This window comes from Pantoea sp. T14, from assembly GCF_036663535.1.
GTDB classification, from domain to species: domain Bacteria; phylum Pseudomonadota; class Gammaproteobacteria; order Enterobacterales; family Enterobacteriaceae; genus Pantoea; species Pantoea phytostimulans.
This window is the reverse complement of sequence record NZ_JAWUEB010000022.1, coordinates 57,672-170,570: the sequence shown is the minus strand read 5'-3', so window position 1 is coordinate 170,570 and position 112,899 is coordinate 57,672. Positions and strand designations below refer to the sequence as shown.

Below are 112,899 nucleotides of genomic sequence, written 5' to 3'. Positions count from 1 at the left end.
GAAAAAGCTGAGGTGATTTAAAGACGTTGGGTTTAATTCTGTGCTTTAGAGGTGAAAGGTTTCGGGTAGCGTTCTGCATCCTGATGGTCGATCATCCATCCCGGATAATGGAGAGGCATAGCGCTTATCGCATCAAGATGCTTCCCTTCCTCCGCTGTCAGAACGATGTCGGTAGCCCGAAGATTATCGGTGAGTTGGGCGATCCGTTTTACACCGATAATTACGCTGGTGACGCAGAGTCTGGCAAGTAACCATGCGAGCGCAATCCTGTTTACCGATACAGCGTGTTTGTCCGCTATGACCCGCATTGCGGCAATGAAATTCCAGACCCGATCGCGATCAACAGGTGGGAAATCGAATGTGTTACGGCGGCCTTCGCTTCCCGCTGATGCATCGGGGCCAAATGTAGCGACTGCGGCTACCATCCGTTCCGTATGCCCGTAGCCAGAGTGATAGATCACAACGGTGTTAATCATTTTCAGGGGATGAGTCATCTTAATTACCTTCAGACAGCGTTATGCGGGATACGCGGTGTGAAAGCAGTCTATTAAGTATTAAAATGGTAATAAATAACGGAAAAAATAACGCACTGTTACCCTGAGAGTGAACAATGAAGAATCTGGAGGCGCTGATTATTTTTGCGCGCGTAGCGGAAATGAAGAGCTTTACTCAGGCAGCTGAAAGTCTGGGTATCCAGAAAGGACGTGCCTCAATGGTGGTGCGTGAGCTCGAACATGATGTAGGCGCTACGCTTCTGCACCGGACAACGCGGACCGTGCAGCTGACAGAAGATGGGCGGGCTTTTTATTCGCGCGCGCGCGATCTCTTGTCGGAAGCTGAAGAATTGCAGTCAATGTTTACTGATTTCGGTATGCCACTGCGGGGACGGTTACGCGTTGATATGCCGACTGTGTTGGCGCAGAGCGTGGTGATTCCCGCCCTGCCACAGTTGCTGCAAGCACACCCTGAGCTGGAACTTGAGCTTTCAAGCACCGATCGGCGTGTTGATTTGGTTTTGGAAGGATTTGACTGCGTGGTTCGTCTCGGGCCCGTGGTAGATGAAACGCTTATTGCCAGGCCGCTGGGACATCTACGCATGATCAATGCAGCAAGCCCAGGCTATCTGGATCGCTTCGGTGTGCCGAAAACGATAGATGATCTTCTTAACCAAGGCCACAGGATGGTTCATTACATCCGGAATTTTGGTTCGAAGCCTGACGGATGGGCGTATCCGGCAGGCGATGGCTACAAATCGTTGATGCTACCAGGCGCAATAAGGGTCAACAGCGTGCCGGCTTATCATGATGCAGGACTGGCGGGGTTGGGCTTAATCCAGGGTGGGTATTCCTCGCTCTTACCGCACATCAAACGCGGCGCCCTGATTGAGGTTCTTCCTGATCTGCGACCCGAGCCGCTTACGGCATCTTTTGTTGTCGCGCACCGGCGTAATTTGTCGCAGCGGGTAAGGGCCTTTATGAACTGGACTGAAGAAATTTTAAAACCTTACTTTGACTGATGTCAGCATTAATTTTCGGGACTATCACGAACTCCTGTACTGAATGAGGGATGTGTAAAGCCCTCTCTGAGCGCCCGGTAAATAGTTACATAAAGATTATACGTGATACCTGTACACCAAAATCAGCATCCGGATTGGTCCTGTTGTCGCCGGCCCGCTCCTGAAATATGGCGGCTGCAAGATCCCTTCTTGTGGCCAGACGAGATGCCTCAGCAGATGCCAGAGCGGCGGATATCTCATCGTATTGCAGATCTGTACAGTAAACCGGAGACCCCGGCTGCTGACGCCAGGATTCTGTCAGACTGCCGGCATCATAGGCATCAAAGCCGGTATCACTGACCAGTTTCATAATCAGTTCGCGATGCTCCTTGTTATCACCGGCCACGGGAATGGCGATGCGGCCTTCTGCGCCGGCTGGCTTGCCTTTGGCTGCAAAAGATCCGGAGCCAATTGTATTCCATGCTTTAATAATGGGCCGGCCTAACTGCTTCTCAACCCATTGGCTTTCCACCTGACCGCCTTCAATCGCGTCAATTTTCCGATCCCGGTGCGGATAATAATTAGATGTGTCAGCCACGATAACGTCAGAAGGCAGACTTACGATAAGCTGCGAAATCTCAGGGATCCGCATAAGCGGTACTGAAAGTATTAACACATCAACGTCGCTGACGGCGTGTTCAGCCGTAACGGGCAGAGCGCCCTTTTCCAGTGTTTCGGCCTCAATTGTTTCCGGACCACGCGAGTTTGCGACCTTTACGTTGTGTCCTGCGGCTGCCAGTTTACGTGCCAGGGTTTTACCTATGTGGCCTGTGCCAAGGATACCGATGCTGAGAGGGAAAGAATGATTCATCGTTTTCTCCTGAATGAATATTTGCTTTCAGAGAGAGGGCGTTCACATACAAATTGTGACGCCTCTGAAATGGAAGTCCGGCTGTTTAATGCCGACAGGTCCTGCGCCCCGACCTGTCATTATTTACTCAAAAAAGCAGGGGGCGAGGGCGCTAAGCCGTCACTTCTCTGTTACGTGCGATAACGTCTTCATGCGTGAAATTCGCACCGGGGGTCATAAATTCCTTTATCAGATCATCGCGGTTTTTCGGGGCGCGTGCGGCATCGGCGAATGAAAGGGCTTTTTTGAGTTCCTCTGTATCCAGCTCAGTGCAATAGGCAGGCGTACCGGGCTGCTGACGCCAGGATTCACTCAGAGGACCGGCATCGAGTGCATCAAAGCCGGTTTCGTTGACTAACTTAAGCACTACGGCTTTTGCCCGGGCATCATCTCCGGCAACGGGCAGTGCAATGCGATCGGGCGCGCCGGATGGAAGACCTTTATCAGCCAGCGTGGCGGCTAAGACTGCATTCCAGGCTTTTACCAGTTGTCGTCCGGTTTGCTCGCTCGCCCATACAGATTCCGGTTTGCCATTATCAACTTCAGCAATGGCACTGTCCCGGAAGGGATAGTAGTTAGAGGTATCAATAACCACGACACGCTCCGGTACCTGGCTGAACAGACTTGACAGGCCGCGATGCTTTTCAAAAGGAATGGCAAGAATAATCGCGTCGACGTCTTTTACCGCATCTTCGCGCGTAACGGCGGTTGCGCCCACATCACGAGCCAGGTCACGGATGCTGTCCGGTCCTCTGGAGTTGGCGAGCTTTATTTCATGTCCGCCAGCAGAAAGCTTACGGGCCAGTGTTGCGCCAATGTTTCCTGCGCCAATGATGCCAATTTTCATATTAAGTACCTTGTTTATAGAGTGATGACACGCCGCTTATTCAGATGCCGGGTGGGACAAAGCATTCAGCGTGTCGCGCAGCTGAGCCAGCCCTTCTTCGCTGAGCTGACAGGCGGTTTTGATTTTGTCGGTGATACACCAGAGTTCCTCTCGTAGGGCATCTCCGGCCTCGGTCAGGGTGATAAGCACCCGACGCTCATCAGCAGGATCGCGCGTGCGCGTTACCTTGCCGGAAGCCTCCAGGCGCTTTAACAGAGGCGTGATGGTTCCCGTGTCCATATCAAGTTTGCTCCCTAACTCACCCACAGCCCGTGGTGTGCCACAGAACAGTTCAAGCATTACAAGATACTGGGGAAACGTCAGGCCCAGCGGGTCGAGAAACGGCTTATGGAGCCGGTTCATGCGGTTTGCGGCTCCGTAAAGGGCGAACGACAGCTGCTTACCAATTTCCATATTTTCTTTAGGTTTCATTTTTCATAATCTCTGGTGCTTGATTATCTAGTGCACTAGATAAAATAGTAGGCGTTCTTGCTCAGTTACGAAAGGTTTCACTATGGGTAATTTGTGCGGTAATTAAGTTTAGCTGCCCAGCTGAGATGCGATGGCTTTGCAAAGGGGAGCAGGGCTTACTCTCCTTTGCTTAATATACCTTAGCGTCAATAACGTACGCTTCTGGCACAGAGCGGACATAAGTGCCGGGAAGGTTCGATTTGAGCGAAAAACGGACATTCAATATTCTAAAGAGGATACAGCTACTCCGTTAAACTGAGCAGGCATAACAAGCATTCAGTTCTTAAAAAATAAATCCTGTTCAGATCAATATATCTGTTTTTATGCATATGTTATTGACTCAAAGTTTGCCAGCTACGACACTTGTCTTAACATCGTATACAGGAATCACCATGCCGCAACTTCTGCCCCTGCAACTTTTCAAAAACCTGTCTGACGAAACCCGGCTCAGCCTTGTGCTGTTACTTCGCGAAAAAGGTGAGCTCTGCGTCTGCGAGCTTTCGTCCACGCTAAAGGAATCACAACCCAAAATTTCCCGACACCTGGCTTTACTGAGAGAAAGCGGCCTGCTTATCGACAGGCGAGACGGCAAGTGGATCCATTACCGTTTGTCTCCGCACATGCCAGCCTGGGCATCAGCAGTAATTGAACAGGCTTACCTGTGCCAGCGAGATGACATCCTTAAGCTCAGCCAGCAGGCTGAACGCGATAACGCAACCACCAACGGCAAGCCTGTCTGCATTTAAAAAATTTCACCATCATATATGCGATTTTTTGAATGTGTTTTGTGCGGGATAATTATCAACCCGGATTAACGGGCAACTTTATTTAAAAAGGAGAAAGTATGTTTCTGGCGGGTGCGATTTTCGTCCTGACGCTGATACTGGTTATCTGGCAGCCGAAGGGCTTCAGTATTGGCTGGAGTGCAGTCATCGGTGCGGCTCTGGCGCTCCTGACCGGCGTAGTACAGATTGGGGATATTCCGGTGGTCTGGCAGATTGTCTGGAACGCTACGGCTACCTTTATTGCCGTCATCATCATCAGCCTGCTGCTCGACGAATCCGGCTTTTTTGAGTGGGCGGCGCTGCACGTTTCCCGCTGGGGAGGCGGAAAAGGCCGGCTGCTGTTCACCTATATCGTTCTGCTGGGTGCGGCGGTAGCCGCCCTGTTCGCTAATGACGGGGCGGCGCTTATTCTGACGCCGATCGTCATCGCCATGCTGCTGGCGCTGGGCTTCAGCCCCGGCGCCACGCTGGCGTTTGTGATGGCAGCAGGTTTCATCGCCGACACCTCCAGCCTGCCGCTCATCGTGTCGAACCTGGTGAACATTGTCACGGCGGACTTCTTTAAGCTGGGTTTCAGCGAGTATGCCTCGGTGATGGTGCCGGTAAATATCGCCTCCGTGGCCGCCACGCTGGTGATGCTGCACCTGTTTTTCCGCAGGGACATCCCGGCCACCTACGACCTGACGAAACTGAAGGCGCCGCGTGAGGCCATTCGCGATGCGCGCACTTTTAGAACCGGCTGGATTGTTCTCATCCTGCTACTGGTCGGCTTCTTTGCTCTCGAACCACTCGGCGTGCCGGTAAGCCTGGTGGCAGCGGTGGCTGCGTGTATTCTCTGGCTGGTTGCCCGCAAAGGACACGTGATTGATACCGGCAAGGTGCTGAAAGGCGCGCCTTGGCAGATTGTTATCTTCTCGCTGGGCATGTATCTGGTGGTGTACGGTCTTCGTAACGCCGGCCTGACTGATTACCTTTCTGCCGCCCTGAACCGGTTTGCAGAGCACGGTGTCTGGGGCGCAACGCTCGGCACCGGTTTCCTGACGGCGGCGCTCTCTTCTGTCATGAACAACATGCCTACCGTGCTCGTTGGTGCGCTTTCGATTGACGGCAGCACCGCACAGGGCGTGGTGAAGGAAGCGATGATTTACGCCAACATCATCGGCTGCGACCTCGGCCCGAAAATCACCCCCATCGGCAGCCTCGCTACCCTGCTGTGGCTGCACGTACTGGCGCAAAAAAACATTACTGTCAGCTGGAGCTACTACTTCCGCGTGGGCATCGTGATGACCCTGCCGGTACTTTTTGTGACGCTGGCCGCGCTGGCCCTGCGCCTGTCTGTTTAACCTTAACCCCGGTGTTGCGACTGTGCAGCGCCTTTACGGAGTACCGCTTATGACTGACATCACCATTTATCACAACCCGGCGTGCGGGACGTCCCGCAACACCCTGGCGCTTATCCGCAACAGCGGCACCGAACCCAAGGTTATTCTGTATCTGGAAACACCGCCGTCACGCGACGAGCTGAAGAAGCTGATTGCGGACATGGGCATCAGCGTACGCGCCCTGCTGCGCAAGAATACCGAACCGTACGAGCAGCTCGGCCTGGCAGAAGACCGCTTCAGCGATAACGAACTGCTCGATGCCATGCTGGCTCATCCGATCCTTATTAATCGCCCGGTGGTGGTGACGCCGCTCGGCACGAAGCTCTGCCGTCCGTCCGAAGCGGTTCTCGACATTCTGCCAGATCCGCAGCAGGGAGCGTTTACCAAAGAGGATGGCGAAGTGGTCATTGATGAGCACGGTCACCGCGTCAGCCACTGATTTTTCACCAGGCTGCAGACATAACGAGTGTGAAAAAAGCCGGCATCTGCCGGCTTTTTTATATGCTGCGCTGATTGACCCGCTCTGAGAGCTGAGCGGCACTCTCTTTTCTTTCACTGTAGCGGTCGGTCAGGTAGTTGCTTCGCCCGCGCGTCAGCAGGGTGAACTTCATCAGTTCCTCCATGACGTCCACGATGCGGTCGTAATATGGTGAAGGTTTCATGCGATCGTCCTCATCAAACTCGGCCCAGGCTTTTGCCACGGATGACTGGTTCGGGATGGTGATCATTCGCATCCAGCGCCCGAGAATGCGCATCTGGTTTACGGCGTTGAACGACTGTGAGCCGCCGCTGACTTGCATGACTGCAAGGGTTTTCCCCTGCGATGGCCGGACCGCCCCGGACGTCAGGGGTATCCAGTCAATTTGCGTCTTCATGATGCCGGTCATGGCACCGTGACGCTCAGGAGAGCACCAGACCATCCCTTCTGACCAGAGTACCAGTTCGCGCAGCTCTGCAACCTTCGGGTGCGTTTCAGGTACATCATCCGGCAGCGGCAGGCCGGACGGATTAAATATTTTCACCTCCGCGCCCATAGCCGTCAGCAACCGGGCAGCTTCTTCCGTGGTGAGCCGGCTGTAAGAGCGTTCCCGCAACGAACCGTAGAGCATCAGGATGCGGGGCGGGTGCGGCACTTCTGCGGCCTTCAGCTTCTCTTCCGTAAGGGGCGCATCCAGGAGCGTCGGATCGATATTGTTCAAGGCATCATTCACGTTATTCACAATGGAGTCTCTTTAAGGGGGATCGCGGCAGTCAGGCTGCAGTCGCTGCCGCCGGCGCAGCACTCTTCAGTCAGAAAAGCCATCAGCTGCTCAAGCTGTGAATAACAGGGCCTGCAGAACAGGGTTCGGCTCTGACGTTCCTGACTTATGAGGCCAGCAGACATCAGCGCAGAAAGATGATGGCTGAGAGTGGAGGCAGGAATATCAAGGTGCTTCTGTAGTTCGCCAACCGGCAGGCCGTCATGACCCGCCCTGACAAGCTCCCGGTATATGCTGAGACGGGTCGGGTGGCCCAGCTCCCGAAGTGCGTTTGCTGCGGTATGTAAGTCCATACTACCTCTAATAACTATATTTCCAGAATAATGGAAATTTAGTCAGCGTCAAACATTGATTTAATCAACTTGGCACTCTATTGCTGACTTAAAATGACTGGGTTGTTTCTGAATAGGTAATGGATTAACGTCCGCTTCAGGCACACAGCGGTCAGGCGCTACTCTGAGTCTGCTGTGAGCGTAAAGCGGACGTTAAACCTCACATGGATATGATCCGTTTGTCGGAAGCGCTTTAAAGGTGAATGATTCGAATTAAAGGAAGACTTCGATTTCAAGTGCAGCAAGAATTGCAGCTTCCATTTTCTCAAGGTAGAGCAAGTAGCCGGGCTTCCGGGCCGCTTTATTTAATTGATCCCTGATGGCTTTAAGGGCTTTTCAAAATAGTTCTTGTGCCGTCAGCCGGTAAAGAACGTAACGTGTCAAATTGATGCGTTTTCCCGCAAAAAAGAGGTTAACCGGTGACCATACAATCCTACAGCCAGTCCAGAAATAATCAGCAGCAGGGCGAGAATCTTCACCATCGAGACATCTTCCCCAAATATCACCATAGATCCCAGAATCCCGAACACCGGTACCAACAGCGACAAGGGCGCCACGGTAGAGATCGGGTATTGCTTAAGCAGGGAATTCCACACCCAGTAGCCAAACAGCGTATTGGGATAGACCTGGAACAGTATTGACAGCACAGAGCGAGCGTCAAGGTGTGTGACTAGCGCAGTGTATCCGTTGGCACCGTTGACCAGCCAGTCCAGCAAAAAAAGTGGTACTGGAGAAAAGGCGCTCGACCAAACCAAAAAGGCAAATATCTGCTTCGTACCCGAACGTTTATTAATGATATTGGCGATACTCCACGCCATTGCACCTGCCAATACCAGCAGCGTACCGAAGAGAGTAACGGAACCATCAGTAATAAGAACAATACTCAGTAAGCCCGTACAAGCGAGAGTGAAGCCCGCGATTTGATAACGGTTGAGACTTTCTTTAAATACCAAACTTCCCAGTAGGATGGTAAAGAAGGCACTGAATTGCAGCAGAAGTGATGCAATTCCGGCAGAAAGCCCGGTTTTAATCCCCAGGTTGACCAGCCCCCATAAACCAATGCCAAAAACCAGACCATAGCTGATGATATAGCGCCATTTGACGTCAGGTTTTCTTATGAAAAATAACGCAGGCAAGGCGCATAGCGTGAAACGTATACCTGCCAGAATTAAGGGATCCACGGCATTCAGCCCCAGCTTGATAACTGAAAAGTTAACCCCCCAGATTGCTGTTATCAGAATCGCAAGCAGCAGATGATGTAATTTCATGATTTAGGTAATCCTGACCACAAGATAAAAGCACAGGCACTCACGAATGCACCCGCGAAGCAGACGGACTGCCACCCCCAGAGCGCATAGAGCTGAGTTGCGACAAGCGCGCCAAAGGCGCTGCCCACGGAATAAAAACACATATAAGCTCCGACGAGGCGGCTGGCCTCTGAGGGCATGGCTGAAATGATGATGCTCTGATTGATCACATGGACCGTCTGCACCGCAAAATCCAGCGCGATGACGCCGATAATCAACCACAGCAGGGATTTTTCGGCATACGCGATGGGTAGCCATGAGAGTGTCAGCAATGCCAGAGCTGATCCGGTTGCGCGCTGCCCCTTGCCTCTGTCTGCCCATAATCCGGCTTTTGAGGCCGCCAGCGCACCCGCTATGCCAGCTAAACCAAACATGCCTATTTGAGTATGCGAAAGCGACATAGCAGTAAGTGGCATGACCATCGTGGTCCATAGCATGCTGAAAGCTGCAAAGATAAGCAGAGCAAGAACTCCGCGCTTCCTCAGTTGAGGTTCAGTGATGTACAGACGGAAAATAGAGAGGAATAGAAAGGCATAGGTTGGTTTTTTCGTCTGCGGCGGGGAGGGCGGCATCACTTTCGCAACGACTAATGTGACCAGCAATATCAGGCAGGCAGCAATCAAATAAACAGCCCGCCAACCGGCAAAATCGGCAATGATGCCTGAGACGAAGCGGGCCAGCAGGATCCCCAAAACAATGCCGCTGGTCACCTTACCTACAACCTCTCCGCGTCTATGGGGAGCTGCCAGTATCGCTGCCCATGCAACCATGAGCTGAACCACTACCGCCATCAGGCCGATCAACAGCATAGCGCAAAGCAGGATCGCCAGATTTTGTGATAATCCCGCCATTATCAAAGCCAGTACTGAAAGTATCAGTTGAGTAACAATGAGGATTTTTCGGTTCACCCGATCTCCGAGTGGAACCAGAAAGAGCAAGCCGGCTAGATAGCCTGTCTGAGTTAGGGTGACAACGCTGCCAATTATACCGGGTTCAACATCCAGGCTGGCTGCCATAGATTCAAGTAAAGGCTGAGCAGAATAGACATTTGCCACCGCCAGGGCACAAGTCACTGAGAACAAAAAAATTATCCAGGGAGAGAGCACCGGGTCATATGCTAACGATGCCTGTATCGCAACATCAGAATTCTTGCCTGCCTTACACTGCATACTTGCCTCATCTGGTTTCTTTTTAAAACTACATTGCGAATAGAATCTACAGTGGTGGTTTTTTTTTGCAACCTCTTTTAAGGAGGGGTATGGTTGGATCACTAAAAGTAAACTGAGAGATAAAACGGATGGCAAAACAAGAATCACTCAGGACCAGCGAATGTCCCGTTGCCAGGACATTAGAGTCGATTGGTGAACGTTGGTGTTTGATGATTATCCGTGAGGCATTTGATGATGTACGCAGGTTCAGTGAGTTTCAGAAGAATTTAGGACTGGCCAAAAATATTCTGGCTTCCAGGCTAAAACAACTGGTTGATATCGGTGTGTTTGAGATCTGTCCTGCTTCAGATGGCAGCGCGTACAGGGAATATGTCCTTACCGATAAAGGGCGAACCATTTTCCCCATTGTTGTGGCTATACGTCAGTGGGGAGAGCGCTATATGTTTGAGAAGGACGAAATACATTCAGTCCTTGTGGATAACACGCACGGACAGCCTGTCCAAACATTGGAGGTACGTTCATGTAACGGGAACATACTGCAGCCTACCGACTGCCATCGTCGGCGTGTGATTTCAGGCAAAAAGGAGTGACAGGCCTTTTGTTTTGAGCCGCCGGTTTGTTAACCACGGTCCAGCGTTGTCTGCGGGGAAATGATCCATGAAGCCCTTATGCTGGTGGGAGCGGTCTCTGTAATGTTAACCCGCTGCCCGCCGATCACTAGCACGTAATATCTTCGTCAATCACCTATGAGCGTTCCGGCCAGAAGCTTTATTTATGAAGCGTCAGAACGGCACAACGCAGTTTGACTCGGACACTCTGTCCTGTATGAGTGAAAAGCGGACGTTAAGCCTGAAAATCTTCCCTGACGAATGCCTGTTTCTGTCCTGTATCCCTGCGTGAATTTCTGGTTGCCCTCGGATGCCATGACTTACCTCAGCTTTACCGTTGCTTATCAGTTCTCAGAATTTTGCGAGCAGAAACTGCCTATAATTTTTACTACACAACTGGCAGGGGAAAAACATGTTTAAGGGATTTACGCACACAGTAATTAACGTTTCAGAAGCAGAGCTTAATGTACGTTATGGTGGTAATGGCCCTCCGGTTTTGCTGTTGCACGGCCATCCTCGTACTCACGTAACATGGTCAAAAGTCGCCCCGGAGCTTGCTAAATCATTTACCGTTGTATGTCCTGATTTACGTGGTTTCGGCCGCTCATCTAAACCTGCCGACCGGCCTGATCATGCGGGTTCTTCTAAAAGAGCTAAGGCAAAAGATTGTATTGAGTTGATGAGCCAACTGGGCTTCGAACAGTTTGCACTTGTTGGACATGACAGGGGCAGCTACACGGCCTACAGGGCTGCCCTTGACTATCCGGAACGAATCACCTGTCTTGCCGTTCTGGATTGTATCCCAATACTTGAAGCTCTCAGCCGGTGTAATGAGCAATTTGCCAGACAGTGGTATCACTGGTTCTTCTTTGCTCAGCCAGAGAAACCAGAGCGGGCCATTCTGGCTGACCCGGACAAATGGTACGGAGGCCAGCCGGAATCAATGGGAGATGAAGAATATGTTGAATTCAGGCGAGCCATACACGATCCGGAAACAGTACACGGAATGATAGAAGACTATCGCGCTGGTTTATATATAGATAAACAGCATGAGCTTCAGGACCGTCAACTCGGCCGGATGATTAAATGCCCGACGCTATGCTTATGGTCAAAATTTGATGATCTGGAAGACATATACGGTGACGTATTGGGTATCTGGAGAAGCTGGGCACCAGATGTCACGGGTAAAGCCATAGGTAGCGGTCATCATATGGCTGAAGAGGCACCAGAAGAAGTTACAGCCGAACTTAGAGATTTTCTTTTAAAACGCACTTAGCAGTTCAACTTTTCCTAGTTGATTAACTTACCTACAGGCCAGGCGCGTCCGTTTCTGGCTTGACGCTTTCCGCATGCAAGTAGTCCACGTCAGTATGAGCGAAAATCGGACGTTATGTTGCAGAGAGGGTTTGATAAAACGGCGTTAGAGCCGAACAGTTGTCACTATCCGGCTATGAGCAATGAATCAAAGGCCGAATATAGCCTCAAACTCTATCGAGAGGTCAGGTGAGAAGAGGCGGCTGACTTCTACGAGCGAGCTGGCTGGCAAGTGATCAGGTAATTTCGGTACAGCACGTTGCGTAGCCCGTTGATCTCCTCAAAAGAGGTGATGAATATAGTCACTTTGATTAGTGCTGAAAAATCTATCTCTTCTAGGCTGACAATTTTCCTGATTTGGCTGAATATTTCTTCAGCCTGCTCAGCAATGCCTTCATGTTGGGCCGCTGTGCCAAACGCGGTCAGGCCGGAAATATAGAGCGCACAACTGATGAAGGCATTACTTAAATCCCGATATTTTAATATGACTAGTTTTATCATTGAGCTGAATAGTTACTGCCAGTTCGTTAAACTCTCTGGCACCACTATTGTCCAGCCTGAACACCAGTTAACCAACGCCTTTAATCCATACACTATCGGTATTCCGAATACTGATATAGAGCTGTGTTTCGGCAAGGCTGGTCGACTGCCAACCTAGCCGTGGTAATACCGTTGCCAATATAAGTTACTTGCCCGTTCCACGTTCTTTCCTACTTTTCCTGAGTGATAGCTTTAGGGGTGTTGGTCTGTTTGCAGCTTTCCAGCCAGCCTGCTGTATCTATCTTGCCGTTTGCCAGATATTTCTGCTGATTCTGCCAGTGTGCGGCCAGGAAGGGCTTTAGTCCTGAAAGTCGCTTGTTCAGTGTAAGCATTTGATCGAATACCGTGACTTCATGCTGCAGACCCTCTTTCCCATACAGAGTGGTCGCATCAACCAAGCTACTTGCGTAATATCCTGTAAGCTGTTGCAGTCTGTCAGACTGCTCACCCAGCTTGGTTTTACGAATGGCGCAATTGGCGTCGCTGGCGTCTTTGTTCTTACACAGCAGTTCGTAGTTATGGTTTAAGAAATCGAGGAAGCGGCCATCATCCTGTAACTTGGTGCAGAGAAATGAACCTAAATTCAGGCTGGCGCGAATCGACTGGTCACGCTCTTCCTGCTGTTTCTGGTTGCTGGCTCGCAGTTGGTTTTCCAGATCTTTCAACTTTTGTTTTAGTGCTGCATCGTCAACATTCGACGCGAGACTGCCCAGCGCTTTGACTGTGTCTTTGGCTTCATCGTTTTTCTTTGTGTTGGCCTGATTTTCAGCCCCGAGTGTTTCCCAGCTTTTCTCCAGCAGTTTCACTTTATCAGTTGAAGTGATGGTCGGCGCCACCAGCACCAGACGAAGGCCGGTGGTTTTGCTGGTTAAAGGCGTCGCCTGATCGTAGTAATTTACTTCTTTACGTGTCGCGCTGCGAATTTCTGGCGGGCCGGAGAGAAAATTACCGCCACGTACGACGAAGCCGCCGGCCTGGCCATGCAATCGGTTGAGTTTATTTAGGTAAAACGGATTGAACATCATTTCTGACACGTTGCCCAGCATGTCATACAAACCCAGCGGATTGGGCTGTAACAGCCCAATGAGTTGCGCTCTGCCATTGGAAGACTGCGCACCTGAGAACCACTCATAGTTCTTCATGTCGTCCATCGGGTAGTGCTGATCGCGAAATTCGGCGCTATTCACTTTAAGACCACCACGTGCGGCAAATTCCCACTCTACTTCTGTAGGCAGGCGTAAAAAGCCAGCATCACCGTCTTCCTGCGGCAACTTATCCATGGCATGACTGCGCAACCACTGATTGTATTTATCGGCGGCACTTACTGCATCGAACCAACTGACTCCCGTCATCGGTAAACTGAGCTTGCGAGAAGGAGTGGGGCAAGTGCCCTCCGTCAACGCCTGATACTGCAAGGTGGTCAGTTCATACTTCGCCATCAGGTAATAGCGTCCCTTTGCTTTTTTATCCGAGAAGCTCCCGGCAATAAAAGCGGGGTAGCTATGTTCGATAACCCCCCAGTCCCCACTGTCTTGGCCCAGCGTAATTGGCAGGTCATCAAGTGGCCCTGCCATCGGGATCTCGATCCGACGGAAAACCATAGAGCCTTCGCAGGGCATAGGCAGAACAATATCTTCGCCATCCGGTTTCGGATTCCAGTTATTCTCGGTCCAGGGCTCCGCCAATACAGAAGAGACATTGGCGAGAAGGCCCAGTACTAACAAGTATGGCAGTGAGGAAGGCGTTAAGGTCACGAACAATCTCCGCTAATCATCAGTTAACTAAAAATAGGATGGGTGGACTTACACCTCACGCAGACTCTGCGCAGGTTCAATATTAATGGCCCGGTAAGCTCCGATGCTGGCAACCACCAGCGCCACGACAACGGTTATCATCATGGCCAGCAGACTATGCGCTATGGTTATTTTGCACAGCATCTGGTCGGTGGTTTGGCTACCAGCCAGAGCCCGGTTAAAAATCTGACTGGCAATAAGATAGATACCGTAACCACCCACATAAGCGAACAGACTCAGCAGGCAACCTTGCACAATGACATAGCCTCCCACGGCCGGGCCGGTAAAGCCCAATAGCCGCAACACGGCAATATGTTTGCGTTTGCGATCGACGTTAGCGATAAATGATCCGATGAGAGAGGTGATGCAGCCAATCAATGCGGTGGCGGCAATGGTATTGAAGATCAGCCCCAGCACTCGGTTGATGCTTTTCACATTTTCAATATCAGCTATTCGGCTTGACGTTTCGATGCGTTGCGCGCGCAGATCGCGCTCCAGGCTGGCAACGTCGTCAATGCTCCGCGCATATAATCTGGCACGCGCATAGCGTGGGGATTTGTCACTTAATGGTTGTCCACTGCTCACGCCAAGGGCAGGGATAGCATAACCGTCTCTGAAATGCTCAAGCATCAATAGCAGGGAAGATTGGGTAAAAATCGCTGCTCGATTGAAATAGGTAGCGGGTAAAATGCCAACCACTATCAGGCTTTTCCGCCCCCATTCCTGGCGTTCATCGAGTTGACGACTGACACGCAGCGTCACGCTATCACCGACTTTAACCGCCAGTTTTCGTGCCGCCTCCTGCGTTAACACCGCCTCATTTTCGTGCTGGATCTTGAGATTGCCTAATAGCGGATCACCCATATCGGACGGAATCACTTCGGCATTTTCAATGAAATGGGTACTGTCTACTTGCAGGTCGGTGAGGGTATTGAGCGAACGTGTTTGCCCAATGGCAAATCCCACGTCGGCACGTTGGCGCAGTTGTTCTAACCATTCCGGATCATAACTGCCGCTACTCAACATTCTGATTTCGAGATTGCGCGGATCATGAGCAAGTTCATCCTGCAATTGGCTGACAATGCCAAACCGCAAACCGAACAGCAGCAGGAGTGGGGCAATCACCGCGACCAGAGATGACGTAATGCAAAATGAGATGATGCGATCGTGCCACAGATCTTTCAGTGCCAGGCGGCCCAGCAGAAGGGTGCGATTACAGGACAAAGTGGCTTCCCCTTTGGTCTTGTTCCCCTGATAAGTCAGATGCACCTGAGCCAGGGCGGGCAACTAAGCAGGGCAAATTGAAACGTTGCACCAGTGGCCAGTCATGGCAGACAACGAGTGCCATCATGCCTTCCTGAGCAACCAGATCGATAAACAGGCTAAAAAGTTGCTGCGCATTGTGGGGATCGAGTGCGGCGGTGGGCTCATCGGCCAGGACCAATCCGGGACGGTGCAGAATGGCGCGAGCAAAGGCGGTGCGCTGCCGTTCACCAAATGACAATTGTGCCGGATACTTGTTTAACAGAGTGCCCAGTTTTAGCGTATCAATGACCCTGGATAACATCGCTTTATCCGGCGACTTGCCAAGCAGCTGGCACGGTAGTGTGATGTTGTCCTGCACGCTTAAAAAGGGAAGCAAGCCGCCATTTTGTAGCACAAAGCCCAAATGGCGGGCGCGTATCTCAGCCAGTTCAGTTTGCTGATTGTGGGTTAGCAGCGTGGCCACATCCAGCGGCGTTTCCCCCTGGAGGGTGAAACGCCCGATACTGGCCGGGCGTAACAATAGACCGATTGCTTCCAGGAGGGTGCTTTTGCCACAGCCGCTTTCGCCGGTCACCGCCATCACCTCTCCTGGCCGCAGACTTAGCTGCGGCAGGTAGACAGGATGCGCCTGATCCCCTTCACCACGCACCACACACAAGTTGTCTATATGTAGCATTAGGGCATCATTTCCAGTGGCACCGGATAGACGCGATCGCGCGGGTCGCTGCCTTTGGCGAGTTCCACCCAGCGGTCAACATCGGCATTGTATTTCTGGTAGTAACGTAGCTTAGTGGAGAGCGTGCGGATGAATTTCTCCTGCGACAAGCCATCCCAGCTTTTCCAGGTTTCTTCATCAAGATTCAGCACATCACTACGGTAGGGCAGGTCAGCTAAGTATTCACCTAACACGCCGAGATCATTGATTTTGGCATTCTCCTGCTGCTTTAGCTGATTAGGGTCGGCACCCATGGTGGCAGCAACGGAGCGCAGGCGCTCAAACATTTTATTTGGCGAGATCATGCCTTCGTTAGCCGCTTGCAGGATCTGGCTCACAACATCACTTAAATCGCTTAACTGCCCTTTGGTCAGCAGTACGCGAACGTCAGTAGTTGGGATGTTTTGCTTGATTAGATCGCGATCGCTGATCCAAGCCTTAAACACCAGCGGAGCCTGAGTGTCATTCTTTTTACCCAGCCATGCCAATTGCATGGCGTGACCAATCAGGGCAGTATCCCCCAGCAATTTCTCTTCTGGCGTCGGTTTTTTGCCCTCATCTTTAGAGTAGAGTGCGCTGCCGATGGCCGGATCGCCCATATAAGCCGCTTTGACCTGTTCTGTAATTGCACCCGCCAACGTATCAACCTGCTGCCCGAAGGTTTTCAGGTCACCTGCATCAACGGATTGGTAGAGATTGGACTGCGTGCTGTCAAAATTAGAGAGGTCGCGGTACTGGCCTTCTGCTTTCGTATGATCATCTTTGCCTGAAGGGGTTTTCAGATGCAGAGTATAAATCGCAATCCCTTTGTTGCCCGCTTCAAGGCGCAGCTGTTTAGCATCAAGTCCGGTAGAAGAGAGTTTGTTGCTACCATCAATGGCGCCAGCATCGGTGATTAAGACGATGTAACGCGCGCCGAATGGACTCCAGTCGATGTTATCGATAGCAGAAAGAACGCCGGAATATGCATCTTCATCAACTAACGAGCTGGACACTTTAGCCTCTTTAAGACCCGCGACTTTCTGCAGGAAATCATTGCCATCCTTCACCTGATTGGGGTCGGCGAAAATCTTCGAGGTGAATTCCAAACCGGGTACTGCTTTGGTGTTTGAGCGGAATGATACCAGGCCAAACTTAACCTGATCCTGCAGGTGTTCCTGTTTAATCTTGTCATAAATTTTGTTGACCGCTTCTTTGGTGCGATCAATATACGGACCCATCGAAATGGTGGAATCGATTACGAATACCACCGAGGCATTAAAGCCTTTAAGCTGATTAACATCATCGGCCGGTTTTGTCGTAAGGTCTGCCTTGCTCACAGAGGCGACGTTAAGTAAGCGAGTATAAAAACCGCTCTCTGTCATCACCTCTTCGCCACTGAGGATCGGCAACAGGTAGAACTGTTTTTGCAGATCAACAAAGTATTCTGGTTCTTGTGCTAAAACCCCGTCTGCATGACCGTCGCGTTTCAGATGAGCGCGCAAGGGGGCAACCACCGAGACGGGATCCGGCGCAGAGAGAATATCATCCAGGCTTTTCTTATCTTTAAAGAACACCAACCGATCGCGGTTCGCTGGGTTAGTAAAGGCCAGGGTCAGCTGCATTTTCCAGTCAACGGTGCAGGACTGTGGTAACCAGCCAATGGTTTTGCCATAGCTATCGGGCCCGACCTTGACCCAGCTCTGGCCGTTCACCTCCGCTTTTTGATAAACATAAAAGCTGCTAAACGCGGGTTGCAGTTGGCCCTTATCATCGCCTGCTGCTGTTCCTATTTTACAGCCTGGTGTCGTCAGAACCCTTTGGAATAAGGTTTTCTTTCCTTCCTGCAACAGGGGTTTGTCACCCTCCGCTGCCAACGGCTGACTGGCGAGAAGCAGGCCACATAGCGGCAGGGCAAGCCGAAGAAAATGCGTAGTCATTATTTTCTCAGCTCCTCAAGACGTTGCTTTGCTTTCTGATTTTCTGGATCGGTTTGCAGCACAGTGTCATACCAATAAGCGGCAGTATCCGGGTCAGGGGTTTTGAAACATTCGCTTGGCTTGTGATCCTGCGGATCATATTCAGCGGCATAGGCGAGAGCGACCCTGGTATCGCCACCCTGAGCGCTATGCGCGTAAAGGCGTTGAGCCACACCGCACTGCTTCGCGTCTTTGGCTGCTTGAATGATGAGCAGTAACTTGTCACTGTCGAGTTTCTGTTGCACGCAGTTTTGCACAAAATCGAGCTCACTCTGGCTCGCCAGGTTAGCAGGTGAACATACGTTGGCATCAGGTTTGGCTGCCGCTGAAGCGGCTGGGGCTTCCGGTTTCTCTGCCGCTGGTGGGGTGGCGCTGTCTCGCCCCATAAACCACCAGAGCGCACCTGCGGCAATTAACACCACCAGCAGCACGGCAGCGATAATCGGGAACAGAGACGAGTTGCGTTTGGGACGTGCTGTGGTTGGCGCGCGAATCGGTTCAGGTGGCGCAGGCTCAGCTGCTGTTACCGGGAAAGGTTCGGATTCAGTCGCTGGGAGAGGTGAGTCCGCCACGCTACTACTACCGTAGTTAGCGGTTTGTCCACGGGCACCAGAAGAGAACAGCTCATCACGTACCAACTGGAGTGTGGTACTCCGAGTTTCACCAGAGGCTAACTGAGCCTGAATTTGAACCTGACTAGCGCTTGCTAGCAGAGGGTCAAGTAAGGCCGGGCCAATACGGAAACCGCTGCCATTGTTGAATAAATAACCACCATTGAGGGTAAACAGGTGCGGCGCTGGGCTCCAGCGGCCGTCATGCTGCAGGTAATTCTGCTCATTGTTGCACAACGTAAAGTTCAGATTTGACAGTAATGTGTCTTCACCACGAAGGCGAATCATCAATTGTGCAAAGCCCGGCTCTGCGGGTTGGCAGGGTAAAATTTTAGCTAGCATGACAGGTTCTCTTGTTTCATTTGGCCGATGATCTGGCCAAGTTGCCGGTTTTGTTCAATGGAGATATCGCGAGTGGCGCTGTGGCCTGCATTGTCCAGGGTGAGTGCCATTAATGCCGATAGCCAGTCGCCCATATAGGCTACGCCTGGCTGTGGGGCGACAGCGGCCAGTTGTGGCAATTCATCACTGGCAAGCGGAGCCTGGCGGGCAAACACTTTCTTTTTCTCTCCAACATAGCTGTTAGGGATTTGCGCTTCTGGCAAAGTGAGGTAGCCAAACCAGGCAATAAAATCTCGCATCGCCAGCTGGGTACGCTGAGTCTGGCGTGCCAGTAACTGCTCACGACGCGTTCCCGCCTGCTCCTGGCCAGCCAGTGCGCGTTTGAGCATGCCTTCCAGATCCAGGCGCGTGGCTGCGGTGACCAACTCTTCACACAACAGATTAATAGTTTCACTGTTGAGCCCAAGCTGTTGCCAATACGCGGTTTGCTGCGGCAGCTCCCTTAGATGCGCGACCCAGGCTTTGAATGCCTGATGGGCGAATTCGTCATCCTGACCGACGCGTTCTGGCAGGGGGGCGACCGTTGTGGGCTGTTCCCCGATGGAATCCTCACCGAAAGGATTGCTTGCAAAAGGGTTACTACCAAACGGATTAGCGGCAAAGGTATTTTGCGGAGGCTTGACATCACTAACTTGAAGCTCTTGATCCTGATCGCGGATGCTCAGATAGATATTATTCAGCTCATAAGAGGGCAGATCTAAACGACCAATCATCTCTCCCAAACTTTGCGGGCAAGCGGATAAGCCTTGCCATAGTTCTTTGGCAATGGCTTGTTTTTTGCCAAGTTGGCCGTCACCGTCATGCTGGTACCAACGGCCGAGGCGTTTTTCTGCGGTTTCGATGCGGCATTGCTTCAACTGCTCATGCAGGCGATCCAATTTGAACGCCAGGTGAGCAACGCCACGCAAAGCCTCGGTCAGGCGAGAAATGCCGCCATCATTGAGCTTAAGCATCTCCTGCCATGCCTCGTTGGGTGTAGCAACATGACGATGCACGTTATGACGGGTGATAAAGGCGCGACCCATGGTGTCGATGACGTCACGATACCGTTCGGTAATCGCGACCTCTTTTAGACTTTCCTGCCCAGGGACACTTTCGAGTGTCAGAAACGGGGTATCCATTCCTGGTTTACGCACCAGGAAACAGTTATCAAATGGCTTGCCGGGCGACCACTCTTTTAACCAGTCATATTGGGCAAAACGTTCCAGCAGCGTCATGTGCATCATGCCTTCCCAGGCCTCATTCAACTGACTTTCCGTTTTCTTAAGACTGTCACTGATGCGCATATCACACATGGTGATGGCCCAGAACAGGCCTGCTTTGCTCCTGCCACGCTCTTCTGCAGTTTTGCCTTGCGTCTTCTCGACCCAGCGGGTGAGCACCGGGCCCACATCGGATACGTCACTTTGTTTAAACGAGCTGGCGCATACCACTAGCGCATTCATTTCCTGATTATCGGTATAGCGCTCAAATAGATAGGCGACTTTGCCGCGCAGCAGGAGCTGAGATACTGGATTCTGCCCAGTCTGAGCAGCATCTTTTAGGGCGAGCAGTTTGAGGCGACCGCGATAGCCGGGGAAGTCGAGTAAATCGACCTGCTCCATCACGCTGTCTGGCGTAACCTCTGCCAGCGGGAAAATAAGCTCTGAGGTCAACGCCGCGAGTTCCGCTTGTGACAAGTGGGCGCTGCCGGTTTGTTGATTCTCTTTCCAAAAACGTATTTCGACAGGGCGATCCTGGCCTGAATCAAGACGATTCAGGCTGTCGACGTTCATTATGCTGCCATTATTGTGGTCGATAAGCGTTTCTAGCGGGGCAAACACCATTTTTGCGTGGTTGAGTTTTGCCAGCACATGGGCCAATGAACGGTATGTTTCAGTGAGTTCCGGTTGCTCTCCCCATAAAAGAGAAAAAAGGTCTGCACGCTCATGTGGATTAAGGATGGGGGCGATTTTAAGTACCTGAGGCCACCAGGCATGTTCAAGCTTTTCTACTGATTTTTTGAATGAAGAATTAAGGTAATCCCACAGTGCAACAACGTCCTCACTGCTGACGCCATTATTAACATCAGCCTGACCTGCACGCTGCAGGAAAGGACGCAGACGTTCTTCGATGTGGTTTTCATCAAGCTGATAATTCAGATGTTCATGGTTGAAGTCATTGAACCAGGTATTGGCGAGAATCTTTGCCAATTCGATTTCACTGAACAGACGCAAAGGAATTGGGAAGCCCTGCGGCGCTTCGGGCGCGTGCCGAGTAAAGCGGGTGACCAGCCCCGTCGCCTCTTTACCTCCGCCAACCGGATTGACCTCTTTAATAAAGTCCACCACCCTGGTGCCATAGCGAGCTTCCAATTCGCCATTGCTACCTGCGGCTAACGCCGAGATAAGATAAGACTTACCCGCTTGAGAAATGCCAAAGAAGCCAACAGTCATCGGCGTACCAGAGACCTGAGAGAGGCTGTTCGCCAGATTACGGGTACGCAGCAAATTAAGATTCAGTGGGTCAGCTTCCGTATCCAGGCGGCGAGACCCGGTGCGCACATTGCCCACCCATTCCAGAGCATCCTGACAACCTTGGGCGATAGCCGCCCATCCTTGTTGAAGAGTCTTTTGATCATTGTTCATTATTTTTTCACACTCCCGCTATCGAGCCAGTGTCGGCTGTCAATGAGTCCTGTATCGGGCATGGTATTGAGTTCCAGCTCGACATCTTTCTTGCCGAAAGACCGGTCGGTGTTGCTGCTGACATCAGCGATGGTTAGACGATCGCTGATCAGGCCTAATTTGCGTGCAGCCTTGCCTTTATCTATCGTGAGCCTGACTTGCAGATACGGAGATCCGCTGTCGAGGGATTTCGCTTTAGAGAAGTTTTCACGTCCAGATTCGCTGAATCGCAACGTGTATAAGGGAGATGCAGACCAGCGCTCCGCATCCAGCTGGCGATAACCTAATCGCAGGTCGCCACGCATCACAATGCTTGCTGTGGTTGCCTCGCCCTCATCATTCATCAACACCGGCAAGGAAATCTGCCCATCTTCAGATTTGATATGACGGTAGATAACGTCGGCATCGTGGATCAGGCTGTCCATATCAATGGTGCCAATATGGCGAATGGTGGAATACGGTTTCAGCGCTGAGATATGGAAATGGAAGTTGGGAATGCTGTGGTTTGCACACAACTGCGACAGCATCGCGCCAACCGAAGCGGTGCTTTTTGGATCGTGAATATGGCCGTTTTTATGGAAAGGATACCAAGTGCCGGTCTTGTAACCATGTAACGCCAGAATACGTCCTGGAGGTAAGGGCAGGTTGCGGCGGACAATTGCCTGAATCCCTGGCAGTTGCGACGGTCGGCCCGTTAACAGCAAGAGGTCACAGTGGTAACTGGACAGCACTTCGCACAGCGCAGTGAGCACTTTGTCAATGTTGAACTTGCCTGAGCACACATCACTGTGCATCTTCGTCAGTGCGATATTGAGGGTAATATCTGCAATTTTAAAGTCATCCTGGCCTCCCGCCTTTTTCACTTCACGGCGCACAAAGCTTTCAACCTCATCACTGATACTGCCCGCCGGCAATAATTCACTGACGCGCTGATTGATCAGCAGATGGGTCTGCTCATTCTGCGGATCATATTGCTCATAGCGGGCAAGGATGTGCAGCGCCAGGGGCACAAACAATTGCAAGCTCAGTTGCTGGCGCAGCACCGCTTCGGCGGCACTGATATTTTGTGAACCGCACAGCTGCGACATCAGCGTCTCAACCGAACGCACATTTGCTTCACGCAGCGACAACTCGAAAGCAGGCAACACGTAGGACTGAATAACGTCGAGCAAAATGTCATCCCCGGCAATTTTGAAGCTATCCCGGAATCGCTGGTGGGGGATGATATGCACGTTTGCGCCACTGCTGGACACGCCGTTACGATCCAGACGGTAATCGGTGATGACCAGATCTGTTGTGCCCCCGCCAATATCAATCGATGCAATGGTGAGGGTTTCCCGATCTTGGCGATCCGGGCGGCCAAGCGTATTGAAAAATACTTCCGGATGACCGGCAAAGTTCTGATTAATCTCTGTATACAGATACACCAGCTGGGCACAGGAAGCCTCATCCCACTCTACGCGGATTTTAGGCAGTGGAATTTTGATGTTGCCCTTGCTGTGGTCTTCACCCTCATCAAGATAAGGATCATTCTCACCCGTATGCCAGCGCAGAGATTTCCATACTAAACCTACGGCCTGACGCATTCTTTCATCAAGAATACAGCGCTCCGCCATCGGCATACCCGGTGGAACCGTCAGAATAATATGGCGAAGTTGACGAGGAAGACCGGCATGGCCTTCGCGAATACGCTGCTCAGGGCTGTTGATCTGGCTAATGGCTTGAGTCAACACCTCTGCCAGCATAAAGGTCATCAGCGAACTGCGGGAATAGCGTGGAGTGAATACCGGGATGCGATCCATCTCATCTTCAATGGTATGCAGGGCTTCGCCTTTTTCATTAATTAAATTGGCAAAGGGGGCGGCAGTGGCGAGAGGATTGGTCTCCTGCATTGAGCTGCCGTTAAAGCGCCAGCCCTGGCCATAAAATTTCTCATCCCACAGATAGCGTTTAGGGCTGGAAAGCCCTGTAGAACCTTCGCTCCCTCGCCGGCGTGAAGCTAAGCGACTGGCCTCACCCCCAATGCGGGCGATGGTTGGCCACTGGAAAGCATCGTGGCGACCGCTGCGTACGGAATAAAGATCTTTGCCAAAAAAGGCTTGGGCGAACTCCACCTTACTTTCAAACGGGTCGATATAGATATGTTCAGGTGCGCTCAGATCGCGCAGCTTCAGCACATAGTTGTGCATCAAGCCGGATCCTGATTGCCCGTGATCTTCAATCAAAATGCCGCAGGTACGAGAGTTACCTACATCGAGGATCATGTCGACCGGAATCGGTTTAATGGCGTTCACTTCCCGATTGGCGATCACTTTAAACTGGGGTATCTCGATAAAGGCTGTGGTTTGGGTTTGTAGGCCCTCAAGTGGCTCAGCCATCAGTGACAGCAGGTTAAGATAGTGCGCCAGCGGATACTGTTGGGCGATTTCATCCTCGCGCTCGTCAATATCCCGGCCTTTGCTGGCTTCGCCAAATACATCGATCAGCCAATCTTTGACCCAGTCTTGGGTCAAATACCAGTTGAGTGCATAAGTGGCAGTGGCTACTGCAAAGGTGGCACCTGCATTCACATCTTCATGATTAGGGCTGAGGTCCGCGGCCGATTGTTGTTTGGCCATGATGCGGGTATCAATCGCCAGCGTCATGCGGTGGCTGTGGCCATCCATATCAGGTTCTGGCAGTTTCACAATGCGAAAACGTGCCCAGTTCAGCGGCCCTTCCTGGTAAATATTGGGCAAGCTAAAACGGAACAAGGGAAGCGGCAACCAGACGCTGTCCAGCAGCTTCAGGCTCTGCTCAACAGGAATGTCGTATTGGCTTTTCGCTTTCTCAATTTTGTCTGGCGTCGGCTGATAGAAATAGTAATCGCGCTGTTCGTTGTAAATCAGACGTGTTAGCACGCCGTTGGCGAGTTTGACAAATTCACCCGTACCCGCAGTCTGGCGTTTAAGGGTTAAACCGAAATCCATAAACTGAATTCCGGAGTCTCCGACCAGAGTGACCTGGCGATCAAAAGAAACAATTTCAGGCAACATAATCTCTTCGTCCCTGTTTAAGAATGGGGTTGCAGCATACGAATGGGGAAGGTTTTATCCCCATCATTGTTACCGACACAATCGGTGTGGCCAGCAGTAGGCGATTTGCACTCTATGGTTGGGCCAATAAAGTTTGAGCCATCGCTGCAGGCCATTTGCTCAGGATTCTTAATGTTGAGTGCACCTTGTTGCACACTCCCTTTAGCCGCGCCGGTACAGATGACACCATTGGACTGACGGACGCTGACGGTGCCGTCGCCCTGTTTGAAGTTGTATTGCAGCTGCAACGGGCGACCAGTAAGTTTGTCCTGAATACCGCCGTTAACTCGCCATTGCCCATTAAGAAACTGTGCAGGGCCATCGGGTAAAGCAGCAGGAAGCGTCAGCGGTTCACCCTGCACGGGTTGGACTGGTGGCACGGTGTTAGGCGTGACCGCAGGGTTTTGCGGCGCACTGTTTTGTGTCTCTGGCATAACGGGTGCAGTCACCGCTGCTGAATCAGCTACTGGAACTCCGCTTGCGCCTGGCTGCGCCTGTGGCTCACTTGCATTTTCCGTTGAGGTTGGGGTGTCAGCCATCGTCGGCTCATTGGCAGTCTCTGTACCTGTACGATTCAGAGACTGATTAGCCTCGGCTGGATCCGCTACTGTCGCATTGTTTGCTGTGTTCAGCCCACCGGTATTGACAGGGATTTGGGTGCCGGTACTGGCTGAAGGATTGACCTCCACGTCTTGGCTATTGCCCACATTGCTGATCGGCTGGCTATGATGATTCTCACCGGATAATTTCGGCAGCCCCGGCAGGGAAAGCGAAGGAACGCAGCCACGCAGTAATCCCAGGATCAGCGCAAGAGATAGCAGGGCGACCAGAAGCCAGAGTAACCATCGCCAGTTCCATTTCCTGCGTCCGGTATGCGGCACGGTCTCGATGGAGTGGATAGGTGTCGATGCTGCTTGCGCCAGTGGCTGAGTGACGGGAGCACCGGTTTTTGGCGCGGGTACTGAGCTGGGTTGCAGCCAGTGCATCGGGTTACTCTGCTCGCCAGTTGGATGAACAAAGCCCCAGAAAGTGATCACCAGCACCCCATTAACCAGATAAAGAAACTCATCATCGGGAAAATTAACGACCGCTTTTAACAACTGGGCGAATACCCGCCGATCACCGCCTGCACCACTATTCTCAGCGTTCAGCATCTGCTCACTTAAGGCCTGTACCGCCATCTGGAATTCGCTGAATTGCTGTCGCGCAGAAGCTCGCTCGCTTTCCGTTGCAACACTCCAGGGGATGACATCGCCTGCAAAGCTGCTGTACCAATCAGTACGATCGCCATCCTGTTCATTTTGCGGGATGGCAAGGTGTCGTGCCAAATCGCGCCCGGCATCAAGACGGTAAATAGCTTCACGGAGTTGAAAGGCCATCTTAAACACCGGATAGCCGGTCTCACCCAGCGCCTTAAACAAAGAGTTTTTTCCGGTACGTAATAGTGGTCCCTGAATCGAATTTCGCATTGTCTAAACCTTGTAAGGCTGTTATTTAACGCAAGTCAGATGAAGGTGGCTAATTCTTGCTGGCACCAGGCGTCCATTCAAAGTTCCAGCCATAGTGCTTAGCCAGTGACTCCCGGTTTGGGAAGAAGCTGTTAAGCCGCTCAACCTTGATGTCACCATCAACGTTCTTTAATCGTGCGATTGCCGCAACATCATTGCGTTCACCGCTATTAATCAAAGTGGAACTGATCGGCGGCTGGTTCGGAACAGAGAGCGTGATCGTGGCATCAAGCCCCTTCCAGTTATTCGCGCCGCCGTAAATGAAGCTGTATATCAGTACTTCATCAATCTCCTGCCATTGGCCGCCGTTAATGAATAGCCATTCGCCATCTTTGTTGCCTGCGTCGCGAAGATCTTTTTGCAATAGCATGAAGGGAGCTTTTTCATAATCACCTGAGTATTTACTGAGTGCCTCAACGCCACTGTTCCTGCCGTTTTTCAACTTAACAAACGCGGCAATATCCAGATCTACCGGTTGCTCATTCTGGCCTTGTTGCCAGGCCAGATTGACTTTGATGCGGCCGAAGTCGTTTCTTTTGGCGAGGTTTACGCTTGGATTATCCTGCGTTAACAGGGTCTTTTTCGGCGAGGCGTCCTTAACCGCAGCTGGCGTTTTGCTCTGTGCGGGCAGGGCTGCATCTGGAAGGGAGGAGGCACGGAACCACCACCCTACGAAAGTAAGCAACAGCAGCAACAATCCCAATAGCAACCAAGGCAGAAATCGTCGCTGCCTCGGTGTTGATACCACCTCAGTAAGGGGAGTCTGTTCCGGGATGGCCCAGTTAATTAATACCGGCTCACCACTGACGCCATAACAGTCCAGAGCCTGTGAATGGGTAAGCAGCGTTTGCAATGCCTGGGCCGCTTTGCTTTCCTCCCGGGCGGTAAGTTGACCAATTAGACCTGCAATTGTGTCCTGATACTGCTGACGCTTACGCTGAATCTCGATTTGTTCAGCGTCGCTGAGTGCTGACAGCGGAGTGGCAAGACCTTGTCGCGCTGTCCACCACTCCAGATTCCCTTCTGCACTTCGACGTGTGGTGGCATAAAGCAGCGCAAGGGAAGTCGGAAGATAACGGTGAATAATCGCAACCGTTTCTTCATAGATGGCGAGGGTGGAATCATCAATTAGCGCTGATCTTGTTAATCGTTGCATAGCCCAGATTCATGTTTGTTGTTATTAGCATCAGATGCTGATTGGTCATGTGGCGAGCATAAAGTGCCGCCACCCTGGCGACGCATTATTGAAGTGCGTTAGCTTGCTCAAGCGCTGCAACTCTGGCTTTGGCAGCAGCGATTTCCTTCTCAATCTGGGCAACTTCACTGGCGCTATTAGCCTGCTGAGACTGACTTTGCAACGCTTCCAACTGCTTAATTTCTTGCTGGCGCAGCTGGTTGTTTGCCTTGCCCGACTTGAGCTTTTTCAGCGTCTGGGCCAAATCAGATCGCGCCGCTTTCAACCTGGTTTGTTCATTAGCCAGTTTCTGACTAGAGGCTTGCTCCCTGGATTGGGTATCCGCAAAATTTTGTTGGGCGATTTTATTGTCGCGTTGACTTTGCAGTACATGGCGCTCTTGCTCGTCGACTTTCTGACGATAGCCGCCGGAAGTAGTACAACTCAACTTGGTAATAAAACCAGGATCCTGAGCGTGTAAATCGCAGTCCTGAGGGGATGTGGCACATCCGGCAAGTAATAGCGAAGCGACTAAGACATAAATTCTCATAAAGGCGTCCATGAGTTGATAGGGCTGATTTAAAATTGTTCAGCAATAAAATTAAACAGGGCCGACAATAATGTCGGCCCGTCATTATCAACCTAATGAAATAGCTTGGCGTTGGCTGTATAAACCATTCGCTTCAGATTCCAATGCGGTAATTTGGCCACTGAGCTCGCTATACTCTACGTTCAGTTTTTTCAGTTTGTCTTTATCCGCCGGTGTGCTGGTGGCTTGTCCCTGCAGCGCGACCTTATACGCAGCGCTTTTTTCATTCATATTTTTAATTTTTTCTTTCATGACGCTGATATTGGCATCAACTTGCGACAATTCTTTTTTTGCGCTGGCTTTATCAAAGCCTGCTTTGTCTTTCTGTATGCTAATTTTGGTTAATGTGGCATGGTTATCACTGATAACCGCCTTCATGGCCGCGGTTGTTGTCGCTATATCAGCAGTGTCTTTATTAATGTCTTTATCCATCGCTTGCAGACGATCGGCGGTGGTGGCGTAATCTTTTTTCAGATTGTCTATGTAGTAGTTTGTCGCAACCCCTGCAGCACATCCGGCAGCGCCACCTACTGCAGCCCCTACCAATGCTTTCTTGCTATTTCCAGCCAGAGCTCCCGTCAAAGCACCAAGGCCTGCACCCGCTAGAGCTCCCATGCCGCAGCCCTGGGCGGCTGAACTGCTAAATAATTGGGATTGTTCACCACTGGTCAGTCGTGGATCTGGTTTGGTGCTTGATAAGAGAGAGCTCCCAGTGTTAGCACAACCACCAAGCAGAAGGGAAAAAGAAACAAGGAGACAGGTTGTGCTACGTTTAAACTTATTCAACATCTTTTTATCCTTAAATGATCGAATGGATCAGCGCTGAAAGAGTGTGCTGTCCATAGACACTATTACTGTAAAATTTAAAAATCAGGGTTTGGCTGTGATCTATCAAGCGCAAATCCAGGGCTATAAATCCTGCAAGTCCAGATAAACTCATATACTTGAGTTTTCACTTATCTCTGAATGTACAAAGCATACATTGCATCTAATGATGGATAAGTTTGGGAAGATTATCGGCGTTTGTGTTAAGAACTTTAGTGCCTGACAATAAATAATAATGTTGTTTTTTCCACCAATACATAAGGCTCTATCTTATTCACCTGATGAGGTTTCAGAGGTTTATACATGGTTGCCATGTCCACCTTTGAATTCTTATTTCATTAACGAAGAAACAGGTTAATCTTGTGAACGACAGAAATGGTGCAATCTCAGGCTAATATGCCTAAAGAAACGGGGCATTCGTAAACCATGAAACCTTAAGGAGATCGCAGATCTTTATTAAATCATTTGCAGAGGCTTCTTTTATTTTACGGTTGTCGATATGATTTTAATACGTAATTTAAAAATACAAATATTTCAGGGTCTATTCATGCTTGGAATTTCTTCGCGAGTTTAATGAAATTAACCTAATATGATTTATATTCTATAGGCTGCACGTCATGGATGAAATAATATATTTCAGTACAACTAAAATAGACTATTTTCCGCATGTTTTACTTAATATAGAGTTCAATGCAGCATCAAACGCCTTAATGTTATGGTTTTATGGATAGATATTTGGGTGTCAAATCTCTGATTGTCCTCGTGAGACTGAGGAAATGATGATAAGGCTGTCTTACTACCCAAAACTTATTGCAGCGAAGAGTTAGCAACGCCCGCTCTTGGCACAAAGCAGTATTACACGAGCGCATGGTCCGCTATGAGCGAAGAGCAGGCATCAGATATGTGACTAATAGCTATTCGGATGTGTCTGTATAGACCGTGATGATTCATTTGGATTCCCTAACGCCCTTTACGGCCAGCCGGTTTTTCCAGATATCCGGGTCACGAACTGGATTCAGCATCCAGCCTCATAAGAAGTTCGTCATAAAAAACGCCATCAACGCATAATGCAGCGGTATCGGTTGCCCATTCTCTGAATCCAAAAGATCGATAGAGAATCTGGGCTGCATGATTTGTTGTCATCACTGAAAGTTTTATTGTTTTAGCTCCGCTGGCAGCTTTTATTGCCGCTGCCATAAGCGATTTCGAAAGTCCCGTGCCTCTCATCTCAGCGCGCACATACATTCCCCAAATAGTGGCAACATGACGAAGCTTTGGTGCGGTATTGCTACTAACGCCTATCATCCCTTGTAATGTATTTTGAAGATCGAATCCTCCAAATACCTTTTCCACACGCAACTTTTCAGCAAAAAACTCTGCAGATTTCTGTTTCCAGTCTTCATAGGAGGCACCAAAGGCAGCTGGATGAAGTCGCAAAGCCTCAAGTCTTATTCTTATGAAATCGTCAAGGTCACTGTCGTTAATGCGGCGCACTGTAAATGCTTTCATCCTGAGCTCCTTGCTGTCGCAAATTTTTCAAAGCCTTAAGTATATTGAATTACCTTAACTTCTGACTCACGAACTGAAGAAACACAGATGTAAACAGAATCAAGCCAGATGAGATATGTTATCTCATGAAAAACTATCTTTTCTCGGGAGCGACAGATGCCGGATTACATTTTTTTTAGAAAGGGTGAACAAATTGCTGTGCTGGAAAGATCAGAAGCCGAGAAAGCCCCTCTGCTGACCGATCAGGGTTATGAAAAGCAGTATGAAGAGATCGATGCCCCAAATGCTGAGCATGCTCTTGCACGCTATGCTGACATACGCAAAGAAGAACGCACAACTGAACATGCTTTTATAACGGGCACAGTATTCAGCACAATTGTGACAGCAATCCTAAGATAAGCCGGCTGAAGGGCGGTTTTTACTCATCTGATAATGTCCGCTTTTGGCACAAAGCAGACAGGCACACGGTCAAGTCGGCTGTGAGCAAAAAGCAGACGCACAAAATGTGGATTAATCTAGATAAAATTTTGATGTTATCGCGGACTGTATCAAACGTTTTTCCCGGGAAGGGAGGGCGCTTCTTCATCACGGCTCTGTACGACTGAGCCGGAATGGCGTCGCCAGATCACCACGGAAATCGCCGTAATGAACAGGGTCAGGATAGCGGAAACAAGCAGCGTGCCGGGTATACCGTACCGCTCCAGCAGCATGGCATACGCAGACGGGGCAAGCGCCGCGAGAAAAAATCCTGGTGACAGCAGTACGCCTGTTTTGCGGGCGTACTGCTGTGGATCAAACAGCACAAGAGGAAGTACGGCCTTCACAACCGTGCACAGTCCGTTCACGGCCCCATAGCCCAGGACGAAGAGGGCTGTAGCCACAGGCGTAACGCACCCCGCAAGGCCGGCCAGAAAGCAGAGTGGCAGCAGGACACCGATAATAAGGTTTAGGCGTAGCGCGGAGAGGCGAGCGCCGGAGGCCACATCCAGCAGGCGGGCACTCACCTGTCCCACGCCCCAAAGCATGCCAGCCAAAGCAGGCAAGCCATAAGCGGCCAGTATCCGGGGAAAATGCGTGGACACGCCCGTGGAGACAAAGCTGAGCAGCGCAATCAGGGCGGCATACCACAGGCCACTGATGAAACCTTTTCGATCTTCTGCCGTCCCGGTCGCCGGAAGACCGGACCGACCAACCATGGGAGGGTTTACCCGACGGCCTGCCGGAACGGCGGTCAGAAAAAGCAGGCCCACCAGACCCGCACAGCCGTAAACGAGTAAGGCATGCCGCCAGTTGGTAATGTGCAGCAGGGCAGCGCCAGCAGTCCAGAACACGGCTGACGCAAGACCGCCCAGTAGAGTAACCAGAGAGACTGCTCTGCGGGCCCCTGCGCCTGCGGTTTCCACAATCAGGGCAAACGCAGCGTCATACAGGGCAAGTCGCATGCCGACTCCCGTCAGGACCCAGACCGCAACCCATGCCGCTGTGGAATGAGTAATCGCCATCAGAAAACACCCGATGGTTATGGCGAAGGTTCCCGCCATCATCATCATGCGTCCGCCGGTTCGAGCCATAACGGAACCGGTCAGCGGCGAAACCAGCCCCATAACCAGTATGGCAACGGTCAGGCCAGAGAATGTCACCACGGGAGACCATCCCGTCTCCGCCATGATGGCGGTTCCGAAAACGCCCGGCATGTAGAACGTAATACCCCAGTTGATAAGCTGCGTCATGCCGATGCAGAAAATGCTGCGCCCTGTCAGATGTCCATGTGTCAATCTGTGCTCTCCGCAAGCGTGGTGTCGCCCAGCCCGAGCGTGCGCTGCAGGATGACCGTATCGAGCCAGCGTCCGTGCTTGAATCCTACCGATCTGAGTGTACCGGTGATGCTGAAGCCTGCGGCGCGATGCAGGGCAAGGGAGGCAGTATTTTCGCTGTTACCCACCACGGCCACGAGCTGGCGGAAGCCACGGGCTTCTGCCCAAGCTATCGCTCGGGATAACAGCATTTTGCCGGTGCCCCGCCCCTGACACGTGGCGTCAATATAGACGGAGTCTTCCAGGGTAAACCGGTAGGCGCGCCGTTCCCGGTAAAAAGACAGGTAGCAGTATCCCCGCACTTGCCCTTCATCAACCGCCACAAACCAGGGCAGTCCTGCTGAACGCACCTTTTTCAGGCGGGCTGCCATTTCAGCCGCATCCGGCGGTTCGGTTTCAAAAGTGGCGGTGCCATGTAATACGTGGTAAGCATAAATCTGCTGGATAGCAGGAATATGTCTTTCATCTGCTTCAGTTATTTCCATCGGTATGGCTCTTTTTCCGGTCAGAAACAAAGACTAACCCGGATGAATAATTTCAGACAGGCCGCGTGACTTATCAGCGGTATAAGGAAAACTTTGGCATGGCAAACCTGAACCTTGATCACCTTGCTACTTTCAGGATGGTCATCAGCCGGGGCAGTTTCTCCGGAGCGGCAGAAGCGCTCGGGCTATCACAGCCGGCTGTCAGCCTGCAGATAAGACAGCTGGAGCAGGCGCTTCATGTCCGGCTTATTGAGCGAACCAGCCGGGGGATAAGGCCCACTCCTGCCGGGCTGACTTTTTCTGAGCACTGTATGAAAATTGATTCCGTGGTAAATACAGCCATTGAATCGGTGTCTCTGCATTCAGACGAGATAACCGGCACCGTTACTGTCGGCACGGGTGCAACGGCCTGTATTCATCTTCTGCCTCCCTTACTGCAACAGCTGCGACAGGCACATCCTCTGCTGAAAGTGGACGTACGCACAGGCAATACTTCCGATATTGTCCGGAGCGTGGAGGAGAATCGTATAGACATTGGACTTGTAACACTTCCAGCAGCCGGCAAATGCCTGAGCGTAAGCCCGCTGGGTACTGATGAGTTTGTTGTCATCATGGAAAAGGATGCATCAGAGCAGAGCGCGAACCCCCTGTCTCCCGACGCCCTTTTGTCACTGCCGCTGATTATATTTGAACCCGGAAGCGGGACACGCGCCTTGATCGACGAATGGTTCCGGTATGCCGGGCATACTGCCAGCCCCATGATGGAGCTTGGCAGCATTGAAGCCATTAAAAGGATGGTACGTTCCGGTCTGGGCTACAGCATCGTTCCCCGCATGTCCGTTGCGAGTATTGAAGAAAGGCAGGGTCTCAGTCTTTACTCTGTGACGCCCTCGCTTCATCGGACTTTGGGGACAGTAATGCGGGAGGATCGGATTGTCAGCAGGGGCATAAGTGAAGTGCTGAAAAGACTAAACGGCAGTTTTGCAAAAGAGGAAAGCAGATAAATATCAATTATCGTCAGCCCAGGTCCTGTTAATACAGAGTCACTCAGAGCCGCCTTTGGAGAAAATGCCAAAGAAGAGCTTGCTTTCTTACTTCAAAAAGCTCGCCGGGGCGCATTATACCGTTATACCGCGGACGACGTTCTGCTGTTCTGAACATGACTTCAAAAAATACCCCCTTTCAGGAGAACCGGAAACATATGCGAACCCGGGTTCACCGAAGTGCATGCCGGCAACACATAAATTTTGACGAGCGGCCTGTTCAAGAATGGTTTTTCTTGTTTTCTCTGCCTGGGCTGGATCACAGTCAAATGAAATTGAAACTTCAGGCCGGGCTGACTGAATATGCGGATAATGCACAATGTCACCCCAGATCAGCAGGCTTTCATCGCATGAATTTATCAGAAACCCAGTGTGTCCAGGCGTATGCCCCGGCAGACTTACAGCCTTGATCCCCTCACTGATTTCTGCTTCATCAGTAAAACGCAGCACAGGGCCATAAGCTTCCAGCGTGCGACGAACCAGCGACCCGGTCATCTGTATGCGCTCACCCATGAGTTTCAGCTTATTTTCATCCTGCCAGAATGCTGCTTCATCACGACTCAGGAAAAGTTTCGCGTTTCTGTATGCAGGCTGACCATGCTCATTCAGCAAACCGCCGATGTGGTCTGGATGTCCGTGAGTCAGAAGCACGGTATCTATATCGTCTGGATTAACGCCTTCAGAGAAAAGGTTTTTTTTAAATTCGCCACCTGCATAATTCAGTCCTCCCATCCCGGAATCCACCAGTATGACGCGTCCCTGTCCGCGTATGAGGTAGCAGTAAATATGAATATCATCGGGAGCTGTTACTCCTGATTTCTCCTGAATTTTTCCTGCTTCGGTTAAATCAATTCCTGACAGTAAACCCAGGCTGGCTTTCATTCGTCCGTCGCTTATTGCGGTTATCGAGTAATGGCCAATTTTTTGCGAAAGAAAAGGTGACGTATCCATGCTGTCCTCGCTTAATGAAAATAAAATTATAATTTGCAGCTTCATTCGGTCCGTGATGTTTAAACCAGCCAGTAACAGTCGCTGGCAAGTCAGTGTTACGGTCACGGCCTAAAGATATTGAAGTTAAATGCCTGATGAGACTATGATAATTTTCGACTCAGTTGAGACCAAAATTGTTGTGGACATAAAATTACTGCGTTCTTTTGCCACCGTTGCCTTATTCGAACATGTCGGACAGGCAGCAGAAAGGCTTCATATTTCTCAATCTCCACTCAGCAGACAGATCCAGCAGCTTGAAAGTGAATTAGGTATTACGCTCTTTCATCGTGATAAAAAGCGGTTAAAGCTAACTGAAGAGGGAAGAAAATTTCTTAATGAGGTAACGCCTTTTTTACAACATCACGATCGCCTGAAAGATTACGGCCGGCATCTTTCGCATGATTACGCAGGGCGACTGGATATAGGCTATGTAGAAGCGGCACTCCATTCCCGGCTTCTTCCTGAGGCAATTGCACGGCTTGGTATGCGGCATGAAGCGGATATCCGCCTACATGCTATGCGTTCAAAGCAACAGATTGAACTTCTGAGGGAAAGAGCCATTGATCTGGCCCTGCTGCATACGCCACCTGATGCTAACGGCATGTTCCGTCAGGAAAAAGTCCTGACGGAACCTGTGATACTGGCTATGCCTAGAGAAAGAATGCTACCAGCTCCCGGCCCTGATGATCTCAATGGCCAGCCGTGGATAGCAGATCAGGAAAACCTGAATCCTACGGCGCGGGCGCGATTGCTCGCCGCATGTCGGAAAGGCGGTTTCCGCCCCAATATCTGTCTGGAAGTCAGCGGGCCACTGGCTGCGCTAGCCTGTGTGGAGGCCGGGTTGGGTTTCACATTCATACAGAAAAGCCTTGCGCGGATTGTTCCGGATAATGTCGCTCTGGTATCTCTCCCCTGGCTGCCGCTTGAAATCACCCTTTTTGCCGTATGGTGGAAAGAGGAAACAAGACCGCTGACAAAACGTTTTCTGGCAACGCTGGGGCTGTACTGATGTAATAATTTGATGTCCGGACGCATATATGCAACGAAATGACAATTTTTGTGTTCCTGATAGGTAATCAAACGACCTTTGCCAATTCATTACAATAAAAATCTGACCGGGAAGTTTGCTGTTATATCTAACATTCAGGAGCATGTATTCACCGTTTCGCTTCTTACTCTACCCGCGCGCTTTTTCTCTGTGAGGCTTCTTCCTACTTTCATTTTATCGGGTCAACGATTTTCCATTGCTGGTGGTACACAGCAGTTACACTGGTTGCTGATGATTCAGAACCAGTGGAGGGGAAGTCTGAATGGCCCCCTCTGGCTTCCCGGCAAGCCGAATTATCAGCGCGATAGCCTAACCGGCAGAGTCGCCAGGTTCTGCCGAACCGCCGGAAGCCAGTTTGCTCAGGCATTCACCTTGGTTCCAGATGATTAACGTTGAGATTGAAAACGGAGTTATGGCCATGAGTAATGCACTTGTACCTGAGTTTTCTGTATCAGATTGGCGCAATTCGAAAAGATTCTACTGCCAAATTCTGGGCTTCGAATGTGTATATGAGCGCGCTGAAGAAGGCTTTTGTTACCTGAAACTGGGGGAAGCTGAACTCATGATCGACCAGATAGGAGAAGGCCGGACATTTGAAGGAGGGCATCAGCCGACTGGTTACCCGTTCGGAAAAGGGGTGAATGTTCAGATTTTGGTTCCCTCAATTACTCCCCTGATAAACTCATTGTCCCAGCATGGCGTTGGTCTTTTTCTTCCTGTTGAGGACCGCTGGTATCGTGTTGAGGCAGTGGAAAGCGGAAACCGTCAGTTTATTGTTGCCGATCCTGATGGATACTTACTACGGTTTTATCAACATCTTGGAACACGTAAAGTCAAAAATTCCGAGCCGGATACTCCCCATCGATAGTTCGGCCATCACATTAGTTAATTAACCGCCTTTCTAACTCCCCCTTTTGTCCACTTCCGGCACAGAACAGACATTTACGCGGGGCAAGGTCCGCTATGAGCGAGAAGCGGACGTTCGTCATTCAACGTAGCGAGATTCCATTGCGTGCTACCGTCTGTATTCATAGGCGCTCAGTAGGTAATATCCGACTCCCAGAATGGATCATAAAGTGGCAAGTTGTGGCCCAGAAAGAAGCCGGCGTTCTTTTCGTCCCTCTTCAGAACAGATGGCAGAGTTCAGCCATGAAATGATCGCTTTAAGTGCAGCACATACCTTCACCTGCCGGGTAAGTTCGGATTGATATATTGTCCGGCATTTTAAATCAGACTGCATCTTCAGGAATGGTGACGAATGATGGTCGACCTGGTCATGGGAATTAAAGCCGCTGGGCCTGTAATACTGTTTGTGAAAAATCCTCAGCAGCCCATTCGATAAAGGCTGCTGGTTCAGCCTGTACTGATGCCTTAACCTTGCTGCTATTGAATGGTCGGACCGGTAGCGTTTCAAATTCTTAGTGAGATTCTTAATACCGGCTTTCTGCCACCTGCCGTTGTTGTAAGGAGATGAAATGCAGTATGTCAATCTCGGACGAAGTGGGCTCAGGGTGTCTCGGCTCTGCCTTGGCTGCATGAGCTATGGCGAGCCTGAGCGGCTTCCTCAGCCTTGGTCGCTGGATGAAAAATCTTCGCGTCCTTTTTTCCGAGAGGCCCTTGAAGCCGGAATTAATTTTTTTGATACGGCCAATATTTATTCAGGTGGCAGTTCTGAAGAAATTGTGGGGCGGGCGCTCAGAGAAATGGCCAGTCGTGATGAAATCGTCGTCGCTACCAAAGCTTTTTTACCGTGGCGAAACTCACTAAATACTGGTTTTTTGTCCCGTAAGGCGTTATTTCAGTCGATTGATGACAGCCTGACACGGCTCGGAATGGACTATGTGGACCTGTATCAGATACACCGTTTCGATCATCACACCCCCGTTGAAGAGACCATGTGAGCCTGAACACGTGACCAGTAGCCGCATCGACGAACAGCCGATTGTTGTGCCGGTCAAACACGACACCTTCAATCCCGCAGGCCGCCACCGTATTAGCCTACCATCGGCAGGCATCCCAGACCCCTGCTGGTAAACCTTAGTGGCCAGAACGATACGGTCACACCGCCCGCCCTTTTCAAGCCAGCGACCGATAATCTCCTCGGACAGACCCGAGCCTTGTTTGATATCGGGTGATTGCTCCGTGCCATAAACGTCGGCTGTATCAATGAAATTTATACCCGCCTCAAGTGCTTCGTCCAGGATACGAAAACTCGTCGTCTCGTCGGTGACGTCTCCGAAATTCATGGTACCCAGGCAAAGACGGCTGACTTTCAGGCCCGTGCGGCCAAGATGCGTATAGTTCATAGACTGCTCCGTTATGTGAATGCGCCGATCCGGAAAATGCTTTCTGGTCAGGGCGCATATTTTCAAGAATAACGAAGCATATAGTTCTCAGTTAGCGGGTCAGGCTGGACTGACTTGTGAAAAAAATTCAGCAACAGATAGCGGTCATCGGGCTACGACCTATATTATGGCAGTTTCAATAGTCAGCCCTGTGAGGCATCTGTCAACGGGCGGGAACGGACGGCGATAAACAGCATCTACAAGCAGGCCGACCCGACCTCTTCAGACAAGGGGAATCTATTCTTTATGCAAACAAGCAGAGCTGATGTTGCCGATTTGATTTATTTTCTGGCCATCGCACGTCATCGCAGTTTTAGTCGCGCGGCCGTTGAGATAGGCGTAAGTGCATCGGCGCTGAGCCATGCCCTGAAGGGGTTGGAAACCCGACTCGGCGTTCGCCTGTTTAATCGCACGACCAAGAGCGTAACGCTTACGGCGGCCGGTGACGCTTTGGCTCAGTCTGTTCTTGAACCTTTCGAGGCTATCGGGGGCGCGCTTGAATCGCTCAACCGGTTTCGGGACACCCCGAGCGGCCGTATCCGTATCAATGCGGCCGTCGAGGCGGCAAATCTTCTGCTGGCTCCTGTCATGCCGGCTTTTATGGATCGCTATCCTGATGTTGAAATCGATATTGTAGCCAGCAATCGCTTGGTTGATGTGACCGATGCAGGTTTCGATGCGGGTATCCGTTATGGCGGAACTGTCCCGGAAGATATGGTCGCCCGGCGTCTGTCTGCCGATATCCGATGGGTGATTGCTGCATCACCCGATTACCTGGAGCGTTACGGAACGCCCGGACATCCCGAAGACCTGTTAAATCACCGCTGCGTCAGCAACCGTCTTGGCGATGACAGGATTTACCGCTGGGAACTTGAGCGAGCCGGCGAGACGTTCCAGATCACCGTGCCGACTTCAGTTACGGTCAATCAGGCGGAGACCGGCCTCGTTGCCGTTTTGGGCGGGGCAGGACTGATGTACTTTCCGGAGCCACTTGTTGCGCCTTACGTAAGAGACGGACGGCTTATACTGGTTCTTACGGAATGGTCTCCGCTGGAGGATGGCTTTCATATCTACTATTCAAGCCGACGACAGTTGCCGACCGGACTTCGCCTGCTGATTGAATTTATCCGAGAAGCCCGACCTCTGGGGTTGTAACATTGATCCGCTGCGGCATTCTGCCTCACCGGTTCGCAGCACCGCGCGTCCCGATGTGTCATCACGTTGCGCTGGTTCGTAAAGAATTCTGGTTAGTTATGTGTTCAATTAATTTGATGCAGTTAACGGGAGTCTGAATGCTGGAAATGGACTGTGGCCTGATTATTATCAGCTGAAGGTTTAATTTGATGAAAGAAAATCCGGGGAAGCAATGGAAATTATCACAGCATCCCTCGGCTGGTGCAAACAAGCTCGGGATAATGATTTTAAAAAGAGCAGCCACCGTTCAGTTTTTCCAGAGGGTAGCCGGGCCTGGTTAACTCAATGTGAGACTTACGCATCTCAGTATTAATGAGAGCTTATTTGCTTATTCACCTATAGTCAGCCTGAAAATAGTATCGTTAAAACAGTGAAACTCACTCACGTTATGAGATGTATGATAAAGCTGACTGCGTTATTGGTAATTTTAACCACCTGTTTTATTGAGTAAAAAATCAATCAGCGACTTAACTCTGTTAGTTTTCCCCGCACTTTTTAAGTAATAAAGATACACAGGCGGATACGTTTTCCAGTAAGACTCCATTACCGGGATGAAATTTTTATTATCAGGCTGCAACTGGTAAACGGGTTCAAACAACCTTCCGATACCCAGGCCGTTACGTATTCCGTCAGCCATAACCTCAATGTCATTACTGATTAGCTGCCCCGGCATGTCTACTGTTAACTGCTCGCCTTTGTCTTCCAGTATCAATGGGAGAATACGGTTGTTTGTAATGAATCTGTAGCCAATAAGCCTGTGCTTGTGCAAATCAACAGGTGAGGCCGGCATGCCAAATTTCTCAAGATAGGCTGCCGAAGCATACAGTCCTTCGCGAAAAGGTTTCATCAGCTGGCGGGCAACCACGCCTCCTTCAAGGATATCGCCGAACCGGATACCTAAATCAAACCTGTCATCAATAATATTGACCGTCCCGTCATAAACGGAAATCTCCAACTGAATTGCCGGATAACGCTGGCAAAATTCTGCCATACAGGGTTTGAGGAGAAGCAGATAAGCGAATCGTGAAAGGGTAATTCTGACCAGCCCTGAAGGTTCCTGACTCTGGTCTCTGATATCCTCAAGCGCTTTTTCCAGTGAGTCTACGGCGACGGATGTCTGCTGGAGTAATTGTTGACCTGCATCAGTCAGTTCAATACGGCGGGTAGTGCGGACAAACAAGGGATGACCAGTATGCTGTTCAAGAAGCTTTAATGCCTTACTCACTGAAGGCGGAGTGATTTGCAGTTTCCTGGCAGCCGCAGAAATACTGCCTTCCCGCGCAATACACTGGAAAATCCGGATCTGGTTATAAATTACGTTATTCATTACGTCATCCTGATCTCACTGCACTGCTGATTATTAGCCTAAAGCTAAAAGTCCTTAAACTATTAATGCTCTAAAAAACATAATTAACGCTGTTTATACTGTCTGTCTGTTAAATAAACCAGCGTTATACATTCATCATGCAAAACGTACTTATCATCTCGGGACATCCGAATCTCAGTGGGTCCATTGGTAGCGCGACTATTCTCGATGAAGTTGCCCGTGTCCTCCCGGATGTTGCTATCCGCCGTCTGGATGATTTGTATCCTGACTGTGAGATTAATGTTGCAGCAGAACAGGCGGCATTACTCAAAGCCGATGTCATTGTGTGGCAGTTCCCTTTTTCTTGGTATTCATTACCGGGGATAATGAAACTGTGGCTCGATCGGGTCTTCGTGCACGGTTTCGCGCATGGCTCAGCAGCCAAACTGGGCGGTAAGAAATTTATTCTCTCCTTTACGACCGGTGCACCGCAGGCGCTTTATTCCTCTCATGGTTTATTCGGCCATACCCTTGAAGATTATCTGATGCAGTTCGAAACCATTGCTGCGTTGTGCAATCTGGATTTACAGAAACCGGTTTATACCTGCGGACTCAGCTATGCCGATCGTAGTGAAGCTAAGATCGCGGCGCAGAAGGCGATGGCTAAAGAACATGCCTCACGCCTGATTGCTGCACTTAAAATTTCAGCGCCTGCACTGAAAATGGTGGGATAAAAGAACGGGCAGGGGTCATTATCGCCAGAACTGAACGTCGTGCAGAACTGATGAGTATCCTGTGTGAAGACGCTTTTTACCCGAATCTAGCCAGGTACGAGACTCGTGAATTTAAACCGAAAATGATGGCGGGAAACTGGCAGAACCTACAGAGCAGATAATAGAGAAAGGTATAAGCACAAAAGCAGAGGTGTGCCGAAGATGAGGAACGGTGTATGAGCTGGAACCACGAACTTTTGCTAAAGATCAATACTGCAGATGATCTGAAAATCGCCCCCTATCACCCTGATATGCAAACCACCGGTACGCCGACCTGGATTTGGGAAGTGGTCGTGGAAAACCGATTGTTTGTACGGGCTTACACTGGAATAAGGTCAAAGTGGTATCAGGCCGCGCTTAGTCAGAAGGCGGGCATGATCCATGCGGCTGGCCATGTACTGCATGTGAAGTTTACTCCCATCGACGAGGCCGGATTGAATCAAAAAATTGACGAAGCTTACCGCCATAAATATGCGCAAAGCAGTTTTATGACGTCCATGTTAGTCAGGCATGCAAGAAACGCCACGGTGGAAATCCTTCCACAGTAACGTTCAGCAGAGGAGCCATGATGCAATATATCCGACTCGGTAGCAGTGACCTTAACGTATCCCGCATCTGTATGGGGTGTATGGGTTTTGGTGACCCGACTAAGGGGCAGCACAGCTGGACGCTCGGTGAAACAGAAAGCCGTGAAATCATTCGCCATGGGCTGGAACAGGGCATTAATTTTTACGATACGGCTATAGCCTATCAGCTGGGCTCCAGTGAACGTTATGTCGGAAGGGCGCTGCGTGAAATGGCAAAGCGCGATGAGGTTGTGGTCGCCACAAAATTTCTTCCGCGTACAGCACAGCAGCTTGCCGATGGTGTGAGCGGAAGGCGAGCTATCACACTATCCCTCGACCAGAGCCTGCACAATCTTGGCATGGATTACATCGATCTCTACATCTGCCATATCTGGGACTACAACACGCCAGTTTTAGAAATAATGGAAGCGCTTCATCATGCGATCCGGGCGGGAAAAGTCAGGGCAATCGGCATATCCAACTGTCACGCATGGCAACTAGCCAAAGCAAACGCTCTAGCCGAGCGTGAAGGTCTGACGCCTTTTGTTTCAGTTCAGAGTCACTACAACCTGATCATGCGTGAGGATGAACGTGAATTATTTGGTTTATGTGCTGAAGATAACATTGCTTTGACTCCGTACAGTGCTCTGGCCAGCGGACGCCTTTCCCGACCCGGTGAGATACAGACCCGTCGAGCACAGGAAGATGACTATGCAAAAGGAAAATACGATAAAACGGCGCATCAGGACCAGATTATTATCAACTGTGTGGCTGAGCTTGCCGGGCAGTACCAAGTTTCAATGACTGAAGTATCGCTCGCCTGGCTGTTAACAAAAGTCTCAGCGCCAGTCGTCGGCGCAACGAAAAGGCACCATGTTGACGGGGCGGTAAAAGCAGTGGATTTGCAATTGAATGACGATGAGATTCTTTATCTGGAAGAGTGTTATCAGCCACATGCACTGTCCGGAATCATGGCGCAGAACACTCCACAGACAAAGGACCAGACACAGGTCTGGACACGCTAATTTCATTCAGCCGGATCGTAATCGGAATCCTAATTTCTGACCAATAAAAGTGAGAATGAGACATGGTAAAAAAATTGATACTGGCTTCTCTGTTTACAGCCTCTCTGGCAACGCAAGCTTTTGCCGACACACCAGCCTATTATGTAGCGGAATTCCAACCTACCGATCGTGACGGTATCAAACCTTACAGCGCTCAGGTCGAGTCCACCTTCAGGCCCTACGGAGGACGCTTCATTATACGTGGCGGCGATCCCGATATTAAGGAAGGTTTTGGTGCTCAGGGGAGGTTGGTCATGATCAAGTTCAGCAATCTGAAACAGGCGCAGGCGTGGTACAGCTCACCAGAGTATCAAAAAATTATTCCTATACGTCATCGTTCGGGCAATTCACGCACTTATATCGTTGAAGGGCTTCCTGAATAATTTAAACAACATATTTCAATTGCCTCATGCCTTAAAGGATCTGCTCTTAAAAAATGGTTTAAATAATAACGAAGCACCGCTAGCGGCTCATGCAACGAATGTTATAAAGCACGGGACATAGGTGCGTTTAAAAAGCCAACCGGGTAAAGGATCAACTGATGAAACTGTTTAACCTCTGCGGAAAAGCAAAAATTGCGGTAATACTGGTTGCTATTTTTCTGCTGCCTGTCAGCAAAGCCATCAGCAATGATAAAACCGACTTCAAAACACTCGTTATCGTTTCTCATCCTTATCCAGAACGATCTGTAATGATTAAAGGGTTACAGGAAGCGGCTGAAAGCGTAGAAGGCGTTACTGTCCGGAATCTTGAAACGCTCTACGGATTTGACACGCGTAAAATAAACGGAGAAGAAGAACGGCGTATAACACGGGAACATAAACGTATTGTTTTTATCTTCCCGACTCACTGGTTCAACATTACGCCGATGATGAAAGCCTACCTGAATGACACTTGGGGCAGCGTCGGTCCAGGATTATGGCAAGGTAAAGAAATGCTCATTGTCACTACCGCTGCTGGAGGCGATTCTACTTACGGTAAAACAGGAAGAATCGGTGTCAGCCTTGCAGATGTATTTACCCCAATGAAAGCCAGCGCTTTGCATGCAGGAATGACTTATCTTTCCCCGCTGGTTTTTCAGAGCGTACATAGCAGCAAGCTGCCTGAATATCAGCACCAGCTGACAGAACGGCTAAAAATGTAAGCCAGTTGATACCCATCATGCTGTGGTTTAACCCGCATACCCGTCATTTGTGACCTGCTCAGGATCTCCATGAAAAATATAGTCGTCATTATTCTCTTACTGATGTTGAACAGCGCCGTTTTTGCTCAGGGGTCGCAAAAATCCGACGCTCCTGTATTCAATATTTTCGAGCTCGGCATCAAGTCCGGACAAAGCACGCTGTATGATGAGATCGCCAGAAAAAATATCTCCGCGTCTTTAGCTGATGAAAAGGGAACCTTGGCAATGTATTCGGTTAAGCACAAAGCTAACCCGGAAATGGCCTATATGATCGAGGTTTATTCAGACGATGATGCTTACCAAAAACATCTGACTTCCAGCCCTTATAAACAATTCCGTCTTAGCTCGCCTGAAGTTATTGATGCGAGAAAGAAGAAAAGGATTGAAACAGTACCGCAGTTTCTGGGAGATAAAATAATTAAGCAGAACGCCAAGACAATAAACAATTTTGTCATAGTTGATGTGAAGCCAGAATATCAAGACGCGTTCCGTAAAGTTGTATTACCTGAAATGGAGCAGTCACTAAAAGAGGAAGATGGCGTGCTCGCAATGTATGCTGCGGCTGATAAGGAAAATATGAATCGCTGGTATTTTTATGAAATTTATGCGAGCGATGCCGATTATCAGGCACATCGAAAAACACCGCACTTTCAGGATTACATCATGCAGACTAAAAACATGACCACCTATAAAGAGGCAGTGCCTGTCGTTCCAGTCTTGCTCATTAATAAGGGTGGAGCCAGATTCGAAGTAAATTAAACAGACAACAGGACGGTTGAAGTGAAAATACGCTTCAACCGTTGCGTCTGGCAAGCGCAATGTAAGCATGCTTCTAACGTTGTGTAATAACAAATTTGCATCATCTGTGAAATTTTCTCACAGGTGCATTCTGTATTTCCGGGTTATGACGATACCGATAGAAAGGTACAATTAACTGTGTATATGTGGTTATTTTTAAACGTTCTGAGTATCAGAAATTTATGATTCATTCGCCCACTAGTACACGGTAAGAGCCAATTAATGAATCATTTACAGGTTTCATTGTGTCTATTAAGGATTAGCTATGAAAAAAGTAATTAGCGCTGCTGCGATGTCGCTCATGATGGGGGCTCCCGCATTTGCTGAAGATAAAAGAGGCGAAGTTATGCCGTCAGTAACACCGTCCGTACTTTCTGTTGGTGATATCCAGGCAGTTTCACCCGCCCTTGCCCGCTTCAGCAGTGAAGTCATTACAGATGATCTCTGGAAAAGAAAGGAGTTATCCTTGCGTGACCGTAGTATTGTCACGCTTGCTATTCTCATTGCAAAAAACCAGTCAGCCGAGCTTGGCCATTATGTCAACATCGCTTTGAATAATGGCGTTACGCCAGCCGAAGTATCAGAAATTATTACCCACCTTGCGTTTTATTCGGGATGGTCAAACGCAATGTCTGCTATAGCGGTGACCAAAGATATTTTCCAGGAAAGAGGGGTTAATCCTGAACAGTTAGCCACAGCTTCTCCTGAACTTCTCCCCTTAAATAAAAACGCTGAAAAACTACGCTCTGAAACAGTAGAAAAAAATGTTGGTTTCATTTCTCCCGGACTGGTGAAGTTTACGACCGATCCACTGTTTCTAGATTTATGGCAGAGACCTGCTCTGAAACCGCGTGATCGTAGTCTGGTTACCGTTAGCGCGCTGATTGCAGCCGGTCAGAGCGCCCAGATTGGCTATCACCTTAACCGCGCAATGGACAATGGACTGACTGCAGAAGAGGCGGGTGAGATCATAACCCATTCCGCCTTCTATGCAGGCTGGCCAAATGTTTTTTCGGCGGCGCCGGTTGTCGGTGAAGTCCTGCGTGACCGTATACCGGAATAAGGTTAGACAACGCAGCCCAGCGGGAATCACAGGCAGCAGTGTATAAGGAGGCATCATTGATTAAAGTCATTCTTACAGGCTTGCTTACGTTAGCAGTCACAGCCAGCACGGCAGTGGCTGCAGGTCAGGACAATGTTATGAAAATAAAATTCATTTATAACGGGGTGGCTGTGACTGGCTCACTGGAAGATAATGCCGCCTCCCGTGAGTTCATTGCTATGCTACCGCTGACGGTTAAGCTTGAAGATTATGGTTCAACCGAGAAAATTGCCTGGCTTCCCGCTAAGCTCAGTCAGGCTGATAAACGAGAGGCCATAGCGCCCAGAGCCGGAGATATCGCTTATTATGCGCCTTGGGGAAATCTTGCCATTTTTCGTGAAGATTTCCGGCATTCGCCAGGCCTGGTAAAACTGGGAAGGATAGAGCAGGGGCTTGAATCACTTCGTCAATCAGGTAGCGAATCGGTGACTATCGTACGTTATGAGAGGCCCTGACTCCCAATCAAATAAAATGGCCTTCAGGTCTCAATAAAAGCCCTTCATTGATATTGTCAGCAGTCAGACTGAGTGCTATTCCTCCTGCAATTTACTCCGTTTGCAATGTCTGCTTCTGGTTCATAGCAGAAATGCGCGCAGGGCAAGGTCCGCTAAGAGCAAAGAGCGGACATTGAAGAAGGAAGGTCCTGGACGAGTAAATAATGAAACATACTGACAATAGGATTTTTTTATCCCAGCCTTTATAAGCGGCTGGATGTATAACCGATCTCTTTTATACTGTGCTTTCGTAGATATGCAGGAATCTCCTCTTTGAATACAGAAATACAATCGCTTGCTGATGAATTGCGACAAACAGTTAGCGCATTTGTTCGCAATGTTCGCGTCGCAACCTCCAGTGTGCGCACATCACAGCATGAAACATTAGACCTGCTTGATACGCATCAAGCGCTTTCAGTTGCTGAACTTTCCCGCCTGCGCGGTGTAAAGCATCAAAGCATGCGTCTGGTGATTAATGAGCTGGAACGACAAGGTTTGGTGCAGCGGCAAAAGTGTCAGCAAGATGCGCGATCGCATTTAATTGTTCTGAGTGAAAAAGCACGAGCATTGCTGACGGATGCGCGGGCACAACGTGCAGAATGGATTGCAGCCCAGATAACTGACAAGCTTGATGCTGCTGCTCGCGAGGAGTTACAAAGAGGAATTACGGCGCTGCGTAAACTCCTTTAATTTTTTTTCAGACGGTTTACCGCCTGCTCCAGCGTATTCAGTCCCCAGTGCTCAACATATTGCCCCTCAACAATACGCACCATATCAATCACCTCGATAGTTACGCTGCTACCGGTGGGCTGCACTCCCAGAAGTTCACCGTTATGTACACCCGTTAGCGTTTTACGTGTAGTGACCCATTCGCCTTCGGCAATCTGTTCTTCAATACGGACCTGTAAGTCAGTGAGCGCAGGGCGCAGGACAAGTTCGAAGGTGCGCCACAGGCTTTCACGATCGTTGGCAACCCCCGCTGGTGCGGAATGATTGATAAAGCTTTGAGCGACTAAAGATTCAAATGCCTGCCGATTGCCTTCGGCAATGACACGCTGATTAAAGTGCTGCACAACAATTTTGTTCTCTTCGGACATATGAAACTCCTGATATATACAGTTTAACTGTATATATTAAAGCTGGGCGGGCCTTAAATGCGATAAGTAATTTGTGCGGTAGGTTGATCAATGTTGCCAAAAGCAGGTTCTATACCGCACTGTTGCCTAAAACAGCGCGTCCTGACAGATGTCATAGATGTCCGCTTCTGGCACAAAGCGGAAGTTCACGCCTACTGGCCTGTTTGAGTACAGGCAGTTTTTTATTTGTGGTAGGAGTGGGGTACAGCACATCCAAAAGTAAGGGGAAACGAAACTGGCAAAGTTTGTTGGTAAGGGGCGCAAACAAGCTAGAAGGTTACGACGCGAGTAACCTTAAAGTCGTTTTAAGCAGTGATCACGCGATACCGGAAGGTTTTTAGGCGTGATGGCCCCTCCTTCTGCTGCCACATGAACTCCTTCAGAACATCAGTTTAAGTGAACGGGTGGGGGAACAGGCTCACGGAGCCACCAGTGCGGGATCCGTAAGCAACGCATCGGCGATATCCAGCATGGCGCGTAAGCGATCCATGTGCCGAAGATCTTGGTGGTAGCCTACCCAGATATCTCTTGAAGGGGGCAAATCAGGCGTTGCAATGCGCTGCAGCCCAGTGGTGGCATCGCCCAACGGTTGTGGCAGCACGGCGATCCCCATTCCGCGCAGACACATTTGCGCCTGAATCGCCCGACTCGTGCTTTTGAAGGCACATCTGGAGTGCGGAAACCGCTCGAGCAGCCATGAGACGTCAGGAAAGTGTGATTGCTCGGTATTCATCAAAATTAGCCTCACCGAAGAGGGATCGGTGAGCATTGTCTGTGCATTTTCAGGCGTGCCATAGAGGGCGTAGGGCATGCTCATCAGACGTCGCTGGACAATATCCGGCTCGGTAAAGGGCACAATGCGAAACGCTATGTCGGCATCACGGCGCGCCAGATTGATCAAGCGATAGCTTGCGATGACTTCTGGCACAATTGCCGGATGGCGGCGCGTCAGTTCGCCCAGAATAGGGGCCAGAACATAGTTAGCAAACCACTCTGCTGAAGATATTCGCAATATCCCTTCAAGACGTTCGTGATTACCTGCCAAGCGGCGTTCCATCGCCAGCGCGGAGTTTTCCATCGCTTCGGCCAGCTTCATAACCCCGTCGCCGGCGTCCGTCAGCACCAGCCCCTCCCGTGTCCGGCGAAACAGCGCTTGCTGCGCCTCATCCTCAAGCGCCTTTATACGCCGCCCGACCGTCGGATGGCTCACGCCAAGTCTTCGGGCCGCCTCCCCGAAAGAACCGTTACGAATGACTGCAAGAAATACCCGGACGTCACCCCACTCCATGTCATCGCCTCACCGTTCAAAAATGAACATTGAATATACAAAAGTGGCAGTTCCCAAACAATGATGTTGGTATCACCATAGCCTCCACCACCATACCGCGCCAGGCGGTCCTATCAGGAAGCTGAAAATATGAACAAATTGAAAGGTAAAGTTGCCATCGTAACGGGCGGCTCTAAAGGTATCGGAGCAGGCATTGCCCGCCAGCTGGCGGCTGACGGTGCGAAGGTCATCGTTAATTATGCCACAGGCAGAAGCGGTGCCGATAAGGTCGTTGCCGATATTGAAGCCGCCGGTGGGCAGGCCTTAGCGGTAGCGGCGGATGTCACCAACCAGGCAGAGGTTGAGGCGCTGATCAACGCGGCCATCGGCAATTTCGGGCGGCTGGACATTGTGGTGAACAACGCCGGTGTTTACCAGTTCGCCAAAATTGAAGAGAGCACCGAAGCGCTCTACCGCAGGCAATTCGACATCAATGTTCTGGGACCGCTGTTAGTGAGCGCTGCCGCCACGCCGCACCTGGGTAAAGGCAGCAGCATTATTAATATCAGTTCGTTCGTCACCCGCGTCTTTATTGCCGAGAGCGCCATCTACAGCGGCGCCAAAGGCGCGATTGACGCCATCACCGGCGTACTGTCACGAGAACTCGGCCCCCGGGGAATACGTGTCAACGCCGTCAACCCCGGCCTGATCGAAACGGAAGGAAGCCACAGCGCTGGCGCGATGAACTCGGACTTCCAGACATGGAATGAAGAGCAGACGCCGCTCGGCCGCATCGGCCAGGTGAAAGATGTTGCCCCGATCGTTTCATTTCTTGCATCAGACGAGGCGGGGTGGGTCACAGGTGAGGTAATTCTGGCCTCCGGCGGCATGCGCTAACCCCCAGCGCACACGCCCCGTCCTGACAGGTTAACTGCACATTTTGCCATCACAAAACGTCCCTACCGGGGATTGTACCGTTTCATAAGGAGTGCTTTATGTCGGCACATAGCATCCCGCAAGCCGAGCCACGTCGCTGGGCAATGTTTGTCATTTTACTGGTTGGGGCATTTTTGCCGCCGCTCGATTTTTTTATCGTCAACGTGGCGCTGCCTGCCATTCAGAACGAGCTGGGGGCCTCATCTTCCGCTGACCAGCTGGTCATTTCATCCTATGCTGCCGTGTATGCGGTAACATTAATTACCGGCGGCCGCCTGGGCGATATTTATGGTCGTGGAAAGATGTTTTTTCTTGGGCTTATCGGGTTTGCCGCTGCATCGTTGCTGTGCGGGTTAGCCTGGTCACCCTGGGTACTGATTACCGGACGCATATTACAGGGTGCCACCGCCGCCATTATGGCCCCTCAGGCGCTGGCTTCCGTGCAGGCCATTTTTCCTGAAGCGGAGAGACCGCTAGCGCTGAGTATCTATGGTGCAGTGTTTGGTCTGGCCTCCGTTATCGGACAGGTACTGGGCGGCATCCTGATTTCAGCGGACCTGTTTCACTTGGGATGGCGGGCTATTTTTCTCGTTAACCTGCCTGTGGCGCTGCTGGTCATTCTTTTTGGCCTGCCATTGCTGAAAGAAACGCGGGTGCAATCTGCACAGCGACTGGACCCCGTCGGCATGCTGCTAGCAACAGCCACGCTGTGCACGCTGATAGTGCCGTTGATTGAAGGCCGTGAGGCGGGATGGCCCTGGTGGACGTGGCTGTTGTTTCTTACTGTCCCACTGCTGGTCTCGTTGTTATGGCGTTATGAGCGTCGCCTGAGCCAGAAGGGAGGTTCGCCACTGCTTAATCCGACCGTGTTACGCGCGCCAGGGCTGGGCCAGGGACTTGTGATTATTTTACTGTTTTATTCGATCGGCGCGTTCTTTCTTCTGTTTTCTGTTTATCTGCAAGGTGCGTTGCATTTTAACGCCCTGAGCGCGGGCACGCTTTTTCTGCCCTTTGGCATCGGCTTTCTGATTGGTCCGTTACTGACACCTTACCTGAGGCGCTTTGTCGGAAATTACCTTAGCGCAATCGGGATGGGATGCGAAACCGTAGGGCTGGCGGGCCTGGCATGGTTGATCGCCACGACGCTGACGGGCAGACCTCCCGCCATGCTGCCGCTCGCAGTTCTCCTTTTTGTTACTGGTCTTGGACAGGGGCTGGCGATGCCAACCCTGGTGCGGATGGTGACAGGCCGGGTTGCGCCACAGTTTTCAGGTATGGTTGCTGGCGTAACCAGCTCGGTATTACAAATTAGCACTGCGCTGAGCGTCGCCGTCATCGGCGGTATCTTTTACAGCATGTTGGGCAAGGGTGACAGCGGAGCAGTCATTACCCATGCCTTTATCGTCGCGCTTCTGGTGATGGCAGTCTGCCTGGCTACTGGGGCAGGGCTAAGTATCCGGTTAATCCGGCGCTCCTCCGATCGCTCTACAGCCCCAGCCAGCTTTTCCCTCAAGTAACACAACAAATCTCAGTTGGCTGCGAACTTCCGCGTGATTCGGCAGCCAGCTGAGAACCCGTTATTTTTCACTTCAGCTCTGCTTACGGGCCGCTTAGTCATCCGTTGAACGAGTGAGTTTTTCCCACTGTTCTATTTCATTATTTAATGCAGTCAGCTTTTGCCGCACTAAGCTCAGTGCATCACTGCCTAACAACAAATGCACGGGGGGACTCTGGCTTTCAATCAATGCCAGCATGGCATGGGCGGCTTTAACGGGATTACCGAGTTGCTTACCGCTTTTTTCCTCACGAGCCCGGCGAATGGGGTCGAATAAAACGTCATAGTCCGGGATGCTGCGAGCACTGCGTACCATTGAGCGCCCGGCCCAGTCCGTGCGAAACGAGCCGGGTGCCACTGCGGTCACGTGTATGTTGAACGGGGCAAGCTCTTTGCTTAACGTCTCTGATATCCCCTCCAGTGCAAATTTGCTGCCGCAGTAATAACTGATGCCTGGCAAGGTAATGAAACTGCCCATCGAGGTGATATTGATAATGTGTCCACGACGGCGCTGGCGCATGCCCGGTAGCACGGCTTTAATCATCGCCACCGCGCCAAACACGTTCACGTCAAACTGGCGGCGCATCTCTTCGAGGGACGATTCTTCAAGAATGCCTTCATGGCCATAACCGGCGTTGTTCACCAGCACATCAACCGGACCGACGGTTGACTCAATCTCCTCAACTACCTCATCAATATGCTCAAAGTCCGTGACATCAAGCAGTCGGCCGAAAGCCCGCTGCGCATTGAGCGCCTCGAAAGCCTGCTGCGCTTCGCGATTGCGTACGGTTCCGACGACCCGATGGCCTGCGGCGAGGGCTTCCTGTGCAAGCGCGCGACCCATGCCGCTGCTGACGCCAGTGATTAAAATCGTTTTTGCAGATGTCATAAAAGAACTCCCATGAACAGTGAAGGTTGCATGTTATTCTCTGTTCTGCCGCATTTTTAGGCCTTATCTTCTCTTTTCCTTGCCTGATTTTATGAGGTGTTGTGATGACCGTAATGATTGCCCTGATGAAGGCACTTGCGGTGCAGGAGGGGTACAACCTTACTGCCTTGCCTGATGTGCGAATTTTGCGTTCCGATCGCCCGCTTGCCAGAACGCCTGTGCTTTACGATCCGGGGATCGTGATTGTCTGCCAGGGCAGCAAGCGCGGCTATTTTGGTCAGCAAACTTATTTATATGATGAGCAGCACTATCTGGCGGTTTCGGTACCGGTGCCGTTTGTGATGGAAACCGACGCGTCGGCAGAACATCCGTTGCTGGCGATTTATATGCATCTGGATTTCCAGCTTGCCGCTGAACTGATGTTGCAGATTGAACAGCATGACGCCCCACATCCTCCCGCTGCTCCACAAAGCATGATGTCGAGCCCGATGGAGGACGCAGTAAAAACGGCCGTGCTGCGCTTGCTTGAAGTTCTGATCAATCCGCTTGAAGTCGCTATCCTCGGCCCTGCGCGGGTACGTGAGCTCTATTTCCGCGTATTGACGGGTACTCAGGGCAACGCAATGCGGGCCGCGCTGGCCTTACAGGGGCAGTTCGGCAAGATAGGCAAAGTGCTTCAGCGCATCCATGCCACTTACGCGGAGCCGTTAACGCTGACGCAACTGGCTATGGACGCAGGAATGAGCGTGCCGACGTTTCACAGCCATTTCAAAGCGATAACCCGGATGCCGCCGATGCAGTATGTGAAATCGGTACGCCTGCACCAGGCGCGGATGTTGATGGTGCGCCAGCAGATCACTGCCGCCGCCGCGAGTTATGCCGTTGGCTATGAAAGCCCATCGCAATTTAATCGCGAGTTCAAACGCCTGTTTGGTCTGCCGCCGGCTGAGGAGATAAAACGCATGCAGCGTAACTTCGCCGTTCCGCCTGTGCAGCAAGCGTCGGTATTTGTTTCATCGCATTGAGGTTTATTCGGCATAGCTGAATAGGTCGTGAGGTATGTAATGTCCGCTTCTGGCACAAAGCCGCTTGCCGTGGCCCCCATGTTCGCTATCAGCGAAAAGCGGATATCTGCGAGTAAGCTGTTGCATATTCTCGTAGCCCAACGCACATGCACGCTGCGCAACTGAAAGAAACGCGAAGTTATATACGCAGGTTCAAGAGGCTGGCTCACTATTCTGTCGTACGGAATCGGAAAGAATCTTATCTTCTGACCCGGTTACCGTTTCGGAAGCCACAGGAAGGTAGAGAGCATAGAGCTATAGACAGACTTTTAAGGCTGTAAAGGCGTGAACCACATGAAAAGCGCTGCCTTGACAAACTGGCTACCTACAGATAGGTTGGATGATGCAATATTTACACTCGATACAAGGGCTATCTTTTTCTTTCGTATCGGTAATCCGAGACTATTTATGACTGAACTTTCACAGAAAGCTAACGAAATTGTTGCCCATACTCGTCGCCTGCTGACCACCGGCGGCTATAAGAGCTTCAGCTATGCTGATATTGCCGAAGTCGTGCAGATTCGTAAGGCCAGCATTCACCATCACTTTCCCGGTAAGGCGGATCTCGTGCGCACTGTGGTGGCGCAGTATTGTGAAGAAGCGCGTGCGGGAATGTCAGCTCTTGATCGTCAGCTCAACGACCCACTGGCTGAGCTTAAAGCATATATTGGCTACTGGTCCCAGTGTATCAAGGACGGTTCTTCCTCATTCTGTATATGCGTGATGCTTGCTGTGGAGTTACCTACCTTACCAGCCGAAGTGGCTGCTGAAGTCTCCCGTCACTTCCACGACCTTTCCAACTGGTTAACCTCGCTGCTCGAAAAGGGGCAAAGCGAAGGCACATTTAAGCTACAAGAAACGCCAGCCGTAGAGGCGAAAGCCCTGATGGCCACGGTACATGGTGCCATGCTGGCGGCTCGAGCTTTTGATAATGCCGATATGTTTCAACAAATTATAGAGCCTGTTTTTAATCGTCTTATTGCTGAAAATTCGCCATAACGGTAAATGGAGATGCAGCATTTTATGTCTCCTCCTTTTTAATTACTTCAGCTGTTTATCCTCGAAATATTCCTCTATAACTGAGTGGAAATATGATGCAAACGATTGGAATCCTGGGGGGCATGTCTGCGGCCTCAACGCAAATTTATTACCGAAAAATGTGTGAGTTGGTTCGTCAGCGCCTGGGTGGCTTGCATTCTCCTGAGCTGCTGATTCGTTCGCTAAATTTTGCAATCATCGAAGATTTACAGATCAGAGGCCAATGGGACGAAGCCGGTTCACTTTTGAACACCGAGGCAAAGGCGCTGGAACGCGGAGGCGCTGATTTTATCGTTCTGGCAACAAATACAATGCATAAACTGGCTGAGCAGATGATGGACGGTATCAGCATCCCGCTGCTGCACATTGCGGATGCAACGGCCGCCCGGGTTATCAAAGAAGGTCTGCAAGCGCCAGGTCTGATGGCGACAGCTTTTACAATGGAGCAGTCCTTTTATCTTGATCGTCTCAGGGCGGCTTCACTTCAGCCTGTTGTTCCCGATACTGCCGATCGGGCAGAAGTGCATCGCATCATCTATGAGGAGCTGTGCAAGGATATAATAGTCCCAGCCAGTCGCTCTGTTTATGAAGACATAGCGCAGCGTTTAGCTGAAAAGGGTGCAGATTGCGTGATTCTTGGATGTACGGAAGTGGGTATGTTACTTAACCAGGATAACGTTTCCGTGCCCGTTTTTGATACCACGCTGATTCATTGCGAAGCAGCGGTTGAGATGGCGTTACGTCCCTGATTGCACCCATCATGATTCTCTTAATGCGTTATCCCGGTCTTGCCAGCTCATGATTGAGCTTGGGGAGTATGAAGTTTTGGCCATCATACCGGCAAAGCTTATAAATAATGCATTCGCAAAGCTCGCAGAAACTCTTTTCTTGCGAGCTTTGTCCTCATTAAGGTTTATCCTGAATACAGCGAGATTCCTCAACCAGCATCCTGACAATTTTATCCACCAGGAATGGTGCAGCATGGTTAAGTTCTCTGTCTGTTAAGAGCTTTTCAGCAATTATCAGCGCGAAATGGCGAACCGCTTCCTTTTCACCAGCGATTACAGACTGAGAAGGCTCTTCAACCGCCTGCGATTTTGGGGCGCCGGATTCATTCGGCATACAGGCCGAACATGCATAGATTTCTAACACTTTCCTGTCAGGAAAACGGATAACCGTCATTGCCTTCCTCCATCAATGGGATTGCGTTCACGGTGGCAACCTTTTTCAGCAAGGTTGCGGCATAAACCGGACAGTCAGGGTTTACGCATGCCGGTCATACTGCGGAACACGGCATCTCGCAGTACAAAAGCATGGAGCAGCGCAGCTGCCAGATGCAGCATTACCGTAGCGAATAGCGCGAGCGCAAACCAGGTATGCAGGGGGCGCAGTAGCGCATACCAGTCATTATTCACGGGCACAACAGGCGGCAGGACAATTCCGGCACCGAGAGTAACAGGATAACCCGCCGCTGAAAGCATGGCCCAGCCAATAAGAGGCTGGGCCAGCATCATCAAATAAAGTATCCAGTGTGAAAGATGCGCCACGCCACGCTGCCATGCGGGTAATGACGCTGGCAAAGCGGGAGTTACGGTTGCAAAACGCAGCCACAAGCGAACCACGACTAAAACCAATATCATCACGCCGAGCGGCTTATGTATCGCCACCAGTAAACTATGCAGGGATGATACGCTGGCAACCATGGCTACGCCGATAAACAGCATTGTTAAAATCGCTGCGGCCATAAGCCAGTGCAGGAAGCGCATAGCTGGATGAAAATATTCGACATGCTTCATAATTTCGCTCCTGCTTGTTGAGCTTGTTCCCGAGTGCGCAAATTGTACGACCTGGCATAGGACGACGAACGCGCATTCAATATCGGATCGTCAGAGGCGGCTATACCATCGGGCAAAATCAAAGGATCAAAATTGATGTCATTGCAGGGGCCTTGCTGCTGAGGAGTGGCTTGGTTTATCACCAGCGTGCCGGCATTAATCGTTTGACGATCGGCTGGCCATGCTTTAGTGGCATCATTACTTTTATCGCCAGCCTGAGCCAGTGTCATGACTAAATCCCACCTGAGCGCGCCCTGACCAAGGCGCTGTATAAGGTCTTTCTGCAAAAAATCGCTGTCATGTTTATTGGCATCGCTGACAGGGTCTGCCTTGATGGCCGGAACCATACTCCAGCGGACCAGATGTGAGTTGCCCGATTTATCAATCAAGCGGAAGGCATTGAGACTGTTAAAGCGATCGCTGGCCCAGCTGGTGGACGGCGTATACTGCTTAGCCCATGCAAAAAAAGGTTTTACTTCCGGATGATTCGTTATGAAAGCGTTGAGTTTATTCGGGTTTACTTTTCCGGTACTGGTATCAGGCAGTGTAGCCGTCTGAAGCTGATAAAACGCTTCAACCGAAGAGACAGGAAAGAAGGGCATGGCATTCATGCCCGTGCGCCATTGTTCACCATTGGCTTGTTGAAAAAGCAGAGCCATGCTGCGTACCGGCACAGCGTAATCGGGTGCGAGGGGATTACCACCCGCAATGGCGAAACGTCCCGTTACGGCTGTTTCTCCTCGGGAAAACAGTGACGCGCGCGATAAAACGCTGGCATTACCATTAGAGATAAAACGGCCAAGCACGCAAATGCCTTTAGCATGATTCCGACGATAGGTCGGATGCACGCCAGATGACTTTTCTAATACATTTACAAGCTTGTCTGAGGTAAGACGTTCAGGTGCCAGCCAGCCGCCAGTCCAGAGAAATAATAACGTTACTGTTACCGGAATAACACCAGCTAGCGCAATACGCAGCAATATTCTTCCGGTGAAAATTGATTGCATTTTCATATTTCACTTAGCGTTTACAGAATGGGTACAATGTAATTTATCGAAATTAAAATCTGAATCGATAAAACCACTCTTTGATTAAGAAAAGCTAACCGGTTTATTTTTTCTGATGATCGCCGTGAGTGATACGGCTGAAACAAGAAAATAGAAAGCGCCAAAGGCCGCATAACCAGCAATGTTAATAATGGAAGGTGGAACAGGCATTTGAGCCTGAAAAATAAAAAATGTCCCAGCCAGGGCGGACTGCGCACCACTAAGAGCCATACTCCACTGAGCGTTATAATTTTTCCAGCGTTGAATCGCCGCCCCAAGCTGCAATAGTCCTGATAAAATTGCCCATCCGCCAAAGACAGCAATGACTGCATTCATGCTTTTTGTGATTGTTAATATCACTGCCAGCGTAGTGATTATGCTGACAATAATATTGATGGTCTGCATGCGATTTTTTCCGAAGCCACCGCTCTTAGTTGAATCAATATAATTGGCTAACGCATCCCAGGCAGGATAGATAACCAGTAAAATAGCGGCCAAACCAAATGAGTGCTGACCAACAGTAAAAGCGGCTGCAACCCACATTAATGAAAATCCGGTACGTAAATAATAATATTTTTTTAGCCAGTAATGAGAGGGCATATTTTGCATCGGCTTAATATTCAGCGACATTTTATTCTCCAGCATGTACGTATGCTTTAAACACATTATTAACACAGAATTAACCAGAAATGCCATCCTACTAGTAGGATGGCATTTCTGTCAACGCGGTTATCTTTTTTCCAGAGGCTTTGCCACAAAAGGATAAAAAGCATGCTTTTTATGCTGTTTGGTGCCGGCTATCTGACTGGTCCGTTGCTGGCGCGTTATCTGAGGTGCTTTGTAGGAAATTACCTGAATTCAGTTGGGATGAGATGTGAAACCGTTGGGTTAGCTATGAGCGAAAAGCGGGCCTTGATTGATAGCGTCTCTGTGAGCATGAGCAGATTAGGCCCCACGATACTTCGCGAGGCCTTTAGCCATTTTACAGCGACGGATGTGCCCCTTTTACCGGGCTGACTTCTTCAAGCAGGGATGCGATATGTAAAATGGTTCTCTCTGCATGCCATTTGCCAACAATCTGAACGTTAACTGGCATTCCCTCGCGACTTTTTCCAAACGGAAGCGCTATACCGGGTAATCCCGTTACGTTAAGTGGGACCGTGGCACCCTGAAGATAAGTCGCATCCACTTCTTTACCGTCGATAACAAATCGATCAACGCCATGTTTGTGTGCCGGGATAGGAAGAACATGCGTTATAAGCACATCATACTGAGAAAAATACTCTGCAAAACCATCCCGTAGCCTTTCTGCTGCCTGCTCCGCATCAATAAAATCAGACATGGAAGTGTCTGGCAGTGACAGCATAGTTTTGGCCATCTTATAAAGCTCATCAGGGCTATGACCTGCTGTTGCTGCCGCAAATGCAGGCTTCATTTCCATGACGTGTATCCGGTTGAAGACATCCAGCGCAAAATCCTGCTCCAGCGCCGGGATACTCACGTGCTCCACAACCACGCCGGGTCCCTGTAACGCTTCAGCTGCTGACCTGACTATTGCTGCCACTTCAGGGTCAACAGGACCAAAGCCCGGACCGGTCATCCAGCCAATACGAAGCGGACGTAATGATGCAAACGACAGTCCATCTGGGTAAATCGGCGCATTGCTGGAAAAAGCATCATGCCCGTCCGGCCCAGACAGTTGTGAGAAGGCCAGGGCAATATCGCGCACAGAACGGGCCATAGGACCCACATGCCAGAACCGGCGGGGGGCACGCGGCCAAATGCCCGTCATGGGCACGCTACCGTGCGTTGCTTTCATGGACGTGATTCCAGTTTGCGCAGCCGGTCCGCGCACTGAAATGGCCAGGTCTGTACCCAGCCCAAGCGGAGACATTCCTGCAGCAATAGCGGCTGATTCGCCCCCGCTGGAGCCACCGGGCGTGCGTGTCAGGTCCCATGGGTTATTGGATCGACCGGAAAGCAGATTATCGCTTTCAATCCAGTATGAAAATTCCGGCAGGTTGGTTTTCGCAAGCAGGATGCCACCTGCATTTTTGAGACGCGCCACGCTGGTAGCATCCTTATCAGGAAGACGATTTTTAAAAATAGGGGAGCCACGCTGTGTCAGTACGTCGGCCGTATCTATCGAATCTTTCACCGTGAAGGGAACGCCATGCAGGGGACCGAGATTGTCTCCTCTCATCACTGCGGCTTCCGCTGCAACAGCATGTTTCATTGCATCATTTGCCATTGTCACAATGGCATTAACCTCTGGGTTTATCGCTTCGATACGGTCAATGTGCGCCTGCATAACTTCAACAGGTGAGATTTCACGACTGCGAATCATTGCGGCCAGTTGGGTTGCGTCTGAATAAAAAATATCTTTGCTCATGATGATCATCGCCTTATCTAACTAACGTTTGGTAGGTAAACAGTAGGCGCATAAATTGACCCTGTCAACACCTACCTAACACATGTTAGAATTAAAGCATATTCTTCAGGAGAGACATGATGAGCAAGACATCTAAAGACGAAATATTAAAAGCAGCCCGTCTGGCGGCACAGGCTCATGGTTACACCGGGCTTAATATTCGCGGCCTGGCTGATGAGGTCGGTATCAAAGCCGCAAGCATTTATTATCATTTCCCCGGCAAAGCGGAGTTAGGTGCGGCAGTTGCACAGCGCTACTGGGAAGACACGGCGCACGACCTCGAAGCAATACGTGAAGCAGAGGGCAATGCACTTAAAAGTCTGATCCGTTATCCGCATATATTTCGCCGCTCGCTTGAAAGCCAGAACCGGCTATGTATGGGCAGCTTTATGGCTGCTGAGTATGATGATCTGCCGGAGCCGGTGAAAAAAGAGATACAGAAATTCGCTGACGTGAATGTGGTGTGGTTGAATACGCAGCTTCAGGAAGCAGGTATCGCCAGTGCTGAAGACGGGGAAAAACGCGCGCGTGCTATTTTTTCCGCTATTGCCGGCGCACAGCTAATGGCCAGAAGCCGGAACGATATTCATCTCTTTGACGAAATTATTGAAGGATATGCACAATCGGGCTTGCTGCCTTCCGTTACGAAATGAATATGATAATGCGGGGATGAGGAGTTTAAACCAGGCATCTGGCCGATGGGCAGTTCCTTAACCGGCAGAACCGGTAAGCTCCGCCAGAAGCGGAGTTTCGGGCCTAACGGCTGGGGGCTGATGGCAACGGCAAGTACCAGCCCTGAATCTGGCCGCGCCAGTTAGTCTTATAGACTTAATTAAGGGCGAAAAAAGGGAAAGCGAGCGATCTGCTGAAGGTAGCGGAAGAGGGGTTATGTAACCGTTAAGTCTGGAAAAGTCCGCTAAGAGCGAAAAGCGGACATATTGTCTTACGCTGTCAAAATGTTATCTGACAACGTATTAATGTCTGATAGTCAGTGATTTACTCGTTCAAAATCGGGCAATTTAAAGGTTTTATTGTTTAATTCGTCAGTTGGCCCGTAGCAACGCATTGCGGGCAAAGGTCGTTTTCCACTGGTGGGGATCCAGTTATTTTCCAGTCCTTGCGGAGCTTTAGGCCCAATGTAGAGCGTGACGCTGCCATCTGAATTTTTCGACATCTTATCCATATCATACGAAGAGAGAGTCGTACGGTTCGAATCGGAATAGATGAAAGACATCGTGTCACGGTTATAAACCGATAAGGCCCAGAACTGTTTTACCGGCATCTTTGCAGGCACGGTAATCTTGTATAGCTGACCCGCCTCAAGCAGGTTGCCGTCGCTGTCAGCCATCGCCATGAGATACTGTGTTGCAGGCGAATTACCCAGCTCTTTAGGCATGTAAGTACACCAGAAGTATTCTGCCGCGCGGTTGATGAGGTCAATGCGGTTGTCATAGACAAACGTGAATTTTTTATTGTCGTCAGCCTGAAGCAGTGATGCGTAATGTCTGTCGGGCCAGTACAGCTTTTCTTGAGGAAAATTATCAAACCAGTATTGCAGATAGAACCAGGCGTCTATCGCTGCCTGACGCATGGCTTTCCTGGTTTTTTCATCGGGTTTAAAAGGCTTGCCATGTTCGATCCCCAGAGACATCAGCATGCCCATCATCACTTTATCCTGTTCCTGCACCGGCTCTACGCTCATAACCGCATGCAGGTCTTCAAAATGACGCTCATCGTAGAACGGTAACGTAGGGTAGCGGTCATTGATTGGATCGACGAAACGTTGCTGCGGAGGTGAACCTGCCTCTGACAGGTAATACATGCGAAGCCGCTTTGAGTAGTGATAGGCGTCCTCAGCGGTTTTACCTTTTGCCGGTACGGAACGGAATGCAAGGGCAATGCGGTAATTTGGCGAAGGGACATGAATATAACCTTCAGGAACAGGTTTTTCATAGCCTGGTGGCGTCAGTAGAATTTTGCCGCCTTGTCCTTTATCAAGCCCTGCGGGGCCGATATCCGCAATGGTGAACTGCCATGCATCAACAATCTGACCATATAAACTTCCGTCGGCAGTCGTTGCCGGAACGTCGAGCACAACCGGGCCTTTCTGAAGATCGGTAAAAGCAGAAATGTATGGCGTGGTGCTGTTGGCCGTGATGGCTTCCAGCTTTGGCGTTGCCGGAGCGGAGTAGGCAATAATATCGTTATCTTTCAGTCCCAGGTCGGTAAACGCCGCCCGGCGGAAACTGTAGATGGCGATAGCTGGCATATTCCAGAGAACAGCCTCAAAAGCACGCTGATACTTAATCTGGTAGTCAAAATCGCTCACCGAACACTGAGAACCCGCAGGTGGCAACCCACTCAGCGTTTCCCCTTTATCACCCGCGCCCTGCTTTAAGTTAATCGGGATTGGCCGCATTTCAGCCAGTGCCGAAGGAGACTGCCTGAGAACCGCTAATCCAACCGCAGAGCCGACGGCCAACTTATAAAAATCTCTACGCGTAATAGCCATCTTAATCCCTTTATTTACAGTGAGGAGAAGAAAAGTTTTTATGTATGTTAGCTGTAAAAATGGAAGTTAGCTGACCTGTCCCTGTTGATTAACTTACTGTGTTAACTATGTCCGCTTCTGGCACAAAGCGGACATTGAGTAGGACAAGGTCCGCTATGAGCAAGAAGCGGACATCAATCTTTAAGCATGTCCTCAAAGGCCAGGCTCCACGATAAAACCTCAGCCGATGCTCGCAAGCCATGGACCCAAAAAGGATCATCGGAAAATATGGATAAGGCCTCTTCTTCATGCTCAGCCTTTCACGACCCATAGCGCTCCGACAGGTTGATCGTTATGCTTTTTACGTAATGAACCGGCAGCAAGAACCACACCTCGTTTTTGCTTTAACCAGTCTAAATGAGGATTGAGATAGTGTTTTCTGACATTGTATTCACTTTGGTGATCGGTGAACCTTATTGGGAAAAGCATTTCTTCCCCTTTTCCAGCATTCTAGTTGGCGATTTCTTGAAGTTAATAAGCATCAGAGCCTAATTCCATAGAATGATAAAACCCGCGGCAACACATCTGTGCAAACTAAGTGCAGGCTGCAGAGTTCTCTCTTTAAATTAATGACATCATGGATGATTTCACGCCATGCTGGCATGACCCGGTCCACTGGCATCAGGAAGGAAACAGCCATGATCATCAGACCCAGGCTCACCGCTAAGGATTCGAGCCACAGCGGTAACGATAACGTCAGCACAGACAGCCGGACAGAATTCTGGCGCGATCCGTCCGTTAACTATGTTGAAAGTCGCCGCGCCTGTAACAGCCGCGCGTGTTATAAGCCACACAGTCATCCGACTTTTTCTATAGGCGCGGTTGATGCAGGCGGTAGTACTTTCACTGGCGCGACATCTGGCCCGTGCTCGTTGCGGCCCGGAATGATGGTTTTCATTCCGGGTGGCTGTGTTCATGCCTGTAATCCTCTGCCTGATCAGAGCTGGAGCTATCAGATGCTGCACCTGGATGCCGGCTGGTTAAGTGCTTTAGTTGCAGAAATGAGCAATTTGTCGGGTGGGTTCATCAGTGAAAGTGAAATTCGACTGGTTGATAAAGACGTTGTCTATCGTCGCTTCTGTGAACTGAATAACCTCCTGTTTTCAACCGCCAGTAAAGAAGATAAAAATGCCGCGCTGATAGAGTTTATTGGCGATTGTGACTGTGGCGAAAACCTGGTTGAAACATTCCCGGCCGTGTCGCCCTGTGCCAGCCTGGCAGTAAAAAGCGTTATAGATGCACTGCAACAGACCGAGCGCCAGCCGTGGGGGTTAACAGAATTGGCAAACCTCTCAGGGCTGAGTCGTTATCAGCTGATCAGGGCGGTTCGCGTTGCGACCGGAATGACGCCGCACTCTTACCAACTTAACGTTCGCATTAATCAGGCGCGCAGCTGGCTTCAGTCAGGCCATGAAATAACCGATATTGCCTACCGACTGGGTTTTGCCGATCAAAGCCACTTCCAGCGTGTATTTAAGGCTCATACTGGTGTAACGCCGGGCTGCTATCGGGCTTGAGCAAAATGCAATTTTATTCAATACAATGCTGTTCCAGTTTTGCATCCTGTTAAAAATTTTTTTTAAGAGGATCATATTGTGATGCAACAATTTTTTTTCGTGGCAGCGGCACATTTTCTGGCGCTGCTGTCGCCCGGTCCGGATTTTTTCCTGGTTGCACGTACCTCAATAAGAGCCGGTTGGCGGCGTGCAGCAAATGTATGTCTGGGAATAGCGATCGCGAACGGCGTATTTATTCTCGCCGCTTTCAGCGGCATAACGCTTTTCCGACCGGACAGTATCAGCTTTATTGCTATTCAGCTCGCAGGCTGTGCCTATTTACTGTACATCGGTCAACTTTTTATCCGCTTTGCTGGCAGGAATTCCATTGCTGAACACAATGTCGAAGCAGATGCCCTTAAGACAGAATCTGCGGACGTAATGAGTCCTTACCGTGAGTCAGGCATGGGCTTTTTGTCTGGTATTCTCAATCCTAAAAACGCGCTGTTTTACGTCAGCCTGGCCACGCTGCTCGGCGGGACCCATACGGCGATGAGTCTGAAAGTCGCCTATGGTGTGTGGATGTTTAGTATCGTGCTGCTGTGGGATTTGCTGGTGGCAATATTCATTGGCAATCGCTTGTTCCTGCGGTACTTTTCGCAAATGTTGCCCTGGCTGGAACGTATCTCTGGTGTCATCCTGATTGGCCTGGCCTTGAGCGTTATCGCGGTCAATGTTATCAAACTTTCCTGATAGTCCTCATGCCTTTAACTTCTGCTTTGGATTAAATGCAGGCATGCGTATATCCCTCTGGAAAACATCCCCATGGCACAATTTTGAGTGGCTATGAGCTAAAAGCTGACCAAAATATAGGAGCCTGTTAATCAAACAGGATGGGCCAGCGGAAGCCCATCTTAACCCCTTGATGCAAGGGTAAAAAGCAATTAGAGAAAACCAGGTATCTGATTAAGAAAACAGGAGTTTGATGATGAAAATGGCAGCGATTTCGGACATTCATGGAAATATTTTCGCGCTAAATGCCGTGCTGCAGGATATCGAAACCCGGGGAGTAGATTTTGTTGTCAATCTTGGCGATGTTTTTTCTGGTGGTCTTTGCCCGGCAGAAACGGCCGAGAGGCTTTTACCGCTGAATTTCCCCACGATAAAAGGTAATCACGAACGGCAGTTGCTTGAAACGCAACCTGAAAGAATGGGGCTGTCCGACAGCCATGCGTGCAGGCATCTCAGACCGGAACACTGGGACTGGCTGCGAAATATGCCTGCTGAGCTAACCCTTCATGACGAGATCCTAATGGTTCATGGGGTTCCGGGTGATGACAGTATTTATCTTCTTGAAGAGGTGACGGAATCAGGCGTCAAAGTCTCTTCTCACGCAAGGGTGAATGAGTATGTGGAACATCAGACCGCTTCTCTTATCCTCTGTGGTCACACTCATATCCCCCGAAGCCTTGAACTGAGCTCAGGATGCCTTATCGTGAATCCCGGCAGTGTTGGTTTACAGGCCTATGAAGATGATCAGCCCTATTATCATAAAATGGAAAGCGGTTCACCGCATGCCCGCTATGCGATTCTGGAAAAGTGCAACGATAAATGGTCCGTAGCGTTTCATAAGGTAGCCTATAACTGGGAAAAAGCCGCCGAGGTTGCATTGGCTAACAATCGCCCTGACTGGGTTAACGCGCTCACAGCAGGAAGAATGGAATAGGGTGTAGTGGTAAGAAACCTGCCTCCATAAAAATCCCGGTCGGCTTTGTGCGAAAAGCGGACGTAGTGACATCGGTGATGGCGGTATGTTGCAGTCTGGCGATTCACTATCATCCATTGAAGGATGATGCACTTACCATCAGCATTTTCTATCCTGCGGATACTTATACGAAAGGTAACGGCATGATCACAGTAGAAAAATCAGATCCACATTCTCCAGATTCTCATTATTTAACAGAAAAACTGTCAGCAGAGCTTGCCACCATTACCGGTGATAGTGGCAAAAGCAACTTCACATCAGACTCAATGAATGGGGACAGATCACTGTGGGCACTGGCAAGAAACATAAAGGGCGATGCGATAGGATGTGGCGCTATCCGACCGCTAACAGGGAATATAGCGGAACTTAAAAGGATGTTTTCAGACCGGAGCGCTCCAGGTATTGGTAATGCTTTACTTACTTTCCTCGAAACTTCCGCGAAGAGCATGGGATATACCGAACTCTGGCTTGAAACCCGGCTTGTTAACCACAGGGCAGTACATTTTTATAAGAAAAATGGCTACGTGCGCATTGAGAATTACGGACCATACATAGGCCGGGAAGAGGCTGTATGTTTCTCTAAGCCATTACAAGACTGACATAAAGCTTACTCAACCTGAGCCCCTGTTAGTGCAGCGTGCGCATGTCAGCTATGAGCGAGAAACGGATGATAACCTCTTACGGTTGTAATTAGTTTTCCGGAAGCTCCCTCAAAGGAAATAGTGTGATTGACAGGAAGTATTAGATTTCAAGTGCAGCAAGGATCGCGGCTTCCATTTTTTCAGGGGTGGAGATCGGTGCGAAACGCTTGAGCGGTTTGCCATCGCGTCCGATCAGGAACTTAGTGAAGTTCCACTTGATCCGCCCACCCAGCACGCCGGGCAATTCGTCTTTCAGATAACGAAACACCGGGTGCGTTAAGGCGCCGTTGACCTCCACTTTCTCGAACATCGGGAAGCTCACACCATAGTTAATGTGGCAGGTCTGCGCGATTTCGTCAGCACCGCCGGGTTCCTGCTTACCGAACTGGTTGCAGGGAAAACCTAGCACCACCAGACCCTGGGCGGCGTACTTCTTGTAAAGCGATTCAAGGCCTGCGTATTGTGGCGTAAATCCACAATGACTGGCGGTATTAACGACGAGAACCAGCTTGCCAGCATAGTCGGCCATAGGGATGAGCTGGCCACGCAAACTGGTGGCAGTAAATTGATGAAAGGTGGTCACGTCGGAATCCTCAAAGCAGAATCAGTTCAACATTGAAATTGCCACGTAGCCCGGAGCTGCAAGGGCACACGGCGTGGTTTGTGGCGAGGCTTAGGTCGGCAACCCGCTCCTTCAAGCGAACTCTCCTGCTCCAGCTCTGCCTACTTCACAGCAAAGACAATCTGCGCTTCGGTAAATCGTGACTTTTTCATCGGCACAACCACCGCTCAGAAAAGTGAATATCATGCCGAAATTCTGTTTCTGAATGGAGCAGTATTTCGGGGCAGGGCCAACCTGACACTGATATCCGCTTCTGGCACTTCTCGGCTAGTCTGTCCGTTTTGTGCCAAAAGCTGACTTTAACACGTTGAAAAAGCAAAAACGGTGAACAGAACCCATACTGAACTCATCGTACGCAGGAAGCGTTAACCAGGAATTACCCGATGTTTTTCATGTCCTGAGGAGGCCAGTTTATTATATTTTTCATATACTCATGCGCGTGAATTAGCTAATCCGCAGATAACCAGGAAGAGAATGGTTACTGTTTTTTTGACTTGTCTGACAACGTAAAGTTGTTGGCTGAATATAAGGGAAAATAATGCCATCGTTATTTGGTGAGTTATCTGGCACTCCATCATGGGTGCCTGCTGTATTGCTCGTCACTCTCTCACTCGCACTCGGTTTTCTGGCGCGATTTATCCTTCTCAGATTCATCCGCTACTGGCAGAGTCGTGATAAGAAGCTATTCAAATCACTTGAAAAGCACCTTCGTGGATCAATGTTTCTTTTCATTCCCTTATTGTTAATAAGCGTAGGGGTTAATTATGTAAACATTCAACCTGACTCACTTAATTTTATTACAACAACCACTCATGTATTTATTATATTATCCTTCTGCTCCGTTTTGATTCGATTGACTAATGTTGCGCAGGATATGCTTTTTATACGTTATGACATTAATCTTTCGAATAATCTTCGCGCCCGTAAAATTCGCACTCAGATAATCTATGTTAAAAAAGTCGCTATCGTCGTACTCGTGACATTCTGTGTTTCTCTGATTTTACTCAGTTTTCCTGGTGTTCGAAAATTCGGCACTACAATTCTGGCGGGTGCCGGGGTTGCCGGAATAATCATTGGTTTTGCCTTACAGAAATCCCTTGTTAACTTGTTTGCCGGAATTCAGATAGCCTTTACGCAGCCGATAAAAATTGATGATGCTGTGGTCGTTGAAAAAGAATGGGGCTGGATTGAAGAGATAAACCTGACCTATGTTGTGGTGCGTCTCTGGGACCTGCGCCGACTGGTGTTACCCATCACATACTTTACAGAAAATGCGTTCCAAAACTGGACACGTAATAACGCACAAATTTTAGGTTCTGTTTTTCTTTACGTTGATTATTCCATGCCGTTAGATCCTCTCCGAGCGCATTTTGAAAAAGTTCTCAGTGAAACAAAGCTCTGGGATCAACAAACTCAGGTGCTCCAGGTTACTGATACGAGTGAAAAAACCATGACTATCAGATTATTGATGACCGCTCAGAATTCCCCCATCGCCTGGGATTTACGCTGTCACGTTCGGGAAAAAATGATTGAGTTTATTCAGCAAAATTATCCCCAGAGTCTTCCTCACGTGAGGGCTACCCTGACCGATTCCGGTATTTGACAGTTCGAGAGTTGAGTAATTAAGCGCTCTCGTTTTTATAGGGTGGAACGTACAGCGTCTATAAGCATGCGGCACAAGCATCAGGACCGCTGTACCTCCGCTCTTCCCTCATAGTGCACGTTATATGCTTACAACAGCATAGCCAGCAGCACGACGCACAACAGCAGCACATAGATTCTCGCATGCCAGACATCGGGGACGACTGGGATCACTCGGCGGGTAAACAGAATGCCCATCCAACCCGTCAGCACCAGTAAGCCCATAATTTTCAGGCTGATGAAACCCAGGAAGCCCTCTGCCGGGATTTTTTGCCAGCCGCTCACCGTATAAGTTACGGTGCCGCACAGCGCCACCGGCAGCGAAAGGGGATTGGCCGCGCTGGTGCAGTCTCGCATCGCATAGCCGTGTCGCCGCAGCAGCGGCACCGTCATAACGCTGCCGCCGACACCCAGCAATGCGGCAATGACACCAATCACTATCCCGCCGCCAGTCACTGTTGCCAGCGATAAACGGCGCGGCGCGCTGCCGCTGAAGAAACCTTTGCGCAGCAGGCAGTCGCCAATCGTCAACAGCATATAAAGGATAAACAGTACGCGAACCCATTCTTCGCTCAACAATCCTGCCAGCCACGAGCCAACCACTGCGCCCGTGGCGATGAACCACAGCAGCGGCAGACATGCCTGCGCTGAGATACTGCCCGCACGCCAGTTTCGATAGCTGACCCAGCCTGCGTTGAATATCATGACCGCCGTCGAGGTGGCGACGGCGATATGTAATGCATTCCCTGTCATATCAGGCTGATGGCGCAGCAGCTGATAGACAAAAGGCACCACAACGAAGCCGCCGCCGAAGCCAAACAGCACCGTTGTGATGCCAGTGGTGAACCCTGCCAGAGCAATAATAAGGATGTCGTTCAAAGGAATGTTCCGCTATGAAATTGAACCCGCAGCTTATCCCCCTTACGCGCCACTTCCCATTTGCGCAGCGCTCAACTACCCTTGCAAACCGGTCAGAAGGAGGCAAAAGTGCGCAACGTGAGCATTGACAATGTTGATAGTCTGGCGCGTGACGTGGTCGCGATCGGCAATGATTATGCGCAGGGTTTTTTACTGCCTCTCCATCGGCATCGCCGCGCGCAGCTGTTGTATGGCGCAACCGGTCAGATGCATGTATCCACCCGTGACGGGGAGTGGGTAGTGCCGCCACAGCATGCGGTGTGGATCCCGCCTGAAACTCTGCATGCGGTAAAGTTTGTCGGCGTGACGACGCGGAGCCTGTATATCGCGCCCGAATGCGCGGCGCGCCTGATCCACCGTAACCGCTGCGACGTTATCAGCGTCTCGCCACTGTTGCGTCAGTTACTGCTTGAGGCTGTCGATTTGCCTCCGCTCTATGAGAGCGAGCACGAATGCGCGCTGATGAACCTGCTGCTACTGGAACTGGCAGCCATGCCAGCGCGCGAGTTCGATATTCCATTGCCGCGGCAGCCTGCGCTGCTGGCGCTGTGCCAGACATTTCTACTCGCGCCAACTGTCCACGATCCTGCTGAACGCTGGGCCAGGGCGATGTTTATGAGTGCCAGCACCTTTCGCCGCCATTTCCTGCAGCAGACCGGCATGTCATTTTCCGCCTGGCGCCAGCGGGCCTGCGTGGTCAGCGCGCTGGCAATGCTGATAACGGGCAAGCCGGTGAATGAAGTGGCATTGTCGCTTGGCTACGACAATGGTTCATCCTTTGCGACTATGTTTCGCCGCGTGACGGGCCAGCCTCCTTCGTTCTATCACCCGGCTTAAGACTGCAGGCACTGAGTAAAGCCTGCACTCAAAGCGCCTGTATTACTCCTGCTCTCTACAGCCGCGCCAGGCTCTGCCGATTCTCTGTATATGCGCATGATCGTTTTTGTATTGGCGGCAAGATGCGCCTTGCGCGGAGCAGCGTAGGGATGCGACCGTCCGCTTTGTGCCAGAAGCGGACATCAGAATGATTATATAGATATCAAAATCTATTGAAGTGGCCCTGATTGTGTCATTAACCTGGAATATGAAACATCCTTCTTTTCTTTTAACGATGGATGATTTAATGCTCCTTCATCCACCGTTGTTTTAAGATAAGGCACACACAATAAAGATTTCAGTACATTTGCATATCTCAGAAATTCTGGTTATCCAATGTTCCGGTAAACCTTAGACTCCTGCCAGCACTGTCGGGTCACCCGTCCTCCAGACATTATCAACTGTGACCCGGCATATGAACCAGCCGTCTTGTTGCTTTAAAAGTTCAACGTCATAACGATTTTTCATCAGATAGTGGCGTGAGGGATCGGATTCAGGCAAGTGCTGTGCTTCCACAATCGCCTCCAAATATGCTTTATCTCCATCGATAGTTACACGTGGGTTCGTCACTGAATGAGTGGTGACAATCGGCTTAAGCGAATTCAGCAATGCATCAGCTATCGTTTCTTTACCCTCCAGGACAGGATATTCAAAACCCGCTTTAGCTCCCGCAGGGCGGAAGTCAGACACCGCATCTTCAGTGAAGGCCCCTTTAATTAACTCCGGGTCTTTGAGATCAATTCCTGCCGCATATCGGTAAAGCGAATCGACGATAGCAAGCTTGTTTGCAACATTTTCACTGAGTGATACTGACATAATTTGCTCCTTATGATTGGTGATTCAGATGGTATACTGTGGATACCTAGTGTCAATTAGGCACCTTTTTTCACCCAGGTATACGGAGGTAAACTGTATGTCAGCAAACAGCAGGCAAGCGCACAGTCCGGAGTATTACCCCGGTCATTCATGCGAGGACAAGGCTTCAGGCCGGTTATTACTGGATCAAATAACTGACAAGTGGTCTGTCTCAATCCTTTTCGCTCTGTGCAGCAAGCCATTGCGGTTTAACGAGATAAAGCGGTGCATGGATGGCATTACCCAGAAGTCACTGACTCAATGCTTACGCCGTCTTGAACGAAACGGCATAATTGCCCGTCGCGTCATTCCATCGTCTCAGATTGCAGTTGAATACAGCATTACCCCTTTGGGACGCACTCTGGAAGCGCCGTTTCAGGCGCTATTTAACTGGACCATTGAATACAGTTCTGACGTGACACTTGCTCAGGCTGAGTTTGATGCCAGGACAACCGAATAAAATTCTGGCAGGCAATCTTCACATTGCGCTAATTGCGAGCATGGCTGAGGGAGATTTTTTTCAAATCAGCTGAGGGCGGTAATCCAAATTGTCTTGCGTATTCCCGACTAAACTGAGTGTGGCTTTGATAGCCCACCGATAGCGCGACATTCATAATATTTTCGCCCGATGTGGCGAGCTTAAGCCGGGCATGCATCAGGCGAATTTGTTTCTGGTATTGTACGGGGCTTAAGGCAGTTATGGCGCGGAAGTGGCGGTGAAAAGCGGACACGCTAAGCGCTGCCATTTCAGCCAGATCCCCTACACGTATGGCTTGTGTGTAGTTTGTCTTAATCCAGTTGATCACCTTGTAAATCCTTGCAAGGTGGGTTTCAGGCGTTGCGATCTCCCTTAGCATCCATCCAAGGGGGCCCTGTAGTACACGAAAAAGAATTTCCCGTTCATACGCCGGAGCCAGAGCGGCAATTTCATCAGGCTTTCTGATAAGGGACAGCATTCTAATCCATGCATCCAGTAATTCCCGGGTGACTGGCGCTACTGAAAATCCTGAATGATAGAGATAAGCGTCACCAGTGCCGGGAATCTTGTCCAGCAGATCGGCAATAATTTCAGGCTTGGGCGTCAGGCTGACAGCCAGATAAGGTGCATTTGTAACGTTATCAGGGAACACATTTCCTACTGCGGGTAAGTCTACTGACATGACAAAATAAGTAGCTGGATTGTAGTTTAATGTCCTTCCGCCAACAGTCATGCTTTTTGAACCTGTCAGGATCAGATTAATCATAGGCTCATAAACAGCAGAAAGTCTGTGCTCAGGAATTTCTCCCTGCACCATTGCTACCCGGGGAATTCCCGTCTCTGTCCGCTGATTTCCGGCTCCGGATGCCAGTTCTCGTAGTTCGCGTAATTTATTTTCCATCAGCGATTGATAACACGTCTCCGTTACCCACAACAACATAAAAGCAGAATCGGGCAACAATCAAAGAGGATCGCATAAGCCAGCGATAATCCCGGTGCGTAACCTGTGTAGCGTATTCTTTCACTTACAGGAGCCATCATGAAACACGTTCTGATTACCGGGGGCAGCAGGGGAATTGGTGCCAGCACAGCGATCGAGTGTGCAAGGCGTGGATTTGGCGTCATTCTGACGTGGAACAACCAGGCTGAATCAGCGCAATCCGTTGTCAAGAGCATCCAAGCCTCCGGTGGTAAAGCCATTGCTATGAAGCTGAATGTTGGCGACGTCGGTAGTTTTGATGAGTTCCGAGCTGCACTTGAGCGGGTGATGAAAGCACAATGGAATACAACAGGTCTTGATGGCCTCGTAAATAACGCCGGCTACGGACTCTTTAACCCCATTGAAGCCGTAACTGAGGAGCAATTTAATGGCTTGATGAATGTGCATCTCAAGGGGCCATTCTTTCTGACACAGAAGCTGCTGCCTCTTCTGCGCAGAGACTCCTGCATTGTCAATATCACAAGCGCTACCACGCGTGTCGCCACCGCTGGTGTCGCCCCTTACGCAGCATTTAAGGGGGGGCTCGAAGTCCTGAGTCGCTATATGGCGAAGGAATTTGGCGAACGCGGGATTAGAGTGAACGCAGTATCACCTGGCCCCATCCGCACTGAACTTGGCGGTGGGCTTAATGACGAATTTGAATCTCTGCTCGCTTCACAAACTGCGCTGGGACGCGTTGGTGAGCCTCATGAAGTCGCTCGGGTGATTGCCTCTTTGCTGACGGACGATGGGGGTTGGATCAATGCGCAGTCAATCGAGGTTGCGGGTGGCTATAACGTCTGATAAAGGAATTTATTTTGCTTGATCATATTTTTATCTCAGTCAGTGACCCTGTACGTTCAATCGCATTTTATGAGCGCGTACTGCCTGTTCTTGGCATCGTAAACCGCCATGACTATGACGGTGCACAGGGGCCTCACGGACACCCTGACCTCAAAGGATTTGGTGCAAATGACCGGATATTTTTCTGGCTCAGGCAGGGGACTGTTTGCGCTGATGCTGTCCACGTAGGTTTCATCGCAGAATCGGAGTCCATGGTTAACGCGGCGCATGCTGAAGCTCTTGCTGCTGGTGCAACCGAAATTCACCCGCCGGGAGCACAGAAGCATTATGACCCCCGTTATTACGCAGCCCAGGTCAGAGACCCAGACGGATATAGCATTGAGTTTGTCTATAAAAGCTGGCAACACAATCCATAAGCCGTACACGCTTACTATATGAACTCAGATGCTAAACCAGCATAACGGGTGCACTGTTACACAGGATGAATATGAAAACTATGATGATCTATGGCGCTACCGGGTATACAGGAAGCATGATTGTTCAACACGCATTAGATTCGGGCATACCGGTGACTATTGCAGGCCGTAGTGAAGATAAACTTGTCGCTATGGCCAGTGAGCTGAACTTACCATACAAAGTTTTCTCTCTTGAAAATCCGTCTGAAATAGATGAGGCGCTGGCAAATGTTACGGTATTGCTCAACTGCGCAGGGCCTTTTGCGTACACTGCCGATGCCCTGATAAACGCAGCGGTACGCAATAAGATTCACTATCTCGATATTGCCGCAGAACAGGACAGTTACAGGCTGGCTGAAGCCTATGAAGAGGATGCGAGCGCTGCAGGCGTTATGCTGCTACCGGGGTGTGGAGGATCGGTAGCAATGCTGGGGTGCCTCGCAGTACATGCCGCAGAACGGGTAAAGTATCCTGTAAGCATTTCTCTGGCACTGAACGTGGCCGGATCAATGTCACGGGGCTCAGCTGTGAGCGCGATGGAGAATTTATCGCCTGAATGTCTCATAAGACTCAGTGGACAGCTGGTGCCAAAGGACCCCGGCGAACTGAGATCTTTTGATTTTGGCAGTGGTGCACGAGAATGTTTTCCAGTAACCCTGCCGGACCTGGTCACTGTCTGGAAAACAACGGGCATCCCTGACATCTCTACATTTGTACACGTTAGTGGGATTGGGTTTCCACAAGGGGATTTATCTACATTACCCGATGGCCCTTCAGCAAAAGAGCGTGAAAGCAGTCGTTACCAGGCTGTTGCCGAAATAGTAGACGCTGAAGGAAAGACAGTACAAATGCTGCTAGACACGGTTAATGGATACAGTTTTACTGCGATAGCCGCAGCGGAGGCAGCGCGAAGAGTGCTGGCGGGAGATGCAAAGCCTGGTTTCCAGACGCCCGCAGACTTATTTGGGAAACATTTCGCGGAAACCATCGCAGATACGCGTATCACTCAGCTGTAAGCCTTGTGTCCTAAATAATTTGAGGGGCCAATGAATGTTGGCCTACTGAAAATGTCCTGTCTTCATATCCTAAACATTTTTGATGTACTTCTTATTCCTGAGCTTTAGCACTTCCAGGAACATTCATTGTTAAACGCCAGCCTCAAAAGATTTTCAGCGTCCGCTGATCGCTCTTAGCAGACCTTGCCCTGCCGCATGTCCGCTTTGTGCCAGGAGCGGACATTGCTAGCATTGGAATGCTCAAATCTGTGGCGAGCAGATGACAGTGCATAACCATGCAGCCGCATCGAAATCATCAGAGGCGTTTTTCAGGATTCTGGCCGGGGAAAGGTGCCTGAAACGGCCCGCACGCGCCAGAGTTGCGCTGAGGAGCTATACGGCGGGGCAATAGCACTGTTATGTTAAATCTGCCAGGGTGGCAGGGTGCGGTGCGAAAAGGGCGGCAGCTGGCTTCGCTTGTGCGGCGGAACGTTCCTTACCAGCCTTAAAGGGTGACGGTTCCTGCTGGTTCCGGTCACAGTAAGCCGTTCTGAATCTCACCCCTGATTCACCCCGCTTTAGATGGCGGTTTTTTTTGCCTTCGGGGAATAATGAATTTTACTGAATGTTCACTGCGCGAAGCCGATAAATATGTAGCCCTCACCAGGGTGACCTTTGATCACTGCAAAGCAGATTTTTGTTTCTGACGGCGCTTAATGCGCCGTTTTTTTTGCGCTTTGCAGACGCAGGTAAAAACGTGTATCCCGCTACTGGCGGGCTTTTTTGCTGGCATGCGCAACAGGGAAGATATGTTTGAAATTATGAAAATATTCAGTAGTCATTAGTGTATGTCCGCTTCTCGCTCAAAACGGACTGACATGCCTCAACAGCTTACCACTGCTTTTACCAGGCTGGACGACGTTGCCTGAACTCGTTTCGAGTAACGTCGTCAGCAGGCAAGCCGCGCAGCGGTACGACAGCAGAATTTAATAGTTACAATATTTAATAACAGGCGCAGGATTAGGCCGGCGAACCGGCCTGAGGCATTATCAGATGGCGCAATAAACGCGCGCTTCACGTGGCGTGTAGATACCAAACGTCACCACGCTCAGTAAGCCATTAACAAACGTCTGCTGCACTTCAACCCGACTAACTTTTTCCTGGCCGCCGCACACCTGCGCTGCATCAATACTCTTACGCTGACCGATACCTGAAACAAAGAACGGCTGGCTAGTGGTTTTCGTCGCCGCGCCAACTTGATTCTGTTTCATTACGAAAGTCTGCTGCGCACAGCCGGTTAAACTCAGAGCCAACAACGCCGCAACACAAAGCTTGTTCATAAATATCCTTATCGCCTGAAATGAAAAAATAAATGCTGAGTGAAATCATCACTCAGCCAGCAATCAGGTTATCGACAACGAAAGCGGAAACATGAGAAAGATTTTTGAGTACGCCTAACGGATACGTTTTGCTGAATAGTACAGCAATAAAAAAAGCCCCTGCACAGCAGGGGCTTTTTATGTTTACCGCAGCGTTTCCGCTTAGCGAGTCAAATCGTAGAAGAACTTTTTGACGCCATCGAGAAAGCTTTTTGAATGCGGACTGTTCTTCTCGCCCGCCGCACCACCAAAGCTCTATTCCAGCTCACGCAGCAGCGACTTATGCTTCTCGCTCATAGCGGACCCTGGCCTGCCGTCAGTCCGCTTTGTGCCAGAAGCGGACGTTGCGAACATTGTGCTATGTTGTTTTACGGGTAGCAGGATCAATGATCCGGAATGGCACATTACGATTAAAAGCAGAACCAGCCCAAGTTCCGTACCTGCAGTATCCGGTAAAGTAGAAGGGCAAACAGTCCGGTTAAGCCAAGACCCGGTATATCCCGGAAGGATATACTAAAGAAATAATTCAAATGACTGTATCATTTAAATAAAAACCCTGATTATTCTCAGGAAATTAAAACTAAACTGGCAGGGGTTATATTGCACCTGATAATCATGAGCAAAATTACAACTTAATTATCAAACGTTAATGTAGATGCGGATTATTGTCGTTGCGCTCAGGCATACCATTTTGATTAAGTTGTCTTGGGCAAGTCTTAATTGCACAACGGTGCGCATAACTACATTGGTCTTTTTTCAAAAATTTCTCGCAGCCCGTATAGGCCTTCAGAGAGTTCCAGGCGGTTTTCGTATGAAAATCTGTCTTTAACGCCCTGATAAGCTTGATTGTTTCTCTGCCTTCAAACATAAACTTACCCTTGCTTAAAAGAATGTATTTCCCCGGCGTCAGGTCCTCATCGTACTCATGCCAGATAATACGGCACACTTTGTTATGATTCATAATCAATGAAAAAGATGTGGCTGTTTCGGGACTGATGAGCGTCTCCAGTAAAAACCATTCCATATTGCCTCCTCGGTCAGTGGGAGGTGGAATTTATATCAATATGAACAGGCTGTAAGATTTGAAAAGTAAAAAATTACTAAGAGACCAGCATTATTTTATTTAACAGTCTTGAAAAAATTTTGTTACCTGATAGTTCCCACTGTAAGAAAATGGAGTCATTTATTTTAAACTTAATGCATGTGTAAATATACAGTACCTCATACACTTAACGTAAAACATTACGCATGGCTTTTCTTTAATCTTGATTAATCAACACAAGGAAAAGTCGATAACTTTCTTGATTCAGATCAAATTAAGTTTGAAAGTTATGTTATGTATAATTTGACCTGTAACAAACAAATTGTGCATTTGTTATCCGGAAGACACAGTTTTAAAAAAATATATTCATCCGGAAATATCTTCATTAATACTGATTAACCGAAGACAGAATACTTGCTTCTGGTACTGTTAACAGTCAGGCAGGGTGTCAATATCAGTGACTTGCATCGTCAGCTTAACTTTCTCTTCAGCTTTTTGTACGGGCAAACGTTTAAATCAGCAATGTTATACCATTGCATATTCCGTTCAGTCGTAGTTGCTTAAACAGGCCGGAGGAAAAGCAGGAAAATCACTCAATATATTGGCTGAAACGCAGAAGATATCCATCCGGATCCTGCACCAGAAACTCTCTCTGGCAGGCTATCGTTTCTCCGGTACTGTAGTGGTTATCGCGTAAAGCCCGAGATAGCGATATGCCATGTGCGAGTAAACGCGCAAGTATTTGCTCAATATCGTCCACTTCTATCTGGAAATTAACGCCACGACCTAACGGTTTGACGAGTTCTGATGTGTTCCATCCTTCAGCATGATACTGCTCAAGCATGATTTGCGCCTCACCGAGGCTGACATAAGCAAAATCAGGATCGCTACGTTTTATCACAATGTTGAAGCCAAGCACATCAACATAGAAGTACAGGGAAGCAGGAAAATCCGTTACGGTCAGTTCGGGAACCATACGGTTCCAGTAGGGGTCTTTCAGGTCAGCCATTGATATCATCCTTTTTGACTGGCATAGCATACATCAGGCGGCTTTGTGTAAGACGATGTTATGCGGTAAGTCCGGTGGCCATATTGTCTGACTTACAGTGCGAGAGTTTATGCTGTGTTTGTCAGGCTGCATTAAAGCCCGACTGAAATCAAAACAGGTGAATCAGAGTAAAGCGGAATAACTGGCGAAAAAGCAGCCTGCACGCAATTAAGGATCAGGTTAAATCCAAACTGAACTGGCGACACAGGGCAGTTCTGCCTCTGTCGGTCACGTTCACTTCGCGATATCCCGGCGTGCGGGCTACCCATTCTTTCTGCAGAAAAAGCGTCATCAGTGCCGAACCGGCATCCCCTCCCAGATGAAAACGTCTTTCGCTCCAGTCGAGACAGGGGCAGCAGGATTTGCGACGCGGGCGTGAGTTAAGCACTGCGCCAAGATTCTGGAAATGAGATTTTCCGTCTGGCGTCAGCGCAGTGCCGTCAGCCTCAAGCCATTTATCCTGCAGCATAAACTCATAAATATTGACAGCAAGTTCTCCCGCCAGATGGTCATAACAGGTGCGTGCATAACGTAGGCAGACGGGCGTGCGAGACACCGGAGAATTGAACGTATGCATGGAAATCCCCATCAGGTTTTCCAGCAGTCCGGCGATATGGTGGCCCGCAAGGCTGTAATAGCGGTGACGGCCCTGAGTCAGGCAAATAATCAGCCCGTTGCTGAGAAGCCGGCTGAGATGTCCGCTGGTTGTCGATGCGGCAATGTCAGCCACAGCGCTGAGTTCAGTGGCTGTCCATGCGCGCCCATCCATCAGGGCACACAGAATACTGACCCTCGACGGGTCAGATAGGGCAGAAGCAACCTGTGCCATAGATTTTTCCAGAGAATCATCCGGCTCACTGTCGCGTTCAGTTTTTAGACGTTTCATTCAGGGAGTATTGCCCATTGTTGGGTTACTTCAGCTGCCCGGCTATCGTCATCCGTAATCAGAATAAGCCTGTTACTGTGATCGCTGTACTGTACCAGAATGTTAATGCCGTTCCTGGCAATTACTTCAGCTATGTCTCCAAGCTCACCCGGGCGTTTCTGAGGTAATTTTCTTATCAGAGGGCGGCACACATTGCTGACGTCAAAACCGGCATCAGTCAGAACCTTACGGGCTTTCTCACCGTCTTCAACAAGGAAATGCGCGTGTCCGGCTTCTGGCGTCGAAAACACGCCTCCTCCCTCAAGGCCGACACCATTTGTGCCCAGCACACTTCCCAGTGAGCCAAGAGAACCTGGAGTATTACTGAGAATGACGTGAATATCATACATGCTGATGCGTTCCCTTATCAGATGAGTAATCACGGAATACACTGGCAACGCGTATTCTGTAAAACGAGAAAATTGACTGTTTACCTTCTTTTTGTGCTGCCAGGTGCATAACGTTCCGCTTCCACTCAGCCACGGAATCTTCATCCTCCCACCATGACAAAGAAAGGATTTTTCCGGGCGTAGTCAGACTCTGGAATCGTTCAATGGAAATAAAGCCCGGCGTGTCTGACAATACTGGTTTCAGCTCGGCAGCGAGCTGAAGATACCGTTCCCGGGACTCTGGTAAGGCATCCGCCTCAAAAAGTACTGCAATCATTTGTCTGCTCCGTCGTTGATTTCCGGTCAGCTTATTGCCAACAAAAGCCTGATGCTTCGGCCTTCACCGAAGTATGTCTGTTTCGTGGAAATCAGAATTGTTTAGACGGATGAAGTCTCACAGAAAAACGGACAAAAGATTCAAGGTCTGCAACGATTTATAGACTGGGCTGATTTACTTGCGATTAGTCCATACGTAGTGATATTCGAAATCTCCGCTTCTGGCATGTGGCTGCCAATATGCAAGGTTTTCAGGTCGGCTATGAGTGAAAATCGGACATCAGTTTAGCCGGTATTATTGGTGTCGCCTGTAGTTTTCCCGGACAGTCGCCTGTAGTTTTTGATGGTCGCATTGGAAAGGCTTGCTGCCGTATCCACAATGACAAAGCTGAAAGAATTGTCATTTATCAGGGGACTAAGATCTGTACATGCGATAAGAAGAGCCTCCACCTTATAACTTGCCACTAAAGACATTAAGTTCTGCCACTCTGCCTTTACATCAGGCTCGTGAAAGCCTTTTGTTTTAACCCGACCAATCAGCGATGTGGTCATTTCACGAAGTAGAGGTGAATCAATAATCTTTTTGCCAGTAGCTTCAATCCGCGCCTGATAGAAACCCGCTTCCAGCGTGGGTTCTGTAGCCAGTACAGCTAGCCTGGTTGCTTCTACAGGCAACGACTCAAGTGCACTGTCTGCGATATGCAGAAGTGGAATACCAGAGCTCGCCGCCTTCATTTCGGCAAAGTAGCAGTGCGCAAGGTTACAGGGAACAGCTATCAAACTCACTTTTGCTCTGACGAGTTCGGCAATACCCTGCTGCAGGGCTGCGATCATCGCCTCATCATCAATTTTCTTGCCCGGCCAGAAAGGTGTAGGCAACGAGATGATATGCATTTTGGGAAAATCCATATCATATTTCGCTCCGTACCCGATCTGGCAGTCTGCCACCAGCATATCAACAAAGGGGGCTGTGGAACGGGGTCCCATACCTGCAAGCACACCTATAGAAACAGTCATCAACAGTGCCTCCTTTCAACATTTTCTTTCAGTTAACAAATGATCGCTGAGTTGCTTAAAAATTACAGATTTTTGATTTTTATGCTTATTTTAAAGGGCTGATTATAATTTTTGATCTGCTTCTCGTCAGAGAAAAAATCGTCATGCGAATAATGTCTTCATCAGCAGTATAAGGACTTGCTCAGTAAGACGCGTTGTCCATGAGCAGTGAGCTGGAACAGAGTGCCAGTTATCGTGAAGAACTGATTCTGATCAGCCACAGGTGAGAACACATCGGTGGAACACGGCTATATATCTGTAACCAGCCCAATCAGTAAGAGGTGTATCCACCGCGTTTTGCTAATAAATTTTATGATGTCCTTCTGAAAAGGCTTCGGGCAGAACAGCAGTTACGCTGAGAGATGAATTCATAAGGAATTAAATAAATGGAAATAAGCATTCGGACCCCTTTGATACATTCCCTTTCTTTAAGTCAACACAGTGGATGCAATGTCTGGCTGAAGATGGAGTCTTCCCAGCCCACCGGCTCTTTTAAACTCCGGAGCGCGGGGCATGCCTGTTGCCATTATGCCAGTAAGGGCGCTACAGCATTTGTCAGTTCATCGGGCGGAAATGCCGGAATTGCGGTGGCTCACAGCGGTCGCAAACTGGGGCTACCGGTAACTGTCGTTGTACCGGAAACCACGTCAGCCAGAGCAAGACAGCTTATTGAACAGGAAGGGGCCAGGCTCATTGTGCATGGAAAAGTATGGAGTGAGGCTAACGATTATGCCCTGTCACTGGCGACGGATGAAATCATCTATATCCATCCATTTGATAACCCGCTTTTGTGGGAAGGTATCAGCACAATTGTGGATGAGGTCATCAGTGAGGGGGTAAAACCTGATGCCGTTATTCTGTCCGTCGGCGGCGGAAGCATGCTGTCCGGCATAGCGCAGGGCCTGGAAAAAAATCAGCTTGGTCACATTCCGATTTATGCCGTTGAAACCCACGGCACTGCCTCCCTTAACGCTTCGCTTAATGCCGGTAAGTTGGTGCGTCTTGATAAAGTCAGCGGCATAGCCACGACGCTGGCCGCAAGCCAGGTGTGCGAAAACGCGTTTAACGTGGCCAGTCGCCTGGATGTCAAAAGTATGCTGGTTTCTGACGCAGAAGCACTGCATGCCTGTCGGCATTTTCTTGATGACCATCGCGTGCTTACTGAGCCGGCATGCGGTGTGTCACTGTCACTCTTGTACGAAAACAAAATCCGTTTTAAACCTGCCGATAATGTACTGGTTATTGTTTGCGGTGGGGCGTCGGTCACTCTGGAAGGGATCGCGGGATGAAAGAAGAACGGAATGAACATACCGGCGTTCACTCCAAAAGGGGCGGCTGATCTGCCGCAATTGATTAACATATCATGATGCGAGGTGAGGCCGCTTGTGGCACAAAGCAGACATGCAAGCCACGGTACGCGATAAGTAAAAAATTAAACTGCTTCGTAGGTGCATCCTGAACTTTTATCATTACCTGCAGGAAGGCACCTATTCACGCCTTAGACTTCGCAGCAGCCTATTTCCTATTAGCAGTATCCCTATCTCCTGTTAAAACCAAAACACAACCAACCAACTGATTAACATAATCATTTCTATGGCTGCGTTGAGTTTATCAATTCATTTAAATCATTTTTAACAAAAAAACGGGGCAGATGTTCGCGATGCTCTGTTACAAGCCACCTCGCTAATATAGCACTTTTTGCTCAATAATTTTCTTTACGAAACAAGCTGTTGAAATTCGTTTGTAATCGCATTCATTTTAAGGGTGATAAATGCTGATTTAGATCAGTTTAACCGCATAATTTTAAGCGTAGATTTCGCAACTTAAGCGGTTAACCTCTGTGTTTTCAATTTGTGTAATCGCTTTCATTTTTGGCATGGGCTGGCATTACAAAAGCTAGCGATTAAGCCTTAAAGAGATGTTTTTAAGTAAGTTAATTTAATCTAAAAAATATCATCGGAAATCTCCGTTCTCCGGCCCAGTCTCAGGAAACAGAAATGAACACAACAATCAAAACGCTTGCTCTTTTCATCGCTACATTCTCATCTTTTAGCACTCTGGCAATTAATTACAGTAACGTTAATTATCAGGATATTGAATCGTTACGAAGCGCCCTGAATAACGTGGTGAATAGTCATACCTCTAGAGATGCTGCCCGTGCGGCCTTAAATAAGATGAGCCCTGACTCACTTGAACAGGCCAAGCTATCAATCAAGGATCCACAGGTGCGTAATGTTATGGATCAGTTGCTTGAGGGCGTACTTGAAAACAATGGTAGTCTCCAGGCACCCAACACCAAAACAACAGCAGTTATTACATCCGACGCAAGCACACCTATCAGTCAGGCAGTTATCGATAATTCATCAAATCGTCATGCCTTAAATCCCAATGCTATTGCGCAGGTTACGGTCAGTAATCAAGGCTGGACTCAGAATAACTATCGGCAGGGCTATGACAGTTGGTCTGGTGACGTACAGAGTACGCGCCCCGCAGTCAGCGCTTCACAAATGAAAATGGATGCTTCTACCGCGCAGCAAAATACAATCAGCGAGAATAAACAAAATACTGTCGCACAACTTGATCAGCGCGACGCAGTAAGCCACCGATTAAGTGCCCAGGCAAAAGAGCAGATCACTCATAATCTGCGATTCAACAACTTAACTGCTTCAAAACTGGAAGGGCAAATTCAGCAGGCTGACCGGGAAAACAGTGAGCATGAAGCGGCGATGAAAGGGGAGGCGCTGACAAAAGCCAACCAGCAGCGCACCCGCCAGCAGGTGCTTGCGGGCGGCGTGGCAGAGATCAACGCAGAGATGCAGCTTGAAGCTCAGGCCCGCGGCGAGGCGCTGACAAAAGCCAACCAGCAGCGTACCCGCCAGCAGGTGCTTGCAGGCGGCGTGGCAGAGGTCAACGCAGAGATGCAGCGCGAGGCTCGGGTCCGCGGCGAGGCGCTGACAAAAGCCAACCAGCAGCGTACCCGCCAGCAGGTGCTTGCGGGCGGCGTGGCGGAGGTCAACGCAGAGATGCAGCGTGAAGCAGAGATCAAAGGCGCAGCACTTGCACAGTCAAATCGCGATCGTATCGAAGCAGAAAACACCGCACTGAATGCCGCCCGTATTGCCTCTCTTGCGCAACACGAAGCTGCTGCGGCAGAGACAGCTCACCTGGCTGCACAAAAGTCACTGGCAGCAGACAAAGCCCAGCGCGAAGCTCAGCAGGCTCAAGCCGCATTAACATCGGCTAAATATGCCGGTGTTTCTGAAGGCCAGGCACAACAAGCTATGCGTGACCTGACTGCCGCCAAATATGTCGTAGTCAGTGACAATATCCAGATAGCGCACGAGCAAATTCAGGCACTGGAAGCGGAAGTAGCGGCCAAATCTGCAGCGGCAGCAAAAGCGCAGGCTGAAGCTAAAGCCGCCGCGCTGGCAGCGCAAAATGCCCTGAAAACACCCGTGGTTGGTCAGCCAACGCCAGTGAGTATTATGCCAGCCGTTGTGACCAATATTCCTACACCTGTCATTGCAAAAGTTTTTTTGACGGAAGGTTCGCACAATAACGGCGGCCATCACAAAGGCCCACATCAAAATGCAGCGTCAACCCGCAACAACGGTAACAGCAATGCCCACGGCTCAGCGATGGGTGGCCGTGGACAGGGCGGCCAGCGCAGCGGACATAGTGCCGCGGGTAATTTTTGAGGCTGGGATAGAAGTGGACTCGCAGTCAGACAATGCTTACTCACACTAATTATCGTTGTCATGCACTATTTATAGCCATGTCGAAAACGTGCTGATCTATTTTATTTCTATTAACCAGAAAAGATTTTAAGAGTGAAAAACAATATGAAAAAAGATTGTATAACTGCTGTATCAGCTTTGGTGGTTATGAGTGTAATGGCGGGTTGTACCTCTCAGGCTTCACGTATGGCCGATTGTCAGGCGCAAGGCGTAAGCCGGGACGCTTGTTATGTTGCTGAACAAAATCGGCAGGCGACAATCAGTGCCGCTGCTGAGAAACAGGCATTAGAAAATGCAAAGCAGGTTGCTCAAGCGGCCCATAAAGTTAAGCCATTTATTAAGCATTTTAGTGATAACGGAAACAATATCGAAATTAAGCGGGATAAGTTGGGGATCGTGATGGTTGATGGTAAACCAGCGGCTGAAATTGAGCGCGAAAGCGGGAACATCAGTTATCAGCAAGGGTTATATATTGTTATCGCCTACGCAACAGGTAAAGTTGCTGTCACTAAAGAAGGTGTCTTCCTGACATATGCGAAGTAACAGGCAGTTGCTCTTAATGTATCAGGCACAATAGGGAAGGAGTAAATGCAACGTCATATATTGACTCTCCAATATATGGCGTTGCATTTAATGGCATCACCGTTAACCGCTAATATAGGCGAAATGATTGAAAATAGCAGGAATAGCGTTGCTCAATTATCAGATGTGGTGAATAAAATTATCAGGGTTACAGGATGCTAAGTTTAGGTGGGCTGGTTTTTATATTTAATCAATATACATGAAATGAAATCGGATAATAGGTGTTGGACTTATTTAAGCAGAGCCATGTGAACTGATTTTTAAACGTCGCCCCATTACTTATGCATCAAATGATAGTTTCTTGGCTGATGAATATCGCTCCCAGATCAAATCATTTAATTAACTCAACAGCAAATATTGCAAGTGAATGATGATCGCGTCAGTGGAGCATTGATCACACCCGATCTTTAATATTAATCTGAATGATATGAGGCATCTATTATATATATACCCGTTACTGGGCTCGCAATGACCGCTTGTGGCACAGGGCTACCAGCAAAAAGGGTTAGAGGTCTGCTAGGTGCGAAAAGCGGAAGTTCGCAACTGTGCTCACCGTCAAGGGTGCATTATGAACATTGCCATGTGTTAATCAACGGGGTGAGGTCATAAAAGGCTCACCGGCTAAAGCGGTGAGCCTGCTTGCTTATTAACGTATCACACTAACATTTTCCAGTTTCACCGAACTTTCAGGCTTATCCCCCACTTGCTGAGCGACCGGGACGAAGACGTTCAGATCTTGCAGCCACGCTAGTTTGTCACTGCTCCCTGGTTGCCCTTCTTGAGTTTCATGGCACTCAACTAATAGATATTTCCCACTAAACTCAGATGCAATACTATGTGCGTCTCCCTTTCCCGTTACGTCACAGCGTAATGCTGAAGCAGTGACTTTCTTATCGGAATCAATATTGTCCCATTGCGCCTGATATCGTTGACCCGTCACTAACGGGAAACGCAGATCCGTCTGTAACTTGTTGAGCAATGAGGAACCACTGCTGATGGACATAGTGAACTTCAGTTGTAGTTGATTAGCCAGCGTTAAACGTTGCACCGTCCAGATACCATAATCTTCCAGCTTGCGTATATAACCATCCGATTGTGCATCCAACTGTACTTTGACCTTACCGAGCGCGCTTACTTCCGTATAACGAACCTGTTTAAAGCGCGGAAGCGCCCAGGGTTTGAGCAATAACTGCGCCTGGCGCTCAATTGCCGCAGAAAGGGAGAATTTATTCAGCCACTGTGGATTATTATTACTCAGATCGGGCATTGATGGCCCCATCAACGTTGATGCTGGCTTGTTAGCGGCGGGTACAAAGTGTCCTTCGGCTGTGAACGTTTTTCCTACGGGTAACTGGCAGAGCTGCTCGAAGCGTTGTGCCTTAAGCGTGTTAATTCTGAAGTCATTTTTACGGCGAACAATATCAGCAGTGATGAGTGAGTCCGTAACGCGGCCTTCACTGTCAAAGTTCATCAATGCGACAGCGTCTCCCTGATGTGTTTTACAGTTATACAAATAATGCTCAATCTTTAATCCAAGCGGCGCATCGTAAGGCGGTTCCCATATGACATCCGCAAAGTCATATCCCATACGTACCGATAAAATGTCGCTAATGCGCTGGATGCTATTAACATCGACAAGATCGGTAATGCCGACTCTATCCGTAGCTGATAATCTTTCCCATCGTGCTTCTTTTATCGGTAGCTGGCAAACCGTGCGAATATCCTCTGCCGTCATTTGTTTATCATCCTGAGCAGGTGAATAGCGGAGGTAACTGTTGCCGTAAAAGCGAGCTTTGGTCAATCCTTCTTCATTCAGTAAATCCTTGTACAGAAGCTGTGCCTTGCCTTGTTTACAATCAACGGAACGCCATTGCTGAGCTGTTTTTCCGCTATTGAAGTTTAACGACACCATGTAATTCACACGATCGTCGATTCTGGTTACAGAAAAGGGGTTAGTGCCACCCCCTGGCAATGCGGGCTTATCAGCAGCCTGAATGCAAGAAAACGGCAAGAGAGACAGAAAAAAAAGTGGGCGCATTAAAGAGCGTACGCAATACATACATGTTCCTTCATATATTGATTAAGAAATAAAGTTATCGGCATCAAGGAATGAATTGTTAACCTGATTTGAAATGCACCATAGAAATAAACGTAGCGTGAGGATAGCAACGTCCGCTTTTGGCACAAAGCGGTCAGGTGTCAGTCAGAGTCTGTTATGAGCGAAAAGCAGGCATTTTCGCCCAGAATGAACGCTGAAATATCCCAATGTCATTAGTAAGTCAGGTAGGGTGATTTGGATTACGACGAGGATTAGAAAATGAAACAATTTACGAGCCTGTTGTGTAAGACGGATTATGCTTAATAGATTCGCAACGTAGGGGGTGGTCGCTTACTATTTAACGCATATGGACATCAATCTTCTTGGCTTTATGCCAGCATTATTACCTGTTGCTTTGTCTCCTGGAGCAAGTTTCACGCTTGTTATGAGCAGCGCGCTAGCAGATGGACGCAACGGCCTTTTCAGAACCCTCGCCGGAACAGCATTGGGAATTTATACCCATGCGCTTTTCATCGGACTCGGCATAACTGCAATTATTATTTCATCGCCAGCAGTTTATGGTTTCCTGAAAATTGCAGGAACAATTTATCTTCTTTGGCTGGGCGTCATGCTTATCCGAAGTGGACTGAATGCAAAGCGCAATCAACCCAAAAACAGCGTGCCTCCAATTACATTAAAAGGTGCGTGGCTGGCTAATGTCCTCAACCCTAAAGCCATTATTTTTTATCTCACCGTTGTTTCTCATTTTGCTGGAAACCAGGGAGGCGTAGACAACTACCTGATATTAGCTACCGTCCATGTGGTGATTATGAGCCTCTGGCTTATTACCATAAGCCGTATCTTGGTATTCTCAGCCCAAAAAACCAATCCCTTGATGCTGAAAAAATATGTGAACATAGCTGGAGGAGCGCTACTCATTATTTTTTCACTGCGCAGCCTTATTCACTAACTTCTGACAATCGACTTCCGCCTTCTTCTTACTCTGCTCTGAACGATATCATTTAGGTCTGTTTTGAGCGGAAAGCGGACTTTCACTGTTTACAATCGAGGTGTCCTGAAAACCATCATAATCCCGAGCAGGATGGCTCCCATGCCCGCCACGCCTGACATGGGGAGTGCATTACCCAGCAATACGTAATCCAGTGCGGCCGTAATGACCGGCACCAGATAAAACAGGCTCGTTACGTTAACAATGCTCCCTGTGCTGAGCAGCCGGTAAAGCAGTAGCTGCGCTACCACAGAAATAAGTACACCCAGAAACAGCACTGAGGTGAAAAAGGCCGGGGTAAGGCTGACGTGGAAAGTGTCTGTGGGGAGCAGGCAAACGCATAGCACAAGACTTACTCCGTACTGCAGGGGAAGCACGTCTGCAGGGGCCTGGCGGGTTTTCTTTTGCATTATTGCGCCGAACGTCATAAACAGCAGTGCGGCCAGGGCAAATATCACGCCGGAGACAGGCATTGCGCAGCCAGCCGGTCTTCGAACGTGATCTTCAGGTGACTTTTAAGCTGAATCAGGAGGGATGTTATGAGTGTTCAGGATTTCGGGAGTGATATAGAGCCCATCAAAATTTTCAGGGAGGAGGCTGAAGATATTCTGGACAGGATTGCCGGTTTTCTTTTCACCGTTTATCCGTATAAAAAAACCGCGGCTCATATCTGCGATGGGCTTGATAAAGGCCGTGCTAATTTCCGGATTATGGCTCACAGGAAAAAGTATGATCTCTATCTTCGTATCGGCCATACATGGGCGTCAGATGAGCGAAAGAGTATCGTCGTTGCGCGCATAGGATTTGAAAAACAATCTTCAGGGCATGGAACGGCGTTGCTGAAGAAACTGACAGAAATTGCTCAAGAGTACGATTATAGGTTTTTGGCGATTGAGTCAGTGAATGCCAACAGTGAAGCGTTTGCCCGTAAGCTCGGTTTCGAACAGCACTCTATACCCAAATGCTACATCATCGCGACTGAAGCGCTGATCATGAACCTGCAAAGACGGGGAGCATGAAAAGATATTTGAGGGTCAATTTATCTTTTCAATAATCTGAATCTGTTAAAGCCAATTAAACACCGGGATAACCTCTAACGCCATTGAAAAGGGGCCGTTATAACAAATATGTAAGATCTGGCTGTTATGAAATGAATCATGATTAGCGTTTTTATTGACCAATTGGTAGAGCCGCAAATTTGTAATCTATTCCTCTTTTCAGGAGGAACTATTGTGCAATTACGTCACTTATTTATCTCGACATACGTTGTTCTGTTGATGGTCAATGCTCCGGATGCTTTAGCGGCATCCATCCGGCAGAGCGATGACCAGATCCGACAGCTCATTATCGACGAATCGATCGCATCTTATCCAGGAGTCTGTGCTTGTCCGTTCAATTCCGCGCGTAACGGAAGCAGCTGTGGCAGGCGAAGCGCGTGGAGCAAGCAGGGAGGATATGCACCTATTTGTTATAAAAAAGAAATACCAAAAGAGATGGTTGATGAGTGGCGGAAAGGACATGACGCTTAGCCTAACCGCTGGTGGATAATTTTTAGCGCTGGCTGGCATCTATCCCTTTCGAAATTAAGACGACTCATAGCTCATGAATTTACTGAAAAGTCGTGGCTGTTATCGGGATTCCAGGCAGGCAACTTACGGAAGTCTCTCGTCCGCTATGAGCGAAAAGCGGACATCAATCTTTAAGCATGTCCTCAAAGGCCAGGCTCCACGATAAAACCTCAACCGATGCTCGCAAGCCATGGACCCAAAAAGGATCATCGGAAAATATGGATAAGGCCTCTTCTTCATGCTCAGCCTTCACAACCCATAGCGCTCCGACAGGTTGATCGGTATGCTTTTCACGTAATGAACCGGCAGCAAGAACCACACCTCGTTTTTGCTTTAACCAGTCTAAATGAGGATTGAGATAGTGTTTTCTGACATTGTATTCACTTGGATGATCGGTGAACCTTATTGCGAAAAGCATGCGGTTGTCTCGCGTCAATAAAAAAATGAGAACAATTAAGGGATCAAAACTTTATTTTGGAGGTTTCAGCCTGTAAGCACTAAAAAGGATAGAAGATTTTGAATTCCACTAAAAGGGGGCAGCATTCGCTTTAAATTAATTCTGCTGCATATTTGACAGGTTGATTTAACGTCAGCTTATATGCCCTGCCGGTCTAAATAGCCTGCTAACAGAATTTTTTTAATAAGATAAGTAAGCGGAATGGCAAGAATTGCTCCGGTGATCCCCAGTAAGGCCTGCCAGAACAGAAATGCCAGCAACTGCGTAGTCATCGTCATGTCCAACTGCTTACCAATCAGGAGCGGTTCTATTACCGAACTCAGCGTCAGGTTTAATACCGTAAAAAATCCCGCCACCACCAGTGCAGTTTGCACATCAAACAGAATGTAGCTCTGGATCACTGGCGGCATCGCTGCCAACAGCGAGCCCAAAACCGGGACATAATTAAGAACGAACATCAGTACTCCCCAGAAAAAAGCAAATTTTAATCCGAGAAGATGTGCGCCTGTGCCGACAATCGCGCCACCAAGGATACTGCTCAGCGTCTTCACTCGCACATAGACAATGACACTCTGAATACTTTCCTGTAATGCGATGTACAGCGCCTGATATTTCCCCTGCGAACGTTGTTGCAGCGTGATTTTAAGTAGCGGTAGTTCATATAACATAAACAGCAGCATCAGGAACACCATAAGCCACCAGGAGAGCACGCCAGGGATTTGAGTCAGTAATGCAGTTACCCTACGAACTACCGTGCCTGCATCGATAAACGCCAGTATTTCGCTGGGTGTCAGAGTGATATCAATATAGGAAAACGTCAGTATCAGTTGCTCCACCCGGCTTGCCAGTAACAGTGGTGCCTGGCGACTGAGCTGAATTAATTCCGGTGTCAGCGCAGTCAGTTTGACAGTAATGAATACGATAATCATCAGCAAGACCACAATAACTGACAGTGAAGACAGGATGCGTGGGATCCGTTTTTTTTCCATCCCTGTGATGAGTGGATCGAGCATGACAGACAGTAAAACTGCCAGCAACACCTGGTTAATTAACGGAGCGGCAAGATGTAATCCGAAGATAATCAGGGTGAGACAGGCAAGTGTAAACAGCACTGGTAACAGGGGCGTCCACAATGCAAACCAGTTCTTTCTCATCAATTGTGCTCCTTAACGACAGGGGCTCGCACTATAAATGAAGGTCTGCAAAACGAGCTTGTCTGAAGTCAATACGACTCAACCTAACGTGCCGCATGCGTAAGGTTTTAACCAGCCTGTCAGACCTGACACCATCACGGAGCAAATATTCTGTTCGCCGTTTAAGGTGAAGCCGGTGGCAAGGATGAATGGACATCTTAAACGTCTGATTAATGGCGGGCTGAGTTATTCAGAGCAGCAGTCGTATATCAGTGGTTATTTAATTCATTACTGATCACGGCAACGTTATGCCTGCCCGTAAAGGCAACGTAGTCAGCGTGGTTAATTCTCATCATTCCACACCGACAGTTTTCAGAGTCTGGAAAGTGAATAAAACCGCACCAGAATCAAAAAAAAATTTTCTATGCGGTGGCATTATACACGCCAGATTCTGGCGCAACTTTCATTTACTGAAAAATTAAACCTGCATTGCTGACTTGCCAGTGAATATATCAGGATTAGAGAGTTAATCACTATGCATAAACTGTTGATAATATTAATTGGAGTGCTGATGGTCGCTGTCATCCTCATTTCTGACAGCCATGGCGGAAAAGTTCACAACAGGGATCAGGTATTTCAGTTAAAACCGCCTGTAACTGACTGAGTTATTATTAATTCCGTAATTGTAAGTATTCATACATTCTGCCCCTTGCGCTTTCCGTAAATCTATATTTTAAACAAGGTAAGTAGAGCTCTGTAAAGAGTAATGAAGTAAAAATCCTGCCACACAAAAAATAATGCATTTTTTCTTCGCGCAGCGTCAGTTACCAACACTGCCGGCCCGGTGGGTTATGTATTCCGGCTTCAGCCCCTGCGGTCCAAAATAAACGTTACATTGATTAAGATCAGGGTAATGTTTTTCCCGGCCGGTAGTCTACCCGCCACCGTTATTTAAGCTCCGGAATATTTAATAAAGTTGCTGGTGATTTTAAAAAGTCATGGCAGAGGTAAGTTCAGCGGCTTTTACACATTAACTGTCGTTTATTTTAACAGGCGCAACGCTTTGTCGCACGCGTCTGTCCCTGCTCCTGAGTAAAAGCAAAGCAGGGGGGAAGAGATAACTGAGAGAGGTAATAATGAAAATTAACTGTAAAGCGTGGCTTTGGCTCATCCTGGCAATAACGGCCGAAGTCACCGCCACCTTTTATCTTAGCCGTAGCGAAGACACTTACAGTCCTGTTCAGGTCATCACCATCATTCTGGGTTACGGTGTAGCGTATTACGCGCTGACGTGGGTGATGAAATCTCTGCCTCTGGGTTTTGCATACGCGTTGTGGTCCGGTATTGGCATCACGGCCGTCAACTTCATCAATATTGTCTGGTATCAGTACCGGCCTGAGCCAGCTTTTTACGCGGGCCTGATGCTCATAATCAGTGGCGTACTGATTATTAATCTTCTCTCCGGACATAAGGAGGAGAACCGCCATGAGTAACAGCGTGATTATTGCCTGGATGAGCCTGGCAGTCACTGCAGAGGGGCTCGGTACTACGCTTCTGGCCAGAACGGAACATTTCCGCCGGCCTGTTCCTACGCTTCTTGTTACGTGCAGCTATGTCCTCTGCTTTTATGCTCTTTCCCGCCTGATGGCACTGACTTCCCCCGGTCCTGCCTATGCCGTCTGGGCAGGGGGAGGGGTGCTGCTGGTCAGCCTCTCAGGCCAGATATTTTACGGTCACAAACCCGACCTGCCCGGCGCGCTAGGAATTGGCGCCGTCGTACTCGGCTGCGCGATGACTGGCCTTTACAGTTGAGAATGAAATGAGGTGCGTTTTGGAAACATATATCACTCCCCGCATCACCGCGATACGCGATGAATATCTTCAGGCCCGCCCTTCCGTGTGTATTAACCGGGCGCTGGCATTCACCGATGTATACCGCCGGAACCCGGGTTTACCAACCGTCATTAAGCGGGCCCGGGCATTCCGGGCGGCCTGCGAAAGGGCACCGCTGGCAATTTTCGACAACGAGCTGCTTATTAGCCATCCTGCCGGGCGTCGGCGGGGGGGAGAATGTTCGCCGGAAATCGCCTGGCGCTGGCTGGCCGATGAGCTGGATACGCTTAGTACGCGCAGTCAGGACCCGTATGACATTGATGAAAGCGACAAACGGCGCCTGCGGGAAGAGATTTTTCCTTTCTGGAAAGGCCAGTCACTGGATGAAATGGCAGAAACGCAGTTGCGTGAGGCGGGGCTGTGGAGCTGGAGTCATGAGGCGGGTATATGCGATTTGAGCATTAAAACACAGAATGGCGGCGGCGATTCCTGTCCTGGTTATGGCAACCTGTTACTGAGGCGGGGCATGGCTGCCATCTGTAACGATGCTTATGAGCAGCTGGCCAGACTGGACAGCACCTGTCCGGAGCACATAAATAAAATTCATTTTATGCAGTCCGTTACCGAAACGTGTGAGGGAGTGATGCTTTACGCCCGGCGCTATGCAAATCATGCGCAGACCCTGGCGGGAAGTTGCGCCGATCCGATCCGTGCGCAGGAGCTCAGGAAAGTCGCAGAAATATGCCGTCGCGTGCCAGCCCATCCCCCCCGAAATTTTCATGAGGCATTGCAGTCCGTATGGTTTCTGCAGTCGCTGTTTACTCTTGAAGAGAATCAGACGGGTATTTCGCTGGGCAGGGCCGATCAGTATCTCTGGCCGTTTCTGGAAAAAGACCTGAAAGAAGGCACATTAACGAAGGCTGAGGCGGGCGAGCTGATTTGCTGCTGGCTGGTAAAGATGTCGGAGGTTATGTGGCTGTGTAGCGCAGATTCCGCTATGTATTTTGCCGGCTATCAGCCCTTTATCAACCTGGTCGTTGGTGGCCAGAAACGCGAAGGCGGCGATGCGACAAATATGCTGAGCATGATGTTCATGGACTGCTCGGCCCAGCTGAAACTCTACCAGCCCGCGCTGGCGGTGCGGATCCACAATGCATCGCCGGAGCCCTTCATGCGCAAAATTGTCGAAGTAGTCCGCAGCGGCATGGGTTTTCCGGCCTGCCACTTTGATGATACACACATTAAGATGATGCTGCGTAAAGGTCTGGATTATGAAGACGCCCGCGATTACTGCATCATGGGCTGTGTTGAGCCGCAGGTTGCGGGCAGAATGTACCAGTGGACGTCAGCCGGATATACCACTTTTACCGCTGCTATTGAGCTGGCCCTGAATGACGGACACAGCCCACGGGACGGTTCGCTTCAGGGGGAGCGCACCGGCAAGCTGGAGAGCTTCAGCGACTACGCGTCCTTTGAAAAGGCAGTCTGGCGTCAGCTGGACTTCATCATCCGGCGGGCCGCTCAGGCAACGCTGATCCTGCAACGTCTGCACCGTGATTACGCGCCAAAGCCGCTCATTTCCTGCCTGACCGAGGGCTGTCTGGAGCAGGGGCTGAACGTTATGGATGGCGGAGCACGGTTCAATAACGGACCGGGTCTGATCTGGACCGGCCTTGCGGATTACGCCAACTCTATGGTGGCGATACGAGAGCTGGTTTATCGCCGGCGGCAGGTTTCTTTGCCGGGATTAGTGCAGGCGCTGAAAGATAATTTTGCAGGTCATACGGCCCTGCATCATGCCTGCATGGAAGTGGCCAAGTACGGTAATGACATTGAGGAGGTTGATAACGTGGCGCGCGATCTCATTAACTATGTCGATCGCGAGCACCGCAAGTATCGCATGCTGTATGGCCCCTTCACACTCGGTACGCTTTCCATTTCCAATAACACGCCGTTCGGCAAGCTGACCGGCGCACTGCCTTGCGGACGATTAGCTGGCCGTCCACTCGCTGACGGTATCAGCCCGGCCCAGCAGACGGACGTACTGGGGCCCACGGCCGTCATCAGCTCCGTCAGCCGTATCAACGTCGAGGCTATGGAGGTCGGGATGGTGCATAACTTTAAACTGATGTACGGCATTCTGGAGTCTGAAGAAGGCGAGCGGGGCCTGATTAACCTGCTCCGCACTGCCAGCCTGCTGGGCAATGCACAGATGCAGTTCAGTTATATCGATAATGAAACGCTGCTTGAAGCCCAGCGGTCGCCGGAGGACTACCGCTCTTTGATGATCAGGGTAGCAGGTTACAGCGCCTTTTTTACCGAACTCAGCCGGGAGGTCCAGGATGAAATTATCAGCCGGACGGTGCAGTCAGGTTTCTGACAGACCGGAGGTCACCGGCCGGGTGATCAACATTCAGCGCTTTTCCATCCATGACGGACCGGGCACGCGCACCGTGCTGTTTATGAAAGGCTGCCAGATGCGCTGTGCCTGGTGTGCCAACCCGGAAAGTCAGGACCTGCGGCCTGAAGTTTTTGTAGATGAGTCAAAATGTGACGGGTGTGCCCGCTGTCAGCCTTACCGCCGCGCCTTTTTCGAGCGGCCTGATGTGGCCTTGCTTCCCGACCGTACTGCACCGGATTCTACAGCCTGTCGCGCACTTAAGCGTACCAGTGAGATCATTGCGCTGGATGAGGTGATGGCCCGCCTGCGACGTGATGAGCCCTTTTACCGGCTTTCAGGCGGTGGCGTGACCCTCAGCGGGGGCGAAGCTGCCCTGCAGCCTGACTTTTGCCGAGCAGTGATTACGGCATGCAGAGAGGAAGGGCTGCACACGGCGGTGGAAACGGCCGGCTTTGCGTCGTGGAAAAACGTGTGGCTGACGTGCGGGCAGGCAGATCTCATCTTATATGACCTCAAAATGTCGACAGATGAGCTGCACGTACGCTACACAGGCGTCAGTAACAGGCGCATTATCCGCAACCTCGAAATGCTCCTCGAAGCCGGTAAAAAGGTCCGCATTCGCGTCCCGGTCATACCGGGCGTCAATGACACAGAAACGGAAAGCGACCGGCTGATGGCGCTGATACGCAGCACGACGCTGGGATACAGCAATTTTGACGGAATAGATTTGTTGCCATATCACCGTTACGGCGTACATAAATACCGGATGCTGGGGAAGTCATATCCCTTCGAAACCCGGCACAATGAGAGCAGGCCGGCTGATATGGCGGTAATGAAAAATGCTGCATTGCGCTGGATGCTGATGACTGACGAGGACGCTTGTGTACCTGCTTTAAATCAACCGGTACATTTTCAGGAGCGGTAACTTCAGCGCCCCCACCGGCACCTAATTTCCCGGCATCCTGAGATGCCGGAATATCAGGCATCATGCAAAAACCGCTTTAAGATTATAAATCCGGTTCATGTTTACCTGTAACGGTATGGACAGACTGCAAAGGTACAGGCATGCACATATGAGCATGCACCATTCACAATATATTTTTCACAGCCAGTATGAGTTACCAGCATCTTCCAGAACGGCATACTGAACTGCTGTTCTTTGATTAAGGAAAGCGATTTGATTATTTGATTTTCCCGAAACCATACTCTGCCGCTTTTATAGATAATCTTTTTGCCTTTTACTATGTTCCTGTTATATACATGCCAGACAATCATGGCCTCCTTTTTCGGATGAGAGATAAACGTAAAAGACATGTGCGTCTCCGGACTGACTAAAGTCTCTGTCACCGTATAAAACATACACTCCCCTTCATTTCATTAACACTAATTAGTTTAATGATAAGGTGAGGGAATAATATTGAGTTACAGCATTTGTATAAATCCGTAAAATATAATATTGAGGCAGTTAAGAGAAGGTTAATCAAATAAAGATAAACAGGTAGAGTTGCATGCCAGTTGTTATTTTTATCCTGAAAGCTCTCCGGTGTTAATTAATGTTACTATCAATGTTATATTTTCTTGGGTGATGAATGAATAAATTCAGTACGATGTTAATAAGCAGTGAGGTGCGGAGTTATTACGCAAAGGAACAAGTAATCCAGTATCTCAGGGTTATCTCGCGGCAGTATATTATTGCGGTTTACCAGTACCCGCATGGTAAATCAGCTGTCGGGTATGATCTGGATTCGCGAAACGCGTATGGTCAGAGTGTTCAGGTTGTGGTCTGGGTTCCAGATAAGAGTGCACTCTTGCGTTATGCCAGACTGGCTAAGCCTGCGCCTGAATTCTGATTTTCGCAGTTTCGTGGGATGGCTGACGATGCAGATTTCTAAGGCATTGCAAAAAAAGGAAATAATTGTCATTCAGTAATAACATCAGGCGTGAATTGATATCAGGATTTACTATAATCAAGCTGAATTCGGTGTTTCCGCCGTCAGAAGAACATAACCAGAGCAAAGTAGGCGACCTGGTCCCTACGCAGTCGTTTGATGAAATCATTTCAATATTTCGCCAGACAGGAGCGGAAAACAACATACAGTACAGAAAATGCATGGTTTCAAAACTACAAAAGAAGGGGTTCTTTAAAATTAAAGGCCGCGTAAATCATATCGCCCATGTACCGAGTTTCTCGTTACACCATTTATAACTGACTGGAAAAAAACGATGATAAGCAATAATAAAAACTCTATCCCGTTTTATCAGGTTGATGCTTTCACTTCTCAGCCGTTCGGCGGTAACCCTGCGGGGGTTTGTCCGCTTGCGGAATGGTTGAGTGATGAAACATTACAGGCAATCGCGACTGAAAATAACCTCTCAGAAACGGCTTTCTTTGTGCCAGTAGAAGAGGGTTATCACCTGCGCTGGTTTACGCCCGCTGTAGAAGTGGATTTATGCGGTCATGCTACGCTTGCGGCGTCCTGGGTGTTATTCAATAAACTGAATTACTCAGGGGAAATAATCAGATTCCATACACGTAGTGGAGAACTGGTGGTATCTAAGCCCGGGGATGAGTATTGCATGGACTTCCCGGCGAAAGAAGCTAAGCCCGTAGAAACGCCGACAGGTTTGCTGGAAGCCCTTGGCATTAACACCGGCGCGGTTGGGGTGTGGAAATCTGACGATCTGATCGTTCTGGTAGATAATAAAGCCATCATTGAGAAGTTGTCACCGGACTTTAACTCATTGAAGAGCTTCAATACTCGCGGCGTAATTGTTACTGCTGCGGATGATAAATTTGATTTTGTATCTCGCTGGTTCGGACCGAAAGTCGGTGTAAATGAAGATCCGGTGACTGGCTCTGCTCATACCTTTCTAGCGCCATTCTGGGCTGAACGTTTGGGTAAAAAAGTGTTATTCGCCCAACAGGGCGGTGCACGTAAAGGTACACTGCGTTGCGTTGTTCGCGATGATGGACGCGTTGAGTTGTACGGTGCGGCGCGTATGACGATTGAAGGGACGTTCAGCCTGTAATGATACATAAAGACCTCAGTTTTGTGGTCACGGTCGGAACGGTCATCCTCATTCTTATGTATTGCGTATGCGTCTGGTTCTGTCTGAGCTAGAGTTTATCTGGGTGGCATATTACCGCGCCACCTCTTTTAAAAGAGTTATCTTCATCGGCACGATGCGTTTCGGCCTGTATGCTTCACCTTCCAGACTGGAAATGCCGCCCGAAAACTGGGCATGTGATGCAGCAGAAATGGTTAATGACTTTGTGGCCCGCCTGGAAATCGGAAACGTATCCTACGTTAAGCCTGTTTTTACAGCAACTTGGTACTGACGGGCTGCTATAAGCGAAAATCGAACCTGGTAAGCGCAGCATGTGGAGCTTAAGAGAGTATTCGTATCCCGGCTACCCGCTGAAGGCGCAACCGGTAAAGAGGTTTAGTTTTGCTTGTTCTGGTAGAGATCCCAGCGATTGCCGTACAGGTCTTCAAATACAACGACTAAACCGTACTCCTCTTCACGAGGCTCCTGGCAAAATTTAACCCCTTTTGATTTCATAGCATTGTAGTCACGCCAGAAGTTATCAGTCTGGAGAAACAGGAATACCCGCCCACCACACTGATTGCCGATAAAGCCTTCCTGCCTCTCGTTTGAGGCGCGAGCCAGAAGAATATTGCAGTCGCTTTCCGGGTCTGGTGTCACCACAACCCAGCGTTTACCTGGCTGCGGCGTATCCTCAATAAGGGTAAAGCCCAGCTTGTCCGTGTAATATTCAATCGCTCGATCGTAATCATCAACTACTACGGCCACATAACCTATGCATCGCTTCTGCGTTCTCATTTTCTGCTCCGTCAGGTTTCAGGCATAACTGCCCGGATAATCCTTTTATCACAAACGAACCGCACTCACCGTCTGGATTGCTCCAAAGTGCCCACATCCGTTTCTGGCACGAAGCAGATGTATACAGAATTACGGTCCGCTATGAGCAAAAGCGGACGTTAGATATTAAAAAGTGAATACAGCCCTTCGTAAAACTGCACAGGCTTAACATCCGTTTATGCTTCCAAAAGAATAAACTCTGTACAGATTTTTATATGCGAATTAGTGCATGTGTTGTTGACTGAATGTTTGCAAGAGGCAACACTGGTTTTAATCTTGGACTCAGGAATGACCATGCCGCAACTTCTGCCCCTGCAACTTTTCAAAAATCTCTCTGACGAAACCCGGCTCAACCTGGTGCTGTTACTGCGCGAAAAAGGTGAGCTTTGCGTCTGCGAACTCTCATTCACGCTGAATGAATCACAACCCAAAATTTCTCGTCACCTTGCTCTGCTTAGGGAAAGCGGACTGCTTATCGACAGGCGAGACGGCAGATGGATCCATTACCGTTTGTCTCCGCATATGCCAGCCTGGGCAGCAGCAGTGATTGAACAGGCTTACCTGTGCCAACGGGATGACATCCTTAAGCTCAGCAAGCAGGCTGAACGCGATAACGCAACCACCAACGGCAAGCCTGTCTGCATTTAAAAAATTTGTCTTTACATATTCGTTTTTTTGCATGTGTTATGCGTGGGCTAATTATCAGCGCGTTTTAACGGATGGTTATATTCAAAAAGGAGAATGTATGTTTCTGGCGCTAGGCTTCAGCCCCGGCACCACGCTGGCGTTTGTGACGGCGTCACTCTCTTCGGTGATGGACAACATGCCCACCGTGCTGGTTGGCGCGCTTTCGATTGATGGCAGCACCGCTCAAGGCGTGGTGAAGGAGGCGATGGTGTACGCCAACATTATCGGCTGCGATCTCAGCCCGAAAATCTCGCCCATAGGCAGCCTCGCCGTTCTGTTGTGGCTGCACGTACTGGCGCAGAAAAACATTACCGTCAGCTGGGGCTACTACTTCCGCGTGGGCTTCGTGATGACCCTGCCGGTGCTTTTTGTGACGCTGGCCGCGCTGGCTCTGTGCCTGTCTGTTTAACTTAACCCAGAAGGCAGCCTCTGCGCAGCGCCTTAACGGAGAACCGCTTATGACTGACATTACCCTTTACCACAACACAGCCTGCGGGACGTCCCGTAACACCCTGGCGCTGATCCGCAACAGCGGTGCCGAGCCAGCAGTGATCCTTTATCTGGAGACGCCACCGTCGCGTGACGAGCTGAAAAAGCTGATTGCGGACATGGGCATCAGCGTGCGCGCTCTGTTGAGAAAAAATACGGAGCCGTATGAGCAGCTCGGGCTGGCAGAAGACCGGTTCAGCGATGACGAGCTACTGGACGCCATGCTGGCTCATCCGATCCTTATTAATCGCCCGGTGGTGGTGACGCCGCTCGGCACGAAGCTCTGCCGTCCGTCCGAAGCGGTTCTCGACATTCTGCCAGATCCGCAGCAGGGAGCGTTTACCAAAGAGGACGGAGAAATGGTCATTGATGATCACGGTAACCGCGTCAGCCACTGACCTTTCATCAGGCTGCAAGTTAAACGTGTGTGAAAAACAAAAGCCGGCATCTGTCGGCTTTTTTATATGCTGCGCTGGCTGACCCGCTTTGTGAGCTGCGCGGCACTCTCTTTCCTCTCGTTGTAGCGGTCGGTCAGGTAGTCAATGCGCCCACGCGTCAGCAGGGCGAACTTCATCAGTTCCTCCATCACGTCCACAATGCGGTCGTAATACGGTGAAGGTTTCATACAACCATCCTCATCGAACCGTTTCTCCGGTATCGGGTTGGAATACTCTTCAGAAAGTGCAGGCAGCGACATCTCAGATGCTGCCCGTCTCTTATACCTTGATTAGAACCAGGCTTCCCACATCGCACCGACGTTCAACGAGTCGAGTTGTGTATCGTCATCGCTGCCATTCACGCGAGCCGTGCGTTTGTTATCCACTTCGCCGCCGGTGACGTAGAACCGCAGCATTGGGCGGAATTCTGGTCCCATCGCAATCGAAATGTTTTGCGATAGCGTCAGCTTCCAGCCATGGTTATCACCACCCATATCGTAATCAACGCGCTGATAACCCGCTTCCAGCCAGGTGGAGTGAACATCATTCCACCAGTACATCGGACGAACAATGGCACCGTAGTTTTTGCGATTATCGGTGTTATCAGCATCATTGTCGTAATCATGGAAGGCGAGGAGATATTCAACTTGTGCCTGTTGAGTGAACTTATAATTACCTTCGAAGCTGGCATAAATCGTTTTTAATTCATCGGTTTTGCTGTAAACGCTGTTATCAGAGTTGTCAGAGTAGCGGGCGATCACTTTGTTAACGCCTTTATCGCCGGTGTGGCTCAATACAAAAGCGCCTTGCCAGGCTTTACTGCGCTCTTCGCTCTCAACGGCTTTTGAGTCAAATCCGTAGTTTGCGTAAATCTCCAAATCCAGCGGGCCAACCTTCATACCGTGAATTTTTGAGGTCAACGCATAATTACCTTTGTCGCCCGTTCCCGAGCCGCCGGTACAAGTAATGCGTGAGGGATTCGCTTCATCATCCATCACTTCCGGGCTACAAGATTCAACGGCAGCGACAGCGGCGACGTCAAACTTCACGCCACCAATATCAAAGTCTTTGACGCCAGCACCTTGGCCATCATGGTTCATCCAAAAATAGTCGTTGATACCTTGCTGTGGTCGTTGATGAAAGTCGCGGCCCGCCCAAAGATAAGCATTAGGATTGGAGGCGAGAATATTGGTCACACCGGCATAGGCTTTTTTAAGGTTCACCTCATCGCCCCAGTGATCGATCATGACGTTAACGTCCCAAATCGCGCCGTTATCGCCTTTAAACGCTTTGGAAAGTTGAAATTCACCGCCGTTACCTTCATTGCCCAAACGACCAATAGCAGAAGCACCATTGTAAGAGCCATCTACACCCACGTATTTCTGATCGCCACTCTGGAAGTGCGCGCCGTAACGGGCGTAGCCGGTAAACTTCACCCCAAAAGGGATCGCCATATCGGGGGATTGTGCTGTGCTTTGTGGCTCGTTGATAACGTCAGCTTGTTTGTTCACGGCCGCATCAATTTTTGCCTGCCGTTCCGTAAGCGCTTTATCGACCGCTTTTGCCACGATGGCGTCAATTTGTTCCTGAGTAAATTCTTGTGCAAACACAGATCCAGAGCAAAGCGAAGCCATAACCAGCAGCGAGGCTGGAAGCTTTTTATTTGTTTTCATTGTTGTCTCAATATAGTCAGTTATTTTCAGACAATAACGTTCTCGCTGAACGCGGCACAATAGTGTGCCGTCGCCCAGGAGAGCGGTTTTATTTTTTATTTACAGAGGTAGGTCTTATTTAAGATTGAATTCTGTTTATTACTCCAACTCGTTAATAATAATTTAACGCTGATAAAGATGAATAATCTCAGCAGAAAGTTCACGCGCTAACATCGACGTCATTAAGTGATCCTGAGCATGCACCATAATTAACGTCATCGGCTGCTTCGCTTCGCCGGCATCCTGCTCGATTAATTTGGTTTGCATTTTGTGTGCCTGACGCGCGAAAGTATCCGACTCTTTAAGCAGCTTGTGCGCTTCATCAATACTGCCCTGACGCGCAGCCTGCAAGGCCTCGAAGCACAAACTGCGTGACTGTCCTGAGTTCACGATGATTTCCATCACCGCCTCTTCTAAATCAACCATTCTCTTTACTCCTGCTCATTGAAGCCATTATTTGCTGACGTCGCGGCAAACCATTCACCGCTCTTTTTCACCGTGCGCTGCTGAGTACTTAAATCGAGCTGCACAAAGCCGTAGCGATTTTTATAGCCGTTGCACCATGACCAGTTATCAATAAAAGTCCACATGTGATAACCAAGACAGTTGGCGCCTTCGCTTATTCCTTTGTGCAACCATTTAAGATGCTCGGCAATAAATTCAATACGGTATTGGTCGTTTATTATTCCTTCTTGCACAAACCGCTGCTCATTTTCAACGCCCATACCATTTTCGGAAATAAAACAGCGGGGATTACCGTAGTTAATCCGTAAATTAGTCAGAATGTCATATATGCCAGGTTCATAAATTTCCCAGCCACGATAGGGGTTCATTTTCCGGCCCGGCATTTCGTAATTTTCAAAAAACCATTCAGGCATAAACGGGGCGGCGGGATTTACCGCACTGTCACGGCATTTTACCCGACGGGGTTGGTAGTAATTCACGCCCAGCAGGTCAATTTTACCTTCTGCAATTAACGCATGATCGCCCGGAAGCGTGACAGGAAGTTGATCGTACTGACGGAGCAGTGCGACCAGGTCGGCAGGATATTCACCGCGCAAGACCGGATCGAGAAAGCTGCGGTTGAATAACAGATCAGCATGATGGGCCGCGGTGATATCGGCCGGATGCTGAGAACGGGGATAAGAGGGTGTCAGGTTCAGAACGATGCCAATTTCGCCGTTGTAATGCCCAGCTCGATAGGCCCGCACGGCCAACGCATGAGCCAATACCGTGTGATAGGCCACCGTTGCCGCACGTTTAAAGTCGACCACATTGGGATAGTGGAAGTCGTAAAGATAACCCCCTTCAACCGGGACAATTGGCTCATTAAAGGTGAACCAATGCATCACCCGATCACCAAAAAGGTCAAAACAGATTTGTGCATAACGGCTGAATGCAGCGACAACTTCTCGGTTTTCCCATCCCCCTTTTTCCTGCATCACCATCGGCATATCGAAGTGAAAAAGGGTAATGAAAGGTTTTATGCCTTGTGCCAGCAACGCATCAATAACGTTATTGTAAAATGTGACCGCTTCTGGGTTCACTTCACCGCTGCCGTCCGGGATTAAGCGAGACCAGCTCAGCGAGGTACGAAAGCTGTTGTGATTAAGCTGCTTCAACAAGGCAATGTCTTGCTGCCAATTTTGATGAAAAGTTGAGGTCTCTGCCGGACCGATGTTTTGATGAAAGCGCCAGGGCTGCTGTTCATACCAGGCATCCCAGATGGTGGCACTTTTGCCACCCGCCAGGCTGTCGCCTTCAGTCTGTAACGCAGAGCTGGCGCTGCCCCACCAAAAATTTTCAGGAAATGCGTATTTCATAACGATCTTCTCCAGACTCATCAATTCGTGCCGACGGTTTCAGCAATCGGGCCACTGTTTTGCGCTTTCTGCTCTTCGGTTTTCATCAGTGAACGTTCGTAAGCACGCAGGAAAGGCAGGTACATCAGGGCTGACATCACCATGCAAATCAGGCACATCACTACCGGGCTGATCGCCCAGTTTGCCGCCCACGAAGCGCCTATTGGTGCTGGCGTTGTCCATGGCGTGAGCGAAACGACTTGCGCCAGCCAGCCCAGCTTGGTCGCGGTGTAGGCCAGCACGGCGTTGATCATCGGGACACAGACGAACGGGATAAACAGCATCGGATTCATGATGATCGGCGCGCCGAACAGGATCGGTTCATTGATGTTGAAGAAGCTCGGCACGATGCCCATTTTGCCGATGGTTCGGAGATGGGTGGCGCGGCTGCGCAGTAACAGGAAAGCCAGTGGCAGAGTGGATCCCACACCGCCAATCAGCAGAAAGTGATCCCAGAAGCCTTGCAAATAGATGTGCGGCAGTACGCTTCCCGCGGCCAAAGCCGCCTGGTTAGCGGATAAGTTAGCCATCCAGAAGGGATTCATGATGCCAGTGACGATCAACGCACCGTGAATACCAGCGAACCAGAATATCTGACACAGCAGCACAGAGAGCAGAATAGCGGGCAGGGAATCTGAGGCAGAAACCAGCGGCTCCAGCAGGTGCATGATAGCCTGCGGAATAATCATGCCGGTTTTTGCTTCAATGAATAAGTTAAGCGGATGCAGCGTACCAATAATCACCACGACAGGGATCAGGATCTCAAACGAACGGGCAACACCGGTCGGCACCTCTTTGGGTAAACGAATGGTGATGTTGCTTTGCTTGAGCCAGGCGTAGATGCGTGTCGAGTAAATGGAGGTGATCAGCGCGGTAAAAATCCCTTGCCCGGAAAGATATTGTGTGGAAATCGTGCCGTCAGAATAGGGCGCGGCCACCAGCAAGAATGCCATAAATGCCAGTAAGCCCGACATCACCGGATCGAGCGAAAATTGCCGACCCAGACTCGCGCCGATCCCAACCGAGATAAAAAACGTCATCACGCCCATGCTTAAATTAAACGGCAGCATCAACTGTTCGCGATAGGTGGTGGAAAAATCGAGCCAGGCACGGGCAAAGCCGTTGGTGGTGGTTTCGGAGAAAGGTGGGAAGATAAAAACCAGCATGAAGGAGCCGATAATCATAAACGGCAGCGCAGCAGTAAAGCCATCGCGGATTGCAATGACATACTTCTGTTGCCCAAGACGACCCGCTAACGGTGTGATTGATTGCTCAATGACCGCAATCATAGATTGATATAACGAACTCATAAGCGCACCTATTTAGTTAGCCGCTTCAATGAGCGACAGAGCATAATCAAGGACCTTGTCACCGCGTTGCATACCGTAGTCCATCATGTCGATAGGCTGAACGGGAATGCCTTGGGTGGCCGCTTTTTCTGACAGGGTTTTCAGCATGTATTTCACTTGCGGCCCGAGTAGCACAACCTGATAACGCGGGAACTGTTCATCAAATTCCGCGATGCCAAATGCATTAATTTCAACTGATAAGCCTCTTTCTGCAGCCACTTCTGTCATTTTTCGCACCAGCATGCTGGTGGACATGCCTGCCGAGCAACACAACATTATTTTGTACATCACCATCCCATCCTCAACGTTTTACGCGTTAGTGTGGCGATGATTGGATATCATATGGAAACCGGTTTCCATAGATTGAAGTGAGAACTGTGATACTTATCAATATCTGAGTTTTAAGGGGTTTCTTTATACGATTTGCGTCACAAATTTTCTGCTGTATTGGATAGAAGAAGTATCCAAATGGAAAATCGGTTTCCATGATAAATGGAAATGGCTATACTTTCTGCGGTGAATAAATGCGCTAACGTTTGCATTCATATTTTAAGGTATACGCAGGTTTCAGGGGAGAAAGATGTCTACTATCAACGATGTATCGCGTTTGGCTGGGGTGTCAAAAGCCACAGTCTCACGGGTGTTGAGTGGTTCACGCGGCGTGAAAGAAGCCAGTCGTCTTGCCGTGTTGAAAGCTGCCGATGAATTGAAATATCGTCCCAACGTGATTGCACAATCCCTGTTCAGTCAGACCACTCACTGCATCGGCGTTATTTGCGCGCAGGAAAATATCAACCAGACAACCGCCTATCTTTACGCGCTGGAAAAGCAGTTAAGCCAGCATCAAAAACATCTTTTGTTGCGCTTCGCCAATAGCAAAACAGAAATCATGAATGCGTTGGATGAACTCAGCTGCGGGCTGTGCGATGACGTGCTGATTATAGGCGCACGCTTTCCGCTGAATATTGATGATGAAAACGTGGTTCTGGTGGACTGTGTTGAGTCAGAAGGGCCAAACAGCATTCAGTTTGATCACGCTTTTGCGGCGGAAACGGCCTGTAATTACCTGATCAACCAAGGTAAGCGCCAAATTGCGCTGATCCATCCTGAAGCGGGCGGCTCTGCCGAGCAGGTATTATTGGGCTATAAGCTGGCGCTGGAAAAGAATTTCCTGCCGTTTAATCGCAATCTGGTCATTATGGATCCGGTCTCCTCCTCCGTAGCCATTCAAATGCTGCTGAACAATGCCAGTACCCTGAATTTCAACGCGCTGCTGGTGGCCAACGAACAAGAAGCGCAGAACGTGATTTCACAGTTGCAGGCGTTCAATAAATCCGTGCCTGCCGATATCATGGTGTTCAGTTTGGCCGGCTCGGTAAATCTGCCGGGTATTCCCGCCATTGAATATTCAATGGATGCGATGGCATCACGCATCGTTAACTGGCTGACGACCAAAACGCACGATATGTTGGGATCCGCTGTATTGCGAGGAGATTTAATCCTCCCGGATATGCGTAAGCGTTAAGAAAATCAACTGACAAGCAATGCTTGTTTGAATGACAAAATATGAATCCGTGACGCTTCCTCTGCACCCTCGGCGTCACCCATTTCCAGTGCACGAATGATATTTTCGTGTTCATCAATGACTTCCTGCATATGCGCCGCGCTGGATAACGTGGTGGCCCAAAAGCGCTGCGCCTGGGCGTGAATGACGCTGAGAATGTCGGAGAGACGGCTGTTGTCAGCGATGGTCGCCAATAAAAGATGAAACTGACAATCCAAGAGCATCATCTGCTCTTTATTCTTCGCCTGGCTGGCTGAAGCAATATGACCATTAAGCGCACGCAAAGCGGCGATATGTAATGGATTGACTTTATGACTGGCTAAACGCATGCAAAGCGCTTCATTCACCAGTCGCACCTCGATCAACTCCAATGCATCATCAATAGAGAGCGGTGAAACCATCACGCCCTTGCGTGGAATAATCTGTAATAAGCCTTCCGTCGCCAGGCGGTGAATGGCTTGATTGATCGGCGTTCTTCCCATCGCCAAATCTTCCATTACCTCAGCAGTATTAAGATACTCGCCCGGCTTGTAGCGCAGCGTAATAAGTTCATGCTTGAACGCCTGATAGGCTTGTTCATTTAGCGAAACATGTTTAGGTCTGGCCTGGCGGGTACGGTTTTCTGCAATCGAATCACTCATCACATTCTTCCTTATTTTGGCTGCTCCGACATCTTACACAAAAACCTGGCATGAAAATGGCTTAGTTAACATTACAGTGAAATTTCACAAGCATTTCTGAGGCGAGGAGCATTTCATGCACTTAACGTTCAAAACAGGCGACGCACAAGGCGTTGAGTTAACTGTTGAGATTACGCAGTTAGTGATTGCGGGATGGGTAGGGCGCGATAAAGAGGCCGTATTGCACCATATAAGGGAATTAGAAGCGCTTGGCGTGCCCCCTCCAGGTGCAGTGCCGCTGTTTTATCGTGTTGCGACTAATCAGCTCAGCCAGTATCAGCAGCTTGAAGTGGTGGGAGAAGAAACGTCAGGTGAAGCGGAACCTTTCATCTTCTTTCATCGCGGTGAATTCTGGGTATCACTGATTTCCGATCACACCGATCGTCATCTGGAAACCTTCAGTGTGGCGTTATCCAAACAAGCCTGCATTAAACCCGTCGCCAGCCAAGCCTGGCGAATGAGTGAACTTGAAGATCACTGGGACGAGCTGATGCTGCGCTCATGGATCAAAGAGCAGGGCGAATGGGTGAGCTATCAGCAAGGTTCGCTGGCGTCGTTATTAACGCCGATGGATCTAGTGGCGCGCTACCTGGCAGGCCAACCGGTAAAAGAAGGGTTTGCGATGTCATGCGGCACGCTAAGTGCAATAGGCGGTATTCGTCCCTCCAGTGAGTTTCGCATGGCGTTACACGATCCAGTAACAGGCCGCACGTTGGAACATCAATACCTGACTGGCCTGTTGCCAGTTGTTGCGTGATGAGGTGTGAAATGACGACATTATGGCAAGCCAGCCAGCAGATTCATTCAGCAGAAGCACACCCGGAAAGCTTTACCGAGGCAGCGTTATCTGCTGCTTCCGACATCAATGGAGAAGGTAAACGTGTTTTCCTTAGCCTTTACGCTGAACAGGCTTTATTGACGTCGCAGCAGGCGGGAGCGCGTTGGTTAGCCGGCAAGCCCAAGAGCGCCATTGACGGTTTACCTGTCAGCATCAAGGACTTGTTTGATGTGGCGAATGAAGCGACTACCGCAGGATCAAACCTCCTTGCGTCGGCTCAACCTGCTCAGCAGAACGCCATTATTGTGAACCGGCTGATTCAGGCGGGTGCGGCAATAGTCGGCAAAACCAATATGACCGAGTTCGCTTATTCAGGCCTTGGCATTAATCCTCATTATGGCACGCCAGCTAACCCATGGCGCCGCGATGAAAAACGGATTCCCGGTGGCTCATCTTCGGGGGCAGCGGTAGCCGTGAGTGATGGAATGTGTCTCGCCGCCGTTGGAACCGATACCGGGGGGTCGGTGCGTATTCCCGCTGCACTTTGTGGGCTGACCGGTTTTAAACCCAGCGCCAGCCGTATTGATCAAACCGGCACATTACCGTTATCCACCTCGCTCGACAGCATCGGCGTGATAGCCCATGACGTGCGCAGCTGCTGGTTACTCGACGCGGTCATCGCTGACGCTCCCTTGACGTTATCCGAGTGTGACTTAACGCAGGCGCGCTTTGCCATTCCTCAGACCCGCGTGCTTGATGGCCTGGATGAAAATGTCAGCCACGCCTGGATGAATGCGCTGGAACGCTTGCGTACTGCTGGCGCCACGCTGGTGGAACTCCCACTGGAAGCGCTAGCCGAGCTGGAAAGCATGAATACCCGTGGAGGCATCACCGCTTATGAATCCTGGCAATGGCACCAGCAAGGCGCGCAGTCCAACCCTGAGGCTTACGATCCTCAGGTATTAACCCGTTTACAGCGTGGCAGTTTGCTCACCGATCAAGATGCAGAATCGCTTTATCAGCAGCGTGCAGCCTGGAAGAACAAAGTTGAAGCTGAACTCACAGGTTTCGACGGCATGCTGATGCCAACCGTGCCACGTGTTGCGCCAACCCTCGCTGAACTCGATAACTCCGCTGTTTATATGCAGATCAATGCGCTGATGCTGCGCAATCCCAGCATCATCAACATGCTTGATGGCTGCGCCATTTCTTTACCTTGCCATCAAGCCGATACGGCACCTGTTGGCCTGATGTTGGCATCCACACAGGGAAAAGACGCGAAGTTATTGAGTTGGGCTTTAGCCATTGAAATCATTCTGATAAGGGGAAACTGAACATGAAATCAACCCACGGCATGCTGTTTGTCGCCACGAACATTGCACCGGAAGATGAAGCCGATTTTAACCAATGGTATGACCAGGAACATGTTGAAGAGCGAGTGGCGATCAGCGGTTTTTTAAGCGGAACGCGCTATCAGGCTGTGGATGCAGAGCGTAAATACCTCGGCCTGTACGAAACCGATTCGCTAGAGGCGTTTACCAGTGCAGATTACCACGCAGCCTTTACCCGCCAGACAGAGTGGTCGGTGAAAAATCTGCAGAAAATGGTTAATCCAATGCGACGCGTTTGTGCTGTCAGCCATAAACAGGGCAAAGGCAGCGGGAATCATCTGGCGGTGTTGACGCTGAATGAAACCGCGGATATCGGCGTATTACCCGGCTGGCAGGAAAAGAATCATCAAACGCCGGGTTATATCACTTCGTACCTGTTAACGCCGGATACCGCGCTGAGCTCGCCTTTGCCGCGTGAAACTAATGAAAATCGTGCCATGCGCCCAATGCTGATCATCAGTAGCAGCAATCCCGCCTGTTGTGAGCAACTTGCTCGCGCCGCCGCAGCGATGCTGAGTGCCGAGATTCAACTCTATTCATTGGGCTGGCAGTTGACAAAACAGGAGCTAACGAATGGCTAATATCGATTCGACTCTTCCGCAGGCGGATCGCGGATCCTCCTCCAAAACCAAAACGGGTCGCCTTGCGGCGGCCAGTTCAATAGGAACCGCGCTCGAGTGGTATGACTTCACGGTCTATAACATTATGGCGGCGCTGGTTTTCAACCATGTTTTCTTTCCCAGCTTCGATCCGCTGGTGGGCACCATTTTGGCGTTTTCCACCTATGCGGTCGGCTATGTTTCGCGTCCGGTAGGCGGTTTTATCTTTGGCCATCTTGGCGATGTAGCAGGACGTAAAGCGGTCTTGATTACCACGCTGGTGATCATGGGCGTGACCACCGCGTTAATGGGATTGTTACCCGGCTACGCGAGTTGGGGCATCTGGAGCCCGGTTCTGCTGGTGGCGCTGCGTTTTATTCAGGGAATCGCCTTGGGTGGCGAATGGGCAGGCGCGGTGTTGCTCTCTATGGAACATGGTGAGGCTAACAAACGGGGACGCAATGCTTCTTTTGCTCAAGTTGGGCCTTCTTGCGGGACGTTAATCGGCACCGGATTTATCACGTTGGTGACGTTGGCGCTCAGCGTTGATCAGTTCCAGGCGTGGGGCTGGCGTATTCCTTTCTTGTTGAGTCTTCTGCTGGTGATGTTTGGACTGTGGCTGCGTCGCGGTGTTGAGGAAACACCCACCTTTGTTGCCATGCAGGCTGCGGAAAAAACCACGCACACGCCGCTGAAAGAGGTCTTCAAAAGTTATCCGCGCCAGCTACTGATTGCCGGTGGATCACGTATCGGCTCCGACGTTCTCTACGCCTTGGTCGTGGTGTTTACCCTGACTTACGTGACAACGGTATTGAACTTGCCACGTCCGCTGGCATTAATGGCCACGATGCTCGGCGCCATAGGTAACGCTATCACCGTGCCGATGTTTGGTGCGTTATCCGATCGGCTCGGCAGGCGTCCCGTTTATATAGTCGGTGCATTGCTGGCGATTATCTGGTCATTCGTCTTCTTTGAATTGCTCGACAGTTCGCAACCGGTGCTGATTGTGATTGCCGTTATTGTGGGTTTGCTCATCCACGCAATCATGTATGGCCCACAGGCAGCCTTTGTCACCGAACAGTTCCCGACTCACGTTCGCTATGCTGGCTCGTCGCTGGCTTACACCCTGGCGGGTATTATCGGCGGTGGATTTGCGCCGTTGATCATTACAACGTTATTCAAAGAAATGGGGAGTACGCTGTGGGTTTCGCTGTACGTCTCTCTGGCGTTAGCTATCACGCTTGTTGCTTTATGGTGCGCCAAAGAAACGGCGCATAAACCGCTATAAAAAAAGGTATTTTGGCGAGGGATCGCCAAATACCTTCAACATAACCTGTAAGCAACCGATCGCCTGAGCGCATGTTGCGTGCGCTGGTGAGTTTCATGCGTTAACTGCCCGCTGAGACAGCCGCCATTTCGCGTTTAAATACCGCCAGCGTATGTGCTTTTACCCGAATAAATTCGGGATGGCTCATCATCTCTGCTGTGCGGGGACGCGGCAATGTAAACGGAACGATCTCTGCTACGCGCGTAGGCCGTCGGGTTAATAGCAATATTTCATCTGCCA

General features: G+C 49.8%; 111 protein-coding genes and 7 pseudogenes (1 of these 118 cut by a window edge). 57 read left to right on the top strand and 61 right to left on the bottom strand.

Going from position 1 to position 112,899, the window contains the following annotated elements; genetic code table 11:
• Positions 1–32: 32 nt before the first annotated feature.
• Positions 33–494 (bottom strand): aldo/keto reductase, encoded by a 462-nt coding sequence (locus tag SC127_RS10360; protein ID WP_215844964.1) that lies wholly within the window; start codon positions 492–494, stop codon positions 33–35.
• A gap of 116 nt (positions 495–610) precedes the next feature.
• On the opposite strand from SC127_RS10360, the gene SC127_RS10355 reads away from it, so the two are divergent.
• Positions 611–1,516, top strand: a complete 906-nt coding sequence (locus SC127_RS10355) for a LysR family transcriptional regulator (protein WP_215844965.1) — start codon at positions 611–613, stop codon at positions 1,514–1,516.
• 85 nt (positions 1,517–1,601) lie between these two features.
• Here SC127_RS10355 and SC127_RS10350 read toward each other — a convergent pair whose 3' ends face one another.
• The 3 genes from SC127_RS10350 to SC127_RS10340 all read right to left on the bottom strand — a co-directional run bounded on the left by SC127_RS10350 (position 1,602) and on the right by SC127_RS10340 (position 3,723).
• The gene (locus SC127_RS10350; protein WP_332626196.1) at positions 1,602–2,366 is read right to left on the bottom strand and encodes an NADPH-dependent F420 reductase; all 765 of its coding nucleotides are present in this window, start codon (positions 2,364–2,366) and stop codon (positions 1,602–1,604) included.
• 151 nt (positions 2,367–2,517) lie between these two features.
• A complete protein-coding gene (locus tag SC127_RS10345) occupies positions 2,518–3,270 on the bottom strand; it encodes an NADPH-dependent F420 reductase (protein ID WP_332626416.1) in 753 nt (250 codons plus the stop codon).
• An 18-nt stretch (positions 3,271–3,288) separates the two neighbouring features.
• Positions 3,289–3,723 (bottom strand): MarR family winged helix-turn-helix transcriptional regulator, encoded by a 435-nt coding sequence (locus tag SC127_RS10340; RefSeq protein ID WP_332626194.1) that lies wholly within the window; start codon positions 3,721–3,723, stop codon positions 3,289–3,291.
• Positions 3,724–4,154: 431 nt separating this feature from the next.
• On the opposite strand from SC127_RS10340, the gene SC127_RS10335 reads away from it, so the two are divergent.
• The 3 genes from SC127_RS10335 (at position 4,155) to arsC (SC127_RS10325) (ending at position 6,368) form a co-directional block, all read left to right on the top strand.
• Positions 4,155–4,508 carry a metalloregulator ArsR/SmtB family transcription factor gene (locus tag SC127_RS10335; protein ID WP_243079576.1) on the top strand — a complete coding sequence of 118 codons (354 nt, stop codon included), beginning with the start codon at positions 4,155–4,157 and terminating at the stop codon, positions 4,506–4,508.
• 98 nt (positions 4,509–4,606) lie between these two features.
• The gene (locus SC127_RS10330) at positions 4,607–5,890 is read left to right on the top strand and encodes an arsenic transporter (RefSeq protein ID WP_243079575.1); all 1,284 of its coding nucleotides are present in this window, start codon (positions 4,607–4,609) and stop codon (positions 5,888–5,890) included.
• A gap of 49 nt (positions 5,891–5,939) precedes the next feature.
• Complete coding sequence (arsC, locus tag SC127_RS10325) at positions 5,940–6,368, top strand: glutaredoxin-dependent arsenate reductase (protein WP_110015861.1); 429 nt, start codon at positions 5,940–5,942, stop codon at positions 6,366–6,368.
• 58 nt (positions 6,369–6,426) lie between these two features.
• Here the strand turns inward: arsC (SC127_RS10325) and arsH are convergent, their stop codons facing one another.
• The 4 genes from arsH to SC127_RS10305 form a co-directional block, all read right to left on the bottom strand.
• Complete coding sequence (gene arsH / locus SC127_RS10320) at positions 6,427–7,149, bottom strand: arsenical resistance protein ArsH (protein ID WP_419762365.1); 723 nt, start codon at positions 7,147–7,149, stop codon at positions 6,427–6,429.
• Positions 7,146–7,481, bottom strand: coding sequence for an ArsR/SmtB family transcription factor (locus SC127_RS10315; RefSeq protein WP_215844726.1), 336 nt, complete (start codon positions 7,479–7,481; stop codon positions 7,146–7,148). Before SC127_RS10315 ends, arsH begins: the two co-directional genes overlap by 4 nt.
• A gap of 419 nt (positions 7,482–7,900) precedes the next feature.
• The gene (locus SC127_RS10310) at positions 7,901–8,788 is read right to left on the bottom strand and encodes an EamA family transporter (protein WP_332626188.1); all 888 of its coding nucleotides are present in this window, start codon (positions 8,786–8,788) and stop codon (positions 7,901–7,903) included.
• The gene (locus SC127_RS10305) at positions 8,785–9,996 is read right to left on the bottom strand and encodes an MFS transporter (protein WP_332626187.1); all 1,212 of its coding nucleotides are present in this window, start codon (positions 9,994–9,996) and stop codon (positions 8,785–8,787) included. The genes SC127_RS10310 and SC127_RS10305 overlap by 4 nt, the downstream gene beginning before the upstream one ends.
• A gap of 128 nt (positions 9,997–10,124) precedes the next feature.
• On the opposite strand from SC127_RS10305, the gene SC127_RS10300 reads away from it, so the two are divergent.
• Positions 10,125–10,586: a winged helix-turn-helix transcriptional regulator gene (locus SC127_RS10300; RefSeq protein ID WP_332626186.1), complete on the top strand. Its 462-nt coding sequence runs from the start codon at positions 10,125–10,127 to the stop codon at positions 10,584–10,586.
• A 430-nt stretch (positions 10,587–11,016) separates the two neighbouring features.
• Positions 11,017–11,880: an alpha/beta fold hydrolase gene (locus SC127_RS10295; protein ID WP_332626183.1), complete on the top strand. Its 864-nt coding sequence runs from the start codon at positions 11,017–11,019 to the stop codon at positions 11,878–11,880.
• A gap of 186 nt (positions 11,881–12,066) precedes the next feature.
• On the opposite strand, the pseudogene SC127_RS10290 reads toward SC127_RS10295, so the two are convergent.
• The 13 genes and pseudogenes from SC127_RS10290 to SC127_RS10230 all read right to left on the bottom strand — a co-directional run.
• Positions 12,067–12,359, bottom strand: a pseudogene (locus tag SC127_RS10290) (RidA family protein); the annotation flags it as partial.
• Between the two features lie 269 nt (positions 12,360–12,628).
• Complete coding sequence (locus tag SC127_RS10285; protein WP_332626182.1) at positions 12,629–14,212, bottom strand: SUMF1/EgtB/PvdO family nonheme iron enzyme; 1,584 nt, start codon at positions 14,210–14,212, stop codon at positions 12,629–12,631.
• A gap of 48 nt (positions 14,213–14,260) precedes the next feature.
• Positions 14,261–15,475 (bottom strand): ABC transporter permease, encoded by a 1,215-nt coding sequence (locus tag SC127_RS10280; RefSeq protein WP_332626180.1) that lies wholly within the window; start codon positions 15,473–15,475, stop codon positions 14,261–14,263.
• The gene (locus SC127_RS10275) at positions 15,465–16,193 is read right to left on the bottom strand and encodes an ABC transporter ATP-binding protein (protein WP_332626177.1); all 729 of its coding nucleotides are present in this window, start codon (positions 16,191–16,193) and stop codon (positions 15,465–15,467) included. The genes SC127_RS10280 and SC127_RS10275 overlap by 11 nt, the downstream gene beginning before the upstream one ends.
• Positions 16,193–18,151 carry a vWA domain-containing protein gene (locus tag SC127_RS10270; protein ID WP_243079568.1) on the bottom strand — a complete coding sequence of 653 codons (1,959 nt, stop codon included), beginning with the start codon at positions 18,149–18,151 and terminating at the stop codon, positions 16,193–16,195. Before SC127_RS10270 ends, SC127_RS10275 begins: the two co-directional genes overlap by 1 nt.
• Positions 18,151–19,143: an SPOR domain-containing protein gene (locus SC127_RS10265; RefSeq protein ID WP_243079567.1), complete on the bottom strand. Its 993-nt coding sequence runs from the start codon at positions 19,141–19,143 to the stop codon at positions 18,151–18,153. The genes SC127_RS10270 and SC127_RS10265 overlap by 1 nt, the downstream gene beginning before the upstream one ends.
• On the bottom strand, positions 19,137–21,830 hold the full coding sequence (locus tag SC127_RS10260; RefSeq protein ID WP_243079566.1) for a putative virulence factor: 2,694 nt from the start codon (positions 21,828–21,830) through the stop codon (positions 19,137–19,139). Before SC127_RS10260 ends, SC127_RS10265 begins: the two co-directional genes overlap by 7 nt.
• A complete protein-coding gene (locus SC127_RS10255; RefSeq protein WP_243079565.1) occupies positions 21,830–24,904 on the bottom strand; it encodes a virulence factor SrfB in 3,075 nt (1,024 codons plus the stop codon). The genes SC127_RS10260 and SC127_RS10255 overlap by 1 nt, the downstream gene beginning before the upstream one ends.
• Positions 24,905–24,921: 17 nt before the next feature.
• Entirely contained in the window at positions 24,922–26,412 is a 1,491-nt protein-coding gene (locus tag SC127_RS10250) for an SrfA family protein (RefSeq protein WP_243079564.1), read from the bottom strand.
• 49 nt (positions 26,413–26,461) lie between these two features.
• Positions 26,462–27,607, bottom strand: a complete 1,146-nt coding sequence (locus SC127_RS10245; protein ID WP_332626174.1) for a tellurite resistance domain protein — start codon at positions 27,605–27,607, stop codon at positions 26,462–26,464.
• Between the two features lie 85 nt (positions 27,608–27,692).
• Positions 27,693–28,175 (bottom strand): hypothetical protein, encoded by a 483-nt coding sequence (locus SC127_RS10240; RefSeq protein ID WP_243079562.1) that lies wholly within the window; start codon positions 28,173–28,175, stop codon positions 27,693–27,695.
• A gap of 87 nt (positions 28,176–28,262) precedes the next feature.
• Positions 28,263–29,003 (bottom strand): hypothetical protein, encoded by a 741-nt coding sequence (locus SC127_RS10235; RefSeq protein ID WP_332626172.1) that lies wholly within the window; start codon positions 29,001–29,003, stop codon positions 28,263–28,265.
• A 1,038-nt stretch (positions 29,004–30,041) separates the two neighbouring features.
• A complete protein-coding gene (locus SC127_RS10230) occupies positions 30,042–30,548 on the bottom strand; it encodes a GNAT family N-acetyltransferase (RefSeq protein WP_332626170.1) in 507 nt (168 codons plus the stop codon).
• Between the two features lie 156 nt (positions 30,549–30,704).
• Between SC127_RS10230 and SC127_RS10225 the strand changes: the two genes are divergently transcribed.
• Positions 30,705–30,947: a hypothetical protein gene (locus tag SC127_RS10225; RefSeq protein ID WP_243079559.1), complete on the top strand. Its 243-nt coding sequence runs from the start codon at positions 30,705–30,707 to the stop codon at positions 30,945–30,947.
• Positions 30,948–31,096: 149 nt separating this feature from the next.
• Here the strand turns inward: SC127_RS10225 and SC127_RS10220 are convergent, their stop codons facing one another.
• Together SC127_RS10220 and SC127_RS10215 are read right to left on the bottom strand one after the other, a co-directional pair.
• On the bottom strand, positions 31,097–32,323 hold the full coding sequence (locus SC127_RS10220) for an MFS transporter (RefSeq protein WP_332626168.1): 1,227 nt from the start codon (positions 32,321–32,323) through the stop codon (positions 31,097–31,099).
• Positions 32,320–32,847, bottom strand: coding sequence for a GNAT family N-acetyltransferase (locus tag SC127_RS10215; protein ID WP_332626167.1), 528 nt, complete (start codon positions 32,845–32,847; stop codon positions 32,320–32,322). The genes SC127_RS10220 and SC127_RS10215 overlap by 4 nt, the downstream gene beginning before the upstream one ends.
• Positions 32,848–32,945: 98 nt before the next feature.
• Here SC127_RS10215 and SC127_RS10210 point away from each other — a divergent pair, with 98 nt between their 5' ends.
• A complete protein-coding gene (locus tag SC127_RS10210) occupies positions 32,946–33,851 on the top strand; it encodes a LysR family transcriptional regulator (RefSeq protein WP_332626165.1) in 906 nt (301 codons plus the stop codon).
• Between the two features lie 114 nt (positions 33,852–33,965).
• On the opposite strand, the gene SC127_RS10205 is transcribed toward SC127_RS10210, so the two are convergent.
• Positions 33,966–34,841: an MBL fold metallo-hydrolase gene (locus SC127_RS10205; RefSeq protein ID WP_332626412.1), complete on the bottom strand. Its 876-nt coding sequence runs from the start codon at positions 34,839–34,841 to the stop codon at positions 33,966–33,968.
• A 127-nt stretch (positions 34,842–34,968) separates the two neighbouring features.
• Here SC127_RS10205 and SC127_RS10200 point away from each other — a divergent pair, with 127 nt between their 5' ends.
• From SC127_RS10200 to SC127_RS10190, 3 genes and pseudogenes are all read left to right on the top strand, one after another.
• Complete coding sequence (locus SC127_RS10200) at positions 34,969–35,889, top strand: LysR family transcriptional regulator (protein ID WP_332626164.1); 921 nt, start codon at positions 34,969–34,971, stop codon at positions 35,887–35,889.
• A 457-nt stretch (positions 35,890–36,346) separates the two neighbouring features.
• A complete protein-coding gene (locus tag SC127_RS10195) occupies positions 36,347–36,796 on the top strand; it encodes a bleomycin resistance protein (RefSeq protein ID WP_332626162.1) in 450 nt (149 codons plus the stop codon).
• Positions 36,797–37,403: 607 nt separating this feature from the next.
• A pseudogene (locus SC127_RS10190) lies at positions 37,404–37,826 on the top strand (aldo/keto reductase); the annotation flags it as partial.
• Positions 37,827–37,922: 96 nt separating this feature from the next.
• Here the strand turns inward: SC127_RS10190 and SC127_RS22580 are convergent.
• Positions 37,923–38,234: pseudogene (locus SC127_RS22580) on the bottom strand (aldo/keto reductase); the annotation flags it as partial.
• A 285-nt stretch (positions 38,235–38,519) separates the two neighbouring features.
• Here SC127_RS22580 and SC127_RS10180 point away from each other — a divergent pair.
• Positions 38,520–39,428 (top strand): LysR family transcriptional regulator, encoded by a 909-nt coding sequence (locus SC127_RS10180; protein WP_332626158.1) that lies wholly within the window; start codon positions 38,520–38,522, stop codon positions 39,426–39,428.
• A gap of 466 nt (positions 39,429–39,894) precedes the next feature.
• Here SC127_RS10180 and SC127_RS10175 read toward each other — a convergent pair whose 3' ends face one another.
• A complete protein-coding gene (locus SC127_RS10175) occupies positions 39,895–40,794 on the bottom strand; it encodes a LysR family transcriptional regulator (RefSeq protein ID WP_332626156.1) in 900 nt (299 codons plus the stop codon).
• 137 nt (positions 40,795–40,931) lie between these two features.
• On the opposite strand from SC127_RS10175, the gene SC127_RS10170 reads away from it, so the two are divergent.
• The 9 genes from SC127_RS10170 to SC127_RS10130 all read left to right on the top strand — a co-directional run bounded on the left by SC127_RS10170 (position 40,932) and on the right by SC127_RS10130 (position 47,443).
• Positions 40,932–41,507, top strand: a complete 576-nt coding sequence (locus SC127_RS10170) for an NAD(P)H-dependent oxidoreductase (protein WP_332626154.1) — start codon at positions 40,932–40,934, stop codon at positions 41,505–41,507.
• 215 nt (positions 41,508–41,722) lie between these two features.
• Positions 41,723–42,094, top strand: a complete 372-nt coding sequence (locus SC127_RS10165) for a DUF2255 family protein (RefSeq protein ID WP_332626152.1) — start codon at positions 41,723–41,725, stop codon at positions 42,092–42,094.
• Positions 42,095–42,114: 20 nt separating this feature from the next.
• Complete coding sequence (locus tag SC127_RS10160; protein ID WP_332626410.1) at positions 42,115–43,137, top strand: aldo/keto reductase; 1,023 nt, start codon at positions 42,115–42,117, stop codon at positions 43,135–43,137.
• A 62-nt stretch (positions 43,138–43,199) separates the two neighbouring features.
• Positions 43,200–43,559 carry a DUF1330 domain-containing protein gene (locus SC127_RS10155; protein WP_332626151.1) on the top strand — a complete coding sequence of 120 codons (360 nt, stop codon included), beginning with the start codon at positions 43,200–43,202 and terminating at the stop codon, positions 43,557–43,559.
• A gap of 158 nt (positions 43,560–43,717) precedes the next feature.
• On the top strand, positions 43,718–44,320 hold the full coding sequence (locus tag SC127_RS10150) for an NAD(P)H-dependent oxidoreductase (protein WP_332626149.1): 603 nt from the start codon (positions 43,718–43,720) through the stop codon (positions 44,318–44,320).
• A 69-nt stretch (positions 44,321–44,389) separates the two neighbouring features.
• Positions 44,390–45,118 carry an antibiotic biosynthesis monooxygenase gene (locus SC127_RS10145; RefSeq protein WP_332626146.1) on the top strand — a complete coding sequence of 243 codons (729 nt, stop codon included), beginning with the start codon at positions 44,390–44,392 and terminating at the stop codon, positions 45,116–45,118.
• 304 nt (positions 45,119–45,422) lie between these two features.
• The gene (locus SC127_RS10140; protein ID WP_332626144.1) at positions 45,423–46,220 is read left to right on the top strand and encodes a carboxymuconolactone decarboxylase family protein; all 798 of its coding nucleotides are present in this window, start codon (positions 45,423–45,425) and stop codon (positions 46,218–46,220) included.
• A 56-nt stretch (positions 46,221–46,276) separates the two neighbouring features.
• Positions 46,277–46,714 (top strand): cyclophilin-like fold protein, encoded by a 438-nt coding sequence (locus tag SC127_RS10135; RefSeq protein ID WP_442955743.1) that lies wholly within the window; start codon positions 46,277–46,279, stop codon positions 46,712–46,714.
• A 312-nt stretch (positions 46,715–47,026) separates the two neighbouring features.
• Positions 47,027–47,443, top strand: coding sequence for a MarR family winged helix-turn-helix transcriptional regulator (locus SC127_RS10130; protein ID WP_332626143.1), 417 nt, complete (start codon positions 47,027–47,029; stop codon positions 47,441–47,443).
• On the opposite strand, the gene SC127_RS10125 is transcribed toward SC127_RS10130, so the two are convergent.
• Both SC127_RS10125 and SC127_RS10120 read right to left on the bottom strand, forming a co-directional pair.
• Entirely contained in the window at positions 47,440–47,850 is a 411-nt protein-coding gene (locus tag SC127_RS10125; RefSeq protein WP_332626141.1) for an ester cyclase, read from the bottom strand. The genes SC127_RS10130 and SC127_RS10125 overlap by 4 nt on opposite strands.
• 457 nt (positions 47,851–48,307) lie before the next feature.
• A complete protein-coding gene (locus SC127_RS10120) occupies positions 48,308–49,177 on the bottom strand; it encodes a LysR family transcriptional regulator (RefSeq protein WP_332626139.1) in 870 nt (289 codons plus the stop codon).
• A 129-nt stretch (positions 49,178–49,306) separates the two neighbouring features.
• Here SC127_RS10120 and SC127_RS10115 point away from each other — a divergent pair, with 129 nt between their 5' ends.
• Both SC127_RS10115 and SC127_RS10110 read left to right on the top strand, forming a co-directional pair.
• On the top strand, positions 49,307–50,053 hold the full coding sequence (locus SC127_RS10115; protein ID WP_332626137.1) for an SDR family NAD(P)-dependent oxidoreductase: 747 nt from the start codon (positions 49,307–49,309) through the stop codon (positions 50,051–50,053).
• Positions 50,054–50,151: 98 nt separating this feature from the next.
• On the top strand, positions 50,152–51,609 hold the full coding sequence (locus tag SC127_RS10110; protein ID WP_332626135.1) for an MFS transporter: 1,458 nt from the start codon (positions 50,152–50,154) through the stop codon (positions 51,607–51,609).
• Between the two features lie 93 nt (positions 51,610–51,702).
• Here the strand turns inward: SC127_RS10110 and SC127_RS10105 are convergent, their stop codons facing one another.
• The gene (locus SC127_RS10105) at positions 51,703–52,536 is read right to left on the bottom strand and encodes an oxidoreductase (RefSeq protein ID WP_332626133.1); all 834 of its coding nucleotides are present in this window, start codon (positions 52,534–52,536) and stop codon (positions 51,703–51,705) included.
• Between the two features lie 104 nt (positions 52,537–52,640).
• Between SC127_RS10105 and SC127_RS10100 the strand changes: the two genes are divergently transcribed.
• The 3 genes from SC127_RS10100 (at position 52,641) to SC127_RS10090 (ending at position 55,387) form a co-directional block, all read left to right on the top strand.
• A complete protein-coding gene (locus tag SC127_RS10100; RefSeq protein ID WP_332626131.1) occupies positions 52,641–53,561 on the top strand; it encodes an AraC family transcriptional regulator in 921 nt (306 codons plus the stop codon).
• A 333-nt stretch (positions 53,562–53,894) separates the two neighbouring features.
• A complete protein-coding gene (locus SC127_RS10095) occupies positions 53,895–54,599 on the top strand; it encodes a TetR/AcrR family transcriptional regulator (protein WP_332626129.1) in 705 nt (234 codons plus the stop codon).
• A gap of 92 nt (positions 54,600–54,691) precedes the next feature.
• Positions 54,692–55,387 carry an aspartate/glutamate racemase family protein gene (locus SC127_RS10090; protein ID WP_332626127.1) on the top strand — a complete coding sequence of 232 codons (696 nt, stop codon included), beginning with the start codon at positions 54,692–54,694 and terminating at the stop codon, positions 55,385–55,387.
• A 157-nt stretch (positions 55,388–55,544) separates the two neighbouring features.
• Here SC127_RS10090 and SC127_RS10085 read toward each other — a convergent pair whose 3' ends face one another.
• The 5 genes from SC127_RS10085 to SC127_RS10065 form a co-directional block, all read right to left on the bottom strand.
• Positions 55,545–55,820, bottom strand: a complete 276-nt coding sequence (locus SC127_RS10085) for a hypothetical protein (protein ID WP_332626125.1) — start codon at positions 55,818–55,820, stop codon at positions 55,545–55,547.
• Positions 55,821–55,894: 74 nt separating this feature from the next.
• Complete coding sequence (locus tag SC127_RS10080) at positions 55,895–56,434, bottom strand: cytochrome b (RefSeq protein WP_332626124.1); 540 nt, start codon at positions 56,432–56,434, stop codon at positions 55,895–55,897.
• Positions 56,431–57,486, bottom strand: coding sequence for a catalase family peroxidase (locus SC127_RS10075; RefSeq protein WP_332626123.1), 1,056 nt, complete (start codon positions 57,484–57,486; stop codon positions 56,431–56,433). The genes SC127_RS10080 and SC127_RS10075 overlap by 4 nt, the downstream gene beginning before the upstream one ends.
• A gap of 78 nt (positions 57,487–57,564) precedes the next feature.
• Positions 57,565–58,149 (bottom strand): DUF308 domain-containing protein, encoded by a 585-nt coding sequence (locus SC127_RS10070; protein WP_332626121.1) that lies wholly within the window; start codon positions 58,147–58,149, stop codon positions 57,565–57,567.
• Between the two features lie 352 nt (positions 58,150–58,501).
• The gene (locus SC127_RS10065; RefSeq protein WP_332626120.1) at positions 58,502–59,911 is read right to left on the bottom strand and encodes an amidase; all 1,410 of its coding nucleotides are present in this window, start codon (positions 59,909–59,911) and stop codon (positions 58,502–58,504) included.
• A 119-nt stretch (positions 59,912–60,030) separates the two neighbouring features.
• Here SC127_RS10065 and SC127_RS10060 point away from each other — a divergent pair, with 119 nt between their 5' ends.
• On the top strand, positions 60,031–60,603 hold the full coding sequence (locus SC127_RS10060) for a TetR/AcrR family transcriptional regulator (protein WP_332626406.1): 573 nt from the start codon (positions 60,031–60,033) through the stop codon (positions 60,601–60,603).
• 335 nt (positions 60,604–60,938) lie between these two features.
• Here the strand turns inward: SC127_RS10060 and SC127_RS10055 are convergent, their stop codons facing one another.
• Positions 60,939–62,462: a DUF1254 domain-containing protein gene (locus SC127_RS10055; protein ID WP_332626118.1), complete on the bottom strand. Its 1,524-nt coding sequence runs from the start codon at positions 62,460–62,462 to the stop codon at positions 60,939–60,941.
• Positions 62,463–63,139: 677 nt separating this feature from the next.
• Here SC127_RS10055 and SC127_RS10050 point away from each other — a divergent pair.
• The 4 genes from SC127_RS10050 to SC127_RS10035 all read left to right on the top strand — a co-directional run bounded on the left by SC127_RS10050 (position 63,140) and on the right by SC127_RS10035 (position 66,361).
• Positions 63,140–64,018 carry an AraC family transcriptional regulator gene (locus SC127_RS10050; protein ID WP_332626117.1) on the top strand — a complete coding sequence of 293 codons (879 nt, stop codon included), beginning with the start codon at positions 63,140–63,142 and terminating at the stop codon, positions 64,016–64,018.
• Between the two features lie 81 nt (positions 64,019–64,099).
• Positions 64,100–64,750 (top strand): LysE family translocator, encoded by a 651-nt coding sequence (locus SC127_RS10045; RefSeq protein ID WP_332626405.1) that lies wholly within the window; start codon positions 64,100–64,102, stop codon positions 64,748–64,750.
• Positions 64,751–64,982: 232 nt separating this feature from the next.
• A complete protein-coding gene (locus SC127_RS10040) occupies positions 64,983–65,723 on the top strand; it encodes a metallophosphoesterase family protein (RefSeq protein WP_332626115.1) in 741 nt (246 codons plus the stop codon).
• A 182-nt stretch (positions 65,724–65,905) separates the two neighbouring features.
• Entirely contained in the window at positions 65,906–66,361 is a 456-nt protein-coding gene (locus tag SC127_RS10035; RefSeq protein ID WP_332626403.1) for a GNAT family N-acetyltransferase, read from the top strand.
• A 142-nt stretch (positions 66,362–66,503) separates the two neighbouring features.
• Here the strand turns inward: SC127_RS10035 and SC127_RS10030 are convergent, their stop codons facing one another.
• Entirely contained in the window at positions 66,504–66,986 is a 483-nt protein-coding gene (locus SC127_RS10030) for a glutathione peroxidase (protein WP_215844749.1), read from the bottom strand.
• Positions 66,987–67,563: 577 nt separating this feature from the next.
• Here SC127_RS10030 and SC127_RS10025 point away from each other — a divergent pair.
• On the top strand, positions 67,564–68,628 hold the full coding sequence (locus tag SC127_RS10025; RefSeq protein ID WP_215844751.1) for a mechanosensitive ion channel family protein: 1,065 nt from the start codon (positions 67,564–67,566) through the stop codon (positions 68,626–68,628).
• A gap of 128 nt (positions 68,629–68,756) precedes the next feature.
• Here the strand turns inward: SC127_RS10025 and SC127_RS10020 are convergent, their stop codons facing one another.
• On the bottom strand, positions 68,757–69,545 hold the full coding sequence (locus tag SC127_RS10020) for a sulfite exporter TauE/SafE family protein (RefSeq protein ID WP_332626111.1): 789 nt from the start codon (positions 69,543–69,545) through the stop codon (positions 68,757–68,759).
• 108 nt (positions 69,546–69,653) lie between these two features.
• On the opposite strand from SC127_RS10020, the gene SC127_RS10015 reads away from it, so the two are divergent.
• Positions 69,654–70,421: an AraC family transcriptional regulator gene (locus SC127_RS10015; protein ID WP_332626109.1), complete on the top strand. Its 768-nt coding sequence runs from the start codon at positions 69,654–69,656 to the stop codon at positions 70,419–70,421.
• A gap of 390 nt (positions 70,422–70,811) precedes the next feature.
• On the opposite strand, the gene SC127_RS10010 is transcribed toward SC127_RS10015, so the two are convergent.
• On the bottom strand, positions 70,812–71,276 hold the full coding sequence (locus SC127_RS10010) for a nuclear transport factor 2 family protein (protein ID WP_332626107.1): 465 nt from the start codon (positions 71,274–71,276) through the stop codon (positions 70,812–70,814).
• Between the two features lie 97 nt (positions 71,277–71,373).
• Between SC127_RS10010 and SC127_RS10005 the strand changes: the two genes are divergently transcribed.
• Positions 71,374–71,775 (top strand): winged helix-turn-helix transcriptional regulator, encoded by a 402-nt coding sequence (locus tag SC127_RS10005; RefSeq protein ID WP_442955742.1) that lies wholly within the window; start codon positions 71,374–71,376, stop codon positions 71,773–71,775.
• 28 nt (positions 71,776–71,803) lie between these two features.
• Here the strand turns inward: SC127_RS10005 and SC127_RS10000 are convergent, their stop codons facing one another.
• Entirely contained in the window at positions 71,804–72,694 is an 891-nt protein-coding gene (locus SC127_RS10000) for an AraC family transcriptional regulator (protein WP_332626105.1), read from the bottom strand.
• Between the two features lie 138 nt (positions 72,695–72,832).
• On the opposite strand from SC127_RS10000, the gene SC127_RS09995 reads away from it, so the two are divergent.
• From SC127_RS09995 to SC127_RS09985, 3 genes are all read left to right on the top strand, one after another.
• A complete protein-coding gene (locus tag SC127_RS09995; RefSeq protein WP_243079533.1) occupies positions 72,833–73,576 on the top strand; it encodes an SDR family NAD(P)-dependent oxidoreductase in 744 nt (247 codons plus the stop codon).
• A gap of 14 nt (positions 73,577–73,590) precedes the next feature.
• Positions 73,591–73,992, top strand: a complete 402-nt coding sequence (locus tag SC127_RS09990; RefSeq protein ID WP_332626103.1) for a VOC family protein — start codon at positions 73,591–73,593, stop codon at positions 73,990–73,992.
• 71 nt (positions 73,993–74,063) lie between these two features.
• Complete coding sequence (locus SC127_RS09985; RefSeq protein WP_332626101.1) at positions 74,064–75,047, top strand: saccharopine dehydrogenase family protein; 984 nt, start codon at positions 74,064–74,066, stop codon at positions 75,045–75,047.
• 1,028 nt (positions 75,048–76,075) lie between these two features.
• On the opposite strand, the gene SC127_RS09980 is transcribed toward SC127_RS09985, so the two are convergent.
• From SC127_RS09980 to SC127_RS09945, 8 genes and pseudogenes are all read right to left on the bottom strand, one after another.
• Positions 76,076–76,366 (bottom strand): Bor family protein, encoded by a 291-nt coding sequence (locus tag SC127_RS09980; protein WP_009089453.1) that lies wholly within the window; start codon positions 76,364–76,366, stop codon positions 76,076–76,078.
• Between the two features lie 201 nt (positions 76,367–76,567).
• Positions 76,568–76,702: pseudogene (locus tag SC127_RS09975) on the bottom strand (molecular chaperone DnaJ); the annotation flags it as partial.
• Between the two features lie 349 nt (positions 76,703–77,051).
• A complete protein-coding gene (locus tag SC127_RS09970; RefSeq protein ID WP_332626099.1) occupies positions 77,052–77,429 on the bottom strand; it encodes a hypothetical protein in 378 nt (125 codons plus the stop codon).
• 607 nt (positions 77,430–78,036) lie between these two features.
• On the bottom strand, positions 78,037–78,456 hold the full coding sequence (locus SC127_RS09965; protein WP_332626098.1) for a bleomycin resistance protein: 420 nt from the start codon (positions 78,454–78,456) through the stop codon (positions 78,037–78,039).
• 214 nt (positions 78,457–78,670) lie between these two features.
• Positions 78,671–79,381 carry an ArsR/SmtB family transcription factor gene (locus tag SC127_RS09960; protein ID WP_332626097.1) on the bottom strand — a complete coding sequence of 237 codons (711 nt, stop codon included), beginning with the start codon at positions 79,379–79,381 and terminating at the stop codon, positions 78,671–78,673.
• Entirely contained in the window at positions 79,378–79,770 is a 393-nt protein-coding gene (locus SC127_RS09955) for an amino acid-binding protein (RefSeq protein WP_332626096.1), read from the bottom strand. The genes SC127_RS09960 and SC127_RS09955 overlap by 4 nt, the downstream gene beginning before the upstream one ends.
• Positions 79,763–80,086, bottom strand: a complete 324-nt coding sequence (locus SC127_RS09950; RefSeq protein WP_243079525.1) for an antibiotic biosynthesis monooxygenase family protein — start codon at positions 80,084–80,086, stop codon at positions 79,763–79,765. Before SC127_RS09950 ends, SC127_RS09955 begins: the two co-directional genes overlap by 8 nt.
• A gap of 284 nt (positions 80,087–80,370) precedes the next feature.
• Complete coding sequence (locus SC127_RS09945; RefSeq protein WP_332626399.1) at positions 80,371–81,102, bottom strand: aspartate/glutamate racemase family protein; 732 nt, start codon at positions 81,100–81,102, stop codon at positions 80,371–80,373.
• A gap of 425 nt (positions 81,103–81,527) precedes the next feature.
• On the opposite strand from SC127_RS09945, the gene SC127_RS09940 reads away from it, so the two are divergent.
• From SC127_RS09940 to SC127_RS09930, 3 genes are all read left to right on the top strand, one after another.
• Positions 81,528–82,430 (top strand): pyridoxal-phosphate dependent enzyme, encoded by a 903-nt coding sequence (locus tag SC127_RS09940; RefSeq protein ID WP_332626095.1) that lies wholly within the window; start codon positions 81,528–81,530, stop codon positions 82,428–82,430.
• Between the two features lie 708 nt (positions 82,431–83,138).
• A complete protein-coding gene (locus tag SC127_RS09935) occupies positions 83,139–84,839 on the top strand; it encodes a hypothetical protein (RefSeq protein WP_332626094.1) in 1,701 nt (566 codons plus the stop codon).
• Positions 84,840–84,983: 144 nt separating this feature from the next.
• On the top strand, positions 84,984–85,421 hold the full coding sequence (locus SC127_RS09930) for a hypothetical protein (RefSeq protein ID WP_332626397.1): 438 nt from the start codon (positions 84,984–84,986) through the stop codon (positions 85,419–85,421).
• Between the two features lie 685 nt (positions 85,422–86,106).
• On the opposite strand, the gene SC127_RS09925 is transcribed toward SC127_RS09930, so the two are convergent.
• The gene (locus tag SC127_RS09925) at positions 86,107–87,519 is read right to left on the bottom strand and encodes a hypothetical protein (protein WP_332626093.1); all 1,413 of its coding nucleotides are present in this window, start codon (positions 87,517–87,519) and stop codon (positions 86,107–86,109) included.
• A 346-nt stretch (positions 87,520–87,865) separates the two neighbouring features.
• Between SC127_RS09925 and SC127_RS09920 the strand changes: the two genes are divergently transcribed.
• Positions 87,866–88,468, top strand: coding sequence for a LysE family translocator (locus SC127_RS09920; protein WP_332626092.1), 603 nt, complete (start codon positions 87,866–87,868; stop codon positions 88,466–88,468).
• 89 nt (positions 88,469–88,557) lie between these two features.
• Here SC127_RS09920 and SC127_RS09915 read toward each other — a convergent pair.
• Positions 88,558–89,001: pseudogene (locus SC127_RS09915) on the bottom strand (EamA family transporter); the annotation flags it as partial.
• 45 nt (positions 89,002–89,046) lie between these two features.
• Between SC127_RS09915 and SC127_RS09910 the strand changes: the two are divergent.
• Complete coding sequence (locus tag SC127_RS09910; RefSeq protein WP_243079519.1) at positions 89,047–89,526, top strand: GNAT family N-acetyltransferase; 480 nt, start codon at positions 89,047–89,049, stop codon at positions 89,524–89,526.
• Positions 89,527–89,784: 258 nt separating this feature from the next.
• Positions 89,785–90,036, top strand: a complete 252-nt coding sequence (locus tag SC127_RS09905; RefSeq protein WP_279234053.1) for a hypothetical protein — start codon at positions 89,785–89,787, stop codon at positions 90,034–90,036.
• A gap of 163 nt (positions 90,037–90,199) precedes the next feature.
• Here the strand turns inward: SC127_RS09905 and SC127_RS09900 are convergent, their stop codons facing one another.
• Both SC127_RS09900 and SC127_RS09895 read right to left on the bottom strand, forming a co-directional pair.
• The gene (locus SC127_RS09900; protein ID WP_332626091.1) at positions 90,200–90,493 is read right to left on the bottom strand and encodes a YciI family protein; all 294 of its coding nucleotides are present in this window, start codon (positions 90,491–90,493) and stop codon (positions 90,200–90,202) included.
• Between the two features lie 176 nt (positions 90,494–90,669).
• A complete protein-coding gene (locus tag SC127_RS09895; protein WP_332626090.1) occupies positions 90,670–91,686 on the bottom strand; it encodes an AI-2E family transporter in 1,017 nt (338 codons plus the stop codon).
• A gap of 1,115 nt (positions 91,687–92,801) precedes the next feature.
• Here SC127_RS09895 and SC127_RS09890 point away from each other — a divergent pair.
• Genes SC127_RS09890 through SC127_RS09875 form a run of 4 tightly spaced genes read left to right on the top strand, consistent with a single transcriptional unit; the run spans position 92,802 to position 96,824 of the window.
• Positions 92,802–93,158: a DMT family transporter gene (locus SC127_RS09890; RefSeq protein WP_243079516.1), complete on the top strand. Its 357-nt coding sequence runs from the start codon at positions 92,802–92,804 to the stop codon at positions 93,156–93,158.
• Positions 93,151–93,477: a DMT family transporter gene (locus SC127_RS09885; protein ID WP_332626089.1), complete on the top strand. Its 327-nt coding sequence runs from the start codon at positions 93,151–93,153 to the stop codon at positions 93,475–93,477. Before SC127_RS09890 ends, SC127_RS09885 begins: the two co-directional genes overlap by 8 nt.
• 19 nt (positions 93,478–93,496) lie before the next feature.
• A complete protein-coding gene (cutC, locus tag SC127_RS09880) occupies positions 93,497–95,878 on the top strand; it encodes a choline trimethylamine-lyase (protein WP_332626088.1) in 2,382 nt (793 codons plus the stop codon).
• Complete coding sequence (locus tag SC127_RS09875) at positions 95,841–96,824, top strand: glycyl-radical enzyme activating protein (RefSeq protein ID WP_332626087.1); 984 nt, start codon at positions 95,841–95,843, stop codon at positions 96,822–96,824. Before cutC ends, SC127_RS09875 begins: the two co-directional genes overlap by 38 nt.
• A gap of 101 nt (positions 96,825–96,925) precedes the next feature.
• Here SC127_RS09875 and SC127_RS09870 read toward each other — a convergent pair whose 3' ends face one another.
• Positions 96,926–97,213 carry a hypothetical protein gene (locus SC127_RS09870; protein ID WP_332626086.1) on the bottom strand — a complete coding sequence of 96 codons (288 nt, stop codon included), beginning with the start codon at positions 97,211–97,213 and terminating at the stop codon, positions 96,926–96,928.
• 909 nt (positions 97,214–98,122) lie between these two features.
• Between SC127_RS09870 and SC127_RS09865 the strand changes: the two genes are divergently transcribed.
• Positions 98,123–98,929, top strand: a complete 807-nt coding sequence (locus SC127_RS09865; protein ID WP_332626085.1) for a PhzF family phenazine biosynthesis protein — start codon at positions 98,123–98,125, stop codon at positions 98,927–98,929.
• Between the two features lie 67 nt (positions 98,930–98,996).
• Positions 98,997–99,239, top strand: a complete 243-nt coding sequence (locus SC127_RS09860) for a hypothetical protein (RefSeq protein WP_243079511.1) — start codon at positions 98,997–98,999, stop codon at positions 99,237–99,239.
• Between the two features lie 104 nt (positions 99,240–99,343).
• Here SC127_RS09860 and SC127_RS09855 read toward each other — a convergent pair whose 3' ends face one another.
• Positions 99,344–99,745, bottom strand: coding sequence for a VOC family protein (locus tag SC127_RS09855; protein WP_243079510.1), 402 nt, complete (start codon positions 99,743–99,745; stop codon positions 99,344–99,346).
• Positions 99,746–100,078: 333 nt separating this feature from the next.
• Between SC127_RS09855 and SC127_RS09850 the strand changes: the two genes are divergently transcribed.
• The 3 genes and pseudogenes from SC127_RS09850 to arsC (SC127_RS09840) all read left to right on the top strand — a co-directional run bounded on the left by SC127_RS09850 (position 100,079) and on the right by arsC (SC127_RS09840) (position 101,358).
• Positions 100,079–100,432 (top strand): metalloregulator ArsR/SmtB family transcription factor, encoded by a 354-nt coding sequence (locus tag SC127_RS09850; RefSeq protein WP_332626084.1) that lies wholly within the window; start codon positions 100,079–100,081, stop codon positions 100,430–100,432.
• Between the two features lie 127 nt (positions 100,433–100,559).
• Positions 100,560–100,880: pseudogene (locus tag SC127_RS09845) on the top strand (ArsB/NhaD family transporter); the annotation flags it as partial.
• Positions 100,881–100,929: 49 nt separating this feature from the next.
• Positions 100,930–101,358 carry a glutaredoxin-dependent arsenate reductase gene (gene arsC, locus SC127_RS09840; RefSeq protein ID WP_332626083.1) on the top strand — a complete coding sequence of 143 codons (429 nt, stop codon included), beginning with the start codon at positions 100,930–100,932 and terminating at the stop codon, positions 101,356–101,358.
• Between the two features lie 62 nt (positions 101,359–101,420).
• On the opposite strand, the pseudogene SC127_RS09835 reads toward arsC (SC127_RS09840), so the two are convergent.
• From SC127_RS09835 to SC127_RS09810, 6 genes and pseudogenes are all read right to left on the bottom strand, one after another.
• Positions 101,421–101,609, bottom strand: a pseudogene (locus SC127_RS09835) (arsenical resistance protein ArsH); the annotation flags it as partial.
• A gap of 78 nt (positions 101,610–101,687) precedes the next feature.
• Positions 101,688–103,070: a carbohydrate porin gene (locus SC127_RS09830; protein ID WP_332626082.1), complete on the bottom strand. Its 1,383-nt coding sequence runs from the start codon at positions 103,068–103,070 to the stop codon at positions 101,688–101,690.
• Between the two features lie 162 nt (positions 103,071–103,232).
• On the bottom strand, positions 103,233–103,535 hold the full coding sequence (locus SC127_RS09825) for a PTS lactose/cellobiose transporter subunit IIA (protein WP_215844764.1): 303 nt from the start codon (positions 103,533–103,535) through the stop codon (positions 103,233–103,235).
• 5 nt (positions 103,536–103,540) lie between these two features.
• The gene (locus SC127_RS09820) at positions 103,541–104,932 is read right to left on the bottom strand and encodes a glycoside hydrolase family 1 protein (protein ID WP_332626081.1); all 1,392 of its coding nucleotides are present in this window, start codon (positions 104,930–104,932) and stop codon (positions 103,541–103,543) included.
• A 20-nt stretch (positions 104,933–104,952) separates the two neighbouring features.
• Complete coding sequence (locus SC127_RS09815; protein ID WP_332626080.1) at positions 104,953–106,281, bottom strand: PTS sugar transporter subunit IIC; 1,329 nt, start codon at positions 106,279–106,281, stop codon at positions 104,953–104,955.
• Between the two features lie 12 nt (positions 106,282–106,293).
• Positions 106,294–106,608 carry a PTS sugar transporter subunit IIB gene (locus SC127_RS09810; protein WP_332626079.1) on the bottom strand — a complete coding sequence of 105 codons (315 nt, stop codon included), beginning with the start codon at positions 106,606–106,608 and terminating at the stop codon, positions 106,294–106,296.
• A gap of 292 nt (positions 106,609–106,900) precedes the next feature.
• Here SC127_RS09810 and SC127_RS09805 point away from each other — a divergent pair, with 292 nt between their 5' ends.
• The gene (locus tag SC127_RS09805) at positions 106,901–107,845 is read left to right on the top strand and encodes a LacI family DNA-binding transcriptional regulator (protein ID WP_215844767.1); all 945 of its coding nucleotides are present in this window, start codon (positions 106,901–106,903) and stop codon (positions 107,843–107,845) included.
• Positions 107,846–107,850: 5 nt separating this feature from the next.
• Here SC127_RS09805 and SC127_RS09800 read toward each other — a convergent pair whose 3' ends face one another.
• A complete protein-coding gene (locus SC127_RS09800) occupies positions 107,851–108,525 on the bottom strand; it encodes a GntR family transcriptional regulator (protein WP_332626078.1) in 675 nt (224 codons plus the stop codon).
• Between the two features lie 115 nt (positions 108,526–108,640).
• Here SC127_RS09800 and SC127_RS09795 point away from each other — a divergent pair, with 115 nt between their 5' ends.
• From SC127_RS09795 to SC127_RS09780, 4 genes are read left to right on the top strand one after another with little or no spacing between them, the layout of a single operon-like run.
• Positions 108,641–109,321 (top strand): DUF2848 domain-containing protein, encoded by a 681-nt coding sequence (locus tag SC127_RS09795; protein WP_332626077.1) that lies wholly within the window; start codon positions 108,641–108,643, stop codon positions 109,319–109,321.
• Between the two features lie 11 nt (positions 109,322–109,332).
• Positions 109,333–110,676: an amidase gene (locus SC127_RS09790; RefSeq protein ID WP_332626076.1), complete on the top strand. Its 1,344-nt coding sequence runs from the start codon at positions 109,333–109,335 to the stop codon at positions 110,674–110,676.
• Positions 110,677–110,678: 2 nt separating this feature from the next.
• Complete coding sequence (locus SC127_RS09785; RefSeq protein WP_332626075.1) at positions 110,679–111,314, top strand: antibiotic biosynthesis monooxygenase family protein; 636 nt, start codon at positions 110,679–110,681, stop codon at positions 111,312–111,314.
• On the top strand, positions 111,307–112,620 hold the full coding sequence (locus SC127_RS09780; protein ID WP_243079499.1) for an MFS transporter: 1,314 nt from the start codon (positions 111,307–111,309) through the stop codon (positions 112,618–112,620). Before SC127_RS09785 ends, SC127_RS09780 begins: the two co-directional genes overlap by 8 nt.
• 100 nt (positions 112,621–112,720) lie before the next feature.
• Here the strand turns inward: SC127_RS09780 and SC127_RS09775 are convergent, their stop codons facing one another.
• Positions 112,721–112,899: the final stretch of an ABC transporter ATP-binding protein gene (locus tag SC127_RS09775; protein ID WP_332626074.1), read on the bottom strand. Its footprint extends 616 nt past the window's final position; 179 of the gene's 795 nt are visible here — the last part of the coding sequence; its start codon lies off the right edge, out of view; its stop codon occupies positions 112,721–112,723.

What these genes read in the sequence shown, in the direction of transcription:
- SC127_RS09950 (WP_243079525.1), bottom strand. Translation starts at nt 80,086, where the DNA reads ATGATTGCAGTACTTTTTGAGGCGGATGCCTTACCAGAGTCCCGGGAA.
- SC127_RS09900 (WP_332626091.1), bottom strand. Translation starts at nt 90,493, where the DNA reads ATGCTTTTCGCAATAAGGTTCACCGATCATCCAAGTGAATACAATGTC.
- SC127_RS10090 (WP_332626127.1), top strand. Translation starts at nt 54,692, where the DNA reads ATGATGCAAACGATTGGAATCCTGGGGGGCATGTCTGCGGCCTCAACG.
- SC127_RS10180 (WP_332626158.1), top strand. Translation starts at nt 38,520, where the DNA reads ATGCAAACAAGCAGAGCTGATGTTGCCGATTTGATTTATTTTCTGGCC.
- SC127_RS09870 (WP_332626086.1), bottom strand. Translation starts at nt 97,213, where the DNA reads ATGTCTTTTACGTTTATCTCTCATCCGAAAAAGGAGGCCATGATTGTC.
- SC127_RS10035 (WP_332626403.1), top strand. Translation starts at nt 65,906, where the DNA reads ATGATCACAGTAGAAAAATCAGATCCACATTCTCCAGATTCTCATTAT.
- SC127_RS09865 (WP_332626085.1), top strand. Translation starts at nt 98,123, where the DNA reads ATGATAAGCAATAATAAAAACTCTATCCCGTTTTATCAGGTTGATGCT.
- SC127_RS10050 (WP_332626117.1), top strand. Translation starts at nt 63,140, where the DNA reads ATGATCATCAGACCCAGGCTCACCGCTAAGGATTCGAGCCACAGCGGT.
- SC127_RS10025 (WP_215844751.1), top strand. Translation starts at nt 67,564, where the DNA reads ATGCCATCGTTATTTGGTGAGTTATCTGGCACTCCATCATGGGTGCCT.
- SC127_RS10330 (WP_243079575.1), top strand. Translation starts at nt 4,607, where the DNA reads ATGTTTCTGGCGGGTGCGATTTTCGTCCTGACGCTGATACTGGTTATC.
- SC127_RS09885 (WP_332626089.1), top strand. Translation starts at nt 93,151, where the DNA reads ATGAGTAACAGCGTGATTATTGCCTGGATGAGCCTGGCAGTCACTGCA.
- SC127_RS09930 (WP_332626397.1), top strand. Translation starts at nt 84,984, where the DNA reads ATGAAAAAAGATTGTATAACTGCTGTATCAGCTTTGGTGGTTATGAGT.
- SC127_RS09815 (WP_332626080.1), bottom strand. Translation starts at nt 106,281, where the DNA reads ATGAGTTCGTTATATCAATCTATGATTGCGGTCATTGAGCAATCAATC.
- SC127_RS10155 (WP_332626151.1), top strand. Translation starts at nt 43,200, where the DNA reads ATGGTAAAAAAATTGATACTGGCTTCTCTGTTTACAGCCTCTCTGGCA.
- SC127_RS10125 (WP_332626141.1), bottom strand. Translation starts at nt 47,850, where the DNA reads ATGTCCGAAGAGAACAAAATTGTTGTGCAGCACTTTAATCAGCGTGTC.
- SC127_RS10305 (WP_332626187.1), bottom strand. Translation starts at nt 9,996, where the DNA reads ATGCAGTGTAAGGCAGGCAAGAATTCTGATGTTGCGATACAGGCATCG.
- SC127_RS10270 (WP_243079568.1), bottom strand. Translation starts at nt 18,151, where the DNA reads ATGACTACGCATTTTCTTCGGCTTGCCCTGCCGCTATGTGGCCTGCTT.
- SC127_RS09795 (WP_332626077.1), top strand. Translation starts at nt 108,641, where the DNA reads ATGCACTTAACGTTCAAAACAGGCGACGCACAAGGCGTTGAGTTAACT.
- SC127_RS09805 (WP_215844767.1), top strand. Translation starts at nt 106,901, where the DNA reads ATGTCTACTATCAACGATGTATCGCGTTTGGCTGGGGTGTCAAAAGCC.
- SC127_RS09830 (WP_332626082.1), bottom strand. Translation starts at nt 103,070, where the DNA reads ATGAAAACAAATAAAAAGCTTCCAGCCTCGCTGCTGGTTATGGCTTCG.
- SC127_RS09965 (WP_332626098.1), bottom strand. Translation starts at nt 78,456, where the DNA reads ATGGCTGACCTGAAAGACCCCTACTGGAACCGTATGGTTCCCGAACTG.
- SC127_RS10340 (WP_332626194.1), bottom strand. Translation starts at nt 3,723, where the DNA reads ATGAAACCTAAAGAAAATATGGAAATTGGTAAGCAGCTGTCGTTCGCC.
- SC127_RS10165 (WP_332626152.1), top strand. Translation starts at nt 41,723, where the DNA reads ATGAGCTGGAACCACGAACTTTTGCTAAAGATCAATACTGCAGATGAT.
- SC127_RS09995 (WP_243079533.1), top strand. Translation starts at nt 72,833, where the DNA reads ATGAAACACGTTCTGATTACCGGGGGCAGCAGGGGAATTGGTGCCAGC.
- SC127_RS10065 (WP_332626120.1), bottom strand. Translation starts at nt 59,911, where the DNA reads ATGAGCAAAGATATTTTTTATTCAGACGCAACCCAACTGGCCGCAATG.
- SC127_RS10000 (WP_332626105.1), bottom strand. Translation starts at nt 72,694, where the DNA reads ATGGAAAATAAATTACGCGAACTACGAGAACTGGCATCCGGAGCCGGA.
- SC127_RS10255 (WP_243079565.1), bottom strand. Translation starts at nt 24,904, where the DNA reads ATGTTGCCTGAAATTGTTTCTTTTGATCGCCAGGTCACTCTGGTCGGA.
- SC127_RS10310 (WP_332626188.1), bottom strand. Translation starts at nt 8,788, where the DNA reads ATGAAATTACATCATCTGCTGCTTGCGATTCTGATAACAGCAATCTGG.
- SC127_RS09925 (WP_332626093.1), bottom strand. Translation starts at nt 87,519, where the DNA reads ATGTATTGCGTACGCTCTTTAATGCGCCCACTTTTTTTTCTGTCTCTC.
- SC127_RS10260 (WP_243079566.1), bottom strand. Translation starts at nt 21,830, where the DNA reads ATGAACAATGATCAAAAGACTCTTCAACAAGGATGGGCGGCTATCGCC.
- SC127_RS09905 (WP_279234053.1), top strand. Translation starts at nt 89,785, where the DNA reads ATGGTCAATGCTCCGGATGCTTTAGCGGCATCCATCCGGCAGAGCGAT.
- arsC (WP_332626083.1), top strand. Translation starts at nt 100,930, where the DNA reads ATGACTGACATTACCCTTTACCACAACACAGCCTGCGGGACGTCCCGT.
- SC127_RS09980 (WP_009089453.1), bottom strand. Translation starts at nt 76,366, where the DNA reads ATGAACAAGCTTTGTGTTGCGGCGTTGTTGGCTCTGAGTTTAACCGGC.
- SC127_RS09970 (WP_332626099.1), bottom strand. Translation starts at nt 77,429, where the DNA reads ATGGAATGGTTTTTACTGGAGACGCTCATCAGTCCCGAAACAGCCACA.
- SC127_RS09985 (WP_332626101.1), top strand. Translation starts at nt 74,064, where the DNA reads ATGAAAACTATGATGATCTATGGCGCTACCGGGTATACAGGAAGCATG.
- SC127_RS10055 (WP_332626118.1), bottom strand. Translation starts at nt 62,462, where the DNA reads ATGGCTATTACGCGTAGAGATTTTTATAAGTTGGCCGTCGGCTCTGCG.
- SC127_RS09940 (WP_332626095.1), top strand. Translation starts at nt 81,528, where the DNA reads ATGGAAATAAGCATTCGGACCCCTTTGATACATTCCCTTTCTTTAAGT.
- SC127_RS10060 (WP_332626406.1), top strand. Translation starts at nt 60,031, where the DNA reads ATGAGCAAGACATCTAAAGACGAAATATTAAAAGCAGCCCGTCTGGCG.
- SC127_RS10145 (WP_332626146.1), top strand. Translation starts at nt 44,390, where the DNA reads ATGAAAAATATAGTCGTCATTATTCTCTTACTGATGTTGAACAGCGCC.
- SC127_RS10195 (WP_332626162.1), top strand. Translation starts at nt 36,347, where the DNA reads ATGAGTAATGCACTTGTACCTGAGTTTTCTGTATCAGATTGGCGCAAT.
- SC127_RS09825 (WP_215844764.1), bottom strand. Translation starts at nt 103,535, where the DNA reads ATGGTTGATTTAGAAGAGGCGGTGATGGAAATCATCGTGAACTCAGGA.
- SC127_RS10100 (WP_332626131.1), top strand. Translation starts at nt 52,641, where the DNA reads ATGACCGTAATGATTGCCCTGATGAAGGCACTTGCGGTGCAGGAGGGG.
- SC127_RS10215 (WP_332626167.1), bottom strand. Translation starts at nt 32,847, where the DNA reads ATGGAAATAACTGAAGCAGATGAAAGACATATTCCTGCTATCCAGCAG.
- arsC (WP_110015861.1), top strand. Translation starts at nt 5,940, where the DNA reads ATGACTGACATCACCATTTATCACAACCCGGCGTGCGGGACGTCCCGC.
- SC127_RS10240 (WP_243079562.1), bottom strand. Translation starts at nt 28,175, where the DNA reads ATGAGAATTTATGTCTTAGTCGCTTCGCTATTACTTGCCGGATGTGCC.
- SC127_RS10010 (WP_332626107.1), bottom strand. Translation starts at nt 71,276, where the DNA reads ATGTCAGTATCACTCAGTGAAAATGTTGCAAACAAGCTTGCTATCGTC.
- SC127_RS09960 (WP_332626097.1), bottom strand. Translation starts at nt 79,381, where the DNA reads ATGAAACGTCTAAAAACTGAACGCGACAGTGAGCCGGATGATTCTCTG.
- SC127_RS10230 (WP_332626170.1), bottom strand. Translation starts at nt 30,548, where the DNA reads ATGAAAGCATTTACAGTGCGCCGCATTAACGACAGTGACCTTGACGAT.
- SC127_RS10210 (WP_332626165.1), top strand. Translation starts at nt 32,946, where the DNA reads ATGGCAAACCTGAACCTTGATCACCTTGCTACTTTCAGGATGGTCATC.
- SC127_RS10350 (WP_332626196.1), bottom strand. Translation starts at nt 2,366, where the DNA reads ATGAATCATTCTTTCCCTCTCAGCATCGGTATCCTTGGCACAGGCCAC.
- SC127_RS10115 (WP_332626137.1), top strand. Translation starts at nt 49,307, where the DNA reads ATGAACAAATTGAAAGGTAAAGTTGCCATCGTAACGGGCGGCTCTAAA.
- SC127_RS10200 (WP_332626164.1), top strand. Translation starts at nt 34,969, where the DNA reads ATGCCTGATGAGACTATGATAATTTTCGACTCAGTTGAGACCAAAATT.
- SC127_RS10085 (WP_332626125.1), bottom strand. Translation starts at nt 55,820, where the DNA reads ATGACGGTTATCCGTTTTCCTGACAGGAAAGTGTTAGAAATCTATGCA.
- SC127_RS10110 (WP_332626135.1), top strand. Translation starts at nt 50,152, where the DNA reads ATGTCGGCACATAGCATCCCGCAAGCCGAGCCACGTCGCTGGGCAATG.
- SC127_RS10205 (WP_332626412.1), bottom strand. Translation starts at nt 34,841, where the DNA reads ATGGATACGTCACCTTTTCTTTCGCAAAAAATTGGCCATTACTCGATA.
- SC127_RS09800 (WP_332626078.1), bottom strand. Translation starts at nt 108,525, where the DNA reads ATGAGTGATTCGATTGCAGAAAACCGTACCCGCCAGGCCAGACCTAAA.
- SC127_RS10335 (WP_243079576.1), top strand. Translation starts at nt 4,155, where the DNA reads ATGCCGCAACTTCTGCCCCTGCAACTTTTCAAAAACCTGTCTGACGAA.
- SC127_RS09855 (WP_243079510.1), bottom strand. Translation starts at nt 99,745, where the DNA reads ATGAGAACGCAGAAGCGATGCATAGGTTATGTGGCCGTAGTAGTTGAT.
- SC127_RS10075 (WP_332626123.1), bottom strand. Translation starts at nt 57,486, where the DNA reads ATGAAAATGCAATCAATTTTCACCGGAAGAATATTGCTGCGTATTGCG.
- SC127_RS10070 (WP_332626121.1), bottom strand. Translation starts at nt 58,149, where the DNA reads ATGTCGCTGAATATTAAGCCGATGCAAAATATGCCCTCTCATTACTGG.
- SC127_RS09955 (WP_332626096.1), bottom strand. Translation starts at nt 79,770, where the DNA reads ATGTATGATATTCACGTCATTCTCAGTAATACTCCAGGTTCTCTTGGC.
- SC127_RS10040 (WP_332626115.1), top strand. Translation starts at nt 64,983, where the DNA reads ATGATGAAAATGGCAGCGATTTCGGACATTCATGGAAATATTTTCGCG.
- SC127_RS10140 (WP_332626144.1), top strand. Translation starts at nt 45,423, where the DNA reads ATGAAAAAAGTAATTAGCGCTGCTGCGATGTCGCTCATGATGGGGGCT.
- SC127_RS09890 (WP_243079516.1), top strand. Translation starts at nt 92,802, where the DNA reads ATGAAAATTAACTGTAAAGCGTGGCTTTGGCTCATCCTGGCAATAACG.
- SC127_RS10105 (WP_332626133.1), bottom strand. Translation starts at nt 52,536, where the DNA reads ATGACATCTGCAAAAACGATTTTAATCACTGGCGTCAGCAGCGGCATG.
- SC127_RS09920 (WP_332626092.1), top strand. Translation starts at nt 87,866, where the DNA reads ATGGACATCAATCTTCTTGGCTTTATGCCAGCATTATTACCTGTTGCT.
- SC127_RS10315 (WP_215844726.1), bottom strand. Translation starts at nt 7,481, where the DNA reads ATGGACTTACATACCGCAGCAAACGCACTTCGGGAGCTGGGCCACCCG.
- SC127_RS10355 (WP_215844965.1), top strand. Translation starts at nt 611, where the DNA reads ATGAAGAATCTGGAGGCGCTGATTATTTTTGCGCGCGTAGCGGAAATG.
- SC127_RS09780 (WP_243079499.1), top strand. Translation starts at nt 111,307, where the DNA reads ATGGCTAATATCGATTCGACTCTTCCGCAGGCGGATCGCGGATCCTCC.
- SC127_RS09810 (WP_332626079.1), bottom strand. Translation starts at nt 106,608, where the DNA reads ATGTACAAAATAATGTTGTGTTGCTCGGCAGGCATGTCCACCAGCATG.
- SC127_RS09850 (WP_332626084.1), top strand. Translation starts at nt 100,079, where the DNA reads ATGCCGCAACTTCTGCCCCTGCAACTTTTCAAAAATCTCTCTGACGAA.
- SC127_RS10080 (WP_332626124.1), bottom strand. Translation starts at nt 56,434, where the DNA reads ATGAAGCATGTCGAATATTTTCATCCAGCTATGCGCTTCCTGCACTGG.
- SC127_RS09910 (WP_243079519.1), top strand. Translation starts at nt 89,047, where the DNA reads ATGAGTGTTCAGGATTTCGGGAGTGATATAGAGCCCATCAAAATTTTC.
- SC127_RS09895 (WP_332626090.1), bottom strand. Translation starts at nt 91,686, where the DNA reads ATGAGAAAGAACTGGTTTGCATTGTGGACGCCCCTGTTACCAGTGCTG.
- SC127_RS09785 (WP_332626075.1), top strand. Translation starts at nt 110,679, where the DNA reads ATGAAATCAACCCACGGCATGCTGTTTGTCGCCACGAACATTGCACCG.
- SC127_RS10160 (WP_332626410.1), top strand. Translation starts at nt 42,115, where the DNA reads ATGCAATATATCCGACTCGGTAGCAGTGACCTTAACGTATCCCGCATC.
- SC127_RS10235 (WP_332626172.1), bottom strand. Translation starts at nt 29,003, where the DNA reads ATGTTGAATAAGTTTAAACGTAGCACAACCTGTCTCCTTGTTTCTTTT.
- SC127_RS10005 (WP_442955742.1), top strand. Translation starts at nt 71,374, where the DNA reads ATGTCAGCAAACAGCAGGCAAGCGCACAGTCCGGAGTATTACCCCGGT.
- SC127_RS09860 (WP_243079511.1), top strand. Translation starts at nt 98,997, where the DNA reads ATGCGTCTGGTTCTGTCTGAGCTAGAGTTTATCTGGGTGGCATATTAC.
- SC127_RS10095 (WP_332626129.1), top strand. Translation starts at nt 53,895, where the DNA reads ATGAAAAGCGCTGCCTTGACAAACTGGCTACCTACAGATAGGTTGGAT.
- SC127_RS10120 (WP_332626139.1), bottom strand. Translation starts at nt 49,177, where the DNA reads ATGGAGTGGGGTGACGTCCGGGTATTTCTTGCAGTCATTCGTAACGGT.
- SC127_RS10295 (WP_332626183.1), top strand. Translation starts at nt 11,017, where the DNA reads ATGTTTAAGGGATTTACGCACACAGTAATTAACGTTTCAGAAGCAGAG.
- SC127_RS10170 (WP_332626154.1), top strand. Translation starts at nt 40,932, where the DNA reads ATGCAAAACGTACTTATCATCTCGGGACATCCGAATCTCAGTGGGTCC.
- SC127_RS10225 (WP_243079559.1), top strand. Translation starts at nt 30,705, where the DNA reads ATGCCGGATTACATTTTTTTTAGAAAGGGTGAACAAATTGCTGTGCTG.
- SC127_RS10360 (WP_215844964.1), bottom strand. Translation starts at nt 494, where the DNA reads ATGACTCATCCCCTGAAAATGATTAACACCGTTGTGATCTATCACTCT.
- SC127_RS10250 (WP_243079564.1), bottom strand. Translation starts at nt 26,412, where the DNA reads ATGCGAAATTCGATTCAGGGACCACTATTACGTACCGGAAAAAACTCT.
- SC127_RS09945 (WP_332626399.1), bottom strand. Translation starts at nt 81,102, where the DNA reads ATGACTGTTTCTATAGGTGTGCTTGCAGGTATGGGACCCCGTTCCACA.
- SC127_RS09820 (WP_332626081.1), bottom strand. Translation starts at nt 104,932, where the DNA reads ATGAAATACGCATTTCCTGAAAATTTTTGGTGGGGCAGCGCCAGCTCT.
- SC127_RS10150 (WP_332626149.1), top strand. Translation starts at nt 43,718, where the DNA reads ATGAAACTGTTTAACCTCTGCGGAAAAGCAAAAATTGCGGTAATACTG.
- SC127_RS10300 (WP_332626186.1), top strand. Translation starts at nt 10,125, where the DNA reads ATGGCAAAACAAGAATCACTCAGGACCAGCGAATGTCCCGTTGCCAGG.
- SC127_RS10245 (WP_332626174.1), bottom strand. Translation starts at nt 27,607, where the DNA reads ATGCAACGATTAACAAGATCAGCGCTAATTGATGATTCCACCCTCGCC.
- SC127_RS10275 (WP_332626177.1), bottom strand. Translation starts at nt 16,193, where the DNA reads ATGCTACATATAGACAACTTGTGTGTGGTGCGTGGTGAAGGGGATCAG.
- SC127_RS09790 (WP_332626076.1), top strand. Translation starts at nt 109,333, where the DNA reads ATGACGACATTATGGCAAGCCAGCCAGCAGATTCATTCAGCAGAAGCA.
- SC127_RS09875 (WP_332626087.1), top strand. Translation starts at nt 95,841, where the DNA reads ATGAAATTATCAGCCGGACGGTGCAGTCAGGTTTCTGACAGACCGGAG.
- SC127_RS10175 (WP_332626156.1), bottom strand. Translation starts at nt 40,794, where the DNA reads ATGAATAACGTAATTTATAACCAGATCCGGATTTTCCAGTGTATTGCG.
- SC127_RS10045 (WP_332626405.1), top strand. Translation starts at nt 64,100, where the DNA reads ATGCAACAATTTTTTTTCGTGGCAGCGGCACATTTTCTGGCGCTGCTG.
- SC127_RS09935 (WP_332626094.1), top strand. Translation starts at nt 83,139, where the DNA reads ATGAACACAACAATCAAAACGCTTGCTCTTTTCATCGCTACATTCTCA.
- SC127_RS10265 (WP_243079567.1), bottom strand. Translation starts at nt 19,143, where the DNA reads ATGCTAGCTAAAATTTTACCCTGCCAACCCGCAGAGCCGGGCTTTGCA.